This window comes from Krasilnikovia cinnamomea, from assembly GCF_004217545.1.
Taxonomy (GTDB): Bacteria; Actinomycetota; Actinomycetes; order Mycobacteriales; family Micromonosporaceae; genus Actinoplanes; species Actinoplanes cinnamomeus.
This window is the reverse complement of record NZ_SHKY01000001.1, coordinates 5,167,250-5,282,592: the sequence shown is the minus strand read 5'-3', so window position 1 is coordinate 5,282,592 and position 115,343 is coordinate 5,167,250. Positions and strand designations below refer to the sequence as shown.

At 72.7% G+C, this 115,343-nt stretch carries 97 protein-coding genes, 1 pseudogene and 1 riboswitch (2 of these 99 running past the window's edge); of the genes and pseudogenes, 33 read left to right on the top strand and 65 right to left on the bottom strand.

From position 1 onward, the window contains the following. The 3 genes from yczE to EV385_RS24180 all read left to right on the top strand — a co-directional run. Nucleotides 1-365 carry the 3' portion of a membrane protein YczE gene (gene yczE, locus EV385_RS24190; RefSeq protein WP_130511534.1) on the top strand. It extends 292 nt beyond the left edge of the window, so 365 of the gene's 657 nt are visible here — the last part of the coding sequence; its start codon lies beyond the left edge, outside the window; its stop codon occupies nucleotides 363-365. A gap of 180 nt (nucleotides 366-545) precedes the next feature. After that, nucleotides 546-896, top strand: a complete 351-nt coding sequence (locus EV385_RS24185) for an STAS domain-containing protein (protein ID WP_130511533.1) — start codon at nucleotides 546-548, stop codon at nucleotides 894-896. After that, complete coding sequence (locus EV385_RS24180) at nucleotides 893-1,915, top strand: ATP-binding protein (RefSeq protein ID WP_130511532.1); 1,023 nt, start codon at nucleotides 893-895, stop codon at nucleotides 1,913-1,915. The genes EV385_RS24185 and EV385_RS24180 overlap by 4 nt, the downstream gene beginning before the upstream one ends. On the opposite strand, the gene EV385_RS24175 is transcribed toward EV385_RS24180, so the two are convergent. Continuing rightward, nucleotides 1,857-3,422 (bottom strand): beta-N-acetylhexosaminidase, encoded by a 1,566-nt coding sequence (locus tag EV385_RS24175; RefSeq protein WP_165449574.1) that lies wholly within the window; start codon nucleotides 3,420-3,422, stop codon nucleotides 1,857-1,859. The two genes, EV385_RS24180 and EV385_RS24175, sit on opposite strands and share 59 nt — an antisense overlap. A gap of 57 nt (nucleotides 3,423-3,479) precedes the next feature. Between EV385_RS24175 and EV385_RS24170 the strand changes: the two genes are divergently transcribed. Next, complete coding sequence (locus tag EV385_RS24170; RefSeq protein ID WP_130511530.1) at nucleotides 3,480-3,908, top strand: hypothetical protein; 429 nt, start codon at nucleotides 3,480-3,482, stop codon at nucleotides 3,906-3,908. Nucleotides 3,909-3,921: 13 nt separating this feature from the next. Here EV385_RS24170 and EV385_RS24165 read toward each other — a convergent pair whose 3' ends face one another. Next, the gene (locus EV385_RS24165; RefSeq protein ID WP_130511529.1) at nucleotides 3,922-4,464 is read right to left on the bottom strand and encodes a TetR/AcrR family transcriptional regulator; all 543 of its coding nucleotides are present in this window, start codon (nucleotides 4,462-4,464) and stop codon (nucleotides 3,922-3,924) included. A 77-nt stretch (nucleotides 4,465-4,541) separates the two neighbouring features. Here EV385_RS24165 and EV385_RS24160 point away from each other — a divergent pair, with 77 nt between their 5' ends. Beyond that, a complete protein-coding gene (locus EV385_RS24160) occupies nucleotides 4,542-5,972 on the top strand; it encodes an MFS transporter (RefSeq protein ID WP_130511528.1) in 1,431 nt (476 codons plus the stop codon). Between the two features lie 18 nt (nucleotides 5,973-5,990). Here the strand turns inward: EV385_RS24160 and hisF are convergent, their stop codons facing one another. The 9 genes from hisF to hisD are packed head-to-tail and all read right to left on the bottom strand — an operon-like array spanning nucleotide 5,991 to nucleotide 12,054. Next, the gene (gene hisF, locus EV385_RS24155) at nucleotides 5,991-6,752 is read right to left on the bottom strand and encodes an imidazole glycerol phosphate synthase subunit HisF (protein ID WP_130511527.1); all 762 of its coding nucleotides are present in this window, start codon (nucleotides 6,750-6,752) and stop codon (nucleotides 5,991-5,993) included. Beyond that, the gene (locus tag EV385_RS24150) at nucleotides 6,749-7,147 is read right to left on the bottom strand and encodes a RidA family protein (RefSeq protein ID WP_130511526.1); all 399 of its coding nucleotides are present in this window, start codon (nucleotides 7,145-7,147) and stop codon (nucleotides 6,749-6,751) included. The genes hisF and EV385_RS24150 overlap by 4 nt, the downstream gene beginning before the upstream one ends. Continuing rightward, nucleotides 7,144-7,869, bottom strand: a complete 726-nt coding sequence (priA, locus tag EV385_RS24145) for a bifunctional 1-(5-phosphoribosyl)-5-((5-phosphoribosylamino)methylideneamino)imidazole-4-carboxamide isomerase/phosphoribosylanthranilate isomerase PriA (protein ID WP_130511525.1) — start codon at nucleotides 7,867-7,869, stop codon at nucleotides 7,144-7,146. Before priA ends, EV385_RS24150 begins: the two co-directional genes overlap by 4 nt. Nucleotides 7,870-7,880: 11 nt before the next feature. Further along, nucleotides 7,881-8,198, bottom strand: coding sequence for a hypothetical protein (locus EV385_RS24140; RefSeq protein ID WP_130511524.1), 318 nt, complete (start codon nucleotides 8,196-8,198; stop codon nucleotides 7,881-7,883). A 17-nt stretch (nucleotides 8,199-8,215) separates the two neighbouring features. Next, nucleotides 8,216-8,860, bottom strand: coding sequence for an imidazole glycerol phosphate synthase subunit HisH (gene hisH, locus EV385_RS24135; protein ID WP_130511523.1), 645 nt, complete (start codon nucleotides 8,858-8,860; stop codon nucleotides 8,216-8,218). Then, the gene (locus EV385_RS34005) at nucleotides 8,860-9,018 is read right to left on the bottom strand and encodes a hypothetical protein (protein ID WP_165449573.1); all 159 of its coding nucleotides are present in this window, start codon (nucleotides 9,016-9,018) and stop codon (nucleotides 8,860-8,862) included. The genes hisH and EV385_RS34005 overlap by 1 nt, the downstream gene beginning before the upstream one ends. Next, nucleotides 9,018-9,629: an imidazoleglycerol-phosphate dehydratase HisB gene (hisB, locus tag EV385_RS24130; RefSeq protein WP_130511522.1), complete on the bottom strand. Its 612-nt coding sequence runs from the start codon at nucleotides 9,627-9,629 to the stop codon at nucleotides 9,018-9,020. The genes EV385_RS34005 and hisB overlap by 1 nt, the downstream gene beginning before the upstream one ends. After that, nucleotides 9,626-10,714 (bottom strand): histidinol-phosphate transaminase, encoded by a 1,089-nt coding sequence (locus EV385_RS24125; protein WP_130511521.1) that lies wholly within the window; start codon nucleotides 10,712-10,714, stop codon nucleotides 9,626-9,628. The genes hisB and EV385_RS24125 overlap by 4 nt, the downstream gene beginning before the upstream one ends. Beyond that, on the bottom strand, nucleotides 10,711-12,054 hold the full coding sequence (gene hisD, locus EV385_RS24120) for a histidinol dehydrogenase (protein ID WP_130511520.1): 1,344 nt from the start codon (nucleotides 12,052-12,054) through the stop codon (nucleotides 10,711-10,713). Before hisD ends, EV385_RS24125 begins: the two co-directional genes overlap by 4 nt. Nucleotides 12,055-12,253: 199 nt before the next feature. On the opposite strand from hisD, the gene EV385_RS24115 reads away from it, so the two are divergent. After that, on the top strand, nucleotides 12,254-12,970 hold the full coding sequence (locus tag EV385_RS24115; RefSeq protein ID WP_130511519.1) for an LON peptidase substrate-binding domain-containing protein: 717 nt from the start codon (nucleotides 12,254-12,256) through the stop codon (nucleotides 12,968-12,970). 27 nt (nucleotides 12,971-12,997) lie between these two features. On the opposite strand, the gene EV385_RS24110 is transcribed toward EV385_RS24115, so the two are convergent. The 26 genes from EV385_RS24110 to EV385_RS23985 form a co-directional block, all read right to left on the bottom strand. Further along, complete coding sequence (locus EV385_RS24110) at nucleotides 12,998-13,702, bottom strand: hypothetical protein (RefSeq protein ID WP_165449572.1); 705 nt, start codon at nucleotides 13,700-13,702, stop codon at nucleotides 12,998-13,000. A 202-nt stretch (nucleotides 13,703-13,904) separates the two neighbouring features. Next, complete coding sequence (gene dnaE, locus EV385_RS24105) at nucleotides 13,905-17,438, bottom strand: DNA polymerase III subunit alpha (protein ID WP_130511517.1); 3,534 nt, start codon at nucleotides 17,436-17,438, stop codon at nucleotides 13,905-13,907. An 85-nt stretch (nucleotides 17,439-17,523) separates the two neighbouring features. Then, nucleotides 17,524-18,903, bottom strand: a complete 1,380-nt coding sequence (locus EV385_RS24100) for a MinD/ParA family ATP-binding protein (RefSeq protein WP_423203128.1) — start codon at nucleotides 18,901-18,903, stop codon at nucleotides 17,524-17,526. Nucleotides 18,904-19,737: 834 nt separating this feature from the next. Further along, nucleotides 19,738-20,622 carry an RluA family pseudouridine synthase gene (locus tag EV385_RS24095; RefSeq protein WP_242625345.1) on the bottom strand — a complete coding sequence of 295 codons (885 nt, stop codon included), beginning with the start codon at nucleotides 20,620-20,622 and terminating at the stop codon, nucleotides 19,738-19,740. A 65-nt stretch (nucleotides 20,623-20,687) separates the two neighbouring features. Beyond that, entirely contained in the window at nucleotides 20,688-21,332 is a 645-nt protein-coding gene (gene lspA / locus EV385_RS24090; protein WP_130513524.1) for a signal peptidase II, read from the bottom strand. After that, on the bottom strand, nucleotides 21,305-21,727 hold the full coding sequence (locus EV385_RS24085; protein ID WP_130511515.1) for a TraR/DksA family transcriptional regulator: 423 nt from the start codon (nucleotides 21,725-21,727) through the stop codon (nucleotides 21,305-21,307). The genes lspA and EV385_RS24085 overlap by 28 nt, the downstream gene beginning before the upstream one ends. A gap of 372 nt (nucleotides 21,728-22,099) precedes the next feature. Then, nucleotides 22,100-23,599: a potassium/proton antiporter gene (locus EV385_RS24080; protein ID WP_130511514.1), complete on the bottom strand. Its 1,500-nt coding sequence runs from the start codon at nucleotides 23,597-23,599 to the stop codon at nucleotides 22,100-22,102. After that, nucleotides 23,596-23,919 carry a DUF167 domain-containing protein gene (locus EV385_RS24075; protein ID WP_130511513.1) on the bottom strand — a complete coding sequence of 108 codons (324 nt, stop codon included), beginning with the start codon at nucleotides 23,917-23,919 and terminating at the stop codon, nucleotides 23,596-23,598. Before EV385_RS24075 ends, EV385_RS24080 begins: the two co-directional genes overlap by 4 nt. A gap of 220 nt (nucleotides 23,920-24,139) precedes the next feature. After that, the gene (locus EV385_RS36160) at nucleotides 24,140-25,399 is read right to left on the bottom strand and encodes a hypothetical protein (RefSeq protein WP_242625389.1); all 1,260 of its coding nucleotides are present in this window, start codon (nucleotides 25,397-25,399) and stop codon (nucleotides 24,140-24,142) included. 52 nt (nucleotides 25,400-25,451) lie between these two features. Next, nucleotides 25,452-26,270, bottom strand: coding sequence for a DivIVA domain-containing protein (locus EV385_RS24065; RefSeq protein WP_130511512.1), 819 nt, complete (start codon nucleotides 26,268-26,270; stop codon nucleotides 25,452-25,454). 46 nt (nucleotides 26,271-26,316) lie between these two features. Then, entirely contained in the window at nucleotides 26,317-26,622 is a 306-nt protein-coding gene (locus EV385_RS24060; protein WP_130513523.1) for a YggT family protein, read from the bottom strand. Between the two features lie 26 nt (nucleotides 26,623-26,648). After that, on the bottom strand, nucleotides 26,649-27,332 hold the full coding sequence (locus tag EV385_RS24055; protein WP_130511511.1) for a cell division protein SepF: 684 nt from the start codon (nucleotides 27,330-27,332) through the stop codon (nucleotides 26,649-26,651). Nucleotides 27,333-27,547: 215 nt separating this feature from the next. After that, nucleotides 27,548-28,276, bottom strand: a complete 729-nt coding sequence (locus tag EV385_RS24050) for a YggS family pyridoxal phosphate-dependent enzyme (protein ID WP_423203080.1) — start codon at nucleotides 28,274-28,276, stop codon at nucleotides 27,548-27,550. A gap of 7 nt (nucleotides 28,277-28,283) precedes the next feature. Further along, a complete protein-coding gene (gene ftsZ, locus EV385_RS24045; protein WP_130511509.1) occupies nucleotides 28,284-29,411 on the bottom strand; it encodes a cell division protein FtsZ in 1,128 nt (375 codons plus the stop codon). Between the two features lie 300 nt (nucleotides 29,412-29,711). Then, complete coding sequence (locus EV385_RS24040) at nucleotides 29,712-30,518, bottom strand: cell division protein FtsQ/DivIB (RefSeq protein ID WP_242625043.1); 807 nt, start codon at nucleotides 30,516-30,518, stop codon at nucleotides 29,712-29,714. A 4-nt stretch (nucleotides 30,519-30,522) separates the two neighbouring features. Continuing rightward, nucleotides 30,523-31,950, bottom strand: coding sequence for a UDP-N-acetylmuramate--L-alanine ligase (murC, locus tag EV385_RS24035; protein WP_130511508.1), 1,428 nt, complete (start codon nucleotides 31,948-31,950; stop codon nucleotides 30,523-30,525). Nucleotides 31,951-32,014: 64 nt separating this feature from the next. Next, nucleotides 32,015-33,124, bottom strand: a complete 1,110-nt coding sequence (gene murG, locus EV385_RS24030) for an undecaprenyldiphospho-muramoylpentapeptide beta-N-acetylglucosaminyltransferase (RefSeq protein WP_130511507.1) — start codon at nucleotides 33,122-33,124, stop codon at nucleotides 32,015-32,017. Between the two features lie 65 nt (nucleotides 33,125-33,189). Beyond that, entirely contained in the window at nucleotides 33,190-34,581 is a 1,392-nt protein-coding gene (locus EV385_RS24025; RefSeq protein ID WP_130511506.1) for an FtsW/RodA/SpoVE family cell cycle protein, read from the bottom strand. Nucleotides 34,582-34,652: 71 nt separating this feature from the next. After that, a complete protein-coding gene (gene mraY / locus EV385_RS24020; protein WP_130511505.1) occupies nucleotides 34,653-35,756 on the bottom strand; it encodes a phospho-N-acetylmuramoyl-pentapeptide-transferase in 1,104 nt (367 codons plus the stop codon). Next, nucleotides 35,753-37,129, bottom strand: coding sequence for a UDP-N-acetylmuramoyl-tripeptide--D-alanyl-D-alanine ligase (locus tag EV385_RS24015; protein WP_130511504.1), 1,377 nt, complete (start codon nucleotides 37,127-37,129; stop codon nucleotides 35,753-35,755). Before EV385_RS24015 ends, mraY begins: the two co-directional genes overlap by 4 nt. Next, nucleotides 37,126-38,646, bottom strand: coding sequence for a UDP-N-acetylmuramoyl-L-alanyl-D-glutamate--2,6-diaminopimelate ligase (locus EV385_RS24010; protein ID WP_130511503.1), 1,521 nt, complete (start codon nucleotides 38,644-38,646; stop codon nucleotides 37,126-37,128). The genes EV385_RS24015 and EV385_RS24010 overlap by 4 nt, the downstream gene beginning before the upstream one ends. Before the next feature lie 51 nt (nucleotides 38,647-38,697). Continuing rightward, nucleotides 38,698-41,325 carry a penicillin-binding transpeptidase domain-containing protein gene (locus EV385_RS24005; protein WP_130511502.1) on the bottom strand — a complete coding sequence of 876 codons (2,628 nt, stop codon included), beginning with the start codon at nucleotides 41,323-41,325 and terminating at the stop codon, nucleotides 38,698-38,700. Nucleotides 41,326-41,330: 5 nt separating this feature from the next. Continuing rightward, nucleotides 41,331-42,086, bottom strand: a complete 756-nt coding sequence (ftsL, locus tag EV385_RS24000) for a cell division protein FtsL (protein WP_207229913.1) — start codon at nucleotides 42,084-42,086, stop codon at nucleotides 41,331-41,333. After that, nucleotides 42,083-43,141: a 16S rRNA (cytosine(1402)-N(4))-methyltransferase RsmH gene (gene rsmH, locus EV385_RS23995; RefSeq protein ID WP_207230134.1), complete on the bottom strand. Its 1,059-nt coding sequence runs from the start codon at nucleotides 43,139-43,141 to the stop codon at nucleotides 42,083-42,085. The genes ftsL and rsmH overlap by 4 nt, the downstream gene beginning before the upstream one ends. A gap of 222 nt (nucleotides 43,142-43,363) precedes the next feature. Next, nucleotides 43,364-43,795 carry a division/cell wall cluster transcriptional repressor MraZ gene (gene mraZ, locus EV385_RS23990; RefSeq protein ID WP_130511501.1) on the bottom strand — a complete coding sequence of 144 codons (432 nt, stop codon included), beginning with the start codon at nucleotides 43,793-43,795 and terminating at the stop codon, nucleotides 43,364-43,366. Between the two features lie 458 nt (nucleotides 43,796-44,253). Then, nucleotides 44,254-45,033, bottom strand: a complete 780-nt coding sequence (locus EV385_RS23985) for a C40 family peptidase (RefSeq protein ID WP_130511500.1) — start codon at nucleotides 45,031-45,033, stop codon at nucleotides 44,254-44,256. 39 nt (nucleotides 45,034-45,072) lie between these two features. Then, a riboswitch (cyclic di-AMP (ydaO/yuaA leader) is annotated at nucleotides 45,073-45,204 on the bottom strand. Between the two features lie 498 nt (nucleotides 45,205-45,702). On the opposite strand from EV385_RS23985, the gene EV385_RS23980 reads away from it, so the two are divergent. The 3 genes from EV385_RS23980 to EV385_RS23970 are packed head-to-tail and all read left to right on the top strand — an operon-like array spanning nucleotide 45,703 to nucleotide 48,450. Beyond that, complete coding sequence (locus tag EV385_RS23980; protein WP_130513520.1) at nucleotides 45,703-46,923, top strand: Mur ligase family protein; 1,221 nt, start codon at nucleotides 45,703-45,705, stop codon at nucleotides 46,921-46,923. Then, the gene (locus EV385_RS23975) at nucleotides 46,913-47,626 is read left to right on the top strand and encodes a type 1 glutamine amidotransferase (protein ID WP_130511499.1); all 714 of its coding nucleotides are present in this window, start codon (nucleotides 46,913-46,915) and stop codon (nucleotides 47,624-47,626) included. Before EV385_RS23980 ends, EV385_RS23975 begins: the two co-directional genes overlap by 11 nt. A 56-nt stretch (nucleotides 47,627-47,682) precedes the next feature. After that, nucleotides 47,683-48,450, top strand: a complete 768-nt coding sequence (locus EV385_RS23970; RefSeq protein ID WP_130511498.1) for a TVP38/TMEM64 family protein — start codon at nucleotides 47,683-47,685, stop codon at nucleotides 48,448-48,450. Between the two features lie 151 nt (nucleotides 48,451-48,601). On the opposite strand, the gene leuS is transcribed toward EV385_RS23970, so the two are convergent. From leuS to EV385_RS23950, 4 genes are all read right to left on the bottom strand, one after another. Next, the gene (leuS, locus tag EV385_RS23965; protein ID WP_130511497.1) at nucleotides 48,602-51,421 is read right to left on the bottom strand and encodes a leucine--tRNA ligase; all 2,820 of its coding nucleotides are present in this window, start codon (nucleotides 51,419-51,421) and stop codon (nucleotides 48,602-48,604) included. A 232-nt stretch (nucleotides 51,422-51,653) separates the two neighbouring features. Beyond that, nucleotides 51,654-54,569 carry a M36 family metallopeptidase gene (locus EV385_RS23960; protein ID WP_130511496.1) on the bottom strand — a complete coding sequence of 972 codons (2,916 nt, stop codon included), beginning with the start codon at nucleotides 54,567-54,569 and terminating at the stop codon, nucleotides 51,654-51,656. A gap of 236 nt (nucleotides 54,570-54,805) precedes the next feature. Then, nucleotides 54,806-57,724 carry a M36 family metallopeptidase gene (locus EV385_RS23955; protein ID WP_130511495.1) on the bottom strand — a complete coding sequence of 973 codons (2,919 nt, stop codon included), beginning with the start codon at nucleotides 57,722-57,724 and terminating at the stop codon, nucleotides 54,806-54,808. Between the two features lie 284 nt (nucleotides 57,725-58,008). After that, nucleotides 58,009-60,927: a M36 family metallopeptidase gene (locus EV385_RS23950; protein WP_130511494.1), complete on the bottom strand. Its 2,919-nt coding sequence runs from the start codon at nucleotides 60,925-60,927 to the stop codon at nucleotides 58,009-58,011. A 329-nt stretch (nucleotides 60,928-61,256) separates the two neighbouring features. Between EV385_RS23950 and EV385_RS23945 the strand changes: the two genes are divergently transcribed. Genes EV385_RS23945 through EV385_RS23935 form a run of 3 tightly spaced genes read left to right on the top strand, consistent with a single transcriptional unit; the run spans nucleotide 61,257 to nucleotide 66,060 of the window. Then, nucleotides 61,257-62,306 (top strand): AAA family ATPase, encoded by a 1,050-nt coding sequence (locus EV385_RS23945; RefSeq protein WP_130511493.1) that lies wholly within the window; start codon nucleotides 61,257-61,259, stop codon nucleotides 62,304-62,306. 2 nt (nucleotides 62,307-62,308) lie between these two features. After that, the gene (locus EV385_RS23940; RefSeq protein ID WP_130511492.1) at nucleotides 62,309-63,601 is read left to right on the top strand and encodes a DUF58 domain-containing protein; all 1,293 of its coding nucleotides are present in this window, start codon (nucleotides 62,309-62,311) and stop codon (nucleotides 63,599-63,601) included. Beyond that, nucleotides 63,598-66,060 carry a transglutaminase TgpA family protein gene (locus EV385_RS23935; RefSeq protein WP_130511491.1) on the top strand — a complete coding sequence of 821 codons (2,463 nt, stop codon included), beginning with the start codon at nucleotides 63,598-63,600 and terminating at the stop codon, nucleotides 66,058-66,060. Before EV385_RS23940 ends, EV385_RS23935 begins: the two co-directional genes overlap by 4 nt. Nucleotides 66,061-66,572: 512 nt before the next feature. On the opposite strand, the gene EV385_RS23930 is transcribed toward EV385_RS23935, so the two are convergent. From EV385_RS23930 to EV385_RS23880, 9 genes and pseudogenes are all read right to left on the bottom strand, one after another. Further along, nucleotides 66,573-66,959 (bottom strand): DUF3040 domain-containing protein, encoded by a 387-nt coding sequence (locus EV385_RS23930; protein ID WP_130511490.1) that lies wholly within the window; start codon nucleotides 66,957-66,959, stop codon nucleotides 66,573-66,575. 134 nt (nucleotides 66,960-67,093) lie between these two features. Further along, a complete protein-coding gene (locus EV385_RS23925; RefSeq protein WP_130511489.1) occupies nucleotides 67,094-68,392 on the bottom strand; it encodes a DNA polymerase IV in 1,299 nt (432 codons plus the stop codon). A gap of 37 nt (nucleotides 68,393-68,429) precedes the next feature. Continuing rightward, nucleotides 68,430-69,620: an alkaline phosphatase family protein gene (locus EV385_RS23920; RefSeq protein WP_130511488.1), complete on the bottom strand. Its 1,191-nt coding sequence runs from the start codon at nucleotides 69,618-69,620 to the stop codon at nucleotides 68,430-68,432. Further along, nucleotides 69,617-70,360: a methyltransferase domain-containing protein gene (locus tag EV385_RS23915; protein ID WP_130511487.1), complete on the bottom strand. Its 744-nt coding sequence runs from the start codon at nucleotides 70,358-70,360 to the stop codon at nucleotides 69,617-69,619. The genes EV385_RS23920 and EV385_RS23915 overlap by 4 nt, the downstream gene beginning before the upstream one ends. A gap of 266 nt (nucleotides 70,361-70,626) precedes the next feature. After that, nucleotides 70,627-73,938, bottom strand: a complete 3,312-nt coding sequence (locus tag EV385_RS23910; protein WP_423203127.1) for an error-prone DNA polymerase — start codon at nucleotides 73,936-73,938, stop codon at nucleotides 70,627-70,629. Between the two features lie 858 nt (nucleotides 73,939-74,796). Continuing rightward, nucleotides 74,797-76,515 (bottom strand): annotated as a pseudogene (locus EV385_RS35240) (DNA polymerase Y family protein); the annotation flags it as partial. Between the two features lie 65 nt (nucleotides 76,516-76,580). Then, on the bottom strand, nucleotides 76,581-77,432 hold the full coding sequence (locus tag EV385_RS23890) for a hypothetical protein (protein ID WP_341273966.1): 852 nt from the start codon (nucleotides 77,430-77,432) through the stop codon (nucleotides 76,581-76,583). Nucleotides 77,433-77,553: 121 nt separating this feature from the next. Further along, complete coding sequence (locus EV385_RS23885; protein WP_165449571.1) at nucleotides 77,554-78,048, bottom strand: SAV_6107 family HEPN domain-containing protein; 495 nt, start codon at nucleotides 78,046-78,048, stop codon at nucleotides 77,554-77,556. Between the two features lie 480 nt (nucleotides 78,049-78,528). After that, nucleotides 78,529-80,505 (bottom strand): APC family permease, encoded by a 1,977-nt coding sequence (locus EV385_RS23880; protein ID WP_130511485.1) that lies wholly within the window; start codon nucleotides 80,503-80,505, stop codon nucleotides 78,529-78,531. A gap of 60 nt (nucleotides 80,506-80,565) precedes the next feature. Here EV385_RS23880 and EV385_RS23875 point away from each other — a divergent pair, with 60 nt between their 5' ends. The 5 genes from EV385_RS23875 to EV385_RS23855 all read left to right on the top strand — a co-directional run bounded on the left by EV385_RS23875 (nucleotide 80,566) and on the right by EV385_RS23855 (nucleotide 84,723). Further along, nucleotides 80,566-81,372, top strand: coding sequence for an SDR family NAD(P)-dependent oxidoreductase (locus tag EV385_RS23875; RefSeq protein ID WP_130511484.1), 807 nt, complete (start codon nucleotides 80,566-80,568; stop codon nucleotides 81,370-81,372). 22 nt (nucleotides 81,373-81,394) lie between these two features. After that, nucleotides 81,395-82,369 (top strand): EamA family transporter, encoded by a 975-nt coding sequence (locus tag EV385_RS23870; RefSeq protein ID WP_130511483.1) that lies wholly within the window; start codon nucleotides 81,395-81,397, stop codon nucleotides 82,367-82,369. Nucleotides 82,370-82,539: 170 nt separating this feature from the next. Next, nucleotides 82,540-83,637, top strand: coding sequence for a DUF1152 domain-containing protein (locus EV385_RS23865; RefSeq protein WP_130511482.1), 1,098 nt, complete (start codon nucleotides 82,540-82,542; stop codon nucleotides 83,635-83,637). Nucleotides 83,638-83,686: 49 nt separating this feature from the next. Beyond that, nucleotides 83,687-84,175 (top strand): YbaK/EbsC family protein, encoded by a 489-nt coding sequence (locus EV385_RS23860; RefSeq protein WP_130511481.1) that lies wholly within the window; start codon nucleotides 83,687-83,689, stop codon nucleotides 84,173-84,175. A gap of 38 nt (nucleotides 84,176-84,213) precedes the next feature. Next, on the top strand, nucleotides 84,214-84,723 hold the full coding sequence (locus EV385_RS23855) for a mycothiol transferase (RefSeq protein ID WP_130511480.1): 510 nt from the start codon (nucleotides 84,214-84,216) through the stop codon (nucleotides 84,721-84,723). A 38-nt stretch (nucleotides 84,724-84,761) separates the two neighbouring features. Here the strand turns inward: EV385_RS23855 and nadE are convergent, their stop codons facing one another. After that, nucleotides 84,762-85,583 carry an ammonia-dependent NAD(+) synthetase gene (gene nadE / locus EV385_RS23850; protein WP_130511479.1) on the bottom strand — a complete coding sequence of 274 codons (822 nt, stop codon included), beginning with the start codon at nucleotides 85,581-85,583 and terminating at the stop codon, nucleotides 84,762-84,764. A 140-nt stretch (nucleotides 85,584-85,723) separates the two neighbouring features. Here nadE and EV385_RS23845 point away from each other — a divergent pair, with 140 nt between their 5' ends. The 5 genes from EV385_RS23845 (at nucleotide 85,724) to EV385_RS23825 (ending at nucleotide 90,511) form a co-directional block, all read left to right on the top strand. After that, nucleotides 85,724-86,443 carry a monooxygenase gene (locus EV385_RS23845; protein WP_130511478.1) on the top strand — a complete coding sequence of 240 codons (720 nt, stop codon included), beginning with the start codon at nucleotides 85,724-85,726 and terminating at the stop codon, nucleotides 86,441-86,443. Next, the gene (locus EV385_RS23840; protein WP_130511477.1) at nucleotides 86,440-87,021 is read left to right on the top strand and encodes a GNAT family N-acetyltransferase; all 582 of its coding nucleotides are present in this window, start codon (nucleotides 86,440-86,442) and stop codon (nucleotides 87,019-87,021) included. The genes EV385_RS23845 and EV385_RS23840 overlap by 4 nt, the downstream gene beginning before the upstream one ends. A gap of 4 nt (nucleotides 87,022-87,025) precedes the next feature. Further along, nucleotides 87,026-87,811 carry a carotenoid biosynthesis protein gene (locus EV385_RS23835; RefSeq protein WP_423203079.1) on the top strand — a complete coding sequence of 262 codons (786 nt, stop codon included), beginning with the start codon at nucleotides 87,026-87,028 and terminating at the stop codon, nucleotides 87,809-87,811. A gap of 70 nt (nucleotides 87,812-87,881) precedes the next feature. Then, nucleotides 87,882-88,994 (top strand): glycosyltransferase family 2 protein, encoded by a 1,113-nt coding sequence (locus EV385_RS23830; protein WP_130511476.1) that lies wholly within the window; start codon nucleotides 87,882-87,884, stop codon nucleotides 88,992-88,994. Next, on the top strand, nucleotides 88,991-90,511 hold the full coding sequence (locus tag EV385_RS23825; RefSeq protein WP_130511475.1) for a phytoene desaturase family protein: 1,521 nt from the start codon (nucleotides 88,991-88,993) through the stop codon (nucleotides 90,509-90,511). Before EV385_RS23830 ends, EV385_RS23825 begins: the two co-directional genes overlap by 4 nt. A 24-nt stretch (nucleotides 90,512-90,535) precedes the next feature. Here the strand turns inward: EV385_RS23825 and EV385_RS23820 are convergent, their stop codons facing one another. Continuing rightward, nucleotides 90,536-91,462: a LysR family transcriptional regulator gene (locus tag EV385_RS23820; RefSeq protein ID WP_207229912.1), complete on the bottom strand. Its 927-nt coding sequence runs from the start codon at nucleotides 91,460-91,462 to the stop codon at nucleotides 90,536-90,538. 72 nt (nucleotides 91,463-91,534) lie between these two features. Here EV385_RS23820 and EV385_RS23815 point away from each other — a divergent pair, with 72 nt between their 5' ends. Genes EV385_RS23815 through EV385_RS23805 form a run of 3 tightly spaced genes read left to right on the top strand, consistent with a single transcriptional unit; the run spans nucleotide 91,535 to nucleotide 94,946 of the window. Further along, complete coding sequence (locus tag EV385_RS23815; protein WP_423203078.1) at nucleotides 91,535-92,266, top strand: succinate dehydrogenase cytochrome b subunit; 732 nt, start codon at nucleotides 91,535-91,537, stop codon at nucleotides 92,264-92,266. A 2-nt stretch (nucleotides 92,267-92,268) separates the two neighbouring features. Beyond that, nucleotides 92,269-94,203, top strand: a complete 1,935-nt coding sequence (locus tag EV385_RS23810; RefSeq protein WP_130511472.1) for a fumarate reductase/succinate dehydrogenase flavoprotein subunit — start codon at nucleotides 92,269-92,271, stop codon at nucleotides 94,201-94,203. Further along, nucleotides 94,203-94,946 (top strand): succinate dehydrogenase/fumarate reductase iron-sulfur subunit, encoded by a 744-nt coding sequence (locus EV385_RS23805; RefSeq protein ID WP_130511471.1) that lies wholly within the window; start codon nucleotides 94,203-94,205, stop codon nucleotides 94,944-94,946. The genes EV385_RS23810 and EV385_RS23805 overlap by 1 nt, the downstream gene beginning before the upstream one ends. Before the next feature lie 287 nt (nucleotides 94,947-95,233). Here EV385_RS23805 and EV385_RS23800 read toward each other — a convergent pair whose 3' ends face one another. After that, complete coding sequence (locus tag EV385_RS23800; RefSeq protein WP_242625041.1) at nucleotides 95,234-95,956, bottom strand: CDP-alcohol phosphatidyltransferase family protein; 723 nt, start codon at nucleotides 95,954-95,956, stop codon at nucleotides 95,234-95,236. Then, a complete protein-coding gene (gene metF, locus EV385_RS23795) occupies nucleotides 95,923-96,837 on the bottom strand; it encodes a methylenetetrahydrofolate reductase [NAD(P)H] (RefSeq protein ID WP_130511470.1) in 915 nt (304 codons plus the stop codon). Before metF ends, EV385_RS23800 begins: the two co-directional genes overlap by 34 nt. A gap of 62 nt (nucleotides 96,838-96,899) precedes the next feature. Here metF and EV385_RS23790 point away from each other — a divergent pair, with 62 nt between their 5' ends. Next, a complete protein-coding gene (locus tag EV385_RS23790; RefSeq protein ID WP_130511469.1) occupies nucleotides 96,900-97,973 on the top strand; it encodes a polyprenyl synthetase family protein in 1,074 nt (357 codons plus the stop codon). A gap of 15 nt (nucleotides 97,974-97,988) precedes the next feature. On the opposite strand, the gene EV385_RS23785 is transcribed toward EV385_RS23790, so the two are convergent. From EV385_RS23785 to EV385_RS23775, 3 genes are read right to left on the bottom strand one after another with little or no spacing between them, the layout of a single operon-like run. Then, the gene (locus tag EV385_RS23785; protein ID WP_130511468.1) at nucleotides 97,989-98,330 is read right to left on the bottom strand and encodes a lycopene cyclase domain-containing protein; all 342 of its coding nucleotides are present in this window, start codon (nucleotides 98,328-98,330) and stop codon (nucleotides 97,989-97,991) included. Nucleotides 98,331-98,343: 13 nt separating this feature from the next. Further along, nucleotides 98,344-98,670: a lycopene cyclase domain-containing protein gene (locus tag EV385_RS23780; RefSeq protein ID WP_130511467.1), complete on the bottom strand. Its 327-nt coding sequence runs from the start codon at nucleotides 98,668-98,670 to the stop codon at nucleotides 98,344-98,346. Between the two features lie 6 nt (nucleotides 98,671-98,676). Beyond that, nucleotides 98,677-99,054, bottom strand: a complete 378-nt coding sequence (locus EV385_RS23775; protein ID WP_130511466.1) for an Rv2175c family DNA-binding protein — start codon at nucleotides 99,052-99,054, stop codon at nucleotides 98,677-98,679. 102 nt (nucleotides 99,055-99,156) lie between these two features. Between EV385_RS23775 and EV385_RS23770 the strand changes: the two genes are divergently transcribed. The 3 genes from EV385_RS23770 (at nucleotide 99,157) to EV385_RS23760 (ending at nucleotide 102,852) form a co-directional block, all read left to right on the top strand. Beyond that, complete coding sequence (locus EV385_RS23770) at nucleotides 99,157-99,867, top strand: hypothetical protein (protein WP_130511465.1); 711 nt, start codon at nucleotides 99,157-99,159, stop codon at nucleotides 99,865-99,867. 160 nt (nucleotides 99,868-100,027) lie between these two features. Beyond that, a complete protein-coding gene (gene pknB, locus EV385_RS23765; protein ID WP_130511464.1) occupies nucleotides 100,028-101,992 on the top strand; it encodes a Stk1 family PASTA domain-containing Ser/Thr kinase in 1,965 nt (654 codons plus the stop codon). Next, complete coding sequence (locus EV385_RS23760) at nucleotides 101,983-102,852, top strand: deoxyribonuclease IV (RefSeq protein ID WP_242625040.1); 870 nt, start codon at nucleotides 101,983-101,985, stop codon at nucleotides 102,850-102,852. Before pknB ends, EV385_RS23760 begins: the two co-directional genes overlap by 10 nt. A gap of 19 nt (nucleotides 102,853-102,871) precedes the next feature. Here EV385_RS23760 and EV385_RS23755 read toward each other — a convergent pair whose 3' ends face one another. The 3 genes from EV385_RS23755 to EV385_RS23745 all read right to left on the bottom strand — a co-directional run bounded on the left by EV385_RS23755 (nucleotide 102,872) and on the right by EV385_RS23745 (nucleotide 106,895). Continuing rightward, entirely contained in the window at nucleotides 102,872-103,930 is a 1,059-nt protein-coding gene (locus EV385_RS23755; protein WP_278045004.1) for a threonine aldolase family protein, read from the bottom strand. Beyond that, on the bottom strand, nucleotides 103,923-105,329 hold the full coding sequence (locus EV385_RS23750) for a class II 3-deoxy-7-phosphoheptulonate synthase (protein WP_130511463.1): 1,407 nt from the start codon (nucleotides 105,327-105,329) through the stop codon (nucleotides 103,923-103,925). Before EV385_RS23750 ends, EV385_RS23755 begins: the two co-directional genes overlap by 8 nt. Before the next feature lie 102 nt (nucleotides 105,330-105,431). Next, nucleotides 105,432-106,895 carry a glycosyl hydrolase family 18 protein gene (locus EV385_RS23745; protein ID WP_130511462.1) on the bottom strand — a complete coding sequence of 488 codons (1,464 nt, stop codon included), beginning with the start codon at nucleotides 106,893-106,895 and terminating at the stop codon, nucleotides 105,432-105,434. Nucleotides 106,896-107,125: 230 nt separating this feature from the next. Between EV385_RS23745 and EV385_RS23740 the strand changes: the two genes are divergently transcribed. Further along, complete coding sequence (locus EV385_RS23740; RefSeq protein ID WP_130511461.1) at nucleotides 107,126-107,803, top strand: DUF429 domain-containing protein; 678 nt, start codon at nucleotides 107,126-107,128, stop codon at nucleotides 107,801-107,803. On the opposite strand, the gene proC is transcribed toward EV385_RS23740, so the two are convergent. From proC to EV385_RS23720, 4 genes are all read right to left on the bottom strand, one after another. Then, on the bottom strand, nucleotides 107,800-108,606 hold the full coding sequence (gene proC / locus EV385_RS23735; RefSeq protein ID WP_130511460.1) for a pyrroline-5-carboxylate reductase: 807 nt from the start codon (nucleotides 108,604-108,606) through the stop codon (nucleotides 107,800-107,802). The genes EV385_RS23740 and proC overlap by 4 nt on opposite strands. A gap of 57 nt (nucleotides 108,607-108,663) precedes the next feature. After that, on the bottom strand, nucleotides 108,664-109,692 hold the full coding sequence (locus EV385_RS23730; protein WP_130511459.1) for a 6-phosphofructokinase: 1,029 nt from the start codon (nucleotides 109,690-109,692) through the stop codon (nucleotides 108,664-108,666). Between the two features lie 221 nt (nucleotides 109,693-109,913). Continuing rightward, the gene (locus EV385_RS23725; RefSeq protein WP_130511458.1) at nucleotides 109,914-110,402 is read right to left on the bottom strand and encodes a polyadenylate-specific 3'-exoribonuclease AS; all 489 of its coding nucleotides are present in this window, start codon (nucleotides 110,400-110,402) and stop codon (nucleotides 109,914-109,916) included. Between the two features lie 173 nt (nucleotides 110,403-110,575). After that, nucleotides 110,576-111,475 carry a phosphotransferase enzyme family protein gene (locus EV385_RS23720; protein ID WP_130511457.1) on the bottom strand — a complete coding sequence of 300 codons (900 nt, stop codon included), beginning with the start codon at nucleotides 111,473-111,475 and terminating at the stop codon, nucleotides 110,576-110,578. Nucleotides 111,476-111,763: 288 nt separating this feature from the next. On the opposite strand from EV385_RS23720, the gene EV385_RS23715 reads away from it, so the two are divergent. Beyond that, on the top strand, nucleotides 111,764-112,408 hold the full coding sequence (locus tag EV385_RS23715; protein WP_423203126.1) for a Crp/Fnr family transcriptional regulator: 645 nt from the start codon (nucleotides 111,764-111,766) through the stop codon (nucleotides 112,406-112,408). A 4-nt stretch (nucleotides 112,409-112,412) separates the two neighbouring features. Here EV385_RS23715 and EV385_RS23710 read toward each other — a convergent pair whose 3' ends face one another. Further along, nucleotides 112,413-113,108: a lysophospholipid acyltransferase family protein gene (locus tag EV385_RS23710; protein ID WP_130511455.1), complete on the bottom strand. Its 696-nt coding sequence runs from the start codon at nucleotides 113,106-113,108 to the stop codon at nucleotides 112,413-112,415. A gap of 141 nt (nucleotides 113,109-113,249) precedes the next feature. Here EV385_RS23710 and EV385_RS23705 point away from each other — a divergent pair, with 141 nt between their 5' ends. Together EV385_RS23705 and EV385_RS23700 are read left to right on the top strand one after the other, a co-directional pair. Next, nucleotides 113,250-114,119, top strand: coding sequence for a DUF308 domain-containing protein (locus tag EV385_RS23705; protein ID WP_130511454.1), 870 nt, complete (start codon nucleotides 113,250-113,252; stop codon nucleotides 114,117-114,119). 57 nt (nucleotides 114,120-114,176) lie between these two features. Next, nucleotides 114,177-115,343 carry the 5' portion of an alpha,alpha-trehalose-phosphate synthase (UDP-forming) gene (locus EV385_RS23700; RefSeq protein WP_130511453.1) on the top strand. 339 nt of this gene lie beyond the right edge of the window, so only the first 1,167 of its 1,506 coding nucleotides appear in the window; its start codon is at nucleotides 114,177-114,179; its stop codon lies beyond the right edge, outside the window.

The following is a 115,343-nucleotide window of genomic DNA, read 5'->3' as shown; positions in this document are numbered from 1 at the left end:
TCGTCGACGGCGCCCTCGCGGTGCTGCCGACCGGCGCCAGCCTGCCCGTACGCGTCGCCTACCTGGTCGCGGGCATCCTGCTCAACGGGGTCGCCACCGGGATGTACATCGGCGCACGGCTGGGCCCGGGCCCGCGCGACGGCCTGATGACCGGCATCGTCGGCCGCTTCCCCCGCCTGTCGATCCGCCTCGTGCGCACCACCATCGAGGTCCTCGTGCTGGCCACCGGCTTCCTGCTGGGCGGCACGGTCGGCCTGGGCACCCTCGCGTACGCGCTGGCCATCGGACCACTCGCCCAGGTGTTCATCCCCCGCTTCACCGTGCCGGAGACCGGCCGCGCCAGGATCGCCGCCCCGGCAGCCTGATCAACCGCGCGGATCACCCAATGGCGGCAAGTGCGGTATACCCCCGCAGAGGGGTATCAGCGGGCCAGTCGGTGGCGTAGTTTGAGGAATGGCTGACCCCCTATCGCACTGACACCCGGTTGGCGCTGCCGGACCAGCGGGGGATCCGGCGCGTCGGCGGTGTCCGAGAGGCTGGATGTCGTGGCGGAGCCCTTTCGCGCCGACGTGTGCTCGACTCGACGTGACGGCGCGGTGCTGCACGTTACGGGCGACATCGACCAGGGGAACTGGGTCGATGTCGCCGACCGGATCGCCGCCGAGGTCCGCGCCGGAGTGCTCCACCTGGACCTGACCCGGGTGAGCTTCTTCGGCGCGGCCGGCGTCCGGGCGGTGATGCACGGCCGCGACGCCGTGCCCCCCGGCGTGACTCTCCAGGTGAGCTGCGCACCGATGGCGTTCCGGGCGATGCAGATCTGCGGGCTGCTCACCAGCGACCGGCTGCGGGTCACGCCGGCGGCGGACGGGGACGCACAGCCGGAGGCCGGAGCATGACCACGTGGCCGGACCTGCCGGACAGGGAGATCGCCGAACCGCTCGACAACGCGTACGAGCACGCCGCGCTGATCATCGACTCGGACGACGCCCTGCGCGCCCGGCTCGTACCGGTCCTGGCCGACCTCCTCGCCCGGGGGACGGCGGTCCTGATGGTCGTCAGCGCCAAGGTGGAACTCCTCGTGCGGACCGAGTTCGGCGCGCTGAGCGACCAGCTGCAATGGAGCGACAGGAGCTCGTTCTACCAGCGGCTGGGCTTCGCGTACGAGGAGTTCCGGCGCTACACGGCCGAGCAGTACGCGCAGGGCCGGCGCGTGCACATCATCGCCGAGCCCGACATCACCACCGAGATCGATCCGAGCAGCCCGGTCGACCGCGCCGCCGAATACCTGTCCTACGAGGTGGTCTACAACGACGTCATCGCCCCGTACGACTGTCCACTTACCTGCGTCTGGGATGCCCGCCGCCACTCGACGCTGATCATCGAGAACGTACGCCTGCTGCACAACCACGAGATCATCGACGGCGGGACGCTGGTACCCGTCCAGCACGTGCCCGCCCTCGACTACCTCGCCCACCGCAACGAGATCCCGTTGTCGACGCCACCGGCCGCCACCGACCTGGACCTGACCCTGTCCAGCCTCGGCGAGATCGGCCCGGTACACACCGCCGTGCGGTCCTGGGCCGGGCAGCAGGCCTTCTCCGACACCGCGGCCGTCGACATCGTCCTCGCGGTCGCCGAGGTGGCCACCAACGGCATCGTCCACGGCGACGCCCCCGTCCGCGTGCGCGCCTGGCGGCACGCGAACACCCTCGTCGTCCAGGTCGACGACGCGGGCGGGCGTCCCCTGCCGCCCATCGCCGGGTACCTCTCGCCGGATGGGGATCCCGGCGCGGGGCGCGGCATGTGGCTGGCCCGGCAACTCGCGGACGTCGTCAAGGTGCACACCGCCGGCGGCGTCACCTCGGTCCGGCTGCACTTTCCGCACGACGTGACGCACCACTTCCCCGTCCACTGACAGAGAGGGGCCCGTCCAGGGGGCGGTAGCCGACGCCGGCCCGGTCGAGGCGGGGCAGGTGGCCGTCGAGGCGCCGCCGGAAGTCGGCGAAGTCGCCGCCGGGACCGGTCCAGCCGAGCTCGGCGAGCGCCGCGAGGCGCGGGAACGCCCGGTACTCGACGAGTTCCGGGGTCGGCAGGTACTCGCTCCACAGTTGCCCCTGCACACCCAGCAGCCGCCCGGGGCCGGGCTCCGGCGGGCGGTAGCCGTACACCTTGGGCAGCGGGGTGCCGAGCCGCGCCGCGACCGGCTCGCCGGGCGCCCGCGGGTCGTCGGTCTCGGCGTAGTCCAGGTAGGTGTGGGTATGCGGGCAGGCGACCACCTCGTGCCCGGCGGCCAGGGCAGCGGCGGCGTGTTCCTGGCCGCGCCAGCCGAAGACCACCGCGTCCGCCGGGGCGCCGGACTCCAGCAGCTCGTCCCACACCCCCACGCGGCGCCCGTGCCCGGCCAGGTGGGTGGCCAGCTCGGCGGCGTACCAGCGCTGCAGATCACCCACCCCGGCCAGGCCCAGCTCCGCGACCCGGGCCAGCGCCGCCGGGCTGGCCCGCCACTCGTCGGTCGGGCACTCGTCGCCGCCGATGTGCACGATCTCGGACGGGAACACGTCCACCAGCTCGTCGAGGATGTGCCGCACCACCTCCAGGGTGGCCGCGGACGGGTTGAGCACATGCGACGAGATGCCCCACGCGGTGCGTACCGGCAGCCGCCGGCCGGGGTCGTTGCCCAGCTCCGGGTACGCGGCCAGCGCGGCCTGGACGTGACCGGGCAGATCCACCTCGGGCACGATCCGCACCCCGCGCCGGGCCGCGTACCCGACGAGGTCGCGCAGCTCCCGCTGGGTGTACCAGCCGCCGTGCGGGGCACCGTCGAAGCGCCGCTCGCGGGAATGCCCGGCCGGGCTCTGCGCGCGCACGCCACCCACCTCGGTCAGCCGGGGATAGCGCCGTACCTCGAAGCGCCAGCCCTGGTCGTCGGTCAGGTGCAGGTGCAGCACGTTGAGCTTGTGGGCCGCCATCAGGTCGACGAAGCGCCGCACGAACGGCATCGGATGCGCCCACCGGGCCACGTCCAGCAGGGCACCCCGCCACGGATGGGCGGGCCCGTCGACGATGTCGACCACCGGCAGCGCCCAGACGACCCCGGGCGCCGGGCCGGCCCCGTACGCCTCGGCGGGCAGCAGCTGGCGCAACGTCTGGACCGCCCAGCGCAACCCGGCCTCGGTGTGCGCCCGGACGGTGACCCCCTGGGGAGTGACACTCATCCGGTACCCCTCGGCGCCCAGCCCCGGATCGTCGTCCAGGGCGAACCGCAGCCCGCCCGCGCCCGGCGGCAGCGGCAGGCCCGTGGGCTGGCCGAGCAGCTCACGCAGCAGGTCCGCGACCGCGGGCGGGGCATCGACCCGGGTCGTTTCGGTGAGGACGAACCGCCCGGCGGACCGGGCGGCGTGGCGGGCGGCCGGGACCAGCATCTGATCACCCAACCACATTCGCTTCCCGGCAAGGCACGCAGACGGCATCATTGCGGCATGGGGGCTGGCGGATGGCGGTGGAACGACGCGTGGATCTTCGTCGCCGTGGTCATCGCCGCGCGGCTGGAACGCGACCGGGCGTTGCACGCGGCGCTGCCCGTGACCGGCGCGAGCCTGGCGGACGTGCTGGCCGCGGCGGACTTCCTGCACCACAGCGTGCCGAGCCGGGCCGAGCTGGAGGAGTCCGTAGGCCGGCTGGCCGGGGCGGAACTGATCACTGTGGACGACGACCTGGTCGAGGTGGCCCCGGCGGGCGAGCAGCTGTGGCGTACCCGGCCGTTCAGCGGCCTGTCGTCGGCCGTGGTGACCATGCAGACCCAGCTGAACCGGGCCAGCCGCCCCGGCGACGGCGGCTGGACCCTGGCCGAGGCCACCTACCAGTCCGCCGTCCGCGAGTACGCGCTGCGCCTGGCCGACGGCCGCTGACGTCGCGCCGCTCCTAGTGGCCGAACGTGTTCAGCAGGCGGTCCATCCAGGGCTGGCGGGGGGCCGGGTCGGGCCCGACCACGCGCATGGCGCCCAGGCAGGTGAGCAGCATGCCTTTCGCGAAGAAGTCGCGTAGCTCGTCGTCGGTCGCGCCGGTCAGCTCGCGCACCGTCTCGTAGATCCGGCCGAAGCAGGCGCGCACCGGCTCGCCGACGGCCGGGTCCGCGCTGGCCGTGAACCCGTGCAGCAGCATGGTGATCACCTCCCGCTCGGCCAGCAGTTCGTCGTACGCCTGACCCAGGCTCGCCAGGGTCGGCTCGCGCCGCGCCGCCTCGCGGAACTTCGCCTCGATCCGGTCGCCCGCGTGGTTGACCGCCGTCAGGAACAACTCCTGCTTGGTGCCGAAGAGCCGGATCACGTACGGCTGCGAGACGCCCGCGAGGCGGGCCACCTGATCGGTGGTCGTGCCCGCGTAGCCGCCGTGGCTGAACGCGGTGACGGCGGCCGCCACGAACTGCTCGTGGCGCTCCTCGGCGGTACGGCGGGTGCGGGACATGTTGACAGGTTATCAGTCAATAACTAACGTGGCCCCCCTGTAGTTATCAGTGGATAACAACTTTTCGGAGAACTCTCATGACCACCACCACCGCACCCCCGCCGGCCCCGCCCGCGGCGCGCCGCGCCACCCGACCGCTGGGCGCCGTACTCGCCGCCGTGGGCATTCCGATCTTCATGGTCACGCTCGACAACCTGGTCGTGAGCACGGCGCTCCCGGTCATCCGCACCGAGCTGGACGCGTCCCTCACCGACCTGCAGTGGTTCGTGAACGCGTACACCCTGCCGTTCGCCGCGTTCCTGCTCACCGCGGCCGCGCTCGGCGACCGCATCGGCCGGCGCCGGATGTTTCTGGCGGGCATCGCCGTCTTCACGCTGGCGTCGGCCGCCGCCGCCCTGGCCACCGCCCCCTGGCAGCTGACCGCGGCCCGGGCGGTGCAGGGCCTCGGCGCGGCCGCCGTGGCACCACTGTCGCTGACCCTGCTGGCGCAGGCCGTCCCCGACCGTCTGCGCACCGCCGCCGTGGGCATCTGGGGCGGCATCAGCGGCCTCGGCGTCGCGGTCGGCCCCGTCGTCGGCGGCGCCGTGGTCGAGGGCCTCGACTGGCACTGGATCTTCTGGCTCAACGTGCCCGTCGGCGTCGTGGCCGTGGTCCTGGCCGTCACCGTCCTCGACGAGTCGCGCGGCGGCGCCCGCAAGCTCGACCCGCTCGGCCTGCTGCTCTCCGCGGGCGGCATGCTGCTGCTCGTCTGGGGCGTGGTCGACGGCCCCGACCACGGCTGGACCTCCGCCCGCGTCCTGGCCATGCTGACCTGCGGCGCCGCCCTGATCGCCCTGTTCATCGCCTGGCAGGCGCGCAACCGCACCCCGATGCTGCCGCTCAGCCTGTTCCGCTCCCGAGGCTTCAGCCTGGTCAACATCGTCACGCTGACGTTCTCGGCCGGCGCGTTCGGCGCGGTGTTCCTGCTCGCCCAGTTCTTCCAGGTGGTGCAGGGCCTGAGCCCGCTGGACTCCGGGCTGCGTACCCTGCCGTGGACGATGGCCCCCATGGTGGTGGCGCCCCTGGCGGGCGTCTTCGGCGACCGCGTCGGTCCGCGGAACCTCATCGTCGCCGGCCAGGTCCTGCTGGCCGGGGCCCTGCTCTGGATCGGCCTAGCCTCCTCCCCCACCGTCACCTACGGCGACCTGGTGGCCGCCTTCGTCATGGCCGGCGTCGGCATGGGCCTGACCTTCGCCCCGATCAGCACGGTGGCCCTGGCCAGCGTCACCGAGCAGCAGCGGGGCGTGGCCTCGGGCGCCAACAACACGATCCGCGAGCTGGGTGTCGCCGCCGGGGTGGCGGCCCTGGCCTCGGTCTTCAGCTCGTACGGCGGCTACGCCACCCACCAGAGCTTCGTGGACGGTCTGGTCCCGGCGGTCCTGGTGGGAGCGGCCATCGTCGCGGTCGGCGCGGTGATCGCCGGGTGGCTTCCCCGCCGCCACGGCGCGACACCGCCCGGGCGCAGCTGAGGGCCGCCGGGCCGCGGGCTAGCGGACCGGGTTGCCCGCGGCCCGCAGGCCGTCCTTGACCTCGCCGATGGTGAGCTCTCCGAAGTGGAACACGCTGGCCGCCAGCACCGCGTCGGCCCCCGCCGCGACCGCCGGGGGGAAGTGTGCGGCCGTACCCGCCCCACCGCTGGCGATCACCGGGATGTCGACCACCGCCCGGACCGCCGCGATCAGCTCCAGGTCGAAGCCCGCCTTGGTGCCGTCGGAGTCCATCGAGTTGAGCAGGATCTCCCCCGCACCCAGCTCCGCCACCCGCCGCGCCCACCACACCGCGTCCAGGCCCGCGCTGCGGCGCCCGCCGTGGGTGGTGACCTCCCAGCCGCTGTCGGTGCCCGGCGCGCGCCGCACGTCCAGGGAGAGCACCAGCACCTGGTTGCCGAACCGGTCCGCGATCTCGGAGATCAGCTCCGGCCGGGCGATGGCCGCCGTGTTGACACCCACCTTGTCCGCGCCCGCGCGCAGCAGGGTGTCGACGTTGTCCGCCGAACGCACCCCGCCGCCGACCGTGAGCGGGATGAACACCGACTCGGCGGTGCGCCGGACCACGTCGAGCATGGTGGCCCGCTCGTCGGAGGAGGCGGTCACGTCGAGGAACGTCAGCTCGTCCGCGCCCTGCGCGTCGTACGCGGCGGCCAGCTCCACCGGGTCACCCGCGTCCCGCAGGTCCACGAAGTTGACGCCCTTGACCACCCGGCCCGCGTCCACGTCGAGGCAGGGAATGACCCGTACCGCCACCGTCACGGCGCCTCCCCTTCCGGCCGGGCCAGCGCCTCGACCTCCACCTCGACCAGCATGTCCGGGTGCAGCAGCGCCGCCACCACCACGAGCGTCGTGGCGGGCCGGACCTCGGCGAACAACTCGCCGTGCGCCAGCCCCACCGGTTCGGCGTGCGCGGTGTCGGTGACGTACATGCGGGTGCGGACCACGTCCTCGATCGACGCGCCCGCCTCCGCGAGCGCGTCCAGCGCGATCCGGAACGCGGTGAGCGTCTGCGCGCCCGGGTCGCCGACCCACTGCACCACCCCGCCCACGGTGGCGGTGCAGCCCGCGGTGACCACCCGGTCCCCGGCGCGCACCGCGCGGGAGTACCCGTACGCCTGCTCCCACCGGCCGCCGGAGCCGTACCGGGCGATCATGCGGCGGCCAGGGTGGTCAGGGCCTCGCGGACCGTGAACGCCCCCGCGTACAGGGCCTTGCCGGCGATCACACCCTCCACCCCGATGGGCTCCAGGGTGGCCAGGGCGCGCAGGTCGTCGAGGGTGGACACCCCGCCACTGGCGATGACCGGCGCGTCCGTGGCGTCGCACACCTCGCGCAGCAGGTCGAGGTTCGGCCCGCGCATCGTGCCGTCCTTGGTGATGTCCGTGACGACGTAACGGGCCGCCCCGGCCTTGTCGAGCCGTGCGAGAACGTCGTACAGGTCACCGCCGTCGCGGGTCCAGCCCCGCGCGGACAGCGTCCGGCCGCGCACGTCGAGGCCGATCGCCACCCGGTCGCCGTACTCGCCGCAGATCCGGTCGCACCACTCGGGGTCCTCCAGGGCGGCCGTGCCGATGTTGACCCGGGCGGCGCCCGTGGCCAGCGCCCGGCGCAGCGACTCGTCGTCGCGGATGCCGCCGGACAGCTCCACGTTCACGTCGAGGCGGCCGACCACGTCGGCCAGCAGCCCGGCGTTGGAGCCACGGCCGAACGCGGCGTCCAGATCGACCAGATGCACCCAGGTCGCCCCGTCGTTCTGCCAGGCCAGCGCCGCGTCGAGAGGGTCGCCGTAGCTGGTCTCGGAGCCGGCGGCGCCCTGCACGAGGCGGACGGCCTGGCCGTCGGCGACGTCGACGGCGGGCAGCAGGGTCAGGGTCACGGTGTTGTCTCCTAGGAACGGCGCCCGAGTACGAGGACCACGAGGGCGGGCAGGACGAGGACGATCAGGGCGGTCAGGGCCACGCGGAGCGCGATCCCGGGCACCAGCACCCAGACCGCGACCGCGGCGGCCAGGGGCACCAGCAGGATGCCGGTACGTTCGGCGCGGCTGCGCCGGTGCAGCCGGCCGGTGCCGCGCCGGCGCGGAGTGAGGGCGCGCTGCACCGCCTGCCGCCGCTGCCGTCGGGCCACCCGGCGCGCCCGGCTGGCCTTCTGTTTCTCCGCGACGGCGAGCCGGGCGGCCCGCCGCCGGGCCCGCTCCTTACTCACTCACGGACCTTACTCACTCAGGGGCCTTGCTCGCCGGGCGAACCGAGCGTCGACACCCAGTTGCGCAGCAGCGCGAAGCCCGCGTCCGCGGACTTCTCCGGATGGAACTGGGCGGCGGACAGGACGCCGTGCTCGACGACCGCCGCGAACGGCGCGTCGTGCACGGCCGTGGTGACCAGCGCACCCACGTCGCGCAGCGCGTCCAGGTCACCGGCCGCGTACGAGTGGACGAAGTAGAAGCGGGTGTCCGGCCCGGCATCCGCGACCAGCCGGGAACCCGGGGCGGCGGCGACCGTGTTCCAGCCCATGTGCGGGATCCGCCGCGCGGCCAGCCGGGTCACCGCGCCGGGCAGCAACCCCAGCCCCTTGGTCTCCACGCCGTGCTCGACGCCGGAGTCGAAGAGGATCTGCATGCCCACGCAGATGCCCAGGACCGGGCGCCCGGCGGCGACCCGTTCGGCGATGACCGGCCCGGCGCCGAGCGCCTCGATGCCCGCCATGCACGCCGCGTACGCGCCGACCCCCGGCACCACCAGCCCGTCCGCGTCCGCGGCGGCCGCCAGGTCGGCCGTGACCGTCACCTCGGCCCCGGTACGGGCCAGCGCCCGCTCGGCGGAGCGCAGATTGCCCGAGCCGTAGTCGAGCACCACCACGGAGGCCATCAGCTCTCCCCCGGGATGAGCCAGGCCACGCCACCCGCGGCGGCCAGCGCCGCCAGCACGGCGACGACGGCGATGCTGAACTTCGTGGCGCCCTGGCGTACCAGCGAGATGACGCCGCCGACCAGGATGCCCGCGAGGGCGAACAGCGCGATCGCCATCACAGCACGCCCTTGGTGGACGGCAGCGCCCCGGCGTTGCGCGGGTCGATCTCGACGGCCTCGCGCAGCGCCCGGGAGAACGCCTTGAACTGCGCCTCCACCACGTGGTGGGCGTCGGGGTGGCCGCCCTCGCGGGCCGCCCGCAGGACACTGACGTGCAGGGTCACCCTCGCGGCGTGGCCGAAGGACTCGAAGATGTGCCGGGTCATGCTCGTCGGGTACACCGGCCCGATGTACGGGGCGAGCGCCGGCTCCTCGTGCACCACGTACGGCCGCCCGGACAGGTCCACCGCGGCGCGGCACAGCACCTCGTCCATGGGGATCGTGGCCGAGCCGTACCGTCGGATCCCGGCCTTGTCGCCGAGCGCGGCGGCGAACGCCTCGCCCAGCGCGATCGCCGTGTCCTCCATGGTGTGATGCGCGTCGATCTCCAGATCGCCCTCGGTGCGTACGGTCAGGTCGAAGCCGCCGTGCTTGGCGAGCTGGTTGAGCATGTGGTCGTAGAAACCGACCCCGGTGCTCAGCTCCCCCTGACCGGTGCCGTCGAGATCGATCTCGACGAGGACCTTGGTCTCCTTGGTGACGCGTTCGATGCGGGCGGTACGGCTCATGCCTCGGTCTCCATCACAGCCTTGTCCATCGCGGACAGGAACGCGTCGGTCTCGGACTCGGTACCCGCGGTCACCCGCAGCCAGCCGGGCAGCCCGACGTCGCGGACGAGCACCCCGTGCTCCAACAGCCGCCGCCACGCCGCCTGCTGGTCGCCGCCCACCTCGAACAGCACGAAGTTCGCGTCGCTGTCCGCGACCCGCACGCCGCGCCCGCGCAGCGTGGCCACGATCCGGTCGCGCTGCTGCTTGATCGCGTCGACCGTGTCCAGCAGTGCCGCGCGGTGCGCCAGCGCGGCGCGGGCGGCGGCCTGGGTGAGCGCGGAGAGGTGGTACGGCAGCCGCACCAGCTGCACCGCGTCGACCACGGCCGGGTCGGCGGCCAGGTAGCCGAGCCGGCCACCGGCGAACCCGAACGCCTTGCTCATGGTGCGGGTGACCACCAGGCGCGGGTGCCCGGGCAGCAGGGCCAGCGCGCTGGGGGTGCCGGGGCGGGCGAACTCCGCGTACGCCTCGTCCACCACCACCATCCCCCGGGCCTCCGCCAGCACCGCGTCGACGACCGCGGGGTCGAGCGCCGTGCCCGTGGGGTTGTTCGGTGAGCACAGGAACACCAGGTCGGGGTCGTGCTCGGCGAGCTGGGCCACCGCCGACTCCGGCGTGAGCCCGAAGTCCGGGTCGCGCAGCGCGCCGACCCAGCGGCTGCCGGTGCCCGCGGCCAGCAGCGGGTGCATCGAGTACGACGGTCCGAAGCCCAGCGCGGTGCGCCCCGGCCCGGCGAACGCCTGCAGCAGCTGCTGCTGGACCTCGTTGGAGCCGTTGGCGGCCCACACGTGCGCCGCGCTCAGCCCGTGGCCCAGGTAGGCGGCCAGGTCGGTACGCAACGCGACCGCGTCGCGGTCCGGGTAGCGGTTCAGGTCGCGCAGCTCCGCCTGCACCGCCTTGGCGATGGCGTCCACCACCGCGTCCGGCACCGGGTACGAGTTCTCGTTGGTGTTCAGCCGCACCGCCACGTCGAGCTGCGGCGCGCCGTACGGGCTGCGGCCCCGCAGGTCGTCGCGGATCGGCAGATCATCGATCGTGGTCACGCCCGGTCGCTCCCGTCCGACCGCCCAGAGTCGGGCTGAAAACGAGCCTTGACGGCGTCGCCGTGCGCGGGCAGGTCCTCCGCGTTGGCGAGCGCCACCACGTGCCCGGCGACGTCGCGCAGCGCCGCCTCGTCGTACTCGACGACGTGGATGCCGCGCAGGAACGACTGCACCGACAGCCCCGAGGAGTGCCTGGCGCAACCGCCGGTGGGCAGCACGTGGTTGGAACCGGCCGCGTAGTCGCCCAGCGACACGGGCGAGAACGCCCCGACGAAGATCGCACCGGCGTTGCGGACCCGCATCGCGACCGTGCGGGCGTCCCGGGTCTGGATCTCCAGGTGCTCCGCCGCGTACGCGTCCACCACGCGCAGGCCCTGCTCCAGGTCGTCGACCAGCACCACGCCGGACTGCACGCCGGTCAGCGCCTCGCGTACCCGGGCCTCGTGCTTGGTGGCCGCGACCTGGCGGCCCAGCTCGGCCTCGACCGCGTCGAGCAGGGGGGTCGACTCGGTGACCAGGACGCTGGCCGCGAGCGGGTCGTGCTCGGCCTGGCTGATCAGGTCGGCGGCGACGTGCGCCGGGTCGGCGGTGTCGTCGGCCAGGATCGCGATCTCGGTCGGCCCCGCCTCGGCGTCGATGCCGACGACGCCGCGCAGCAGCCGCTTCGCCGCGGTCACCCAGATGTTGCCCGGCCCGGTGATGACGTCCACCGGCTCGCAGCGGTCCGACTCGTCCGCGCCCGTGCAGCCGTAGCCGAGCATCGCGACCGCCTGGGCGCCGCCGACCGCGTACACCTCGTCGACGCCGAGCAGCGCGCAAGCCGCCAGCACCCGGGCGTCGGGCAGGCCGCCGTTGTCCGGCTGTGGCGGGCTCGCCACCACCAGGCTCTCGACGCCCGCCTCCTGGGCGGGGACGACGTTCATCACCACGGTCGACGGGTAGACCGCCAGGCCGCCCGGCACGTACAGGCCGACCCGGGACACCGGCACCCAGCGTTCGGTCACCGTGCCGCCGGGCACCACCTGGGTGGTGACATCCGTACGGCGCTGGTCGGCGTGCACCTTGCGGGCCCGGGCGATGGCCTCCAGCAGGGCGGCGCGCACGTCCGGGTCGAGGCCGTCCGCGGCCGCGGCGATCGCGGGAGCGGGCACCCGCAACCGCTCCAGGCGTACGCCGTCGAAGCGCTCCGTGGCCTCCCGGATCGCCGGGAACCCATGCTCGCGGACCGCCTCGACGACCGGGCGGATCTTCTCCACCGCGACGGAGACGTCGAGCTGGGCTCGGGGCAGCAGGCCGCGCGGGTCCCGCCGGGAGCCGCGCAGGTCAATCCGGTTCAACACGGACCCCAGTCTAGGCCGGGCGCCACGCGCGGGACCGGTGGCATTCCAGGGCGTGGGACCGCCCCGCCACGGCCACCGCAGACCCGTGGCCGGCCCCGTCGAATGCTCGGCCGACGCTTCGCGGCTTTTGCGGCGACGACCCGCGAAGATCACCCCCCGGCCCGCGCGTGTCGCCGCACCGGGCGGATACGCTCGCACCGTGGGCACGATTCTGCCGGTCTTTCCGCTGGGCACGGTCCTTTTCCCCGGCCTCGTGCTGCCGCTGCACATCTTCGAGGAGCGGTATCGCGTGCTGGTCCGTGAGCTGGTGGCGGCCACCGGCGACGGACCGCAGGAGTTCGGCGTGGTGACGCTGCGCCGTGGCTGGGAGACCCCGCAGGCGTCCGTCGAGGACGATGGCGAACCCTTCGTGGACGAGGAGCCGGTCACCGCGGCCCACCTGTTCGACGTCGGCTGCACCGCCGAACTGCGTCAGGTCACCGAGCTGCCGGACGGCCGGTTCGACATCGTGACCGTGGGCCGGCGCCGGTTCCGGGTGCTCAGCGTCGAGGCCGACGCGCATCCGTACCTGACCGCCGAGGTGGAGTGGCTGCCCGACGAGGAGCGGGCCGACGCGGCGGCGGACGCGCTCGCCCCCCGCGTGCTGGCCGCCCTGCGGACGTACCTGGACCTGCTGCGGCCCGAGTCGGAGGTGCTGGAGCAGGTGCCGGACGACCCGACCGTGCTGTCGCACCTGGTCGCGGCGACCGCCCAGCTGACCCTGGAGGAACGGCAGGATCTGCTGGCGGCGCCGGACACGACCACCCGGCTGCGCGCCGAGCTGCGCCTGCTCAACCGGGAAGCGGGGTTGCTGGCCCGGGTGCGCGCGGTTCCCGTACCGCTGTCGGACCTCGCCCGTCCCGCCAGCCCCAACTGACCCACGGCGTCTGGTCGCCTCGGTGCATCAGGGGTGAGGGGGACCGGCGCCCGGGTGGTGCGGCGGCAGATCACCGGCGGGCGCGGAGAGATACGGCGGCGGCGTCCCGTGGCCCGGTTCGGGCCCGGACAGGTACGGCGGCATGCCGTGGCCCGGTCCGGGGCGGGCACCGGGGCGCTGCAGGTCCGGGTCGCTCGCCCAGCCCGCCATCAGGGTCAGCACGATGACCGCGACGAACGCGGGCACCAGCAGCGTGCCGAACGCGTGCAGGTCCGGTGGCGCGGCGTAGGTGGCCCCGGGCGCCGACGACTCCCGCCACTGCTGGTACGCGTGCAGGCCCACCTCCCGGCCCACCGCCCACGCCGTCACGGCCGCGCCGAGCGCCCCCACGGTCACCCCCAGCAACAGCACGGGCCCGCGGTACCGGCGCAGCACCAGCCACGCGGTGATCGCCACGACCAGGCCGAACGCGCACCCGAGGATGGCGAACCAGCCGTCCGCGGCGATGTACTCCTCCGGCGACGGGTCGTTGACCACGATGCCGGGCGCCCCGGCGTTGAGCACCGGAACGGACGGGGCCAGCCAGGTCCAGATCAGGCCCAGCGGCACCCCGGCCAGCGCGACCACGAGCGCGGTCAGGGCACCCACCGAGACGGTACGGCGCCACGGCCGGGGCGCGGGCGGTGGCGGCTGTGGCGTCTCCCAGCCGCCGACCGGCCCCGCCGGGTCCACGGGCGCAACGTCGAGGGGCGGTATCAGGTACGACGGCTCCACGCGGGGCGGGGAAGGCGGGTACGACCTGTCCGCGCCCTGCGGCGCAGCCGGGTGCGGCGGCTCAACGCCATGCGGCGACGCCGGCTCCTGACTGGGGTTCACCCCCCGATCCTGCCAGGTCCGGCTGGATGCCGCCTGTGCCGACCCTGGACGCACCCGGTCAGCTCACGCTGGCCGGCCCGAGGATCGTCTTCAGGTCGGCCCGCAACGCGGTGGTGGGCGCCACCCGGACGCCGCCGAGGCGCATCACGGTGGTGCGGGCGCCGTTCTGCAGGTGCACGTGCACCTCGGCGTCGCCGGGGTGGCTGACCAGGATCTCCTTGAGCTGGTCGACCAGCGGCGGGGTGCACCGGGTGATCGGCATGGTCAGGGTGATCGGCTTCGTGTCGGACGAGTGCGAGACGTCCGGCATCGACATGTCCATCGCCATGATCCGGGGTGTGTCGTCGCGCCGGTCCACCCGGCCCTTGACCACCACGATGGCGTCCTCGGCGATGTACTGCCCGATCACCTCGTACGTGTTGGGGAAGAACAGGGTTTCCACCCCGCCGGCCAGGTCCTCCAGCGTGGCGGACGCCCACGCCCGGCCCTGCTTGGTGATCCGGCGCTGGACGCCGGTGAGGATGCCCGCGAGCGTGACGACCTGGCCGTCCGGGATCGAGCCCTCCTCGTTGAGCGCGGCGATGGTGGTGTCCGCCGCCCCGGCGAGGATCTGCTCCAGCCCGGCGAGCGGGTGGTCGGAGACGTACAGGCCGAGCATCTCGCGCTCGAAGGCGAGTTTGTCGCGTTTGTCCCACTCGCTGTCGCCGATCACCGGCATCGCGACCGTGGCCGAGCCCGCCCCGGCGTCGTCGCCGAACGCCCCGAACAGGTCGAACTGGCCCGCCGCCTCGTTGCGCTTGACGTCGGCGTACGCGTCGATAGCCTCCGCGTGCACCGCCAGCAGTCCCTTGCGGGTGTGGCCCATCGAGTCGAAGGCCCCGGCCTTGATCAGCGATTCCACTGTCTTCTTATTGCAGGCGACCGCGTCCACCTTGGACAGGAAGTCGTAGAAGTCGGCGTAGTCGCCTTTTTCCTTGCGGCAGCGGGCGATCGCCTCGACCACGTTGTGGCCCACGTTGCGGACCGCGGCCAGGCCGAAACGGATGTCGGTGCCGACCGGGGTGAACGGGCCCGCGGACTGGTTGACGTCCGGCGGCAGGACCTGGATGCCCATGCGCCGGCACTCGGCCAGGTACATCGCCATCTTGTCCTTGTCGTCGCCGACGCTGGTCAGCAGCCCGGCCATGTACTCGGCGGGGTAGTTCGCCTTCAGGTAGCCGGTCCAGTACGACACCAGGCCGTACCCGGCGGTGTGCGCCTTGTTGAAGGCGTAGTCGGCGAACGGCACGAGGATGTCCCAGATCGCCTGGATGGCCTGATCGGAGTACCCGTTGGCGCGCATGCCGTCGCGGAACGGGATGAACTCCTTGTCCAGGACCTCCTTCTTCTTCTTACCCATCGCCCGGCGCAGCAGGTCGGCCTTGCCGAGTGAGTACCCGGCCAGGATCTGCGCGGCGCGCTGCACCTGCTCCTGGTAGACGATCAGGCCGTACGTGGGACCCAGGATCTCCTTGAGCGGCTCCTCCAGCTCCGGGTGGATCGGGGTGATCTCCTGCTGGCCGTTCTTGCGCAGCGCGTAGTTGGTGTGCGAGTTCGCGCCCATCGGGCCGGGCCGGTACAGCGCGAGGACCGCGGAGATGTCCTCGAAGTTGTCCGGCTTCATCAGCCGCAGCAGCGAGCGCATCGGGCCGCCGTCGAGCTGGAACACGCCCAGCGTGTCGCCGCGGGCCAGCAGCTCGTACGTCGCCTTGTCGTCCAGCTTCAGCGCCAGCAGGTCCAGTTTGGTGCCGTGGTTGAGCTCGATGTTGCGGACCGCGTCGTCGATGATCGTCAGGTTGCGCAGGCCCAGGAAGTCCATCTTGAGCAGGCCGAGCGTCTCGCAGGTCGGATAGTCGAACTGCGTGATGATCGCCCCGTCCGCGTCGCGGCGCATCAGCGGGATGTGGTCGATGATCGGCTCGGCGCTCATGATGACCCCGGCCGCGTGTACGCCGGTCTGCCGGATCAGGCCCTCGATGCCGCGGGCGGTGTCGATGACCTTCTTGACGTCCGGGTCGGTCTCGTACAGCGTGCGGATCTCGCCCGCCTCGGAGTACCGCTTGTGCTCCGGGTCGAAGATGCCCGTCAGCGGGATGTCCTTGCCCATTACGGCGGGGGGCATGGCCTTGGTGATCCGGTCGCCCACCGCGTACGGATAACCCAGCACCCGGGCCGAGTCCTTGATCGCGGCCTTCGCCTTGATCGTGCCGAACGTGGCGATCTGCGCGACCTTGTCGTCGCCCCAGCGCTCCGTCACGTACCGGATGACCTCGCCGCGGCGGCGCTCGTCGAAGTCGATGTCGACGTCCGGCATCGAGACGCGCTCGGGGTTGAGGAACCGCTCGAAGATCAGCCCGTGCGGCAGCGGATCCAGGTCGGTGATCCCCATCGCGTACGCGACCAGGGAACCGGCGGCCGAGCCACGGCCCGGGCCCACCGCGATGCCCTGCTGCTTCGACCACTGGATGAAGTCGGCCACCACGAGGAAGTACGACGGGAAGCCCATCTGGATGATGACGCCCAGCTCGTACTCGGCCTGCTTGACGTGGGTCTCCGGGATGCCGTCCGGGAACCGGCGGGCCAGCCCCTCGAAGGCCACCTTGCGGAACCAGCTCTCCTCGGTCTCCCCGTCCGGCACCGGGAAGCGGGGCATTAGGTTCTTGAAGGTGAACATGCCGGTGGTGTCGACCTTCTCCGCCACCAGCAGCGTGTTGCGGCAGCCCTCCAGCCACGCCTCGGACGAGTCCACCGCGCGCATCTGGTCGGCGTTCTTGACGAAGTAGCCCGCGCCGTCGAAGCGGAACCGGTTGGGGTCGGCGACGTTGCTGCCGGTCTGCACGCACAGCAGCACGTCGTGCGCCTCGGCCTGCGCCTCGTGGGTGTAGTGCGAGTCGTTGGTCACCAGCGGCGGGATGCCCAGCTTGCGGCCGATCTCCAGCAGGCCGTCGCGGACCCGGCGCTCGATGTCCAGGCCGTGGTCCATCAACTCCAGGTAGAAGTGCTCCTTGCCGAACACCTCCTGGTACGCCGCGGCGGTGCGCAGCGCCTCGTCGAACTGCCCGAGCCGCAGCCGGGTCTGCACCGCGCCGGACGGGCAGCCGGTGGTGGCCATGATGCCCTCGGCGTGCTCGCCGATCAGCTCCAGGTCCATCCGGGGCCACTTGACGTAGTGGCCCTCCATCGAGGCGCGCGAGTTGAGCCGGAACAGGTTCTTCAGGCCGACGTCGTTGCGCGCCCACATCGTCATGTGGGTGATCGCGCCGTTACCGGAGATGTCGTCGCTCTTCTGCTCCGGGCGGCCCCACTTGACCCGCTGCTTGTGGAAGCGCGACTCGGGGGCTACATACGCCTCGACGCCGAGGATCGGGGTGACCCCGGCCGCGGTGGCCTGCTTGTAGAAGTCGTACGCCCCGTGCATGTTGCCGTGGTCGGTGATCGCCACGGCGGGCATGCCGAGGCGGTTGGCCTCGGCGAACAGATCCTTGAGCCGGGCGGCTCCGTCGAGCATCGAATACTCGGTGTGCACATGCAGGTGCACGAACGAGTCAGACACCCGGCAGCCCCCTTTTCGCCCGGCCGACAACCGACGACGGAAGCCTAGTCCCGACCCCCGACATCCGGCACGGGGGACACCCGGGTCATTGCGCGAACGGTTCGATCATCACCGAGGCGGCGCGCAGCCACGCCGCCCGGGTCTCCGGCTGCAGGTCGCCGTACTCGATCGACGAGCCGACCTCCAGGGCCGGGTCGTACGGCACCACCGCCACCGCCCTGGTCCGGGTCGCGAAGTGCTTGGTCAGGTCGTCGAGCAGCGGCAGCCTGCCCGGCGACGGGCAGGAGATGAGCGTCACCGCGTTGGCCACGATGTCGCCCATGCCGGTCTCGTCCAGTAGGTCCAGCATCCAGTCGGCGGTGAACGCGGCGTCCTCGCGCGGCACCGTGGTGATGACCAGCTGATCCGCGGCCTTCATCACGGTCTGCCAGTTGACGCTCTCCACGTTGTTGCCGGTGTCCACACAGATCACGTCGTGGGTACGCCGCAGCAGGTCCATCACCCGGCGCACCGTGTGCTGGTCGAGCCGCTGCGCGAAGCGCGGATTCTCCTCGCCCGCCAGCACGTCGTACGAGCCGTCGGAGGCGTGCCGCAGGTAGGCGTCCAGCTCCTCCAGCAGGGTGTCGCCGTGCAGGTTCTCGATGGTCAGCAGGTCGGAGATGAGGTGCCGGATCGTCCGGGCGTGCCGGGCGCTGCCCGCCCGCAGGCCCAGGGTGCCGCGCAGCTCGTTGTCGTCCCAGGCCAGCACGCCGCGACCCCGGACGCTGCCGATGGTGGCCGCGGCCAGCACCGTGGCGGTGGTCTTGTGCACCCCGCCCTTGGGGTTGGCGAACGCCAGCACCCGGGGCGTGCCCAGCTTGCGCCGCATCACCGCGACGGCCCGGTCGAGGTCCTGATCGGAGCGGGCCTGCCGCCACTCGATGCGGGCCGGAGCGGGCGAGGTGGGCGCCGCCGGGGCGGGCGGCGCGGCGGGGGCGGGCGGCGGGAGCACGGACGCCGGGCCGACCGCGGCGGCGGCGCGCGCCGCCGGGTAGCCGTTCTCCGGGGTCACCCGGGCGATCGGGGGCGGCACCGCGCGGGTCGCGGGATTGAAGAAGCTGTGCGCCTGCTCGGGCTCGACCCGCCCCGCGAGACCGTCGGAACGCCCGGCGCGACCGCTCCGGCTGGGAAGTCCGTCAATACGACCGGGAAGGCCGTCAGGACGACCGGGGAAACCGTCGGCGCGGCCCGCGTACCCCTCGACCGCAGCCCCGAGACCGTCCGGGCGAGGCGCGAACCCGTCGGCGCGGGGCGCCAGGCTGTCGGGGCGCGGCGGCTGGCCGGGCGCTCGTCCCGGGAACCCGTTGGTGCCGCCGGGCCCCTCGACCTGACCGGGCGCTCCGTCGGGGCGCGGGCCGTAGCCGTCCGGGCGAGCGGGGAAACCCTCGGCGCGCAGCGCCTGCCGCCGGGAGTCGAGCGGGTTCATCGGGCGCGGCTCGGCCGGGCTGACCGGACGCGGGTCCACGGTCCGTCCCACCCGCCGGTCCAGCGGGTTGACCGGGCGGCGGTCGAACGGATTAACCGGCCGGGGCTCCGGCCCGGGTCGCGGCGGCTCGGACTGGCGCGGGTGGCGCGGGTCGAGTGGATTGACCGGGCGCCGGTCCGGCGGGCTCACCGGCCGGCTGGGCAGCGGGTGGGCGCCGGGCGCCGGACGCTGCGGCTCCCCGTGCTCGTCGCGGTCGGCGCCGTTGGTCTCCTCGGGGGTCCGGGACGCGTGGCGCGCACGATCGAGTAGCGCCCGCCATCGCGGGGCTGGTTCCGCAGGCCGGCCCCAGCCGGTCTCGGTCCCATCCACGGATCGTCCTCCCTGCGCCGACTCGGTGTGTCCCGGACGGGCGTCACCGCCCTAGACAGGCTACGGAGGCGAACCCTATTCAGGCCACTCCCGAAAGCCTTCCGCCGGTGTTACTGACCACCGGCGGCAGATCCATTGGTGCGCGTGCACCCGTCCGTGCGGCCGGCGCACCCGACTGGGGCGCCGACGTGGGTCTAACGCCCGGGCGGGCCTCGGGATGCTCCCCACCGTCGCGGACGGGCACCTTCGGCGGCCGGTCGCGCCGCTGCGGCGCCACGGCAGTGCTCTCCTCCGTTACCGGGAAGGACGGCCCGGACCCCCCGCGGGGATCAGCCGGTGAGGCATACGTCACATCGGGCCCGGACGACGAGGGTAGCGGCGTATCGCCCGGCGGGGCAACCGCCGCGGCGGCCCGGCGCACGCCAGGACCGGCCCCGGGCGCCGCGCCGGCCCGAGGCGCCGCCGTCAGCTGGCGTCGCGCAGCGCGTCGAGCGCCTGTTCCAGGTCGGCCGGGTAGTCGCTGACGAACCGCACCTCGTCGTACGTACGAGGGTGCAGGAAGGCCAACTCCCGCGCGTGCAGCCACTGCCGCTCCAGCCGCAGCCGGGCCGCCAGGGTGGGATCCGCCCCGTACGTGAGATCCCCCACGCACGGGTGTCGCAGCGCCGCGAAGTGCACCCGGATCTGGTGGGTGCGGCCGGTCTCCAGCTTCACGTCGACGAGGCTGGCGGCGCGGAACGCCTCCAGGGTGTCGTAGTGCGTGACACTCGGCTTGCCGCCGGACATCACCGCGAACTTGTAGTCCGCGCTCGGATGCCGGTCGATCGGCGCGTCGATGGTGCCGCGCAGCGGGTCCAGATGGCCCTGCACGACCGCGTGGTACCGCTTGTCCACCTCGCGCTCCTTGAACGCGCGCTTCAACACGCTGTACGCCTGCTCGCTCTTGGCGACCACCATGAGGCCGGTGGTGCCGACGTCGAGCCGGTGCACGACGCCCTGCCGCTCGGCGGCGCCGCTGGTCGCGACGCGCTGGCCCATGGCGGCCAGCCCGCCCACCACGGTCGGCCCGGTCCAGCCCGGACTCGGATGCGCGGCGACCCCGACCGGCTTGTCGACCACCACGATGTCGTCGTCGTCGTAGACGATCCGCAGGCCGTGCACCGGTTCGGCGACCACGGCCGGGGCGGTCACGGGCGCGGGCAGCGTCACTTCCAGCCACGCGCCGGCGCTCACCTTGTCGCTCTTGGGCCGGGGGATGCCATCAACCAGGGCGTCGCCGGCCTCCACCAGGGTGGCCGCGGCGGTCCGGGACAGCCCGAACAGCCGGGACACCGCCTGGTCGAGGCGCATGCCGTCGAGACCGTCGGGCACGGGCAGCGAACGCCGGTCCCCCGCGGGACGCAGGCCGGGTGCGGTCACGGACGCACCTCGGGCGTGGCCTGGCCGTTGCCCGGACCGGGATCGGCGGCCCGCTGGGCCCGGCTGCCGTCGCGCTGGCGACCGGTCAGCTCCAGCAGGATCGCGAGGCAGACGCCGACGGTCAGGCAGCTGTCGGCGATGTTGAACACCGCGAAACGCTCACCGTACGGCGCGAAGGCGCTGATCATGTCCACCACGTGTCCCTGGAACGGGCCGGGTGCCCGGAACAGCCGGTCGCCCAGGTTACCGAGGGCGCCGCCGAGCACGAGACCCAGGCTGACCGCCCAGGGCACCGAGCGCAGCCGCCGGGTCATCCAGGCGATCCACCCGATCACCGCGAAGGTGATCAGCGGGAACACCCACGTGTAGTCGCTGCCCAGGCTGAACGCGGCCCCGCTGTTGCGCAGCAGCGACAGGTAGATGAGCCCGCCCAGCACGCGGACCGGCTCGGTCGGGTCGAGGTGGCGGACGGACATCTCCTTGACGATCTGATCCGTCACGACGGCCAGCACGGCGGTGCCCGCGAGCACCGCCACGGCCCTGGGCGCGGGGCCGGGCGGGGTCTGAGGCCCGGGCGGGCTCACCGCGGTTCCGCCCGCTGCCTCGTCGGCGTTCAGCGTCGTTCCTCCAACTGCTTGCAGGACACACACAGGGTCGCGGACGGGAACGCGGCCAGCCGCTCGACGGGGATGGCGTTGCCGCACCGCTCGCACCAACCGTAGTTGCCCTCGCCGAGCCGGTCGATGGCGCGTTCCACCTGGTTGATCCGCTCAAGCAGGTTGTTGGCCAGCGTGATCTCCTGCTCGCGCTCGAAAGTCTTCGTCCCGGTGTCCGCCTGGTCGTCGCCCGCGGAGTCGGTCAGCCGCTCACGCTGCAGCTCAGCGATCTCGGTGAGGGTCTGGTCGTACTCGCCCTGAAGCTCGTCCCGGCGTTCGATCAGCGCCACGCGGATCTTCTCGGTCTCCGCGGCGCTGCGGGACCGCCTCGTCCCGGCCTTGGCGGTCGAGGCGGGCCTGGTGTCGGTTGCCTTGGCCATCGTCGCTCCCTCGCCGCGACGAGCGCGGCATCGGCGGTTCACGGGACCTGCGCCGGGCGTCGTCACCGCCCGTGCCCACCTGTCCCTCTTGTCTGGCCCGGCGCACCCCCGCGCCCGGCCGGGCGGCCGGTGGGCCGACCGCCGCCATGATCCCTCACGTGCAAAGCGTGCACGATGATCCCTGACAGGCACGAACGGCCTGCGCCATGATCTTCACGTGCACAAACGGCGTGCACGAAGCCGCCGCGCACACCGGAGGTTCGCAAGGATACGGAACGTGCAGGTCCACGACAACCTGGCGCACCGCCCGGGATACCCCAAACCGGGGCGAAAACTACCCGGACGATTGGTCAGACAGCCGACACGCCGTACTCACTGCTCCTCCCGGCCATCCTCACCGAACCAGCGGGCCAGCCGCCCCCGGCGGCTGACCGCGCGCAGCCGCCGTTCGGCCGCGTCCCGTACGTCGGCGGTCGTCACGATCAGCAGGGTGTCGCCGGTGCGCAGCCGGGTGTCCGGGGTGGGGACGAATCCGGCCCCCTCGCGGACGACGAGCGTCACCACGGCGCCCACGGGCAGGCGCAACTCATCGATGTGCACCCCCGCCAACCGCGAGCCCGGCGCCACCCCGATCTGCAGCAGGTCGGCGTGCATGTTCTCCAGCGGCGCGGACTCCACCTGCACCTCCGCCGCCTCAGCCGGCGCGGTGATCCCCAGCCACCGGGCCACGGAGGCGACGGTCCCGGCCTGCACCAGGGTAAAGATGATCACCAGTACGAAGACCGCGTCGAACAGCTTCTCAGCGCCCGGGGTGCCCACCGACAGCGGGATGGTGGCCAGCACGATCGGCACCGCGCCACGCAGGCCCGCCCAGGACAGGAACGCCTGCCCCCGCCAGCCCGGCGCACCGCGCACCACCAGCGCCGAGACGGCCACCGACAGGGGACGCGCCAGCAGCACCAGGGCGCCACCGACGACCAGGGCCGTGACCAGGGCGCCGGGCAGCCGGCTCGGCGACACCAGCAGGCCCAGCAGCACGAACAGCCCGATCTGCGCCACCCAGGCCAGCCCGTCGGCGAAGCCGAGGATGGCCCGGCGGTGTGGCAGGCGGGCGTTGCCGAGCACGACGCCCGCGACGTAGACCGCGAGGAACCCCGAGGCGTGGGCGACCGCGCCCGCCGCGTACGCCAGCACCGTGAGCCCGACGGCCGCGATCGGGTACAGCCCGGCCGAGGGCAGCGCAGCCCGGCGCAGCAGCCAGCGCCCGGCCGCCCCGACGAACAGGCCGATCGCGGCGCCCGCGGCCAGCTCGTAGAAGAGCAGCAGCTCGTGCCAGGAGGCGGCCGCCACGGCCGGGCTGGCCAGCGCCACCACCACCAGCACGACCGGCGCGTCGTTCATGCCGGACTCCGCCTCCAGCGTCGCCACCAGCCGGGGCGGCAGCCGCAGGCGGCGCAGCGTGGCGAACACGGCGGCGGCGTCCGTCGAGGACAGCACCGCGCCGTACAGCAGGGCCAGCCGCCAGTCGAGGCCGAGCAGCAGGTGCACGACCACCCCGACCACGACGATGCTGACCGCCACCCCGAGGGTGGCCAGCGTGGCGGACAGGCCCAGCACGGGGCGCAGCGCGCTCCACCGGGCGGTCAGCCCGCCCTCCGCGATGATCACGATGAGGGCGCAGAAGCCGAGCGTACGGGTGAGCTCCGCGTCGTTGAACCGGATGCCCAGCCCCGCCTCGCCGAGCAGGATCCCGATGAGCAGGTAGACCAGCAGACTCGGCAGCCCGACGCGGGTGGACAGACGCACCGCCGCCACGGCGACCAGGAGGACGGCAGCCCCGATCAGCAGGGCGACGTCCAGGTGACCGGTCACACCGGCCCGGTGCCGGTGGCCCCGTCGCGCAGGGCGGCCAGCCGCGGCGCGAGGTCGGCGGCGTCGGAGTCGACCGTGAAGACCTTGTCGCGGCTGGTGGCACCCAGCCGCAGCGTCACGGCGGACGGACGCACGCCGAGAGCGTCAGCGAGGGCGCGGCGCACCGCCTCGGTGGCCTTGCCGTCCACCGCCGGGGCACCGACCGCGATGATCAGCGCGGGGCCGTGCGGGCCGTCGTACCGGCCGCCCACCCGGGTCCGGCCCGCGCCCGGTCGCACCCGGACCGGGACGGATACGTCCCGGGTTCCGGGTGAGGGCACGCGCCGGTTGGTCACGCCTCATTGTGCCGATCTCCGCCGGGGCGGTACGGCGGGGTCCGCCGTTGGTGTCCCGGCACAGCCGGTTCCGCCGGGGTGGTGGTTCGCGAACCGGGCGAACCGGCCGCAGCGGTGATTCGCGAACCGGGTCAACCCGGCCGCAGCGCTGGTTCGCGAACCGGCGGACCCGGCCGGATCAGCGGCCGGAACCGGATGCGGCGGGTCAGCCGCGGGCGGCGGCCGCGAGCAGGCGGTCGACCGGACGGCACAGGCCGCACGGGGTGAAGCCGAGCTCCACCGCCTCGGCCACGGGCAGTGGTTCGGTGAGCCGCCCGACCAGGTGCGGACAGTCCGGGACGTGGTAGCGCGGCCGGCCGTCGACGACCAGGACCTCGGCGTCCATCCGCGCGATGCGTACCGCGTCCGCGGCCCGCTCGGCCTGCGGCAGCGGCTCGTCGGCCGGGTCGTCGGGGTCGGGCTCGCCGAACTCCTCCATCCGCCCGTCGAACGCCGGACCGGCACCGAACGCGGTGGCCGCGGGGCGGTCCTCGACGGTGTCGAGGTGCTCCGCCGCGGCTGCGGGCTCGCGTCGCCAGGACTCGTCGGGGTCCTGGGTGCGGGCCGCGTCGATGACGGACGACGCGCGGTCGTAGTCGAGGTGGTCGCGGTGCCCGGTGTGGTCGTCGTCCGGCTCGGTCCCGACGCTGCCGAGCGCGTCGGCGCGGGCCAGGTCGAGGTCGGGCCGGTCGAGATCGGGCCGGTCGGTGCCGGGCGCGTCGTGGGTGTCCGCGTAACCGGGCGCCGGGTCCTCCGCCACCGTGCTGAGCGACATGTAGTCGGCGGCGCCGGTGTCCAGCGGGTCGGCGTCCGCCGCGTCGGCGCCCGGTCGTTCGTGGGCGTCGCGCTCCAGATAGGTCCCGCTGTCGGCCGTCGCGGTGGCGAACTCGTCATCACCCGCGAGGTCGGCAAGGTCCGCGTACCTCGCCGAGCCGGACGCGGGGGCGTCGGCTTCGTCCGGGTAGGTCACGGAACCTGCCGGGTCCGAGGCATCCGGCTCGTCCGCGTAGGTCACCGCAGCGCCCGGCACCGAGGCACCGGACTCGGCCGCGTAGGCGACGGCACCGGACTCGGCCGCGTAAGCGACGGCACCGGACTCGGCCGCGTAGGCCACGGCGCCGGACCCGGTGGGGGCGGTCCGGTCCGCGAACGCCGCGGATTCGGCATGCGGCGACCCGCCACCGGCGTCGGCCGCGTCGCGCCCGCCGGTGCGGCTCGCCGACCCGGAGGCCGGGCGGAGCGCAGCGCCGACGTCGCGGGCCGCGGCCCGGCGTGCGGATGCCCGGCGGGCACCCGCGACCAGCGCGATCGCGGCCAGCAGGCTGGCCACGATGGAGCTGATGAGCAGCATGCTCGACCCGCCGGCGACGCCGAAAACAAGCAGCGTCACCGCGACGAGGATGAGCAGCAGACTGGCAACGATCATGGGCTCATCCCCGCCGCAGTCGGTCCGTCACGATTGGTGAGGAGGTGGAGGGTCAGCGGCCGGTTTCGATGGAGTTGGCGCGGCCGCCGCCGTACGAGCCGGCCAGGCCCGCCGCGGCGAGACCACCCGAGCCGCCCACCGAACGGTTGGCGTCGGCCCGCGCCATCTCGGCCTCCAGCCCCTGGCCGCGACCGTCGAGGTCACGCAGCTGACTCTCCAGGTACGCCTTGAGCCGGGTGCGGTACTCGCGCTCGAACTGCTTGAGCTCCTCGATGTGCTTCTGCAGGGCCGAGCGCTTCGCGTCCAGGCCACCCATGGCCTCCTGGTGGCGCTGGCGCGCGTCCCGCTCGAGGGCGTCCGCCTTGGCGCGGGCCTCGCGAGTGACCTCCTCGGCCTTGGAACGCGCGTCGGAGAGCAGCTTGTCGGCCTCGCGGCGGGCGTCCGCGACGTGGTCGTCCGCGGTGCGCTGAGCCATCATGAGCACGCGCAGCGCCTGCTGCTCGCCGTCGCCGCCGGGAGGGGTGGGACCGGCGCCGACGCCCTGGGCGCGGACCTGCTCGAGCTCGGCCTGCATCTGCCGCGCCGCCTGCTCGGCCGCCGCCTTGTCGCGCTGCACGCGGTCGAGCTGGGTCTTCATGTCGTTGAGCTCCGCCGCCAGCCGGGGGTCGGCGCCCGAGACGGCTGGCGCGCCGCCCCGCCCGCCGCCGCGCTCGACCTGCGCGCGCAGCTCGTTGTTCTCCTCGATGAGACGGGCGAGTTCGCGCTCGACCTCGTCTAGGAAGGCGTCGACCTCCTCCTCGTCATACCCCCGCTTGCCGATCGGGGGCTTTTTGAAGGCGACGTTGTGCACGTCGGCCGGGGTCAGCGGCATCGAAACTCCTCGGGTCAGTCGCGGCCGCGTGGGGCGTACCTCATCATCAGCTGAAGCGGACGATCAGGTTCGCTAACACGTAGTACAAAAGCACGAACAGGATAACCAGCAGGACCAGGGACGCCAGGTCCAAGCTCACGGTACCAATTCGAAGCGGTGGGATCACACGCCTCAACGCCCTCAAGGGTGGATCAGTGACGCTCCACACGAGCTCCAGTGCCGCGGACGCCCCCCGCCCCGGCTGCCACCTGCGGCCGTACTGCAGGACCGCACCCAGGACAAACCTCGCCAGCAGCGTCAGGAAGAAGACGTAGACCATCAGAAAGAGGACTTGGAACACGATCGACAACAGCACGACTGGCGGATCCCTCGTTAGGGTCAACTCTGGTTGAAGAAGCCGCCCTCAGCGATCTTGGCCTTGTCCTCCGCAGTGACCTGGACATTTGCCGGTGAGAGCAGGAAAACCCGGTTGGTCACGCGCTCGATCGTACCGCGCAGCCCGAAGGCCAGTCCGGCGGCGAAGTCGACCAGCCGGCGCGCGTCCCCCTCGTCCATCTCGGTGAGGTTGATGATGACCGGCACCCCGTCCCGGAAGTGCTCCCCGATCGTCCGGGCCTCCCGGTAGGTCGTCGGGTGCAGCGTCGTGATCTGGTACCGCTGCTCCTCCTCGACCGGGCGCGGTGGCACCTGGGTCTGCGGGGCCAGGGCGAGGTTGTCGCGCGTCTGGTAGCTCAGCGCGCCGCCGGCCTCACTCGCCGTAGTCGAGGGGCGGGTGATCGACCGTACGCTGGCGCGCTCGGCGCGGGCCTCCTCGCGGTCGAGGTCCATCCGGGACAGGCGCTCGCTGGGCCGGGACCGCTCGAAGTTGCGGGCTCGCGGCAGCGCCGGGGCGTCGTCGACGTCGTCCTCCTCGTCGGCGAACTCGTCCGCGTACCGGTAGCCGGAATCGCGGTCCCGGTCCCGGTCGCGGTAACCACTCTCGCGGTATCCCCGGTCGTCGTAGCGCTCGTCATCCTCCTCGACGAGGCCGAGCCAGACGCCGGCCTTCCGCAACGCGCTCATGCCCCCACCTCGTCCCATACGGCGAACCTCGTGCCCATGCCCCCAGAACCTCCGTCCGTGGTGCGGCCCACTCCCCCTCGGCGTGCCGCGCCCCGCTTGCCCGCGGACCCGATACGGGTCCCGCTTGCGACGCTGTGCCGTCGTCGGGCGCCGCGGCCATCGTGGAGGCACGTCGCGCGAAACAACACGTATGTAGTTTGCTGCCCGCCGCAAGGCTACCGCAGCGTGTTGCGCATCCCGAGCAAAGAACTACCGATCCGGACGTGTGTCGCTCCGTGCCGGACGGCTGCCTCCAGGTCCCCGCTCATGCCCGCCGAGACCACAGTGGCACCGGGGTGCCGCTCGGTCAGCCGGGTCGCCAGCCCGGACAGCGTCGCGAACGCCCGGTCCGGCTCCCAGTCCAGCGGCGCCACCGCCATCACGCCCGCCAGTCGCAGCGCGCCGGCGGCGGCCACGGCGTCGGCGACGCGCCACAGGCCCCGGTCGGGGTCGTCGACATCGGCCACCGCACCGCCGCGCGTGGCGTCACCGTCGATGCTGATCTGCACCAGCACGTCCAGCGGCGCGGTGCGACACTCGGCGGCGGCCCGGTCCAGCGCCGTGGCCAGCCGCACCGAGTCGACCGATTCGACCACGTCGGCGTAGCGGACGACCGAACGCGCCTTGTTGCGCTGCAACTGGCCCACGAAGTGCCAGCGCACCCGCGCCCCGGCGGCCACCAGCTCGGCGGCCTTCGGCGCGGCCTCCTGATCGCGGTTCTCCCCCACGTCGGTGATCCCCAGCTCGGCCAGCAGCAGGACGTCCGAGGCCGGGTACGTCTTGGTGATGGCGACCAGGGTGACCTCGGCGGGATCGCGGCCGGCCGCCGTGCACGCGCGGGCGATCCGCTGCTGTACCTCCTGCCGGGCGGTGGCGAGTTGACTACGGCGGTCAGCGGCGGTCACGCCGCCCTCAGGACCCGTTCTTGAGGAAGTCCGGGACGTCCACATCGTCGAAGAGCACCCGGCGCGGCGGCGGGGTGGTGGCCGCCTGCGGCGGGTTGTTCACCGGCACCGGCGAGGTCGGGGCGGCGGCGGGAGGTGCGGCGGCCGGCTGCGCCTTGCGCGCCGGCTCGGCCGGCTTGTACGACGGGGTGCCGCCGTCGAAGCCCGCCGCGATGACCGTGACCCGCACCTCGTCACCGAGAGCGTCGTCGATGACGGCACCGAAGATGATGTTGGCGTCCGGGTGGGCCGCGTCCGTGACCAGCTGCGCCGCGTCGTTGATCTCGAACAGGCCCAGGTCGGACCCGCCCGCGATGGACAGCAGAACGCCGCGGGCGCCGTCCATGCTCTGCTCCAGCAGCGGGCTGGAGATGGCCTTCTCGGCGGCCTCCACCGCGCGGTTGTCCCCACGCGCGCTGCCGATGCCCATGAGCGCGCTGCCCGCGCCGCTCATGACGCTCTTGACGTCGGCGAAGTCCAGGTTGATCAGACCGGGGGTGGTGATCAGGTCGGTGATCCCCTGGACGCCGGAGAGCAGCACCTGGTCGGCCTGGCGGAACGCGTCCATCATGCTGATGCCGCGGTCGCCGAGCGCCAGCAGCCGGTCGTTCGGGATGACGATCAGGGTGTCGCACTGGTTGCGCAGCTCGTCGATGCCGGACTCGGCCTGCACCTGGCGGCGCTTGCCCTCGAAGGAGAACGGCCGGGTGACCACGCCGATGGTGAGCGCGCCGAGCTTGCGGGCGATGTTGGCCACGACCGGCGCGCCACCGGTGCCGGTGCCGCCGCCCTCGCCGCAGGTCACGAACACCATGTCGGCGCCCTTGAGCACCTCTTCGATCTCGTCGCGGTGGTCCTCGGCGGCGTTCTTGCCAACCTCGGGCTGGGCTCCCGCGCCGAGCCCGCGGGTCAGCTCCCGGCCGACGTCCAGCTTGACGTCGGCGTCGCTCATGAGCAGCGCCTGGGCGTCCGTGTTGATCGCGATGAACTCGACGCCCTTGAGCCCGACCTCGATCATGCGGTTCACGGCGTTCACGCCGCCGCCGCCGATACCGACGACCTTGATGACCGCAAGGTAGTTGTGTGGAGGTGTCATCGGGCTCAGCCATCCCTTCCAGGGTTGGCGGACGCGAAGGCCCCGCGGTCGGCCAGACCGCCTCGTGTCCGCTCCGTACAAGGGAGGGCGAGGAAACCCTCACCCTCTACTAGAGGCTTAGAGTTATGTCAACCTCTCAACCTCTCGACGCAACGTATTCGGCCGTCAGTCCCGATCCAAGAACCGCCCCGGCGTGTCGGCGTCCCCTTACGTGATGAGTATCCGACTCACCCGTAACCTCGGGCCCAATGCGGCGTTTAGAGCGCAATGTCCGATCGATCGGTCAGGACCGATCGATGGTCAGCGCAGCGTCACGACCTCCGGCGCACTCACGTCGATCGTGTTCTCGGGGCGCTTGAGCAACGCCGTCGACACCGTCGCCTTGGTCGCGCTCTGCGTCTCGTCACCCCAGATGATCGTGCGGTGCCCGCGCAGCTCCAGCCGGATCTGCGCCGGCGCCCGTACGGAGATCTCCACCAGTTGCTCGCGCAGCTCGTCGGTGAGCGCGGACAGCACGGTCAACGCCGAACGCGTGTTCACGTCCTGCGGCCCGGGCGCGGCGAGCCGGGCCAGCGGCAGCCCCGACGGCGCCGCCGACACCGTCCGGTACGCCACCCCGGCACCGTCGATCAACGTGAACCGGTCCCGCCCCGCCGCGACGGCGGCCACCGGGCGCCGCTCCACCACCTGGATCTCGATCGTGGCGGGCCAGGACCGCGACACCACCGCCCGGTCCACCGGCGCCAGGGCCTGCACCCGGGCCCGCACCGCGTCCAGATCCACCCTGGCCAGCGGGGCGCGCATCGACACCGCCGCCGCCTGCTCCACCTGCGCCGTGGTCAGCGTCTCGGTGCCCACCACCCGCACCTCGCGCACGCCCAGCAGGGAGGTCCCGTACACCATCCAGACCAGCAGGCCGAGCACCCCGACGACCCCGGCGCCCACCGCCCAGGGCAGCACCGCGCGCAGCCTGCGGCGACGCGCCCGCGCCATGAACCGCCGCACCGACGACGGCACGGCGTCCGTATCCGCCCGCACCAGCCGCCAGTTGCGGCCCTCGCCCGCGACGTTCTTGCCTTGGATCTTGGAGGAGCGGCCGCCGGGCACCGGGCTACCGCCCGTCGGCCTCGGCCAGCGCCGCCAGCAGCTCGTCGCCCATCAGGGAGATCGGCGGCGCACCCATGGTGACCACCACATCGCCCGGGCGGCTGCGGCGCACCACCTCGGCGGGGACGTCCGCCCAGGACGGCACGAACACCTTGCGGTCGTCGGGCAGGTCGATCGCCGCGGTCAGCGCCACCCCGCCCTCGCCCGGCCCGCGCACCTCGCCCGGGCCGAACACCTCCATCACCACGACCTCGTCGGCCAGCGCCAGCCCCTCGGCGAGCTCGGCCTGCAGATCCCGGGTCCGGTACACCCGGTACGGCTGGAACACCACGACCAGCCGCCCGTCGCCCGCCACCTCCCGCAGCGTGCGCAGCGCCGCCGTCACCGAGGTCGGGTGGTACGCGTACTCGTCGTACACCCGTACCCCGGCCGCGTTGCCCTTGCGCTCGAAGCGCCGCCGCACCCCCGGGAAGGAGGCCAGCGCCTCGGCGATCGAGCCGAAGCCGATGCCCAGCTTCAGCGCCGTGAGCACGGCCGCCGCGCTGTTCAGCCCCATGTGCAGGCCGGGCAGCGCCAGGTGCAGCTCGCCCAGCGGCTTGCCCTCCAGGAACGCCTCGTAGCGCACCCCCTGCACGGTCGAGGCCACCCCGGCGATGCGCAGGGTCGCGTCGGCGGACTCCCCGTACGTGAAGACCGTGCGGCCCCGCTCCCGCAGCGCCGCGATCAGCTCGGCCACGCCGGGGTCGTCGGCGCAGGTCACCACGAACCCGTCGGCGTCGGTCAGCTCCGCGAACTGCAGGAAGCCCGCCTTGAGCCCGGCCAGGTCGCCCCAGTTGTTGAGGTGGTCCGCCTCGATGTTCGTGACGATGGCGACGTGCGGGCGGTAGATGAGGAACGACTTGTCGCTCTCGTCGGCCTCGGCCACGAAGTGCGGCCCGGTGCCGTGGTGGCCGTTGGATCCGGCCTCGGAGATCTCCCCGCCGATGACGAACGACGGGTCCTGCCCGGCGTGCTGCAGGATCACCGTCATGATCGAGGTGGTGGTGGTCTTGCCGTGGGTGCCGGCCACCGCGATCGTCTGGCGGTTGGTCATGGCCGCGGCGAGCGCCTCGGAGCGGTGCAGCACCCGCAGCCCGCGGCGGCGCGCCTCGACCAGCTCCAGATGGTCCTGCGGGATCGCGGTGGAGTAGACGACGGTGTCGACGCCGTCCAGGTTGGACGCCTCGTGGCTCATGTGGACCGTGCCGCCCAGGGCGCGCAGCGCGGCCAGGGCCGGCCATTCGCGCAGCTCGCTGCCGGAGACCGGCACCCCCCGGGTGAGCAGCAGCCGGGCCAGCCCGCCCATGCCCACCCCGCCGATGCCGATCAGGTGCACCGTGCCGAGGTCCTCGGCGGTCAACCCGCCGGCCGGCGTCAGCTCCGCCGCGTTCACAGCTCCACTCCCCAAGCTCCCCGGTCACTCATCGCCCGGCCACCGCCTGGCAGATCAAATCCACTCATCGCCCGGCCACCGCCTGGCAGACGAAATCCAGCAGCGCCTCGTCGCCGTCGCGGCGACCGTACGCGCTGGCGGCCGTGCCCATCGCGGCGAGCCGCTGCGGGTCACGGGCCAGCGGGATCACCGTACGCTCCACCCAGTCCGGGCTCAGCTCCGCGTTGTCCACCAGCAGCCCGCCGCCCGCCTCGACCACCGGCCCGGCGTTGCGCCGCTGCTCCTGGTTGCTGTACGGATACGGAACGTAGATCGCGGGCAGGCCGAGGGCGGTGGTCTCGGCGACCGTGATCGCCCCGCCGCGGCACAGCATGAGGTCGGCGGCGGCGTACCCGAGCTGCATGTCCGACAGGTACGGCACCACCACGTACGGCACCGGCAGGTCGCTGGGCACGTCGAACGGGTCGTTGCGGCCGCCCTGCACGTGCAGCACCTGCACCCCCGCGTGCGACAGCTTCTTCGCCGCCCCGGCCACGGCCAGGTTGATCGTCCGGGCCCCGGAGGAGCCGCCGGAGACGAACAGCACCGGCAGGTCGGGGCGCAGCCCGAAGTGCGCGAGGGCCTCCGGGCGCAGGGCGGGCCGGTCCAGACCGGTGATGGCCGTGCGCAGCGGCACCCCGACCACCCGGGCGTCACGCAGCGACTCCGCGAGCTGCGGCTGGTGCGGGAAACCGACCGCGATGTTCTTGGTGAACTTCATGCCCATCCGGTTCGCCACCCCGGGCGGCACGTTCACCTCGTGCACGACGATCGGCAGCTCGCGCCGCCACGCCGCCAGGTACGCGGGCACGGAGACGTACCCCCCGAAGCCCACCACGACGTCGGCCTCGACCTCGTCGATGACCTTCCCGGCGGCGTGCGCCGACTTGTACATCCGGTCCGGGGTGCGCAGCAGGTCGAGGTTGAGCGCGCGCGGCAACTGAAAGGCGGGGATCACCCGCAGGTCGTAGCCCGCGGGCGGGATCAGCTCGTTCTCCATGCCCTTGGGGCTGCCCAGGGTAGTGATCCGGACCTCGGGGAAGTGCCGGCGCAGGCAGTCGGCGAAGGCCAGCAGCGGGTAGATGTGGCCGCCGGTACCTCCTCCGGCGAGCACGACCGACCGCAGCACACCCATCACCGTCTCCTCTCCCCGTCCGACCGCCCCGCGGACTGACGACGGTCCCTCGCCACCCCGCCCAGCTAAGGTCGGCCCTTCGCCGCGCTCGCGGGCGCCCGGCCCGCCGGTTTCGCGGTGCTCGGGCGGGATGGACCCGGCCGCCGCGGCGGGGGCAGCGGCGGCAGCGGGGCCCAGAGTAGCCGCACCCATCGCGCGGGCGGACGGGCGTGCAGGGCCCGCGCCGCGTCCGGCTCGGCCCGGGCGAACGAGGCCAGGATGCCGATGGCGGCCATCGTCACGACCAGGGCGCTGCCGCCCGCCGAGATGAACGGCAGCGGCAGGCCGGTGATCGGGAGCAGGCCGACCACCCCGCCGATGTTGATGACGGCCTGGGCGACCAGCCAGGTGGTGACGGCGGTCGCGGCGAGGCGGCGGAACGGGTCCTGGACCCGCCGGGCGATCCGGAACCCGGTGTACGCGAGCACCGAGAACAGCGCCAGCACCACCGCGCAGCCCACCACGCCGAGCTCCTCGGCCAGGATCGCGAAGATGAAGTCGTTGTCGGCCTGGGGCAGCCAGTCCCACTTGAGGGCGCTCTTGCCCAGCCCCACGCCGAACCAGCCGCCCTCGTAGATCGCCGAACGCCCCTGCAGCAGCTGGTAGCAGGCGCCGATGGAACAGTTCTCGGGCGGCTGCAGCCAGTTGGCGATCCGGGCGAACCGGTAGTTCGGCTCGCCGACCTTGCCGGACCCGGCGCCACGGGAGGCGGCCGCGATGAGCAGCCCGATGCCGGCGGTGCCCAGCACCCCCAGCGCGGCGAAGACCCGCAGCCGCACCCCGGCGGCCCACAGCAGACCGACGATCAGCGCCAGCAGCACCAGCATGGTGCCCAGGTCGTTGTAGCCGACCAGCACGAACAGCAGCCCGATCACCGGGAACAGCGGCGTGGCCAGCTCACGCCAGTGGCCCAGCGCGGGACCCTTGCGGGCGACGAGGTCCGCACCCCACAGCACCACGCCCAGCTTCGCCAGCTCGGAGGGCTGCACCCCGACCGGGCCGAGGTAGAGCCAGAGCAGCTCGGCGTGCACCGGGCCGATCCGGGGCTCCGCCAGCAGGTTGACCTTCTTCAACGCCATCAGCGCGTCCAGCACCACCAGCAGCACCACGGCCGTGGCCAGCACGTACGTGCCGAGGGTGCGCAGCGTGCGCGCGGGCAGCCGCTGGCAGATCCAGAACCCGAGCAGGCCGAGCAGCGCGTACACCGCCTGCTTGCCGATCATCGAGAAGGCGCTGCCGTGCTGCGCGTACGCCTTGACGCTGGTGGCCGAGAAGACCATGGTCAGGCCGACCAGCAGCAGCAGTCCGGAGCTCGCGATGAGCAGGTAGTACGAGCTGAGCGGCCGGGCCAGCAGCCCGTGCACCGCCGGCAGCAGCTGCCGGCTCAGCGACGGTCGAGTCCGCTGGTCCTCCGCCATGGGATCATCATCGCGGCGTGGGCCCGGCGGACCCGCACACCGAGGGCGCGTGTCGCCGGGAATTGTGAGAGCTATCCCATGACCGCGAGGAAGTCGCTGTAGAACAGACCGAGGCCGATGGCCACGCAGATGCCCGCGACGATCCAGAACCGCACCACGATGTTGACCTCGCTCCAGCCCGCCAGCTCGAAATGGTGCTGCAGCGGCGACATGCGGAACACCCGCTTGCCGGTCGTCTTGAACGAGATGATCTGGATGACCACGGACATCGTGATGATCACGAACAGGCCGCCGATGATGATCGCCAGCAGCGTCGTGCGGGTCGCCATCGCCAGGCCGCCGACGAGCCCGCCCAGGCCGAGCGCGCCCGTGTCACCCATGAAGATCCGCGCCGGTGAGGTGTTCCACCACAGGAAGCCCACGCAGGCCCCGGCCGCGGCGGCCGCGATCATCGCGATCTCCAGCGGGTCGCGCACTTCGTAGCAGTAGGCCGCGCCCTTCGCGTACGTCGTGTCACCGCACCAGTGCCGGTACTGCCAGAACCCGATCAGGGTGTACGCCCCCAGCACCAGGATCGTCGCGCCCGTGGCCAGGCCGTCGAGGCCGTCGGTGAGGTTCACGCCGTTCGACATCGACATGATCACGAAGACGAAGATCAGCACCGAGCCGACCTTGCCGACGTCGAGGAAGCTGATGTCGCGGATGAACGAGATGTGCTCGCTGGCCACGGTCTGGCCGTTGGTGCTGGGCACGTACAGGGCCGCGATGCCGAAGCCCGCGCCGACCAGCAGCTGGCCCAGCAGCTTGCCCTTGGCGCTGAGCCCGCCCGAGTGCCGCCGCCGCACCTTGAGGAAGTCGTCGAGGAAGCCGACGACGCCGCAGAACACGAACAGGCCCAGCAGCACCAGCGCGGTCATGGACGGCGCGACCTGGGCGATCTGCTGCTCGGGCAGGGTGGTCAGCGCGACGTGGCCGGCCACGTATGCCAGCACCGTGGCCACGATGAACGCCACGCCGCCCATCGTCGGCGTGCCCTTCTTGCCCTGGTGTGTCGCCGGGCCCAGGGACCGGATCGGCTGGCCCGCCTTGAGCGCGGTGAACACCCGGATCGCGACCGGGGTACCGAACAGCGAGATGATGAAGGCGACCGCGGCCGCGACGATGACTGCCCTCACGGGCGTACCCCCTCGGGCCGCAGGCTGTCCGCGACCTCCCACGTGCGATATCTCGAACCCTTGACCAGCACCACATCGCCGGGGCGCAGGTCGAGTTCCGCGATGGCGGCCGCCTGGTCGGCGGCGTGCAACCCCTGGCCGGTCCAGGAGCCCACCGTGGCGGCCCCGGCGAGGATCGGGGCGGCCTCGGCCACCGCGATCAGCCGGTCCACGCCCAGCTCGGCGGCCAGCCGCCCGACCTGTTCGTGCCCGGAGCGCTCGTACTCACCCAGCTCGGCCATGTAGCCCAGCACGGCCACCGTGCGCCGCCCGGCGCCCAGGGCCGCGAGCGCGCGCAGCGCGGCCTCGGTGGACGACGGGTTGGCGTTGTACGAGTCGTCGATGACCGTCACGCCGTCGGGCCGGTCGAAGACGTCCATCCGCCGCACCGACGCGATGCCGACCTCGCCGAGCACCGCCGCGACCTGGTCCAACGGCATCCCCGCGGTCAGCGCGACCGCGGCGGCGGCCAGGGTGTTGGAGACCTGGTGGAGGCCCGTGACCGCCAGCCGCACCGGGGCCTTCCGGCCGTCCGCGACCAGCGTGTACGAGGCCCGCCCGCGCGCGTCCAGCGTCACGCCGACCGCCCGCACGTCCGCCTGCTCCGCCTCGCCGAACCGTACGATCCGCGCGCGGGTGCGGCCCGCCATCGCGGCCACCAGCGGATCGTCCGCGTTGAGCACCGCGACCCCGTCGGCGGGCAGCGCCTCGACCAGCTCGCCCTTGGCCTCGGCGGTCCCCTCCACCGAGCCGAACTCGCCGATGTGCGCGGCGCCGATGTTGAGCACCACCCCGATCCGCGGCAGCGCGATCTGCGCCAGGTGCCGGATGTGGCCGACCCCCCGGGCCCCCATCTCCAGCACCAGGAAGCGGGTGTCCGGGCCGGCCTTCAACACCGTGTACGGGTGCCCCAGCTCGTTGTTCAGCGACCCGGGCGGCGCCACGGTGGGCCCGAGCCGGGCCAGCAGCTGCCCGATGAAGTCCTTGGTCGTGGTCTTGCCGGACGAGCCGGTGAGCCCGACGACGGTGAGTGCGTCGAGGCGGTCCACCACCACCCGGGCGAGCCGGGCCAGCGCGACGAGCTGGTCGGCGACCACCACGCCGGGTGCCGCCGTCTCCCGGGTGCCCAGCACCCCGGCCGCGCCCGCGGCCACGGCGGCCGGCGCGAACTCGTGGCCGTCCACCTTCTCCCCCGCGAACGCCACGAACAGCCCGCCCGGGACGAGCTTGCGGGAGTCGAACTCGACCGGGCCGGTGACGCGTGCCCCCGGGTCGGCGCCGACCACCCGGCCGCCCGTCACCTCCGCGATCTCGGCGAGGGTCATGGCGATCACGGGGCGCCACCCGTGCCCGCGCGCGCGGTCAGCGCGGCGGCGAGCTCGATCCGGTCGTCGAACGGCAGCACCTCGCCGCCCACCTCCTGGCCTCGCTCATGTCCCTTGCCCAGCACCGCGACGACGTCGCCCGGGCCGGCGTACCGTACCGCCTCGTCGATCGCGGCGCGACGCCCCGCGACCTCAAGGATCTTGGCGTGGGTTCCGGCCCGCTCCGCGCCCTGCCGGACGGCGGCGCGCACCGCGGCCGGGTCCTCGGTGCGCGGGTTGTCGTCCGTCACGACGAGGATGTCCGCGCCGTGGGCGGCCGCGGCACCCATCAGGGGACGCTTGCCGCGGTCGCGGTCCCCGCCCGCGCCGAGCAGGGCGATCAGCCGCCCGCCCCGGGTGGTGGCCAGTTCCCGCAGGGCGGCCAGCGCGGCGACGATGGCGTCCGGCTTGTGCGCGTAGTCGACGACACCGAGCACCTCGCCGGGCGCCTCGACCCGTTCCAGCCGGCCGGGCACGCCCGGGCAGGCCGCGACGCCGCGGGCGGCCACGGCCGGTTCGACGCCGACCGCGGTCAGCGCTGCGATGGCCAGCAGCGCGTTGGCGACGTTGTGCCGGCCGGGCAGCGCCACCCCGCCCGGTACGTCGACGCCCGGGCCGTGCACGGTGAACTCCTGCCCGAACGCCGACTCCCGCACGTCCGTGGCGTACCAGGTGGCGGCGGGATCGCCCGCCGCCGAGTAGCTGATCGTGGCGGGCTTGAACAGCGGCGTGAGGGCCGCGTCGTCGAGGTTGAGCACCTCGGCGCGGCACCGGCCGTCGAACAGCTTCGCCTTCGCCGCGAAGTAGTCGTCGGAGTCGGCGTGGAAGTCCAGATGGTCCTGACCGAAGTTGGTGTACCCGCCGGCCGCGAAGCGGACCCCGCCGACCCGGCCCAGGCTCAGCGCGTGGCTGGACACCTCCATCACCACGGCCGAGACCCCCTGCTGCACCGCCACGGCCAGCAGCGCGTGCAGGTCGGTGGCCTCCGGGGTGGTGCGCTCGCTGTCGATCACCAGGTCGCCGAGGCGGGTCTCCACCGTGCCGATCAGCGCGGTGCCGAGCCCGGCGGCCCGCAGCCCGGACTCCACCAGGTACGCCGTGGAGGTCTTGCCCGCCGTGCCGGTGATCCCGATCACGGTCAGCGCGGCGGTGGGCTCGCCGTAGATCGCGGACGCGGCGGCCCCGAGCACGGCCCGAGGATCATCGGTCACCAGCACGGGAAGGCCCGCGGCGACCGCGGCTGCCCGGCCCGCGTGATCGGTCAGCACGGCCACCGCTCCGGCCGCGGCGGCCGCGGCGACGAACTCGGCGCCGTGCCGGCGCGCGCCCGGCAACGCCGCGTACAGATCACCGGGGCGCACCTCGCCGCTGGCGTGCGTCACCCCGGTCACGGCCGCGTCCGCGCCGGTCAGCGACGCGGGCAGGAGCGCGGCAAGATCGGCCAGCCGGTACGGGGGAAGGCCCTGGGGACGGGGAATGCCGGACACGGCGTCAGACCCTACCCGCTGTCCGGCACCTCGCCACCAACGCCACAGCCACTACGGATAGATCTTGAACTTGGGTGCCTTCGACCCCGACGGCGGCACCCGGTAGTGGGCCAGGGCGAACGACATCATCTTCTGGAACGCGGGGGCGGCCACCTCGCCGCCGGTGCCGTTGGCCACATCCGCGAAGACCCCGATGACGAAGCGGGGATTGTCCGCGGGCGCCATGCCGATGAACGACCCGGCGTTGTGGCTGGTGTAGCGCCCCTCGACCAGCATCTTGCCGGTGCCGGTCTTGCCCGCCACCCGGTAGCCGTCGACCGCCGCCCGGGTGCCGGTGGCGCCCTTGACGTCCACCACGGCCTCCATCATCGTGCGCAGCTGGCGGGCGACCGCCGGGCTGAGCACCCGGCGGGTCTGCGGCGCGTCGGCCGGGGTGACCGCGCCGGTCGTGCCGGAGATGGTGTCCTTGATCAGGTGCGGCTGCACGTACAGGCCGTCGTTGGCGATCGCCGCGTACCCGGCGGCCATCTGGATGAGGGTGGCGTCGACGCTCATGCCGATCGGCACGGAGCCGGAGGCGGAGCCGCTCCACTGCTCCGGTGCCAGCAGCCGCCCGCTGGCCTCGCCGGGTGTGCCCACGCCGGTCGCCTTGCCCAGGCCGAACTTCTGCTGGTACTCGTACAGCTTCTGCTTGCCGAGGCGGTCGGCGATGAGGATCGTGCCAACGTTCGACGAGTACGCCAGCACCCCCGGCACCGTCAGCTTCGTGCCCCGCGGCTGCGGGTGGGTGTCCGGGAAGCGGGCCCCGCCGCGCATCAGGGCCGGCCCGATCGTGATGCTCGACTCCGGGGTGATGACCCCCTCCTGTAACGCCGCACCCAGCGTGAACACCTTGTGCGTGGAGCCGGGGTCGGCCACCACGCTGCTGGCCACGTCGTCGCGGTCGGCCGGCTTGGCGTCGAACGGCTTCGCCGCGTTGTACGCCGGGTAGCTCGCCTGGGCGAGCACCTCGCCGGTCTGCACGTCGAGCACCACGGCGGCGCCGATGGTGGCGTTGACCCGCCGCATGTCGTCGCTGAGGAACCGCTGCACCTCGAACTGCAGGTCCCGGTCGATGGTCAGCTGCAGCGAGGTACCGGGCTGCGCCGGCGTCTCGCGGTGGTAGCCGCCCGGGATCTCCTTGGCCAGCTGCCCCGCGTCCACCCCGGGGTTGCCGCGCTCGAAGACCCGCTCGCCGTCGGTGCCGCTGAGCAGATCGTCGTAGCGGGCCTCGAGTCCCTCCAGGCCGGTGTGGTCCTCGCCGGTGAAGCCGATGAGGTTCGCGGCCAGGTCCGCGCCGGGGACGTCGCGCCGCTCGTCGCGGTCGGAGTTGATGCCGCTCAGCTTCATGGCGTCGATCCGGTCCGCGACGGAGATGTCCACGCCCCGGGCCAGGTACTGGAAGCGCGACCAGCCACCGAACGGGCTCTTCTTGCGCGCCATGAGCTGCATCAGTTTCGACGGGGCGATACCGAGCAGCGGCGAGAGCCGGGCGGCGGCCTCCGCCGGCTTCTTGACCAGCTCCGGGTCGGCGTAGATGTAACGCGCCTCGACGCTGTGCGCCAGCACCGCGCCGGAGCGGTCCAGGATGCTGCCGCGCGGTGCGGGCAGCACGACCTCGGCCAGCCGGTTGTTGCGCTGCTCGAGCAGCTTGTGCGCGTCGGCGGGCGACTCCATCACCTGCATGGTGACCAGCCGGACGCCGATGGTCACGAACAGCGACAGCGCCAGGACCGTGCCCAGCCGCAGCCGCCGGGTGCTGTTGGCCAGCTTCGGCGGCTCCGGCGGCACGGGGGCGACGGGACGCTTGGGCGCGTACCGGGCGGCGTTGGCGGGCCGCCCGCGCGCGGTCCGCCGTGGTGCGGGCGCGACGGGGCGCTCCCGATCGTTGCCGCCGGTACGCCGGGCCGTCGCCCGCTGCCGCTCCCCGCCCGCCGTGCCGCGGCCTCGCGCCGTGCGGCCGTTCGCGGACCGGGGCGCGGCCTCGGCCGGTTCGGCGGCGCGGTCGCGTGGCACCCGCCGGGCGACCGCGTCGTCGCCGCGCCCGCGCTGCCGGCGGCGGGCGCCACCCTCGTCATCGCCCTGCCGGCGGGAGCCACCATCGTCGCGCTGCTCACGCCCGGCCGCAGCATCGGCGCCGGACTCGCGCTGCTTCCGCCGGCGGACCGGGCCGTCGTCACCGCGCGGCTGGCGGCGGGCCAGGCCGTCGTCGCCGCGCTGGCGACGGGCCGGGCCGTCGTCGTTGTGGGGCGGCTGGCGACGGGCCGGGCCGTCGTCGCCGCGCTGGCGACGGGCCGGGCCGTCGTCGTTGTGGGGCGGCTGGCGACGGGCCGGGCCGTCGTCGCCCTCGCGCGGGGGGTGGCGGGGGGAGCCGTCGTCGCCGCGGCGGCGCGGGGTCGGCTGGCCGTCGTCGAGCACCTGGAGGGCGGGCCGGAACGGATCCGTCGTGCGCCCGGTACGGGGGCTGCGGGTGCGCTGGTCGCTCTCCCGGACCGTGCGGCCCCGGGGCGTGTAGGCGCGGGCGTCGCCGATGCCGGTGAAGCCGGGATCGGCCTCGCGCCCCTCCGTCGGCTGGTCACGAGAAGCGCCGCGCCGGGGCTGTGGGCCCCGGCGCGGCGGCTCGTCGGCACGTGGTGGCATCCGGACTACCGCCCGGTGCCCGGCGCGCTGTTCTGCCCGCCACCCTGCGACAGGCCGGTGGCGCCGGTGACGGTCCGCGCCTTCGCCGTGGCGGGGTCGGCGGCCTTGCCCGGCTGCTGGGCGGTGACCGCGGGCTCGCCGTTACCCGGCTTCGGCACCCCGATGATCTTGCCGTCGGGCAGCCGGATGTACGCGGGCGTGTCCGCCTTGACCAGACCGAGACGGCGGGCCGCCGCGTCCAGGTTGCCGGTGCTCTCGTACCCGGCGATCTGGTTCTCCAGCTGCTGCTGGTGTGCGTCCATGCGCGCCTTCTCGTCCTGCAGGCGGCTGATCCGGAACGTGTTCTCGTTGGTCTTGGTGTTGATCACCAGGATGCCGAGCACACCCGCGACCACGAGCGCGACGACCACCACGGCGAACGGCGCACGGGGCGCCCGGATCGGCGCCGGCGGGGCCACCCGCAGCCGCGGCGCGGCCGTGACCTCGGTGGCCCGCACGGGCTGCGCCCGGTCCAGCTTGAGCGCGGCCGTACCCTGCGTCGGCGCCGTGCCCCGGCCGACGTCCTTCGCGCGGGTGGTGGCCGCCTCGGCCCGGGTCGCACCGCGGGTCGTGCCCCGCGCCGGCTGGCGGCGCTCCCCCCGGGCACCGCTGCGGGCACCGTCGATCGCGGTCGCGGGCGTACGACGCTCGGCGCCCGTGCGCTGCGTCCCGATCCGCCCCGCGGTCCGGCCCCCCGACCGCGGCGTCATGCGCTCGCTCATGTTCCCTCCCCCTCCTGCTGTCTGCGCGGGCGCAACCGGCCCAGCCCCCCGTGCGTCGCCGACATCCGGGGCCGTTCGCGGGCGGCACCCGATGCCTGGCTCTGGTCGTCGATCCGTTCCACCGCGCGCAGCTTCACCGACGCGGCGCGCGGGTTCTCCGCCACCTCCGCCTCGGTCGGCGGCTCCGACCCGCGGGTCAGCGACCGCAGCGTCGGTCCCGTTCCGGGCAGTTCGACCGGCAGGTCGATCGGCCCGGTGCTGCGTGTCCGCGCGGCGATGGCGCGTTTGACGATCCGGTCCTCCAACGACTGATACGACATCACCACCAGGCGCCCCTTGGGCGCCAGCAAGTCCAATGCGGCCGGTACGGCCGCCTCCACCGCGGCGAGTTCGCCGTTTACCTCGATCCGGAGCGCTTGAAACGTTCGCTTCGCGGGGTTGCCCCCCGTACGCCGGGCGGCGGCCGGGATGGCGTCCCGGACGAGATCGGCGAGGAACGACGACGAGCTGATCCGGCCTTTGCTCCGCTCCCGCACGATCGCCGAGACGATCCGCGAGGCGAACTTCTCCTCGCCGTACTCCCGCAGGATCCGGACCAGGTCACCGGGCTGGTAGCCGTTCACGACCTCCTCGGCCGTGATGCCACGGCTCTGGTCCATCCGCATGTCCAGCGGAGCGTCCCGCGAGTAGGCGAACCCGCGGTCGGGCTCGTCGAGCTGGAGCGAGGAGACTCCCAGGTCGAACAGGCCACTGTGGAACGTCGGCAGACCGAGGTCCGCCAGCACGTCCGGCAGCTCGTCGTAGACGGCATGGATCAGATGCGTACGGTCGGCGAAGCGGGCCAGCCGGTGGCGGGAGTGCGCGAGCGCCTCCGGGTCGCGGTCCAGTCCGATGAGGACCGCGTGCGGATACCGTTCGAGCACCGCCTCGGCGTGCCCGCCGAGGCCCAGCGTGAAGTCGACGTGGGTGGCCTGTGGACGGTCCAGGGCGGGGGCGAGCAACTCGAGGCACCGCTCGAGCAGCACGGGCACGTGCGTGCCCCGAAGCTCCCCCATGTCGACCCCCATTGCCCTGCTCATTTCCACGTCCACCCGGTCGCCCGGTCGTCTTCCGTACCGCCAGATCCCCATCCGCTCGTGCCCTGACGTGGGCGCGCCCGACCCCGGACACGCGCCTGGCGCCGGGGAAGAGGCGCCAGGAGCGGGAGCGGCTGGAGATCTCGCAGTACGGCGGCAGCGACGTCCGAGCCGCCTGTACGGCCCGCACCCGGTGACGCCCTACAGTCCGCCGGGCAGCACCCCCTCCTCGATGTCGGCGAATTCGTCCTCACTCGCCGAGAGGTACTGCTCCCAGGACTGCTTGTCCCAGATCTCCACCCGGGTGCTCGCCCCGATCACCACGAGCTCGCGGTTGAGTCCCGCGTACTCCCGCAGGTGGGCGGGGATGGTGACCCGCCCCTGTTTGTCGGGCACCTCGTCGTGCGCGCTGGCGAAGAACACCCGGCTGTACGCCCGGGCGGCCTTGTGTGTCACCGGCTGCTCGCGCAGTTGCCCCGCGATCCGCTGGAACTCGGGCATCGGGAAGACGTAGAGACAGCGCTCCTGCCCCTTGGTGATCACGACACCTCCCGCCAGCTCGTCCCGGAACTTGGCCGGGAGGATCAGCCGGCCCTTGTCGTCGAGGCGTGGCGTGTGCGTGCCGAGGAACATCGGCGCCCACCCCCCGCCCCTTGGCGGTTTCGCGGTCCGCCGTTCGCTCGGGCCGGCAAGTCCTCCAGGGAGACGTCCCACCCGGTGTCAATTCACCCGGGGGTGTCCTGTCCACCTGAAGCCGGTCGCTCGTCGGCCCTGCCACTGCGCTCCACTCTACTCCACTTCCCTCCACCCGCAACCGGAATGCCGCGCTTCGCGAGCCCGGTTCGCAGATGAATGCGCACGTCAGAGGCGTGGACGTGTGGTGGAGGGCGGAACAGCCGTTCGGGTGGATCAAGTTTCCGACATGCGGCTCAGTCGGGCATAAAATCCCCCCGAATCAGGCTCTTCGGAGGGTGCGAAACGCCCACTTGCGCCACTCGGGGAGGAAAGTGGAGGGCCGCACACGACAGTGGGGCGTGACCCGAACCGGGTCACGCCCCACTGAATGTCGTGGTGCCAGGGGCACCGCTACCTCACACGGCGATGCGCCGCACGACGTAGTTCTTGCTCCAGATCTTGTGCTTGCCCACCCGCTTGCCAGACCTCGGCGAGTCCCAGATGTAGCCACCGCCGGCGTAAATGCCCGCGTGGTAACCGTGGGAGCCCGACCGGAAGACGATCAAGTCGCCGATCTGCTTGTTCGACTTGTTGATCTTCTTGCCGTACCGCTGCTGGTCGTTGGCCCGGTGCGGCAGCTTCTTGCCGGCCGCCTTGCGGTACACGTACTGGGTGTAGCCCGAGCAGTCGAAGCGCTTGGGACCCGAGGCGCCGAACTTGTACAGCGCGCCCCGGTGCCGCTTGGCCTCGGCCAGGATCTTCGACCCGCTGGCCTTCACGGTGATCCTGACGGCCCGCGTGGTGGTGCTGCGGTAGCTGCCCGCCCCCGTGAACTGGGAACGGAACCAGCTGGTCGTGGACGGAGTGGTGCGGAACGTGGCGGACCCCTGGGAGTTCAGGCGATGGATCGCCAGGGTCTTCCACTTGCCGTTGCGCTTGGCCTGCAGGCGTACCGAGCCCGTGGTCACGGCCTTGCCGGTACGGGGGTCGAGCACCCGCGCCGTCACGGAGACGGCCTGGCCCCACTTGATCGTGCGCTTGTTGACCCTCTCGGTGAGCCTGGGCGTCACCACCGTCTGAGCGGCCCCGTCGGTGACGGGGGTGGTGGTGGCCGCTACGGCCGGCGTGGCGACTAGCTGGCCGGCGCAGAGGCAGAGACCCAGGGACAGGGCGAGGGTGCCGGTGCCGACGGACATGCGGCGGCCCCGGCTCGAACGACGTTCGTGCACGGTAGAGAGTTCCCTCCGGCACGCCTGCGAGGTTAGCTGTCGGGTTCGGGCGGGAAGGTTGCCCGGCCGCCAAGGCGGCTTCACCCCGAGGTCCAGTCCGTCCGCCGAACCGGCGGGCGTACTGAGCGGACCGAAGATGGGTCCCCCGTCCCTGCCCCCCATTGCCTTGTCTGGTCGTGCGGTGCGTGGTCGTGTCGCCCGGGCCGGGGCAGGGCTCGGCGTGACCCGGATCGACACGAGCGGCGAGCGATCGCTCACCGCCAGAGACCTTGGTACCTGAATTCGAAGTTCAACGCTTGATCAAGATCGTTAAGAAAAGATGTTGGCACTTTTGGGCGTGTCCGGTTTGCGGCCACAGCGCGACAAATGCCGCCACACTCCGTGGTGCCCCGCTTACCCAGCGGTGAGGGTTACGGGTGAATCACGACACACAAATATCCCCACGAAGGTCGATCATGGCCCTATGTGGACTCGGCCGTTCGGCGTACGTATCTCCCAAAAGGCGTATCCCGGACGTCGGCCGGGCGACCGAATGGTCGGCCGAAGGACGGAGGGCCGTCACGGTGGGGACTGCCCGTCCGACCACTCGACGTAGTGTCCGGCTCCGGTACCCTCGCTCGCGTGACGGACGGGAAGATGCCCCTGCGGGCCAAGGTCGCGAGCTCGGTCTCGCGCACCGCGGCCGCGCTCTCGCGGGCTGCGGGACGCGGCGACGGCTCGGTGATCGGCGGCTGGATCGGCCTCAAAATCGACCCTGACCTGCTGGCCCACCTCGCTGCAGGCCGGGCCATCGCGCTCGTGTCGGGCACCAACGGCAAGACCACCACCACCCGCCTCGCCGCGGCCGCCCTCGGCGTGCTCGGACCGGTCGCCACCAACTCGTTCGGCGCCAACATGCCCACCGGGCACACCTCCGCGCTGGCCAAGGCCGGCGCCACCCCGTTCGCGGTGCTGGAGGTCGACGAGCACTACCTGGCCCGGGTCATCGAGGAGACCTCACCCCGGGTGATCGCCCTGCTCAACCTCTCCCGCGACCAACTGGACCGGGCCAAGGAGGTGGCGATGATGGCGCAGTTGTGGCGCACCGCGCTCGCCGCCCACCCCGACGCGCACGTGGTCGCCAACGCCGACGATCCCATGGTCGTCTGGGCCGCGATCGGCTCGCCGCACGTCACCTGGTTCAGCGCCGGTCAGCGCTGGCATGACGACTCCTGGGTCTGCCCCGAGTGCGGCTCCGCGATCCACCGCGAGGGCGGCGACTGGTTCTGCACCGGCTGCGGACTGCGCCGCCCGCAGGCCCAGTGGCACGTCGAGGACGACGGCGTGGTGGACCCCAACGGCGACTGGCACCTGGTCAAGCTGCAACTGCCCGGCCACGTCAACCTCGGCAACGCGGCCACCGCGCTGGCCGTGGCCGCCGAGTTCGGGGTACGGCCCATCGAGGCGGCCCCCCGGCTCGCCTCGGTCACCTCCGTCGCCGGCCGCTACGCCCAGGTGGAGCGGGACGGACGCACCGTGCGGCTGCTGCTGGCCAAGAACCCGGCAAGCTGGCTGGAGGCGTTCGACATGGCGCAGGACGCGCCGACGCTGCTGGCCGTCAACGCCCGCGACCCCGACGGCCTCGACACCTCCTGGCTGTACGACGTGGACTTCTCCCCGCTGCGCGGACGGCCCGTGCTGATCACCGGTGACCGTGCGTACGACCTCGCGGTGCGACTGGAAGTGAACGACGTGGCCTTCCGGCACGTTAAGACGTTTGACGAGGCGGTACGGGCGACCCCGCCGGGACGCCTCGAAGTGATCGCGAACTACACCGCGTTCCAGGATGTGCGAGCGGAGTTGGACCGTGTCGACTGAGAGCACGCTGCGGATCGTGTGGATCTACCCCGACCTGCTGTCGACGTACGGCGACCGGGGCAACCTGCTGATCCTCGCCCGCCGAGCCGCCCTGCGCGGCATCGGGGTCGAGACCTACGAGGTCCGCTCGGACCAGCCCATGCCCACCACCGCCGACATCTATCTCATCGGCGGCGGGGAGGACGGCCCGCAGGCCCTCGCGGCGCAGCGGCTCATCGCGGACGGCGGGCTGCACCGCGCGGTCGGCCAGGGCGCCGCGGTGCTGGCCATCTGCGCCGGCTACCAGCTGTTCGGCGAGTCGTTCTTCGCCAAGGGCACCCGGTGTGCCGGGCTCGGCCTGCTCGACATCACCTCGGACCGGGGCGAGACCCGCGCGGTCGGCGAGGTCCGCGGCGACATCGACCCGCGGCTGGGCCTGCCCCCGCTGACCGGCTTCGAGAACCACGGCGGCCGTACGCATCTCGGTCCCGGGGTCGCCCCGCTGGCCCGCGTCACCGCCGGCATCGGCAACGACGGGCGCACCGAGGGCGCGTGGGCCGGGAAGATCCTCGGCACGTACGCCCACGGCCCCGCGCTGGCCCGCAACCCAGCGATAGCCGATCTGCTCCTGAGATGGGCGATCGGCGCCGATAGTCTCGTGCCCCTGGATGACACCTGGGCCGACCGGCTCCGGAGCGAACGGCTCGCCGCGGCGGGCACCTGACCAGCACCAGCACCACCTAGTCCTCGACCGGCAACGAGACTGGAGCGGCACGCTGCATGACTGACATCCTGATCGCCCCGCGGGGCGCGCACCCCGCGGACCCTCAGGCCACTCAGCCGACCTCCGTGCCGCAGCCCGAACCCGGCCCCGGCCGCCGTCACCGCCTGGTGCGTTTCGGTGTCCTCGCCGTCGCCGTCGCGGCCCTCGCCGCCGCCGCCGCGCTGCTGCCGTTGCAGGCCATCGCCCACTCCGTCCTCGCGCTCGGCCCGATCGCGGCGGTCGCCATCGCCATCCTCGGCGGGTTCCTGCTCTCCGTCCTGGTCCCCCGCACCGCGATCACCATGGCGTGCGGCGCCCTGCTGGGCCCGGCCACCGGCTCGGTCACCGCGCTGGCCGCGGCCGTCCTCGCGGCGGTCGCCACCTACTACCTCGGCCGGTGGGCCGGCCGAGGGTTCCTCGGCGCGCGGGCGGGCAGCAAGATGGCCCAGCTCGACGGCTGGCTGAACCGGCGCGGGCTCTCCGCGGTGCTGCTGGTCCGCTTCCTGCCGTTGGCCCCGTACGGCCTGGTCGGCTACGCCTACGGCACGACGTCGGTGTGCCGCAAGCGCTACCTGCTCGGCACCACGCTGGCCGCGGTCCCCTCCACGATCTCGTACGCCGTGCTCGGTGCGGCCGTCACGGCCCCCGGCAAGATGAACGCGCTGACCCTGACGCCCGCGATCATCGGGTTCGCGCTCACCGGGGCGATCGTGCTGCGCTGGCGCCTGGCCAACCGCCGCCAGGCCGCGGCCACCGCCGCCCTGGCAACCGCCGCCCCCGCCTGACGTACGCCAGGCTCACCGCACCAACGCCTCGGCCGGAGCCTCGCTCGCACAAACGGCAACCCAGCGGACAAAACGCCAAGCTCGGCCAGACAGGCAGATACGGAACGGCCCGCCGCGCACACGTCGCGGCGGGCCGTCTCCGTCGGAAGGGTCAGACCACGACGCTGACCAGTCGGCCCGCCACGACGATGACCTTCTTCGGCTCGCGGCCGGCCAGCGCGTCGGCGACCGAGGCCAGCGCCGCCGCCCGTACGTCGGCCTCCGGGGTGTCCGGGGCGACCTCGACGCGGCCCCGCACCTTGCCGTTGACCTGCACCGGGTAGGTGATCGATTCGGCCACCAGCTGCGCCGGGTCGGCCTTCGGGAACTCGGCGTACGCCAGGGTGCCGTCGTGGCCCAGCTTGCGCCACAGCTCCTCGGCCAGGTGCGGAGCGAACGGGGACAGCATCAGCACCAGCGGCTCCACCGCCTCCCGCGACGCCACCGGCAGCGGGGTCAGCCCGTTGGTCAGTTCGATCAGCTTGGCGATCGCGGTGTTGAACCGCAGCTCGTCCAGGTCGCCACGGACGCCGTCGATGATCCGGTGCAGCAGCCGCCGGGTCTTGGTGTCCAGCGGCTCGTCGCTGACCCGGACCGCGCCGGTCTCCTCGTCGACGACCAGGCGCCAGGCCCGCTGCAGGAACCGCTGCGAGCCGACCACCGCCCGGGTCTCCCACGGCCGCGAGACGTCCAGCGGGCCCATCGCCATCTCGTACACCCGGAACGTGTCGGCGCCGTAGGCTGCGCACATCTCGTCGGGGGTGACGACGTTCTTCAGCGACTTGCCCATCTTGCCGTACTCGCGGAAGACCTCGGAGTCCTCGTAGTAGAAGGTGCCGTCGCGCTCGACGACCTCCTCGGCGGGCACGATCACGCCGCGCGCGTCGCGGAACGCGTACGCCTGGATGTAGCCCTGGTTGAACAGCTTGCGGAACGGCTCGATCGACGAGATGTGGCCCAGGTCGTGCAGCACCTTATGCCAGAAGCGGGCGTACAGCAGGTGCAGCACGGCGTGCTCGACGCCGCCCACGTACAGGTCGACGCCGCCACAGTCGCCCGGCTTCTTCGGGCCCATCCAGTAGGCCTCGTTCTCGGGGTCGACGAAGACCTTGTCGTTGTGCGGGTCCAGGTAGCGCAGTTCGTACCAGCAGGAGCCCGCCCACTGGGGCATCGTGTTGGTTTCCCGGGTGTAGCGCTTGGGCCCGTCGCCCAGGTCCAGTTCGACCTCGACCCATTCCTTGGCGCGCGACAGCGGGGTCTCCGGCTCGCTGGCGGCGTCGTCGGGGTCGAAGGTGCGCGGCGAGAAGTCGTCCACATCGGGCAGTTCGACAGGCAGCATCGACTCGGGCAGGGCGATCGGCAGGCCGGTCTCGTCGTACACGATCGGGAAGGGCTCGCCCCAGTAGCGCTGGCGGCTGAACAGCCAGTCGCGCAGCCGGTAGGTGGTGGCGCCCCGGCCGTGGCCGTGCTGCTCCAGCCAGTTGATCATCGCGGCCTTGGCCTCGGGCACCCCCAGGCCGTTCAGGAACTCGCTGTTGATCGCGGGACCTTCACCGGTGTACGCGCCCTCGAAGCCGTCCGGCGCCGCGACCGTACGGATGATCGGCAGGTCGAAGACCTCGGCGAACGCCCAGTCGCGCTCGTCCTGGCCAGGCACCGCCATGATCGCGCCGGTGCCGTAACCGGCCAGCACGTAGTCGGCGATGAACACGGGGATGCGCGCGCCGTTGACCGGGTTGGTCGCGTAGCCGCCCGTGAACACGCCGGTCTTGACCTTGGCGTCGGCGGTGCGCTCCTGCTCCGACTTCGCGGCGGCCGCGGCCCGGTACGCGGCGACGGCCCCGCCCGGGGTGGCGTGCCCGCCGGTCCACGCCGCATGGGTGCCCTCCGGCCACGCGGCGGGCACGATCGACGCGACCAGCTCGTGCTCGGGCGCCAGCACCATGTAGGTGGCGCCGAACAGGGTGTCCGGCCGGGTGGTGAACACCGTCACGACCCCGTCGCCGGCCAGCGGGAAGTCGACGTGGGCGCCCGTGGAGCGGCCGATCCAGTTGCGCTGCATCAGCTTGACCGGCTCCGGCCAGTCCAGCGTGTCCAGGTCCTCGACCAGGCGGTCACCGTACGCGGTGATCCGCATCATCCACTGCTTCAGGCTGCGCTGGAAGACCGGGTAGTTGCCGCGCTCGCTGCGCCCGTCCGGGGTGACCTCCTCGTTGGCCAGCACCGTGCCCAGGCCGGGGCACCAGTTCACCGGCGCCTCACTGACGTACGCCAGCCGGAAGCCGTTGACCACCTCGCGCCGCTCGACGCCGGTCAGCTCGGCCCACGGCCGCCCGTCCGGGGTCTGCCGGGTGCCCGCCGCGAACTCGGCGATCAGGTCGTCGATCGGCCGGGCCTTGCGGGCGTCCGGGTCGTACCAGGAGTTGAAGATCTGCAGGAAGATCCACTGGGTCCACCGGTAGTACCCGGGGTCGGTGGTCGAGAAGCTGCGGCGCTCGTCGTACGCCAGCCCCAGCCGGCGCAGCTGCCCCTTGTACCGCTCGATGTTCGCCTCGGTGGTGGTACGCGGGTGGGTGCCGGTCTGCACGGCGTACTGCTCGGCGGGCAGGCCGAACGCGTCGAAGCCCATCGGGTGCAGCACGTTGTACCCGGCCATCCGCTGGTAGCGGGTGTAGCAGTCGGTGCCGATGTAGCCCAGCGGGTGCCCGACGTGCAGCCCGGCCCCCGACGGGTACGGGAACATGTCCTGCACGTGCAGCTTCGGCGCCCCGGCGCGCGGGTGCGCAGGCTCGGCCAGCTCCCCCACCGGGTTGGGCGCGTGGAACGTGCCGTGCTCGGCCCAGTACGCCTGCCAGCGCTCTTCGATCTCCCCGGCCAGCGCCGCGGTGTACCGGAACGGCGGGACGTCCGCCGTGGTGTCGGACTCGCTCATCGTCATCATCTCGTTCGCGGAAGTCGTGGACGGGGTCGGCCTGCTTCAGGGCACAAAAAAGCCCCTCACGCAGGAGGGGGCGCCGTGCTGTCGTCTACCGACGGGTCAGCACGGCTGTGTAAGGAGCAGAAGCGACCGGGCCATGTGTGCATGGTACCGGGTGCCGTGACGGCGGGGTAACCGGTATACCACCGGCCCGCCCCAGGTACGGGACGGGCCGGTGGTCAGCGGATCAGGCGGAGGGGTCGCCGTAGATGGCGAGCTCCGTCGAGTCCATGAATTCGCAGCCGCTGTACGGCGCGTCATCCGAGGTGCACAGGTTCTGGTCCTGCGCCTGGGTCGAGAGCATCGTGTACCGGAGGAACTGCACGCCGGTCCGGCCCGCGGTCAGCGGCACCGGGTTGGCCTTGTTCCAGTTGGCCTCGGTGAACTGCCCCTCGGCGGCCACCGTCCAGGCGGCGCCGTCGGCCGACGTCTCGATCCGGAACCTGCCGGTCGACGCGGTGCCGGCGTCGCCGCAGGTGGCGGTCGCGTCCAGGGTCAGCTCGGCGATGTCGACCGCCCGCGGCAGCTTCAGCACCACCGCCTGTCCGGTGCCGTCCTTGACGATGTCCGAGCCCCAGCCCGAGCCGTACGACAGGTCGAACAGGTGCTTCGGGCCACAGCCGTACTGGGTGTAGTCCGGGCCGGTGGCGGTCACGACGCTGCTGCCACCACTGGTCGACGCCCAGTCACGGCGCATCGGCCAGTCGACCACGTTCGCCCGGGCGCCGACGGAGAGCGTCTTGACCACGGAGTCGTATCCGGCGCCCTTGGCGAACACCTTGGGGTAGGTGCCGGGCAGCACGTCACTGATCGTGTACGTGCCGTCGGCCCCGGTGGTGGCGACGTAGTCGCCGGCGAAGCCGGAGGTGTGGCCGCCGAAGGCGACCGTCGCCCCGGCCAGGGCCGCACCGGTCTGGCCGTCGGTGATCTTGCCCGTCACGGTGCCGCGCGGGGTGTCGGCCGCGGGCGGCATCGAGAAGTCCTCGACGGGGCGGAAGTCGTCACCGTCGATGGCACCGGCGAAGTAGCCCATGCCGCGGCGCGCGAACACCTGCCAGATCTTCTTCTGCAGCCGGCCGCCGTTGACGACGAGGTCGGCCTGCAGGATCGAGTTGCGCTCGTCGAGGAACGACGGGTTCGCGGGGGAAAGCTCCATCGCCCGCGTCACCAGGGACCGGGACTTGGCGCTGCCGATCGCGTCGCGCAGGTCCCACAGGGTCTGGGCCCAGATCTCGCCGTCCGCGTGCACCTCCTGCTTGCCGCGGACCTTGGCGAAGTCGCCGTACGTGTAGCCGCCGGGGCCCGCGCCCGGGGTGCCCGGGCACAGCGCCGAGGTGCTGCCGACCTTGCAGTCCAGGCCCTCACTGCGCACGCGGTTGAGGCCCGCGGCGACGTACTTGCCGACCACCACGTCGCCCTCGGCCTTGGTGTCCGGCATGTGGCCCTCGCTGACCAGCAGGTCGAACGCGTACCAGTCGCTCCAGGCCTCACCCATCGCGCCGGACTGCACCGCGCCCAGCGTCGAGTCGCCACTGGCGTCGACCACGAGGCGGTTGGACAGGCCGTGCGCGTACTCGTGATACACCGTCTCGGACTCGTCGCCGGAGTTCGCGGCGATGTACGGAGCGGTCGGGTGCGCCGGGTCCGAGTACAGGAACATCTGCATGACCGGCGGGGTGCCGTCCGGCGGGGTGCTCATGTTGGCGTTGTTGAGGTGCTGCCGGTCGGGCAGGCCGTTGCCCGAGTCGGCCCCGTCGAGGGCCTGACCCTGCACCGCGTCGCCGTCGACCGCCTCGAAGTTGCCCGCGGACCGGCCGAAGCCGATCGGGCGCGCGGCCAGGTGATCGTGGAACTTGCCGATGAAGTAGTACATCTGCACCGCGCCCTGGCTGCGGTTCTTCTGCCAGGAGTACGGCACCTTCGGGTCCCACGAGCACTGGTACACCGCGGAGCACTTGCCGCCCACCTGCGCGCTGAAGTCCGTGAACGGGAACTTCCAGTTGTTCTCGCCCGCCGGGGCGATCTCCTCGTCCGGGTTGGCCTTGTTGTCGTCGTTGACGTCCGCGTAGACGTGCGCGACGTTGCCCGCCAGCTTCGGCGAGTCCTTCGGCAGCCACTTGTTCAGGTTGACCGGGACCTGCTTGCCGCCGGACGGTGAGCCGGGGTAGTTGGGCCAGGCCAGGCCGTTGTCGCGGTGGGCGACGATGCTCTGCCGGAACAGGACCGTGCCGTTCTGGGCGTCGACGACGTGGATCCAGCCCTCGTCCATCGCGAGGACCCGCCAGGCCAGGCGCGGACCGGCCGCGGTCTGGAACATGACCAGCTTCGCCGAGCCCTTGTCCGAGAACGTGGTGGCCTGGGTCGCGCCCGCGGCGGGTGCGACGACCGTGGCCCGGGAGTCACCGAAGACGTTGTCGACCGCGGTGGCGCGGGCCTTCTCGGCGCTCAGCGCGGCCTTGCCCGGGGTGCCGGGCAGCGCGGCCAGCGGCGAGCCGTCGACCTGGACGAGGCGTCCGTCCTTGGTGACGTGCGCCTTGAGGCCGTTGCCGAACACCGGCACGCCGTCCACGCTCTGGATGAAGCTGAGGTGGTGGGTACCGGCGACATCGACGTAGTCCTTGCGCAGCTGCAGCTGGTCGACCGCGGCGGCGCTGAGACCGAAGACGTCGGAGTGCGCCTTGACGTAGTCGAGCGCGACGGCCTCTGGCTTCTTGCGGCTGGCGGTGGTGAGGAAACCGTCGAGCCGGGCGACCCGCCGGGGCGTACCCGTGGCGTTGTCGATGTCGACGATGCCCTGCACGCCGAGCTGGTCGCGCAGCTTGCGCGCCGGGCTGCCCGGCTTGGCCGCGGCGGCCAGGCGCTGCGCCGCGACGCCCGCGCTCCTGGCCGCGACCTCGGGCCTGGCAGCAGTGACGTTCAGTGATTCACGCGAGTCGTAGTTGGCGAGTTCCTCGCCGGTCTCGCCCGAGGCGCCGCCCACGGCACCCTTCGGCTTCGGTGCGGCGGCGTACGCCTGGGCGGGGAGTAGCCCCGCGAGTAGGACGACGCCCGCGGCTGCTGCCCCCCACCGCCGGTTCAGCGACGGTGTTGACAACGGTCTCATCAAGGCCCCTCTCGGCCGGGCTCGGGTGGAACCCTCGCCAAGCCTGGTGCCCCGCGCCGATTCCACCCCACGTCTGTGGCCCGTTGATCGGTGATCATCTTTGTCCGGGAGGCAAAGATCCATACAGCTACATGTTTCTTTATGTAGTCGAGATGTACGTGTCCGTGTTCTCACCTGCGTAGGAACGCCACCGGCCCGCCCCGTGAGCACGGGACGGGCCGGTGGTTGCTCGCGGATCAGGCGGAGGGGGCGCCGTAGATGGCGAGCTCCGTCGAGTCCATGAACTTGCAGCCGCTGTACGGCGCGTCCGGCGTGGTGCACACGCCCAGGTCCTGCGCCTGGCTCGAGAGCATCGTGTAACGCAGGAACTGCACACCGGTCTTGCCCGCGGTCAGCGGCACCGGGTTGGCCAGGCCGCGGTTGGCCGCGGTGAACTGGCCCGTGGCGGCCACGGTCCACGCGGCACCGTCGGCCGACGTCTCGATCCGGAACTTGCCGGTCGAGGCGCTCCCGGCGTCACCGCAGGTCGCGGTCGCGTCCAGGGTCAGTTCGGCGATGTCCACCGCCCGCGGCAGCTTGAGCACCACGTTGAAGCCGTCCGGACCCGTCACGTCGGAACCCCAGCCGGAGCCGTACGACTGGTCGAACAGGTGCTTCGGGCCGCAGCCGAACTCGGTGTAGTCCGGGCCCGTGGCGCTGACCACGCTGCTACCGCCCGCGATGGCGGCCCAGTCGCGGCGCAACGCCCAGTCGACCGTGTTCGTCCGGGCGCCGACGGAGACCGTCTTGACCACGGAGTCGAACCCGGCGCCCTTGGCGAACACCTTGGGGTAGGTGCCCGGCAGCACGCCACTGATCGTGTACGTACCGTCGGCCGCCGTCGTGGCCAGGTAGTCGTTGCCGAAGCCCGAGGTGTGCCCGCCGAAGCCGACGGTCGCCCCGGCCACCGCCGCACCGGTGTCGGTGTCGGCGACCTTTCCGGTCACCGTGCCGCGCGGGGTGTTGGCCGCGGGCGGCATCGAGAAGTCCTCGACCACCTCGGCGTCGTCGCCGTCCACGGCACCGGCGAAGAAGCCCATGCCGCGCTTGGCGAACACCTTCCAGATTGTCTTCTGCAGCTGGCCACCGTTGACCACGAGGTCGGCCTGCAGGATCGAGTTGCGCTCGTCCAGGAACGACGGGTTCGCCGGGGACAGCTCCATCGCCCGGGTCACCAGCGACCGGGCCTTGCTGCTGCCGATCGCCTTGCGCAGGTCCCACAGGGTCTGCGCCCAGATCTCACCGTCCGCATGCACCTCCGGACCATCGGCGATCTTGCCGAAGTCGCCGTACGTGTAGCCGCCCGGGCCGGAGCCCTCGGTCCCGGTGCAGTTCTGTGCCGTGCTGCCGACCGCGCAGTCCAGGGCCTCGCTGCGGAACGGGCCGCCACCGGCGACGTACTTGCCGATCTGCAGTTCGCCGTCCTTGGCGGTGTCCTTCTCGTAGCCCTGCGACGCCAGGTAGTCCATGGCGTACCAGTCGCTCCAGGCCTCGCCCATGGAGCCCGCCTGCACCGTGCCCAGGGTCGAGACGCCGTTCGCGTCGACCACGAGACGGTTCGACAGGCCGTGGGTGTACTCGTGGTAGACGATTGCTGCCTCGTCACCGGAGTTGCTGGGGATGAACGGGTCCGGCGGGAGGTTGGGGTCCGGGTTCGGGTTCGGGAACAGGTACATCTGCATGACCGGCGGGGTGCCGTCCGGCGGGGTGTTCATGTTCGCGTTGTTGACGTGGTCGCGGTCCGGCAGGCCGTTGGCGGTGTCCGCGCCGTCCAGGGCCTGGCCCTGCACCGCGTCGTCGTCGACCGCCTCGAAGTTGCCCGCGGCGCGGGTGAAGCCGATCGGCCGGGCGTTCAGGTGGTCGTGGAAGGTGCCGAGGAAGGTGAAGAGCTGGGTGGCGTTCTGGCCACGGTTCTTCTGCCACGAGTAGGGCACCTTCGGGTCCCAGGAGCACTGGAACGCCGCGGTACACGCGCCGCCCACCTGCGCGGTGAAGTCCGTGAACGGGTACTTGAAGCTGCGCTTGCCCGACGGTGCGACCTCTTCGCTCGGGTTGGCCACATTGTCGTCGTTGACGTCGGTGTAGACGTGCGCGACGTTGCCGGCCAGCTTCGGCGAGTTGTTCGGCAGCCACTTGCCGAAGTCGACCGTGACCTGCTTGCCGCCCGACGGGGCGCCCGGGTAGTTCGGCCAGGCCAGGCCGCTGTCCTTGGCTACCGTGCTCTGCCGGAACAGGATCGTGCCGTCCTGCGCGTCGATGACGTGGATGTAGCCCTCGTCCATCGCGACGGTCTGCCACGCCAGGCGGGGCCCGGCCGCGGTCTGGAACATGACCAGCTTCGCGGAGCCGTTGTCCGAGAACGTGGTGGTCTTCGTGGCGCCGGCGCCGCGGGTGACGACCTTGGCGTTCGAGTCGCCGAAGACGTTGCCGACCGCGGCGGCGCGCGCCTTCTCGGCGGTCAGCGTGGCCGTGCCCGGGGCGCTGGGCAGCGCGGCCAGCGGGGAGCCGTCGACCTGGACGAGACGGCCGTCCTTGGCGACGTGCGCCTTGATGCCGTTGCCGAACACCGGCACGCCGTCCACGCTCTGGATGAAGCTGAGGTGGTGGGTGCCCTCGATGTCGACGTAGTCCTTTCGCAGTGTAAGATCATCGACGGCCGTCGCGCTGAGGCCGAATACGTCCGCGTTCGCCTTGACGTAGGCGCGGGCGATGGCTTCGGGCCGCTTGCGGCTGGGCCCGGTCAGGAAACCGTCGAGCTTGGTGACGCGGCGCGGGGTACCCGTGGCCCGGTCGAGGTCGACGATGCCCTGGACGCCGAGCTTGTGGCGCAGCTTGCGGGCCGGGCTGCCGGGCTTGGCGGCGGCGGTCAGGCGCTGCGCGGCGACGCCGGCGGCTTTCGTGGTGACCGCGGGCTTCGCGGCGGGCGGGTTCAGGTAGTCCCGCGAGTCGTAGTTCGCGAGTGCCTCGCCATTGCTGGGCTTGTCCGCAGCGCCCGCGGCGCTCCTGGGTTTGGGTGCGGCGTCCGCCTGGGCGGGGAGTAACCCCGCAAGCAGGACGACGCCGGCGGCTGCTGCCCCCCACCGCCGGTTCAGCGACGGTGCTGACAACGGTCTCATTCAAAGGCCCCTCTCGGCCGGGCTCCAGGTGGCACCGCCCGCCGAGCCTTCACGCCCCCGCGCCGGAACCACCTCACGTTGTGGCCAGTCGATGGGTGATGTTCATCTCCATGAGCGGAGATAACTAGACCGTTATCGAGTTCGTTACCTAGTCGATATTCGTGACAATGACATGACGCCCGGTAATGGGATGAAGCGCTGCGCACACGGCCAATCACGGCCAGCAACGGCAAAGCGCCCCGGCCGTCCGAAGGAGACGGACGACCGGAGCGCCTTGGACAGACTCAGCCCACGGGGTTGCCGTACACCCCGATCTCGGTGGAGTCGACGTCCTCACACCCGCTGAAGTTGCCCGGGCACGTGCCCTGCACGTCGGCGACCTGAGTGCTGAGCATCGTGTAGCGCAGGAACTTCACGCCGGTGGCGCTGCCGGCCGCCAGCGCCACCGTGTTGACCTTGCGGTCGGCGGGGGTGAAGTGGCCCTGCGAACCCACGGTCCAGGTGACGCCGTCGGTCGACGTCTCCAGCCGGTAGTCACCGGTGGAGGCGCTGCCGGCGTCGCCGCAGGCCGCGGTCGGGTTGATCGTCAGCTCCGTGACGTCGACCGCCTTCGGCAGCTCCAGCACGACCGTGCGCGGCTCGATCGCCGTGCCGGGCGTCTGCAGGAGCTTGGCGTCGGAAACCCACCCGGCGCCCAGAGACTGGTCGAACAGCGCGGCCGGACCACAGCCGTACTCGGTGTAGTCGACGCCGGTGAACGAGCCCACCTTGCTGCCACCGCCGGTCGACGCCCAGTTGCGGCGCAGCGTCCAGTCGGCCGCGTTGGCCCGTGCCGCCACCGACACCGTCCGCGACTCCGTGTCGTAGCCCGGCATCCGCGCGAAGACCTTCGGGTACGTGCCCGGCAGGATGCCGGTGATCGTGTACGTGCCGTCCGCCGCGGTGGTCGCCACGTAGTCACCGGCGAAGCCGGACGCATGCCCACCGAATCCGACGACCACACCGGCCAGCGGAGCCTTGCTCAGCGCGTCGTTCACCTTGCCGGACAGCGTGCCGCGCGGGGTGTCGGACGCCGGCGGCAGGGAGAAGTCCTCGACCGGCTGGAAGTCGTCGCCGTCGATGGCACCGGCGAAGTAGCCCATGCCACGCTTGGCGAACACGCTCCAGATCTTGGCGCTCAGCTTGCCGCCGTTGACGACCGTGTCGGCCTGCAGGATCGAGTTGCGCTGGTCCAGGAAGGACGGGTTGGCCGGGGACAGCTCCATCGCCCGGGTCACCAGGGACCGCGCCTTCTTGCTGCCGATCGCGGTACGCAGGTCCCACAGGGTCTGGGCCCAGATCTCACCGTCCGCGTGCACCTCCGGCCGACCCGCGATCTTGCCGAAGTCGCCGTACGTGTAGCCGCCGGGGCCGGCGCCCGGGGTGCCGGCGCAGTCCTCGGAGGTGGTGCCGACGGGGCAGTCCACCGGCGCGGTACGGATCAGGTTCTGGCCCTTGCCGACGTAGCGGCCGATGCGCAGGTCACCGACCTTGCTGGTGTCCTTCTCCAGGCCCTTGCCCACCAGGTAGTCCAGGGCGTACCAGTCGCTCCACGCCTCACCCATGGAACCGGCCTGGATCGAGCCGAGGGTGGAGACCCCGGCGGCGTCGACCACGAGGCGGTTGGACAGGCCGTGGGTGTACTCGTGGAACACGATGTCCGCGTCGTCGCCGGAGTTGCCCGCGATGAACGGGCCGTTCTCGACCGGCCGGAACAGGTACATCTGCATGGTCGGCTTGATGCCGTCCGGCGGGGTGTTCATGTTCGCGTTGTTGACGTGCCGCGGGTCGGGCAGCCCGTTGGCGGTGTTTGCACCGTCCATGGTGTGACCCTGCACCGCGTCGTCGTCGACGGCCTCGAAGTTGCCCGCGGACCGGGTGAAGCCGATCGGGGCGGCCTTCAGGTGGTCGTGCCACAGACCGAGGAAGTAGTAGAGCTGGACGGCGTTCTGCGCCCGGTTCTTCTGCCACGAGTTCGGCGTCTTCGGGTCCCACGAGCACGGGAACGCGGCGGTGCAGCCCGTGTCCGCGGCAGCGGTGCTGAAGTCGGTGAAGGGGAAGTTCCAGCTGCGCTTGCCGGACGGGGCGATCTCCTCGCTCGCGCTCGCCTTGTTGTCGTCGTCGACGTCGGACCAGACGTGCGCGACGTTGCCGGCCAGCCGCGGCGAGTTGTTCGGCAGCCACTTGCCGAGGTCGACGGTGACCTGCTTGCCGCCGGCGGGGGCACCCGGGTAGTTCGGGAACACCGAGCCGCTGTCGTGCTGCACGGTGCTCTGCCGGTACAGCACGGTGCCGTCGGCCGCGTCGACGACGTGCACGTAGCCCTCGTCGACGGTGACGACCCGCCACGCCAGGCGGGGGCCGGTCGCGGTCTGGAACATGACCAGCTGGGCGTTGCCGCCGTCGGTGAAGGCGGTGGTCCTGGTCGGCCCGGCCGCCGCGGAGGTGGCCTTGGCGGCGGAGTCACCGAGCACGTTCTGCACGGCCGCCTCGCGGGCCTTGGCCGCGGTGAGCTTGCTGCCGCCGGTGCTGTTCGGCAACACCGCCAGCGGCGAGCCGTCCACCTGCACGAGGCGGCCGTCCTTGGCGACGTGCGCCTTGAGGCCGTTGCCGAACACCGGCACGCCGTCCACGCTCTGGACGAAGCTGAGGTGGTGGGTGCCCGCGATGTCGACGTAGTCCTTGCGCAGCTGCAACTGGTCGACGGCGGTGGCGCTGAGGCCGAAGACGTCGGAATGCGCCTTGACGTAGTCCAGCGCGATCGTCGCCGGCTTCTTGCGGCTGGCGCCGGTCAGGAAGCCGTCGAGCTTGGCGACGCGGCGCGGCGTACCCGTGGCGCCGTCGATGTCGACGATGCCCTGCACGCCGAGCTGGTCGCGCAGCTTGCGCGGCGGGCTGCCGGGCTTGGCCGCGGCGGCCAGGCGCTTGGCGGCCAGGCCCGCGGCCTCGCCGGTCACGGTGGGCCGGGCGGGCGCGGTCAGCGCGCTCCGGGAGTCGTAGTTGGCGAGTTCCTCACCCTTGGCGTTCTGGTCGGCGGCGCCGACGGCGCCCCGGGCTTGCGGTGCGGCGCTCGCCTGGGCGGGGAGTAGCCCCGCGAGCAGGACGACACCGGCGGCTGCTGCCCCCCACCGCCGGTTCAGCGACGGTGCTGACAACGGTTTCATTCAAAGGCCCCTCTCGGCCGGGCTCAGGTGGTGCCGCCCGCCGAGTCCCATAACCTCCGCGCCGGATCCCCACCCCACGTCTTGTGGCCCGTGGATGGGACGATCATGGAGATCGGAAAATATAACTAGACCGATGTCCGTTTCTTTACTCAGTCGATATACGTATCCGGATAATCACAATGCGTAAGGGGCCCGTTCGACCGGGTCGGCGGGGTGTCGCGGCCGGGATAACCTGTGAGAACGGGCGGCGAGCGCCGGAGCCCGCGAACCTTCGGGTCCTCCTCTGCGTAAGAGCACGGGGAGGGCATGAACGTACTTGGAGGAGGCCCGTGACAACGCCAACCTGGGACCAGCCCGGCGGCCCGCTGTCGAGCGATGAGTTCCGCGTCGCCAGCGAAGCCATCATGGCCAACATCGAACAGGTCATCGAGGGCAAAAGCGCGACGGTCCGGCTGGCGCTCGCCGTGCTCCTGGCGGAGGGCCACCTGCTGATCGAGGACGTGCCCGGCGTCGGGAAGACGAAACTCGCCAAGGCGCTCGCCCGCTCCATCGACTGCTCCGTACGCCGCATCCAGTTCACCCCGGACCTGCTGCCCAGTGATGTTACGGGCGTCAGCGTGTACAACCAGGAAACCCGGGACTTCGAGTTCAAACCGGGCGCGGTCTTCGCCAACCTCGTGGTCGGCGACGAGATCAACCGGGCCTCGCCGAAGACCCAGTCCGCCCTGCTGGAGTGCATGGAGGAGCGGCAGGTCACGGTCGACGGCACCACGTACGAGCTGCAGTCGCCGTTCATGGTCATCGCCACCCAGAACCCGATGGAGATGGAGGGCACGTACCCGCTGCCCGAGGCGCAGCGCGACCGGTTCACCGCCCGCATCGCCATGGGCTACCCGGACCCGCGCGCCGAGCTGGCCATGCTGGGCGGCCACGGCGCCGTGGACCCGCTGAACAGCCTCCGGCCGGTCGCGGACGCCGCCCTGGTGCGCCGCCTGATCGCCACGGTGCGCGACGTACACGCCGCCGACGCGGTCCAGCAGTACGCGATCGCCCTGGTCACCGCGACCCGGGAGGCCCCCGAGATCCGCCTGGGCGCCTCGCCCCGCTGCACCCTGCAACTGCTGCGCACCGCCAAGGCCGTCGCCGCCCTGGAGGGCCGCGACTACGTCCTGCCCGACGACCTGCAGGCGCTGGCCGTCCCGGTGCTGGCGCACCGCATCATCCCCACCGCGGACGCCCAGCTGAACCGGCGCACCACCGACGCCATCGTGGCCGAGATCGTGCACCGGCTGCCGCTGCCGCATGACCGGGCGCGCTCGCCGTACGACACCCGCACCGCCGGTGACGGCCGGGCGCACTTCGACTCCCGGGGGCGATGAGCATGCGGGAAGCCCTCCGGGGCTTGACGACCAGAGGCCGTTCGTTCCTGGCCGCCGCGGCGGCCGCGGCGGTCTCCGCGTTCGTGCTCGGCGAACGGGACCTGCTGCGGGTCTCGGTGCTGCTGGCCGCGCTACCGCTGCTGGCCGCCGCGTACGTCGGGCGCAGCCGGTACAAGCTGGCCTGCACCCGCTCGCTGGACCCCGGCCGCACCCCGGTCGGCACCAGCGCCCGGGTGATCCTGCGCCTGCAGAACCTGTCCCGCCTGCCCACCGGCACCCTGATGCTGGAGGACCGGCTGCCGTACGCACTGGGCAGCCGCCCCCGGGTCGTGCTGGAACGCCTCGGCGCCCACCAGGCCAGCTCGGTGGCGTACACGGTGCGCGCCGACGTGCGCGGGCGGTACGCGATCGGCCCGCTGGTGATCCGGCTGACCGACCCGTTCGGGCTGTGCGAGCTGACCCGCTCCTTCCCCAGCGTCGACAAGCTCACCGTGATCCCGCAGGTGGTGGCGCTGCCCTCGGTGCGGCTGGCGGGCGAGTACAACGGCACCGGGGAGAGCCGGGCCCGCTCCGTGGCGGTGCACGGCGAGGACGACGCCGCCACCCGCGAGTACCGGCGCGGCGACGACCTGCGCCGCGTGCACTGGCGCTCCACCGCCCGTACCGGTGAGCTGATGGTGCGCCGCGAGGAGCAGCCCTGGGAGAGCCGGGCCACGGTCGTGCTGGACACCCGGCTCTACGCCCACCGCGGCGAGGGGCCGACCGCCAGCTTCGAATGGGCCGTCTCGGCGGCCGCCAGCATCGCGGTGCACCTGCGCCAGTCCGGGTACAAGCTGCGCCTGGTCACCGGCTCCGGCGTCGACGTCGACGCGACCGACGGCGAGGGGCTCATCCTGGACACCCTCGCCGACGTCGAACTCACGCAGGCCGGCGACATCTCGACGCTGGTCGAACAGGTGCGCCGCCGCTCCGACGGCGGCCTCGTGATCGGCCTGTTCGGCTCGCTGACCGTGCCCGAGGCGGAGGTGCTCAGCGGGCTGCGCGGCAACGGCGCCACCTGCATCGGCTTCGCGATCGACAGCACCACCTGGGTCAGCATGAGCGAGCAGGACCGCGCCGAGGCCGACAAGGCGCACGCCGCCTGCGCCCTCGCGCTGGTGCGCAGCGGCTGGCGTTCCGTGCCCGTGGCGCACGGCGACGGGCTGCCCGCGCTGTGGCCGGCGACCGCCCGCGGGTCGCAGGGCTTCGCGTGGCGCGCCGCGATGGCCGAGACCGTGGCCGGGGGCGTGCGATGAACGGGCGCCGCCGGCTCGGCATCGTCGCGGCCACGGCCACCCTGCTGGCCGCCGCGCCGCTGTCGGCGATCTTCAGCTCGTGGACCTGGCTCATGCAGTGCGTCCTCGTGGTGGCGCTCATCGCGGGCGCCGCCGTGCTGGCCCGTACGCTGCGGTTCCCCACCTGGGCGCAGGCACTGAGCATGATCATGGTGCTGCTGCTCGTGCTCACCTGGATGTTCCCCAGCGGCGAGGAACTGCTGTCGCTGGTGCCGACGCCGGACACCCTGGAACATTTCGGCCGGCTGTTCGCCGAGGCGGGCAACGACACCCGCGCGTACGCCGTACCCGTACCCGATCTTGAGGGCCTGCTGTTCGTCACGGTCCTGGGCATCGGGGCGGTGGCCATCGCGGTCGACCTCATCACGGTCGTACTTCGCCGCCCCGCCCTGGCCGGGCTCCCCATGCTGGCCATCTACTCCGTACCCGTGGCCGTGTACGTCGACAGCGTGCCGGTGCTGCCGTTCATCGTCGGCGCCGCCGGGTTCCTGTGGCTGCTCGTCGCCGACAACGTCGACCGGGTGCGCCGCTTCGGGCGCCGGTTCACCGGCGACGGGCGCGACGTCGACGTGTGGGAGCCGTCGCCGCTGGCCGCCGCGGGCCGCCGCCTCGCCGTGATCGGGGTGGCCGCGGCCGTCCTGCTGCCGCTGGCCGTGCCCGGGCTGTCCAACGGGCTGCTGTCGAGCCTGACCCAGACCGGGGCGGGCGCCGGGACGGGCGGGTTCGGCCCCGGCGGCAACGGCCGGGTCAACCTGTTCGCGTCGCTGAGCGGGCAACTCGCCCAGAGCAGCACCACGGAGATGGTCCGGGTCACCACCACCGAGCCGGACCCGTTCTACCTGCGGTTCGGGGTGGCCGACGTGGTGACCGACCAGGGCTTCACCAACCGCTCCCCCAGCGGCAAGCCGGTGGCCAAGGGGCTGCCGGACCCGCGGGAGGACGCCGACACCGACGTGCCGGCGTACCAGCGCTACCGCGCCACCGTCGAGGTGACCAACAGCCTCAACATGCCGCTCGCGCCGGTCTACTCGGCCGTCGTCGACACCGACAAGCTCGACGGCGGCTGGTCGTACGACCAGACCATGCAGGTCTTCTTCTCCAACCGCACGACCACCAAGGGCAAGAAGTACTCCTTCGACTACGTACGGGCCCGGCCGACCCCGGCGGCCCTGCGCGCCGCCCCGTCGTTGGGCCGCGACAACCCGCTGCGTACGGAGTACACGACCGTGCCCCGCGACGACCAGGTGGCCAGGCTCGTCGGCAAGCTGATCAAGGGCCAGCGCACCGACTACGACAAGATCATGGCGATCTACAAGAACTTCTCCCGGGAGAACGGCTTCGTCTACAGCCTGCAGACCCAGTCCGGCACCTCCGGCTCCGACATCGCCGCGTTCCTCAAGAACAAGATCGGCTTCTGCCAGCAGTACGCGGCCGCGATGGCGTGGATGGTCCGGGAGGCCGGCATCCCCGCGCGGGTGGCGTTCGGCTTCACGCGCGGCAGCAGCCGCGACGGCGACACGTACGTGCTGACCAACCGGAACCTGCATGCCTGGACCGAGGTGTACCTCAAGGGCTTCGGCTGGGTGCCGTTCGACGCCACCCCCGCCGCCGGGGTCCAGGGGTCCAGCCGGACCGACTGGGCGCCCGACGTGGACCGCCCCACCGCGACCGCCGCCCCGTCGAGCTCGGCACTGGCCCCCGGCGTGAACCCGTCCGCTGGCCCGGAGGACGTCGACCGCCGCGGCCGCAGCCAGCTCGACCGCGACCTCGGCGCGGCGGGCACGACCGCACCGGATGCGGGCTCCTCGATGCCGCTGTGGTCCGTGGCGATCGGAGCCCTGCTGGTCGCGCTGCTGCTGGTGCCGGCCACACTGCGCGCCCTGCGGCGCCGGCGCCGCCACCACGCCACCATCCCCCGCGAGCCCGCGGTCGCGGCGAGCACCGGACCGCCGGGCTCACCCGAGGTCACGGTCACCACCGAGACGGTACGGGCCCGCGAGGACGCCCACGCCGCCTGGGACGAGCTGGTCGACACGATGATCGACTACCGGGTGCCGGTGGACCCCACGGAGACCCCCCGGGTCACCGCCGGGCGACTGGTCCGCGACGCCGCGCTCGACGGCCCGCCGGCCGACTCGGCCGCCCTGCTCGGCCGGGCCGAGGAACGCGCCCGGTACGCCCGGGCGCCCCTGCAGGGTGGGGAGCTGACCGACGCGCTCGGCCACGTCCGCAAGGGCCTGGCCCGAACGGCGCGGCGGCGCACCCGGATCGCCGCGGTGCTGCTGCCGCCGTCGGTCCTGCTGCGCTGGCGGATGGGGATGGCGGACCGCTCGACCCGCTGGATCGGCGCGGCGGGGCGTGGCCGCGACACGATGGCCCGCTTCAGCCCCCGCCGCCTCCTCCCCGGCCGCGCCCGCTGACCTGCCACCCGCCGCCGGTCGCCGGTCGCCGGTCGCCGGTCGCCGGTCGCCCCTCGCCCCTGGTCTGGCGGCTGGCGGCTGGCGGCTCGCAGCTGGCGGCTCGCGGCTCGCGGCTCGCGGCTCGCGGCTCGCGGCTCGCGGCTCGCGGCTCGCGGCTCGCGGCTCGCGGCTGGCGGCTGGCGGCTGGCGGCTCGCGGCTCGCGGCTCGCGGCTGGCGGCTGGCGGCTTGATGATCTTGAAGAGTTTGGGCTTGGAGCTAGCCGAAAGTCGTCAACATCGGTGATCGGCTCCAGTGAAGACGCCGTTGGCGGCGCGTCGGTGCGGTTGAAATGACCGCACTTCGCCCCATTTCACCCCGTTGAAGACTGCCGGCCGCTCGGATCCGACGCTCAGGCCCAGGCATGTGGGCGGATGGGCACTCGGCGGCCGGTCGCCCGCCTCGGATGGCGCCGAACGAAAAGGCGAATGGCGGCCGCGAGGCCGCCATTCGTCGCCTGGTGCTGGTCAGCGCGTCAGCGGTGACCCTCCGGCCGCTGGCGCCACCGATCCTCGAGGCGGTCCAGGAGACCCGCCTTGCGGGCCTGCCGGGTGCGGCGGCTGGCGGTGCCACCGACGGCTTGCAGGTCGGGGGCCTGCGCGCGGCGGCGCGACTGCATCGCGAAGGCGGCGGCGCCGAGCATGACGACGAATCCGGCCACGCCGAGCGGCGTATTGCTGCTCACCGCGCCGTAAACCAGCAGTGCCAGGCCGACGATCAACACAAACGCCGCGACCAGGATCCGGCGGCGTGCGTGGAATCGCGGGTCACTGGCCCGCACAGCCGAGGCGAATTTGGGGTCCTCGGCAAGCGACCGCTCGATCTGATCGAACAGCCGCTGCTCGTGCTCCGAGAGCGGCACGGCATTCCTCCCCGGGCGCATGTCCGGCCCCCAGGCGGGGTCGGGTACTGCAGTATGACCGGCAGGCGAGGTGCGCCGGACAACTGAGTGTGACCGATGACTCAAGACAGCCGTTCGGCTGCCTTCCTTCGAGTCTACGAGGGGGTTGGCGGGTCGGAAAGCGGGACGACCGTCGAGTAGGGGTGATTTTCGGTCCGGCGAAGATCGGTTCGTCCCAAAAGACTGGCTGGACCGACGATCCCGGCCCCGAACCGGGCCGCGGCGGCGTCCGCGGCGGACTCGGCTTCGCGCCAGCCGCGCTCCGGCTCACCCAGCGTGAGCTGCCGGGACGCGGTCGCGGCGGACGCCAGACCGGCTATCCGGACCCCGATGAGACGAATGTGCTCGGTGGCACCGTACGCATCGAACAGCGCCCATGCCGTCGCGAAAATCTCCCTCGCCACATCCGTAGCGGATGGCATCGTGCGCGACCGGCTCACCGTCCGGAAGTCGGCCAGCCGGACCTTGATCGACACGGTGTGCCCGACCAGGCCACCCGCCCGCAGCCGGACCGCCACCCTGTCGGCCAGCGCCAGCAGGCTGCGCCGGATCACCTCGGGGTCGGACACGTCCGTGTCGTAGGTCAGCTCGGCGCTCACCGACTTCTCCACCTGCTCGGGCTCGACCCGGCGCGGATCGCGGCCCCACGACAGCTCGTGCAGATGCGCCGAGGCGGCCTCCCCGACCGCCTGGCGCAGCATGCCGACCGGCGCCCGGGCCAGGTCGCCGACCGTGGCCAGGCCCAGCCGGCGCAGCGTCTCGGCCGCGCGCTCGCCGACACCCCAGAGCGCGTCGACCGGCAGCGGATGCAGGAAGTCCAGCACCAGGGCCTGCGGGACGACGATCATCCCGTCCGGCTTGGCGCGGGTGGAGCCCAGCTTCGCGACGAACTTGCTCGGCGCGACCCCGACCGAGCAGGTGAGCCGCTGCTGGTCGAAGACCCGTTCGCGGATCAGGCGGGCGATGGCGGCGGGCCGGCCCAGCAGCCGCCGGGCGCCGGCCACGTCGAGGAACGCCTCGTCCAGCGAGAGCGGCTCCACCAGCGGCGTGACGTCGCGGAAGACGGCCATCACCGCTTCGGAAGCCGCCGAGTACGCCGCGAAGTCCGGCGGCAGGAACACCGCCTGGGGGCAGAGCGCGCGGGCTCGCGCGGCGGGCATGGCGCTGCGCACCCCGAACCTGCGGGCCTCGTAGCTGGCCGAACTGACCACCCCGCGCGGGCCGACCCCGCCGACCACCACGGGCTTGCCGCGCAGCTCCGGGCGGCGGCGAACCTCGACCGAGGCGAAGAAGGCGTCCATGTCGACGTGCAGCACGGTGCAGCCCGCGTCGTCGGCGGCCGGGCCGAAGCGCGGGTCCCGCCCGCCGCTGCGCACCGCCTGGCTTCGTCCCACGCCCGGAAACCTAACCGCCGGGTACGACAGAACCCGATCAGCGGACGATCAGCAGCGGCACGGTCATCTCGGCGGCGGTCACCGAGCCGTGATAGGCGACCAGCCGGCCCACGATCGGCGGCTCCCACTCCGACGCGAGCACCACCGTACGGTCCAGGCAGATCACCACGACGTCGCCGATGCGCCCCGCGTGCCCGGGCGGCACCGGCCCGAACCAGCCCTGCGCGATCGCCTCGTCGCGGGTCAGCACCCAGGCCCGCTCGCCCAGCAGTTCGCGCCAGGCGGCGGCCACGTCGTCGCGGGCGCCGTCCGCGGTGTGCAGGTAGCGCACCCGCGGCTCCCCGGCCACCGCGGTCACGCCCGCGGACAACGCCGGGTAATCCGCCATGTCCACGCGGGCATCCGCGGGCACGTTGAGCTGGCCATGGTCGGCCGTGACGAGCAGCGCGGCCCCCGGCGGCAGGCCCGTGACGAGCCGGTCGAGCAGCTCGTCGACGCCGCGCGCCGCGGTCTGCCAGGCGGCCGAGTCCACCCCGTCCTCGTGGCCGCTGCGGTCCAGGTCGGGGTGGTAGCCGTAGACCAGCGCGGGGCCTTCCCCGGCACGCAACGCGGCCAGCATCCGGGTGGCCAGCGCGCCGTGGTCAGCGGCACCGGCGAACACCGCACCCCGGTTCGCGGACACGCTGAGCCCACTGCCTTCGTACTCGGGGCGGGTCACCGCGGTGACCGCCACCCCGGCCGCCGCGGCGGCCTCCAGCCGGGTCGGCACGGGCTGCCAGACGCGCGGGTCCGGGTCGGTGTCCCAGTGGATGTGGTTGAGGATGCCGCCGTCGGGCTTGCGGACGGTGAAGCCGAGGATCCCGTGCGCCCCCGGCGGTGCGCCCGCCCCGAGACTGACCAGGCTGACCGGGGTGGTGGACGGGAATCCGCAGGTCAGGGTCCGCACGCGGCCGGGGCCACCCGCGACCAGCCCGGCCAGCACGGGAGCGTACGGCGCGGCCACCGGCAACTGGTACGTGCCGAGGCCGTCGACGAGCAGCACCGCGATCCGTTCGATCCCGTCCAGCTGCTCGCCGATGCCGAGGACGTCCGCGGCGCCCGGTACGCCGAGCACCGCGCAGACGCCGGGCAGCACGTCGGCCAGGCTGCCGGTGCCGTACGCGGGACGGATCGTGGCGAATGCGTCGTCCGGCAGGTGGTCCGCGGGGACGACGATCGGTGCCGTCATGGGCGCCGCGCGAACAGGTGCAGCTGGGCGGCGATGTCGCGGAACGGTGGCTGGGTGGCCAGCGACAGCTCCAGCTCCAGCAGCAGTTGCGGATCCGACTCGACGACCGCCGCGGGCAGCAGGTCGGCCAGCACCCGTACCCCGTGAATCTCCTCGACCGTCAGGCCAGCGGCCGTGAGCAGCGCCGCCGCGCTGGTGGCGTCGTAGCGGCGCCGCAGCGTGTCGCGCGGCCCGGCGCGGCCCTCCGGATCGTCGACCAGGGCGGCCGCGGCCGACAGGTGCCCGTTGACGGCCCGGCCCAGCACCGCCGCGGCGCGGCCGGCAACCAGCACACTGAGCGCCCCACCGGGTCGCAGCGCGGCCGTGATCGCCGCGACCACCTCGGTGGGCTCGTCGACCACCTCGAGGACGGCGTGGCAGAGGATCAGGTCGACACTGCCGGGGGCGACCAGGCCGCCGAGCGCGTCACCGTCGCCCTGCACCGCCCGCACCCGGTCGGCCACGCCCGCGTCGGCGGCGCGCCGGTCCAGTGCGGCGAGCGCGTCCGGGCTGGCGTCGACGACGGTGACCCGGTGCCCGGCCTCGGCCAACGGCACCGCGAAGCCGCCGGTGCCGCCGCCGACGTCGAGCACTGTCAGCTCGCGGCCCTGGCGCTCCTGCTCGCGCCGCAGCACCTGCCAGACCGCCGCGGTGCGGGCGGTGACGAGGGACCGGGCCGGGCGCGTCGATGTGCTGTCCACCCAGGCAGCGTATCGGCCGGGCGCCCCCGGCCGCTGTTCTGCCGCACCCACCGTCAGCCCTCTCAGGTGTCCCGCAGGTGATCGAGCAGGCGGGCATGCCACCGCAGCCTGATCGGCTCGGCCAGGCCCGCTCGCGGACGACGGCCGCACGCTCGCCGTGGCTGCGCACGAGCGGCACCAGGTCTTCGACCGCGCGGTCGCGCGCACCGCGACACTCCACCACACCGGAGGCGGGCTGTCATGGCGCGTACGACATGGCGGCGAGGTCAGCGGAAGTCGCGGGACGCCGGGGTGACCGGCGGGGTGAGCACGTCGAGGCGGTCGGCCACCAGGTTGAGCACCCCTTCGCTCTTCTCCAGCCGCCCGCGCACCAGCAGCGCGGCGCTGGTGCGGGCCACCCGCCGGTAGCGCTGCCACAGGCCGGGCGAGCAGGTGACGTTGAGCATGCCGGTCTCGTCCTCCAGGTTGACGAAGGTGACCCCGCCCGCGGTCGCGGGCCGCTGCCGGTGCGTGACGATCCCGCCGACCCGGATCCGGGTGCCCGCCTCGACCCGGCCCAGCCGGGCCACCGGCAGCGCGCCCGCGGCGTCCAGCTGGGCGCGCAGGAACTGCGCCGGGTGGGTCTCCGGGGACAGCCCGGTCGCCCACACGTCCGCCACCAGACGGTCCATCTCGGACATCCCGGGCAGCATCGGGGCGTCGGTGCCGGTCACCGTGCCCGGCAGCCGGTCCGGCCTGTCCTGGGCGGCCGCGCCCGCCGCCCACAGCGCCTCGCGCCGGGACAGGCCGAAACCCGCGAAGGCGTCCGCAGTCGCGAGCGCCTCCAGGTGGGCGGCCGAGCATCCGGTCCGCCGCGCGAGATCCGCCATATTTTGGTACGGGCCGTTCGCCCGCTCCCGCTCGATCGTCTCGGCCAGTTCCTCACCGACGGTACGGACACTGGACAGCCCCATGCGTACGGCCGGGCCGCCCAGCCCCCACGCGTGCGGCGGCTCCCCCGGCCCCGAACCCCACCGGGTCTGCGCGGTCGACTCCAGCGTGGCGGCCGCGTTGCTCAGATTGATGTCGGGCCGCCGCACCTCCACGCCGTGCCGCCGCGCGTCGTCCACCAGCGACTGCGGCGAGTAGAAGCCCATGGGCTGCGCGTTGAGCAGCGCCGCGCAGAACGGGGCCGGGTGGTAGCGCTTGAGCCAGGCGCTGGCGTACACGAGGTAGGCGAAGCTCATCGCGTGGCTCTCCGGGAAGCCGTAGCTGGCGAACGCGGACAGCTTGACGAACAGGTCGTCGGCCAGGTCGCCGGTGATGCCGCGCGCCGCCATCCCCGCGTACAGTCGGTCTCTGATCTGGTTCATCTTCTCGGCCGAACGTTTCGAGCCCATCGCGCGGCGCAGCTGGTCCGCCTCGGCCGGGTTGAACCCGGCCACGTCGATGGCCAGCTGCATGAGCTGTTCCTGGAACAGCGGCACCCCCAGCGTCTTCTCCAGCGCGTTACGCATCAGCGGATGCGGGTAGGTCACCTCTTCCTTTCCGTTCTTGCGCCGGATGTACGGGTGGACCGAGCCGCCCTGGATCGGCCCGGGCCGGATCAGCGCCACCTCCACCACCAGGTCGTAGAAGGTCTGCGGCTTCAGCCGGGGCAGCGTGGCCATCTGCGCGCGGCTCTCCACCTGGAACACCCCGACCGAGTCGGCCCGGCACAGCATCTCGTACACCTCGGGGTCGTCCAGGCGCATCGTGCTGATGTCCAGATCGGACTCGATCATGTCGTACGCGTAGTGCAGCGCCGACAGCATGCCCAGCCCCAGCAGGTCGAACTTCACCAGATCGATGGCCGCGCAGTCGTCCTTGTCCCACTGCAGCACGGTCCGCCCGGGCATGCGGCCCCACTCCACCGGGCACACCTCGATGATCGGCCGGTCGCAGATCACCATGCCGCCGGAGTGGATGCCCAGGTGCCGGGGGAAGTTCTGCACCTGGTTGGCGAACTCGACCACCTGCTCCGGGATGTCGTCGACGTCGACCGCGGCGACGCTGCCCCACCGGTCGATCTGCTTGCTCCACGCGTCCTGCTGGCCGGGCGAGAAGCCGAACGCCTTCGCCATGTCCCGCACCGCCGACCGGGGCCGGTAGGTGATCACGTTGGCGACCTGGGCGGTGTGCTCGCGGCCGTGCCGCTCGTAGACGTACTGGATGACCTCCTCGCGGCGGTCCGACTCAATGTCCACGTCGATGTCCGGCGGGCCGTCCCGTTCCGGGGCGAGGAACCGCTCGAAGAGCAGGTCGTACTCGACGGCGTCCACGTTGGTGATGCGCAGCGCGTAGCAGACCGCCGAGTTGGCCGCCGAACCCCGCCCCTGGCAGTAGATGTTCTTCTCCCGGCAGAACCGGACGATGTCGTACACCACCAGGAAGTAGCCCGGGAACTTGAGCTCCTCGATCATCTTGAGTTCGTGCTCCAGTTGCGCGTACGCCTTCGGGTGCGCCTGCGGCGGCCCGTAGCGTTCCCGGGCCCCGCGCATGGTCAGCTCGCGCAGCCAGCTCATCTCCGTGTGTCCCGGCTCCGGGATCGGAAAGTCCGGCAGCTTCGGCGCCACCAGGTTCAGGTCGAACGCGAGGTCCTCGCCGAACATGGCCGCGTTCGGCACCGCGTCCGGGTACGCGGCGAAGCGCCGGGCCATCTCCGCGCCACTGCGCAGGTGCGCGGCGCCCGCCGCGGGCAGCCAGCCGTCGATCTCGTCGAGGCTGCGCCGCGCCCGCACCGCCGCCAGCGCCGTGGCCAGTCGCCGCCGCCCCGGCGTCGCGTAGTGCACGTTGTTCGTCGCCACCACCGGCAGGTGCCGGGCCGCCGCCAGTTCGGCCAGCGCGTCGTTGCGGTCGTCGTCGTACGGGTCGCCGTGGCTGGTCAGCTCCACCGCCACGTTGGCCGCCCCGAACAGGGCGACGAGGCGGTCCAGCTCGGCCGCCGCTGCGCTCGTCCCACCGGTGGCCAGGGCGCGCGGGACGCTGCCCTTGCGGCAGCCGGTGAGCACCAGCACGTGGTCGCGCAGCACCTCGGCGATCTGCTCCAGGTCTCCGTACTGTGGTTTGCCCTTCTCCTTGCCCGCGAGCTGGGCGCGCGAGATCGTGCTGGCCAGCCGGGCGTAGCCCTCCGGGCCGTGGGCCAGCGCCAGCAGGTGGCGGCCCTCCGGGTCGGGTTCGCCGTTCTGGGGCTTGGACAGGTCCAGGGACAGCTCCGCGCCGACGATCGTGGGCAGGGCCAGCTCCCGGGCCGCCTGGGAGAACCGCACGACACCCTGGAAACCGTCGTGGTCGGTGACCGCCAGACCGCGCAGGCCGAGCCGGGTCGCCTCCTCGGCCAGCTCCTCGGGGTGGCTGGCGCCGTCCAGGAAGCTGAAGTTCGTGTGACAGTGCAGCTCCGCGTACGGGACCGGGTCGTCGCCGCGCACCAGCGCGGGCGCGGCGGTGTACGGCTGGCGCTTGCGGCTCCATGCGGGTGAGTCGCCGCCGTCGGCGTCCACGGCGAGGGGGTCGACCGCGTAGGCGTCCACGGCGAGGGGGTCGACCGCGTAGGCGTCCACGGCGAGGGGGTCGACCGCGTAGGCGTCCACGGCGAGGGGGTCGACCGCGTACAGGTGGCGTTGCGGCGCCTGGGTGTCCGGTCGGTCGAGGTGGCGTTTGCCGACCGTCCGGCCGCTGAGCCTGCCTTCCAGCTCCGTCCACGGCATCCGGGGATTGTGGAAACTCACCGCCCACCCCTTGAGCCGGTCGCCTCGGGGTTCAACCTCTGGACAACGCTCCCACCATTCGGACAACCACTCAGACCAGAAACCCACCTTGTTGAATTCCGGTCAGCTCCTAACCGGAACTCTCCAAGGTCCGGTCGGCGGGAGGCGGGCATATGGTGCATACCGTCAGGAAGCCGGCCTGCTGGCCGCCGTACACGGGCTGGATCGGGCCCGCACCTGTACAGATGACCTTCAACGCGTCGCCGGAGCCCGCCGGGCGCGCTGGGTGGCACCCGGTCCACCTTGGTGGTCACCGTATTAGTCATAGATCGCCTCGATCGCCCAGTGGCCGTCCGTCAGGGTGAGGAGCAGGGCTCTGCCGTCCGCGAGGCCGATCTGGAACCGGGCCCGGCGGCGCGCTTCGGCCGGGGCCCACCAGCGTTCGTCCACCGGCCACGGTCCCGCCCAGCCGACAATCTCGACGCCGCCGCCGCTGTTGCGGCCTGTCCCGCTATTGCCACCCATCCCGCTATTGCCACCCATCCCGCTGCTGCGGCCTGTCCCGCCGTTACAGCCTGTCGCGCTGCTGCGGCCTGTCCCGCCGTTACGGCCTGTCGCGCTGCTGCGGCCTGTCGCGCTGTTGCGGCCTGTCCCGCCTCGCGCCGGGTCGGTGGTGTCGACGAGCAGGCACGCGGGCATGCCGGAAAGTTCCAGGCGGGCGCTGACCCGGACCGGCTCGCCGTCGGCATCGAGGAGCACGGCTGGCAGCGGATGAGGCAGGACCAGGGCGGGAGCCGGCTTGGGCAATCGACCCGGCCACGGCGGGAGGGCGGCCAGGCGCCGGGCCTCCGCGTCAGCCCGCCGCTGCGCCGCACCACCCCGGGAAGCGACGCCCTGCTGCCGACCGGCACCCTGCTGCCGACCGGCACCCTGCTGCAGAGCAGCACCATGCTGTAGACCAGCACCGTGCTGCAGACCGGCACCCTGCTGCAGACCGGCACCCTGCTGCAGACCGGCACCCTGCTGCAGACCGGCACCCTGCTGCAGACCAGCACCCTGCTGCAGACCAGCACCCTGCTGCGGAACGGCGCTGACAAGTGGTGGGCCCGGGTGGGCGGGCGCGGCCGTCAGCGCCGGAAACGACCCCCCGGGCTCAACGATCGGAAACGGGTCGGCGGGCTCAGCGCCAGGCCGGGTCGGCACCCGCTCGTCCCCCCACGGGACCATGCGCACCTGGTCGTCGGCGGACCGGCCGCCACCCAGCACCGGCGTCACCACGGCTTCGGGGCCGAGCAGGCCCTGGATGCGGCTGAGCGCGCGGTGCGCCCGTTCCCGGTCGGCGCCGGTGTCACCCCACAGGCCGGGCTGCAGTCCGAGGTGGACGAGCACGCCGTCGGGGACCAGCCGCAGCCGGATCAGGCCGGCGGTGGGCCGGGCCGGACCGCCACGGCGGGCGCCGGTGAGCCAGCCGTCGAGTTGCCAGCGCACCCGTTCGGCGATGGCGGCCGGCGTGAGCATGCCGTCGTGCCGCCACACCCGGTGCAGTTCCTGCCCGTTGGCGGTGATCGCCTCGATGCCGAGCCGGGTGCAGGCCAGCCCGTACGCGGCGAGCCGCTCGTGCAGCCGCTCGGCCAGAGCGCGACCGGCGAACGCGGCCACGTCGACGCGCTCCAGCGGTTCGTCGTACTCCTGGGTGACGTCCAGGTCCGGCGGTGGCTTGCGGACCGCCAGCGGCCGATGGTCGAAGCCCGTCGCCCACCGGTGCGCGAGCGCCCCGTCGAAGCCGAACCGGGTCAGCACGTCCCCGGCCGGCAGGGCCGCGAAGTCACCGAGCGTCTTGACACCCAGCCGACGCAGCAGGTCGGCCAGCTCCGGCCGTTCCAGGGCCTCGACCGGCATCCCGGCCAGGAACGTACGGGTGCCGCCCGGCGCGACGATCTGCCCGGTACGGGCGGCGAGCCCGGCCGCGAACATCCCGTCCGCGATGCCGATCTGACTCTCCACCGCGCACTCCTGGGCGACGTGTTCGACGATCCGCTCGGCGGCCGCCTGCTCACCGCCGAAGTAGCGGGCGGGCCCGCGCGCGGCCAGTGCACAGGCGCCCGGCCGGATCACCTCCACCCCGACCGCGACCTCCTCGACCGCGGCCACGACCGGCTCGAACGCGCGCGCGTCGCGCCCCGGGTCGTGTTCGACGACGGTCAGGCGCGGGCACCGGCTCTGCGCCTCGCGCCGGCGCAGCCCGCGCCGGACCCCGTCCGCGCGGGCCGATTCGGAACAGGCCAGTACCCGGTTGGCGCGCAGCACCGCCACCGGTTCGGCGGCGGGCACCCCGTCCACGATCTCGGCGGCGATGACCGGCCAGTCCGGGCACCACACGAGCAGCGTCCGCGGGCCGGCCGCACCGCCCGGATCGCCGGTACCGACCAGCCGGGCGCCTTTCCCGGCGGATGTCGCAGTGCCCTTCCCGGCGGACGTCCGGGCGGTCGGATCGCTCACGAGTTCACCACCGCCAGTGTCGGCCGCCCGCCGTCCTGCGCCCCGCCACCTTGCGCCCCCGACCCGCCACCTTGCGCGTCATCGGACACCGCGGCGACCGGCACCGCAGCGACCGGCACCGCAGCGACCGGCACCGGGAGGGTGACCGGCGCCGGGTGGGTGACCGGGACGCCCAGCGCGGCATCGGGAGCCGCCATCACGCCCACGCCCGGCAGCCACATCGTCATCCGCTTGGGACGGGCCGCGGCGCCGCGCCCCTGCGCCGTGATGGTGACCTCGCGGCGGCGCAGCCGTCCCCGCCCGGCCCCGAGGCCCTCCCAGCGCCCGTCGCGGACCTGCAGGGTGACGTCCGCACCGTCCCATCGCCCGTACGGCACGAGGACGCAGCCGCGCTGGCGGGCCCGGGCGGCCAGCCGGTTGGCGATGGACCCGGACACCGGGCCGGGTACGGCGACGACGACCACGTCCACGCCGTCGATGAGGGCGGCGACCACGGTGGGCCACTCGGGACCGGCGTTGGGCACGAGTGCGAGCCGGTCCAGGATGATCCCACTCTCGGCCGCCGCGAGCGCCCCCAGCGCGGGCATGCCGACCACCGCGCACCAGGATCCGGAGCGCGAGGCCGCGGACAACAGCGCCAGCAGCAGGGAGGTGTTGCCGCAGCCGGTCGGGGGGCGATCCCCGGCGACGGCGACGGTGCTGCCCCGGCGCAGTCCCCGGCTGGGGAGCAGGCCGCTCAGCTCGGGCAGCACCGGCAGCACCCGGTGCACGCCCGGCTCGTCGGTGTCGCCGGCTGCCCGCACCAGCTCAGCCAGGGCGGCCGCACCGTTGATCATGCGCCCGGCCATGCTGCCCCGCTCAAACTCTCGACGACCTGTGCGACTCACCTCGGGAGCCGAGGTCAGCGGCACACGATCTGAACTGACATCTGTGACGTGTGAGCCGGGAAGGCCGGATCGGGACGGCCGGTCAGGCCGCCAGGGGTGGCTGGTAGCTCAGGCCCAGGGAGGACTCGACCACCGCGACGAACTGCTCGGCCGCGCGGAGCAGGTCGTCGGCCTCGCGCGCGGTGACCACGCGCGGAATGCCGGCCTCGGCGGCGGCCCGTTTCCCGGCGCCGAGGGCGAAGTAGCCGGCCCACTCGCCGAAGTCGGGGGCGACGAGCACGAGCAGGGACCAGACGCTGGTGGCCCGGCTGCGCCGGCTGGGCGCGGCGGGGCGGGCGCGGGCGGCGAGCACCGCGGCGGCCGCGCGCAGGGCGGCCAGGTGCGCGGCGGCGTAGCGCAGGCCGTCGGGACGGGTCTGCGCCGCCTCGGCCAGCCCCTGCCGGGCGATGGCCAGTAGCTGGGCGGGTGTGCGGTGCGGCAGCATGTGCGCCGGGACGGTGGGCGCCTCGGGCCCCGCCGTCGGTGCGTGTGCCAGCGCGGGCCCCTGAATGACGCTCGACGCCGTGTGGCTCACCATGATCTCTCCTCGCGTATGTCGCATCCGACGTGCTGGTCGAACCGATCCGCTGCGGAGGAAGGCACAGCGGGGAAGGCCCCGGTGGTCCTTGGGGCGCGCCGGCCGGGTATGGATGCTTCCCCACACCACACCCGGCCGGACGAGCCGGCGGGTCCGTCGCCCGCCGCCCGGGGGTCGAGGGCGGCGGACGACGATCCTGCCTGGTGAGGACCGGACCCGCGAATGTCCGGACCTCGCGTGCGGCACTTCGCGGGTGCCGCACTCCGGGAGCCGTGCCGCGAATCACCGCTCCCGCGCCGCTAGGACGAACGTTCGAAGGAATCGAACACGCGTTCTAACTTAGGGAGAGAGTAACACCCCCCTCCGACAAAAACGCAACATCGACGGGCCCCACCCGTGGCGAGATGCGAGGAGGCCTCGAAGCAAGCCCGGCACCTGGAGTAAATGGATCTTCACCTGCGAAAACAGGTGAAGCGGGCGTCAGCCGCCGACGTGGATGCCGGGGCGCTGACCCGGGTCGGGCTCGCAGGAGCGGATGATCTCGCGGACCACCGGGGCGGTGTCGCCGCGGCCGAGCAGCAGGTAGCGGAACAGGTGGACCAGCGGGCGGCCCTCGGCCCACTCGAAGTAGCAGTGCGGCCGCACGCCGGTCGCGTCCCGCAGCGCCAGCAGGACCGCCGCGATCGCGTTCGGGGCGGCCGGGCTCTGGGCGCGCAGGACGCGGTGGCCCTCCACCTCGACGCCGCGCACCTGGAGCACGTTGCTGAACGCCGACGGGTCGATCACGTCGATCTCCAGGAACAGCACGTCGTGACCGCGCGGCACCGGGTTCATGCCGCGCTGCTCGCGCTCCTTGGCGTCGTACTCGGCGGCGTCGCCGGCCTGGCGGCGGTTGGCGACGATGTCGAGCTCGCCGTCGTGGGCGATGGACTCGGCGATGAAGCGGCGGGCGTCTTCGTCGAACTCGATCCGCTCCGCGCGCAGCTCGGTGGTCCGGGTGATCCGGGAGATCAGCGACACGACGATGATGGCGGCCACGAACATGGCCGAGATGGCGATGCCGTCCGGCTTCTCGATGATGTTCTCGCCCAGCGCGTACAGCAGGACCAGGGTGAGGATCGTGAAGCCGATCGTGGCGCGGCGTTGCCGGGCCCGCGCGGCGGAGATCGTCACGGCCACCGCGCCGGAGACCATCATCGCCAGGATGCCGGTGGCGTACGCCCCGGCCTGCGCGTTGACGTCCGCGCGGAACAGCAGCGTGATGCCGATGCTGACGGCGGTGTAGACCAGCACCACCGGCCGTACGGCGCGACCCCACTCGGGCGCCATGCCGTAGCCGGGCAGGTAGCGCGGCACGATGTTGATCAGGCCCGCCATGGCGGAGGCACCGGCGAACCACAGGATCAGGACGCTGCTGATGTCGTACACCGTGCCGAACGCCTCGCCGAGATACTCGTGCGCCAGGTACGCCAGCGCCCGCCCGTACGCGGGCCCGCCCTCCTCGAACGCCTCGCGCGGGATCAGCACCGTGGTGACGAAGCTGGTGGCGATGAGATAGACGCTCATGATCAGCGCGGCCGCCGTGAGCAGCTTGCGGGTGTTGCGGATGCGCCGTTCGAGCCGCTGCTCGGCGGTCTCGCCCTCGGCGGCGATGAGCGGCATCATGCTGACCCCGGTCTCGAAGCCGGACAGGCCGAGCACCAGCGCCGGGAAGGCGAGGATCGACGGGCCGAGGAGGGCGAAGAACCCGGTGCCGTGCTCGGTCAGCGCGTGCGTCCACGCCGAGAAGGCTCCGGGCGTACTGATCACCTCGCCGATGCCGACCACCGTGACCACCGCGTTGAGGCCGAGGAAGATCGCGACCAGCGGGATGGCCAGGCCGACCGCCTCGTTGAAGCCCAGCAGGAACACGAAGCCGAGGACCAGCAGCAGCACGACCGTGATGAGGACGTTGCGCCCGTGCAGGAAGTCGGGAAAGACCGGATTCTCCACCATGTGCACGGTGGCGTCCGCCGCGGACAGCGTGATCGTGATGATCCACGAGGTGGCGACGAAGCCCAGCAGCACCAGCACGAACAGCTTGCCGCGCCAGAACGGCAACAGATGCTCCAGCATGGCCACCGAGCCCTGCCCGTGCGGGCTCTCCCGCGCCACCCGCCGGTACATGGGCAGCATGCCGAACAGGGTCAGGGCCACGATGAGCAGCGTGGCCAGCGGCGACAGCGCGCCCGCCGCCAGCGCGGCGATGGCCGGCAGGTAGGACAGCGTGGAGAAGTAGTCCACGCCGGTGAGACACATCACCTTCCACCACGCCTGCGGCTTGCCGTGCCCCTCCTCCGACTCGGGGCCGGTCGGCTGAACGCGGTGCTGCAGCAGCCACCGGCCCACCGCGTGCTTGGGCGGCGCCACGGCGTCCGCACGTTCTACACAGGCCGGGACATGGATCTCGGTGCTCATCGGGTATCAGGATGCACCATGGGGGCGACTTCGACCCCCAAGACCAAGGGGAGGGTACGGATGACACGCACCGTCGTGGTCACGGGCGCGAGTTCCGGGGTGGGACTGGCCGCGGCCAGGCAATTCGCCCAGCGCGGTGACCAGGTGGTCATGGTCGGCCGCGATCCGCGGCGGCTGGCCGACGCGGTCGCGCAGGTGCGCGAGGCCGGTGGCGGCCGCGAGCCCGACGCGCTGCGGGCCGACTTCGCGGTGCTCGACGACGTACGCCGGCTGGCCGAGCACGTGCTCGGCACGTACCCGAAGGTCGACGTGCTGGCCAACAACGCGGGCGGCATTCCCGCCACCTACCGCCGCACCGTGGACGGCTTCGAGTCGACGATCCAGGGCAACCACCTGGCGGCGTTCCTGCTGACCAACCTGCTGCGGGAGCGGCTGCGCGGCGGCCGGGTGGTCAACACCGCCTCGGACGCGCACGCGCGCGGCGACCTGGACCCCGACGACTTCATCTCCGCGCCGGAGAGGTTCCGGATGTGGCAGGCGTACGGCACCAGCAAGGCCGCCAACATCGCGTTCGCCGCGGAGGCCGCCCGGCGCTGGCCGGACATCGTCTCGGTGTCGTTCCACCCCGGCGTGGTGCGCAGCAACTTCGGCGACGGCCCGATGTTCCGGCTGTTCTACCGGTATGCGCCGTTCCTGACCACCCCGGAGAAGGCCGGTGCGCTGCTGGTGTGGCTGGCCACCGCAGACGGCCTGACCGACGGCGGCTACTACGTCGGGCACAAACCGGCACGTCCGAAGGGCAGGGCCGCGGACCCGGCGGTGGCCGCCAGACTGTGGGAGACCAGCGCGAAGGCCGTCGGCATGTAAGGAGTATCGGTACCCTCGACCCGTGACAGGACGCAGGCCGACGCTCGGCGTCGCGATGGTGCTCGCCTCGGGCGCGTTGTTCGCGGTCAACGGCACCGTGTCCAAGCTCGTCCTGCGTGCGGGCGTGCCCGCACCACAGCTCACCCTGCTGCGCGCCGCCGGCGCGTTCGCCGGCCTGCTCGTCCTGAGCCTGCTGATCTCACCCGGTCCGCGGCGGCTCACGCTGCGTCGCCACGAGGTGCCACTGCTTCTTGTGTACGGCGTGAGCGGCTTCTGCCTCGTACCCATGTTGTATTTCGTCGCGATCAGCCGGATGCCGGTCGGCATCGCCCTGCTGTTCGAGTACATGGCCCCGCTGCTCGTGGCGCTGTGGGCGCGCTTCGGCCAGCACCAGCCGGTCCGCCCACGGCTGTGGGCCGGGCTGGTGCTCAGCCTGGCCGGGCTCGGCTGCGTCGCCGAGGTCTGGGGCGACCTGAGCCTCGACGGCCTGGGCGTGGCCGCCGGGCTCGGCGCGGCCGTGCTGCTGGCGTTCTACTACGTTCTCGGCGCCCGCGGCGTGCAGCACCGCGACACCCTGTCGCTGACCACCTGGGCGTTCGCGGCGGCCACCGCCGCGGGCCTGCTGATCCGCGCGCTCACGCCGGGCACGGCCGACTGGAGCGCGCTGTCGCGCAGCGAGGCGGGCATCCCCGTGGCGCTGCTGTGCTGCTCGGTGGTGTTGTTCGGGTCGATCGTGCCGTACCTGCTGGTGGCGGGTGCCCTGCGGCACCTGCCCGCGACCAGCGTCGGCATTCTCGGCATGGTGGAGCCGGTGATCGCCGCGGCGGTCGCGTGGCTGGCCCTGGGCAGCGGCGAGGCGCTGAACGCGGCCCAACTCGCGGGCGGCACCCTGGTGCTGGCCGGGGTGACCCTGGCCGAGACCGCCCGGACCACCCCCGAACCCGGTCCACTCTCCCCCGAGCCGCTGGCCACCGCGGCCCGCCCCGGCGAACCCTGACCCGTTTCGATCTTTATCTACTTCCTCTGATCTACGTTCATCCCGCCGCGTATCAGCGACGGTCCATCTCGGACATAGGTGGCGACGCGGGGTCGCAATGGCCACGGCAGCCCGCATGGGTGGCACTGCCACGAAGGGCAATCGGCCACGTGCTCGCCATACTCTGAACGATGAGCAACGACCTGTACGTTGCGGCCGGCGGTGGTGGCGACGCCCTCGCCGCGTTGATGCTGTGTCGTGCGCTCGGCGGCTCCAACTCGGCACCCACGGTCGCCAGCTATTCGTGGGACCGATACCTGATCGATCCAGCCCCGGGGCCGCGCCAGGTCCAAGACTTCGTGGGTCTGCGCCAGCTGACCGAGCACGCCTGGGAAGTCACGGCGGACAGCAACTTGGCCGCCGGCGGCGTATCCGGTTTGACGGTGCTGGCCCGGCACACGCCCGCAAGGTTCATGGTCATGGATCCGGCGCGCGGGGCCGCCGGACTTCGTCAGCAGTTGCGCGAGGTGATCGATCACCTGTCCGTCGATCGCGTAACGCTGGTGGACGTCGGGGGTGACGTCGCGGCGCACGGCAGCGAAGCATCGCTGCTCAGCCCCCTCGGCGACGCCCTCGCGCTGGCCGCGACCGCCGAACTGCCCGTGCCAACGGACGTCGCGGTCATCGGACCTGGTTTAGATGGCGAGTTGCCCGACGACGAACTGCGAAACGCTCTCGTCGCCATGGGTGCCGACGTCCGCAAGCTGCGCATCGCCCACGTCCGGCCGTTCCTTCCGGCTCTGGAACACCACCCCTCAGAGGCAACGATGTTGGTCGCGGCGGCCGCGATGGGCGCGAGCGGCCGGGCGGAGATCCGCGACAAGGGTGCGCTCGTTTCGCTGACCGACCACAGCACTGACGCGTTTCTCACCTCGTCGGACTCGGTCCTCGAGCGCAATGCGATAGCACAGAAGCTCATCGCCACGGAATCGTTCGACCAAGCCGAGGCGATCACCCGGGAAATCTGTGGTCGCACCGAACTCGATCACGAACGCAGGAAGAGCGAGATGCTGGCGCACCGACGGACCGGCGATCCCTCCGCCGAGGAGCTACGGTCCCGTTTACGCGAATACCGGGAGGCCGCCGCCGCACGCGGGGCCGACTTTGTCAGTTTTCGGCGCCTCACCGAAGTCCTTGGACTGCACCGCTACGACCCGACGAGAATGCGCGCTCTAGTCGGGGATCTCGCGTTCCATGAACTACCGCTCTGTCGGATCTCACTCCGATAGCCAGTATCGGCTGCCCGGTGATGTCCGTGCGGCACGGCAGAATGGCCCGGTGGAGAACCATCCGAATGTGCAGGCCGTCCGGGAGGCGCTGCGGGCCGCGGACGCACGGACCGCCGACGGCGCGACCCCCGAGGTGGTCGTCCTGGACGAGGCCGTACACACCGCGGCCGCGGCGGCCGCGGCGCTAGGGGTCGAGGTCGGGCAGATCGCGAACTCGTTGATCTTCGATGCCGACGGTGAACCCCTGCTCGTGCTCACCTCCGGCGCCCACCGGGTCGACACCGCCAAGGTCGCGGCCGGGCTGGGCATCGCCAAGCTGCGCCGGGCGACGCCGGAATTCGTCCGCCAGCACACCGGGCAGGCGATCGGTGGGGTCGCTCCCGTGGGGCATCCCGAACCGGTGCGAACCCTGGTCGACACGGCACTCGGGCAGTATCCGGTGATCTGGGCCGCCGGCGGGGTGCCCCGGGCGGTCTTTCCCACCACGTACGCGGAACTGCTGCGCGTCACCGCCGGGACAGCCGCGGACGTCGCCTAGCCACCGCGACCGAACCCGGCCGGCCGGATACTGGTGCGATGCCGATGCCCTTCCCCTCGCCGACCGTTCCCGCGGCCGGACGCACCGAGGTGTTCCTGCGCTACCTCGACTACTTCCGGGAGACGGTGCTGTCGAAGGTCTCCGCGTTGCCCCCCGGCGAGCTGCGCCGGAGCCGGCTTCCGTCGGGATGGACCCCGCTGGAGCTGCTCAAACATCTGCGCTACGTCGAGCTGCGCTGGATCGAGTGGGGATTCCAAGGGCGGCCGGTCGAGGAACCGTGGGGGGACCGGCGCGAGGACCGGTGGTACGTCGCACCCGACGAGACACCCGACGCCCTGGCGACGGCGCTGCGCGCGCAGGGCGAACACACCCGGGTCGTCGTCGAAGGACACGACCTCGCGACGGTCGGGGCGCCCGGGCCACGGTGGGACGGCGCCCCACCGGCCACGCTGGAACGGGTGCTGTTCCATCTCCTGCAGGAGTACGCCCGCCATCTCGGGCACCTCGACATCGTCGCCGAGCTCGCGGGCGGCCCGACCGGCGAGTAGGCGCGGCCCCGGCCTCGCGGGGTCGCCGACCGGGTCGTTCAGCCGGACGCGGCCGGTGCGGCGGGGAGCCGGCGTTTGTGGGCGGTGTCGCGGAACCGCTGGGCGATGGCCTCGGCGGTGTCGGGCCGGACCGGCCGTCCTTCCAGGAAGTCGTCGATGTCGTCGTACGTGAAGCCGAGGGCCTCCTCGTCGGATCTGCCGGGGCGCAGCGATTCCAGATCCGCCGTGGGGATCTTGTGCACCAGCGCGTGCGGTGCGCCCAGCGCCTCGGCGATCGCGCGTACGCGCCGCTTGGTCAGGCCGGTCAGCGGCGCGACGTCGGCGGCGCCGTCGCCGTGCTTGGTGAAGAAGCCGGTGACGGCTTCGGCGGCGTGGTCGGTGCCGACGACGAGCCCGCGCAGCGCCGCCGCCAGGGCGTACTGCGCGATCATCCGCTGCCGGGCCTTGATGTTGCCCAGCAGGAAGTCCTGCGCGTCGGGATCCCGCACGGGCAGGCCGCCGGCCAGCAACGTCTGCAGGCTGGCGTCACTGGCCGGACGGATGTCGACGGTCAGGGTCCGGTCGGGCCGGATGAACGCCAGAGCCGCCTGGGCGTCGTGCTCGTCGTGCTGGCTGCCGTACGGCAGCCGCATCGCGACGAAGACGGCGTCGTGGCCCACGCGCCGGGCGTCCTCGACGGCGAGCTGGCAGAGCCGGCCGGCGGCGGTCGAGTCGACGCCGCCGCTGATGCCCAGCACCAGGGCCTCGGCGCCGGTGGAGGTGAGCGTGCCGGCGAGGAACCCGACGCGTCGCCGGATCTCGCGGTCAGCCTCGAAGTCCGCGTCGACGCCCAGCTCGCGGGCGATCTGCCCAGGTGTCATGGTGGCGAATCCCCCTCGCTCCGGATGACCTTCCGTCTCATCATCACCCAGCACCTCGCCTCGATGAGGGTTCGGGTCGGGTGGGCCACGAACGCGTTCGAGCGGTGGCCCGACGGTGCGCCACGCCGTAGCGTGCACCTGTGGATGACGTACCCGCCCTGGTCACGCTGCATGTGTGGCGGGTGCCGCGACGTGCCCTCGGTGCCGCGCTGCGGCGGATGGCGCGCGAGCCACGGCGGCTGCGGTCGCTGCCCGGCGTACGTTTCGCCAAGCTGCTCGGCACCGGTACCGGCACCGGATTCGGCCCGGGCGACGCCGACCTCACCCGGTACGCGGCCCTGCTCACCTGGGCCGGGGAGCCCAGCCCGGCGGCGGTGCGTGCGGTCGACGCCGGGTGGGCGGGCGTGGCCACCGGGTCGGCGCGGCTGGACCTGACGCCCCAGGCCAGCCGGGGGCTCTGGTCGGGGGTGGCGCCGTTCGGCGAGACGACCCCCGCCCGCATCCGGGCCGAGGGGACCGTGCTGGCGTTGACCCGGGCCCGGTTGCGGCCCACCCGGGCGCTGACGTTCTGGCGGGCGGTGCCACCGGTCGTGGCCGCCTTGCAGCAGGCGCCCGGACTGCTCGCCCGGTTCGGCATCGGGGAGGCGCCGATCGGCTGGCAAGGCACGGTCACCGTGTGGCGCAGCCAGGCAGATCTCGCCGGGTTCGCGTACCGTACGCCGCAGCACCGCGCGGTGATCGCGCGGACCCCGACGGACCGGTGGTACGCGGAGGACCTGTTCGCCAGGTTTTCGGTACGCGGGATCGACGGCGACCGGGCCGTACTGGGGTGGCGCGAGGGAGGGCGGTCGCAGCGATGAGGCTGGTGCCGTGGCAGCCGGACGATCTGCTCCGGCGGCTCGACGACGTGGTGAGCGTGTACGGCGAGGCGATGGGCTACCGCGCCGAACTGTTGCAGACCCGGCGCGGCTACATCGGCGCGCATGCCCGCCGACCCGGCTTCCGGGCCGTCGCGACGCTGACCACGGAGGGACGGCTGGCCGGATTCGGGTACGGCTACACCTCCGGCCCCGGCCAGTGGTGGCACGACCAGGTGCGTACCGCCCTGGACGAGCCGGACCGCCGCCGCTGGCTCACCGACTGCTTCGAGGTGGTGGAGCTGCACGTACGCCCCAGCGCGCAGGGGCACGGGGTGGGCGCCCGCCAGTTGCGTGCCCTGCTGGCCATGGCGGCCGGGGCGACCGTGCTGCTGAGCACGCCCGAGGCCGACGAGCAGACCTCGCGGGCCTGGCGGCTGTACCGCCGGTTCGGCTTCGTCGACGTGCTGCGCGACTTCTACTTCCCCGGCGACGAGCGCGCGTTCGCGATCCTGGGCCGGGACCTGCCCCTGGCCGAACGGGCCGCGCCCGAGGACGCGCCGGGCATCGTCGGCATCTGAGGCCGTGACGAACCTGGACACCCGGCCGGGGTGGGCGCGCGCGCTGCCGTGGGTGCTGCTCGGCGTCCTGGTGCTGGCCCAGATCTGCTACCCGCTCACCGGCGGGGCCACCCGGGCCGGGCTCACGGTCGGCACGGTGCTGCTGGGCTGCCTGCTGTCGGTGACCCACGCACTGCTCACCCGGGGCGCGCGGGCCGCCGCCGCGCTGGTCGCCACGGCCGCGCTGGGCGGCTTCGCGGTGGAGGCGGTGGGGGTGGCCACCGGGTTCCCGTTCGGGACGTACGACTACTCGGGGCGGCTCGGGCCGCGGCTGCTGGGCGTGCCGCTGGTTATCCCGCTGGCGTGGACGTGGATGGCGTGGCCCGCGTGGCTGGCCGCGCTGCGGCTGGCCCGCCACCGGGCGGCACGGATCGTGCTGGCCGCGGTGGGCCTCGCCGCGTGGGATCTGTTCCTGGACCCGCAGATGGTCGCCGAGGGCTACTGGGCGTGGCACTCCCCCACCCCCGCGCTGCCCGGCGTACCGGGCGTACCGATCAGCAACTACCTGGGCTGGATCGGCTTCGCGCTGCTGCTCATGACGGTGCTGGCGGTCGCGGCGGGACCCGCCGCGACCGCGCCGGACAATCGGGACGGTCCGATGATCGCGCTCTGGCTCTGGACGTACGCTTCGTGCGTGCTCGCGCACGCCGTCTTCCTGGGCCTGCCCGCATCCGCGCTCTGGGGCGGGGTGCTCATGGGCGTGGTGGTCGTGCCCCTGGCAGCGCGGCTGCGGCGCCGGAGCCCCGCATGACCGACCCAGCGTCCCCGCTCCCAGGCAGCCCCGCGACCGGGCCAGCGTCGCCGCTGCCGGGGAGGCCCGCATGATCGGCCTGATCGCGCTGCTGCCGTGGCTGGCGCTGGCCGCGCACGCGGCGGTCAACGCGGTGCTGTTACGCCGCCCGCCCCGGGGCGCGACGACCGCCGAGCGGGTGGCGGTGCTGCTGCCCCTTCGCGACGAGGCGCACCGGGTCACCCCGTGCCTGCGGGCGCTGCTGGCCCAGACCGGGGTGGCGCGCCTGGAGGTGATCGCGCTCGACGACGGGTCGAGCGACGGCACCGCGGAGGTGGTGCGCGCGGTCGCCGGGGACCGGATCCGCTTGCTCACCGGCGCCGCCCCGCCGCCCGGATGGCTGGGCAAGCCGTACGCTTGCGCGCAGCTCGCCGACGCGGCGGGCGACGCGGACGTGCTGGTGTTCGTGGACGCCGACGTGGTGCTGGCACCCGACGCGGTGGCCGGGGCGGTGGCCGCGTTGCGCGCGGCCGAAGCGCAGCTGCTGTCGCCGTATCCGCGCATCACCGGGGCGGGGCGGCTGGTGCAGCCGCTGCTGCAGTGGTCGTGGCTGACCTTCCTGCCCCTGCGGGCGATGGAACGCTCGTCGCGGCCGTCGCTGGCCGCCGCCGGTGGGCAGTGGCTGGTCGCGGACCGGGCGGGTTACCAGCGGGCAGGCGGGCACGCGGCCGTACGCGGCGAGGTTTTGGAGGACATCGCGCTGGCCCGGGCGGTGAAGCGGGCGGGCGGCCGGATAGCCCTGGCCGACGGCTCCCGGCTGGCCGACTGCCGGATGTACGCCTCGTGGCGCGAGCTGTCCGACGGCTACGCCAAGTCGCTGTGGGCGTCGTTCGGCTCCCCGGCCGGGGCGGCCACGGTCGTGCTGCTGCTGACGCTGCTGTACGTGGCGCCGCCGGTGGCCGCGGCCGGGTTCCTGGCGGCGGGCCGCCCGCACGCCGCGCTGTGGTGCGGGTGCGCGTACCTGTCAGGGGTCGCCGGCAGGGCGGTGTCCGCCGCCGCGACCGGCGGACGGATCTGGCCGGACCCGCTCGCCCACCCACTGTCCATCGTGGCCTTCGCGGCGCTGGTGGGACGCTCCTTCGTCCGCCGCCGGCGGGGGCTGCTGAGCTGGCGCGGCCGGCCCCTGATCGGAGACCTCTCATGAGCCGGGTGGTCGTGGTCGGGGCGGGGGTCGGCGGTCTGGCCGTGGCGGCGCGGCTGGCCGTCGCCGGGCACGAGGTGGTGGTGCACGAGCGCGCCGAGGTGGTCGGCGGCAAGCTCGGCCGCTACGAACGGGACGGTTTCGTCTTCGACACCGGCCCCAGCCTGCTCACCCTGCCGCAGGTCTTCGCGGATCTGGAGCTGGGCCTGGACCCGGTGCCGCTGGACCCGGTGGTGCGGCACGTCTTCGCCGACGGCACGGTGCTGGACTCGGCGTCGGATCCGGCGGTGTTCCGGGAGCGGATCGCGGCGGTCATGGGCGCCGGGGCCGCCGCGGACTGGGAGCGGTTCTGGCGGCGGGCGCGGCGGATCTGGGCCGCGTCGTGGCGTTCCGTGCTGCGGCGCCCGGTGTCCCCCGCGTCGCTGGCCGCGCTGTCCTGGCGGCTGGCCGACCTGCGGGCGGTGGCCCCCGGGCGGTCGCTGCGCGCGCTGGGTTACCGGCATCTGCGCGATCCCCGGCTGCGGATGCTGCTGGACCGGTACGCCACGTACGCCGGGGCGGACCCGCGCCGCGCCCCGGCCGCGCTGGCCGCCGTCCCGTACGCGGAGCTGGCGTTCGGCGGCTGGTATCTGCCCGGCGGCCTGCACACCCTCGCGGAGGCGCTGTCGGCCCGGTGCCGTGCGCTGGGCGTGACCGTGGTGCCGTCCTCGCCGGTGACCGCGATCCGGACAGCGCACGGCCGGGTGTCCGGGGTGGACCTCGCGGACGGCGGGGTGGCGCCGGCGGACGTCGTGGTGGCGAACGCGGACGCGCTGAGTGTGTACCGGGACCTGCTGCCGTGCCCGGGTCGCCTGGCCGGGCTGGCCGACCGCAGCCTCGCCGGGTTCGTGCTGCTGCTCGGGGTGCGCGGGCGCACCCCGGCGCTGGCGCACCACACGGTGTTCTTCCCGTCCTACTACGACGCCGAGTTCGACGCGGTCTTCGGCGATCCGGGGGCCGGTCGGCCCGCCCGGCCCGCGTCCGACCCGGCGGTGTTCGTGACCCGGGCCAACGATCCGGCGACCCACCCGGACGGGGACGAGGCGTGGTTCGTGCTGGTCAACGCCCCGCCGCACGGCACGGGGTGGGCGGCGGTGGACTGGCAGCGCCCGGGGCTGGCGGCGGCGTACGCCGAGCATGTGCTGGCGGTGCTGGCCCGCCGGGGTCTGGACGTGCGGGACAGGTTGCGGTTCCTGGAGTGGCGCACCCCAGCGGATCTGGCCGCGGCAACCGGCGCCCCCGGCGGCGCGATCTACGGTACGGCGGGCTCCCTCGTGCGGCCGCGCAACCGGGGGCCGGTGGACGGGTTGTACCTGGTCGGCGGCTCGGCACATCCCGGCGGCGGCCTGCCGATGGTGACCCTGTCCGCCCGCATCGTCGCCGACCTGATCGGGCCCGCCCTGACCTCCTCACCCCGGCCACGGCGGGCCCGGTCGAAACCTGGAGAGTTCGGGGCAGCGCTGCGCCCGAACTCACCATGATCCACGGTGAGAGAAGGCGGGCGGTCAGAGTGCCTGTACACCGAGCGGAAGCGCGCCGCCCGTACCGATGTGTTGCAGTAGGGAGGCGCGCAGGGCCGCGGCGGCGTGCGGCAGCACCGCGCGCCGCCGGTGGGCCAGGGCGATGGTGCGGCGCATGCCGGGCGGGGCGAGCGGGGTGGCCCGCAGCAACGGCCGGTTGACCAGCACCATGCTGGGTACCAGCGCCACACCCAGCCCGGCCTCGACGAACGCCAGCACCGCGTCCATCTCGCCGCCCTCGACCGCGAAACGGGGGGTGAACCCGGCGCGCCGGCACGCCTGCAGCGTGACGTCACGGATGTCGTAGCCGGGGCGGAACATCACCAGCGGGGTGTCGCGCAGTTCGGCGAGCGCGACCTGATCGTCCACGGTGGGCGGCCGGCGGTCCGAGACCGACGCCACGACGATGCTCTCGCGCAGGATCTCGGTGGCCTCCAGGGCCGGGTCGACGCCCTGCTCGGGCTGCACGATCAGGGCGAGGTCGAGCCGGTGTGCCAGCAGGTCGGCGCTGAGGTCCTGGGAGCTGCCCTCGGTGACGTGCAGCGTGATGTCGGGGTGTGCGGCGCGGAAGCCGCGCAGCACGGCCGGGACCAGCGACGAGCAGAGGCTGGGGGTGGCGCCGAGCCGGACCTCGCCGCGCCGCAGGCCGACGATCTCCGCGACCGCGTCGCGGGCCGCGTCGGCGTCCGCGAGGATGCGCAGGGCCAGGGGCAGTAGCGCCTCCCCCGCCTCGGTGAGGGTGACGGCGCCGCGGACGCGCTCGAACAGCGGGGCGCCGAGGGCGTCCTCGAGGGTGTGAATCTGCTTACTCAGTGTCGGTTGGCTCACACCCAGGGATTCCGCGGCCTGAGTGAAATGCCGACTTTGCGCCACGGCTGTGAAGTACCTGAGCTGTTGCAGCTGCATGTCCATAGCTTATGTCTATCGTTACTGCGTCGATCATGCATTGGACGAATGCTCCAGAGGCTTCTTACCGTTCCGGGCGTGGCGGTAGACACCCGAACGCGTCCCAACGCGGCACCCGCGCGCCCGGCGAAGCCGGTCCGGCGCGGCGCCCGCTCCTCCGTGGCGCTCAAGCTCCTCATGGCCGTGACCGGCATCCTGCTGGTGCTGTTCCTGTTCGCCCACATGGCCGGGAACCTGAAGATCTTCGTGGGCGCGGAGGCTTTCGACCACTACGCCCACTGGCTGCGCACCATCGGTACGCCGCTGCTGCCCGAGCAGTGGTACCTGTGGATCCAGCGCGCCGGCCTGACCTTCGCGGTGCTCGGGCACATCGTCGCGGCGACCATCCTGGCCCGCCGGGCGCGCAAGGCCCGCCCGGTCCGCTACGCCCACCGGCCCAAGGTGCAGGGCAGCTACGCGGCCCGCACGATGCGCTGGGGCGGCGTGATCATCCTGCTCTTCGTGATCTACCACATCCTCGACCTGACCACGGGCGACCTGAACCCGGTCGGGGACTCCGCACACCCGTACGCGAACGTGGTGGCCGACTTCGCGCCCGGCCGCTGGTACGTGACGCTCTTCTACACCCTCGCGGTCGTATCCATCGGCTTCCACCTGCGGCACGGCATCTTCAGCGCGGCCCGCACCCTGGGCCAGCGCACCGCCCGCGGTGAGCGGCGCGCCCGCGCAATCGCCCTCGTCCTGTCCGTCGTGCTGGTGGCCGGCTACCTGTCGGTGCCGTTCGCGGTCCTGACCGGATTGGTGAAGTGACCATGGAGTTCTGGAACGAGGGCGACCCGATCGCCGACACCGCCGCCCCGGACGGCCCCGTCGAGACCCGCTGGGAGCGGCGCCGCTTCTCCGCCAAGCTGGTCAACCCGGCCAACCGCCGCAAGCTGACCGTCATCGTGATCGGCACCGGGCTCGCGGGTGGCTCCGCCGCCGCGACGCTGGCCGAGGCGGGCTACAAGGTGCGGTCCTACTGCTACCAGGACAGCCCGCGGCGCGCGCACTCCATCGCCGCGCAGGGCGGCATCAACGCCGCGAAGAACTACCGCAACGACGGCGACTCCGTCTACCGGCTGTTCTACGACACGGTCAAGGGCGGCGACTTCCGCGCCCGCGAGTCCAACGTGTACCGGCTCGCCCAGGTCAGCGTGAACATCATCGACCAGTGCGTCGCCCAGGGCGTCCCGTTCGCCCGCGAGTACGGCGGCCTGCTGGACAACCGGTCGTTCGGCGGCACCCAGGTGTCCCGGACGTTCTACGCCCGGGGGCAGACGGGCCAGCAGCTGCTGCTCGGCGCGTACCAGGCGATGGAGCGGCAGATCGGGCTCGGCAACATCGAGATGTTCGCCCGGCACGAGATGCTCGAACTGGTCATCGTCGACGGCAAGGCCCGCGGCGTGGTCGTGCGTGACCTGGTCACCGGCGAGATCACCACGGACCTCGCGGACGCGGTCGTACTGGCCTCCGGCGGGTACGGCAACGTGTTCTTCCTGTCCACCAACGCCAAGGGTTGCAACGTCACGGCGAGCTGGCGGGCCCACCGCAAGGGCGCGCTGTTCGCGAACCCCTGCTACACGCAGATCCACCCGACCTGCATCCCCGAGTCCGGCAGCCACCAGAGCAAGCTCACCCTGATGAGCGAGAGCCTGCGCAACGACGGCCGGGTCTGGGTGCCGAAACGGCGCGAGGACTGCGGCAAGCCGGCCGCCGACATCGCCGAGGAGGACCGCGACTACTACCTGGAGCGGATCTACCCGTCGTTCGGCAACCTGGTGCCCCGCGACATCGCGTCGCGGGCCGCGAAGAACGTCTGCGACGAGGGCCGCGGCGTCGGCCCCGGCGGCCTCGGCGTCTACCTGGACTTCGCGGACGCCATCGCCCGGCTGGGCCGCAAGGCCGTCGAGGCCAAGTACGGCAACCTCTTCGAGATGTACCAGCGCATCACCGGCGAGGACCCGTACGAGGTGCCGATGCGCATCTACCCGGCCGTGCACTACACGATGGGCGGCCTCTGGGTCGACTACGACCTGCAGTCGACGATCCCGGGCCTGTTCGTGATCGGTGAGGCGAACTTCTCCGACCACGGCGCCAACCGGCTCGGCGCGTCCGCGCTGATGCAGGGCCTGGCGGACGGCTACTTCGTGCTGCCCAACACGATCAACGACTACCTCGCGGCGGGCCCGTTCGAGAAGATCGACGAGGGTCACGAGGAGGTCGTGGCGGCCCGTACGCAGGTCGAGGAGCGCCTCGCCAAGCTGCTGGCGGTCAACGGCGACCGAACCGTCGACTCGTTCCACCGCGAACTCGGCCACATCATGTGGGAGTACTGCGGCATGGAGCGCACCGAGGAGGGCCTGACCAAGGCCATCGGGCTGATCCGTGGCCTGCGCGCGGAGTTCTGGACCCGGGTCAAGGTGCCCGGCACCGGCGAGCAGCTCAACCAGAACCTCGAGAAGGCCGGCCGGGTCGCCGACTTCCTCGAGCTGGGCGAGCTGATGTGCATCGACGCGCTGCACCGCGCCGAGTCGGCCGGTGGTCACTTCCGCGCCGAGAGCCAGACGCCCGACGGCGAGGCCCTGCGCCACGACGACCAGTTCAGCTACGTCGCGGCCTGGGAGTACGGCGGCGAGACGCCCACCCTGCACAAGGAACAGCTCGACTTCGAATACGTCCACCCGAGCACGCGGAGCTACAAGTAATGGACATCCAGGTACGGGTGTGGCGCCAGCAGGGCCCCGACGACAAGGGCCGCATGGTCACCTACGACGTCAAGGACATCTCCCCGGACGCCAGCTTCCTCGAGATGCTCGACGTCCTCAACGAGAAGCTGATCCTCGACGGCGACGACCCGGTGGCGTTCGACCACGACTGCCGTGAGGGCATCTGCGGCGCGTGCAGCATGGTGATCGACGGCGTGGCGCACGGCCCGGAGAAGGCCACCACCACCTGCCAGCTGCACATGCGCCACTTCGCCGACGGCGACACGATCGACGTCGAGCCGTGGCGGGCGGCCGCGTTCCCGGTCATCAAGGATCTGGTGGTGGACCGCAGCGCGTTCGACCGGATCATCCAGGCGGGTGGCTACATCACGGCCCCGACCGGTACGGCGCCGGACGCGCACGCCACCCCCGTGCCGAAGGCCGACGCGGACGCCGCGTTCGAGGCGGCCACCTGCATCGGCTGCGGCGCCTGCGTGGCGGCCTGCCCGAACGGCTCGGCGATGCTGTTCACCGCGGCCAAGGTCGCCCACCTGGGTCTGATGCCGCAGGGGCAGCCCGAACGGGACAGCCGGGTCATCGACATGGTCGCGGCACAGGACGAGGCGGGCTTCGGCGGCTGCACCAACGCGGGCGAGTGCACGACGGTGTGCCCCAAGGGCATCCCGCTCACCCTCATCGGCCGCCTGAACAGCGACTACCGTAAGGCCCTGCGCAATCGGTGAACCCGCCCGGCTATGGTGTTCCACTGCGGCGCTCCGGTAGTGGAGCACCATAGCCCCGGCACCGGCTCACCTGCCGCCGGTCGACCCGGCATCAGTCTGCGGCTGCGCCACGGCGGCCCAGCGGCCGGCGAAGCGCCCCCGTAACACCCGCCGACCGCCGCCGGCCAGGTGGGCGAAGAGCCCTGGGAAGTAGCCTGCCGACGTCCCACCGTAAGGCGACCATCCATTGCGGACAACCGAATTTGGCGTGATCCGCCTTGCCGTGAGGACCGACCCGGCGCTCCCGTTCACCGCAGTTCGCGGCGGACCGCTGCGGTGAGCTGGCCGAGCCCGGCGAGTGCCAGCACCAGCCAGAGGGCGGCGGCCGCGGTGACTGCCCCCGCGTCCCAGCCGGTGTGTGCCAGTCCCGCGATGCCGCCGCAGAGCAGCCCGCCGACCGCCACCACCACGCGGGTGGGCCGCTCCCCGACCGTGACCGCGCCGATGTCGGGCATCCCGGCCACGGCGGCGCGGGCCCGCACGTACTCGTGCAGCCAGCTGGCGGCGAGCCCGGCGGCCACCAGCCAGCCCGGCGCCCCGGCCACGGCGAAGGCGGCCAGCCAGGCCAGTTCGCCGAGCCGGTCGGCGACGGAGTCGCCGACGAAGCCGAGCCGGGTGGCCCGCCCGGTCACCACGGCGACCGCGCCGTCGAGGGTGTCGGCCACCGCGGCCAGCAGTACCAGGGCGGCGCCGGCCAGCAGGCCGACCGGTCCCAGCAGCGCCACCGCGGGCACGGCCGCGCACAGGACCAGACCGGTCACGGTGACCACGGCCGGGGCGACCCCCAGGCGCCCGAGGAACCGGCCACCCAGATACGCCAGCCGCACCCAGCCGCGCACCACCGGCGCGGCCGACGCCGGGTCGAAGCCGCCGTGCAGCTGCGACCAGGAAGCCGCGTAACGCTCCCAGGTGACGCCCGCCGCGTCGGGCCGCCCCGTCAGGCGGGCACCCGGGCGGCGAGTTGCTGCCACACCTCGCGGGTCGCGGTCGAACGGTTCAGCGTGATGAAGTGGATGCCGGGCACGCCCTCGTCGAGCAGCCGGGCGCACATCTGGCTGCACTGCTCGATGCCGAGCGCGCGTACGGCCGTCTCGTCGTCGGCGATCCGCTCGAAGCGGCGCAGCAGCGCGGGCGGGAACGGCGCGCCCGACAGCTGCTCCGACCGCTCGATCGTCGCCATCCTGGTGACCGGCATCACACCGGGCAGGATGGGTGTGTCGCAGCCCGCCGCGGCGACCCGGTCCCGCAGGCGCAGGTAGTCGTCGGCGTCGAAGAACATCTGGGTGATCGCGAAGTCGGCCCCGGCCCGGCACTTGCGGATGAACTGCCGGGTGTCGCTGTCGATGTCCGGCGAGCGGGGGTGCTTGTACGGGAACGCGGCCACGCCGACGCTGAAGTCCCCGGACTCGCGCAGCAGACGCACGAGATCCTCGGCGTACAGCACGCCCTCGGGGTGCTTCACCCACTCGCCCATGGGGTCGCCGGGCGGGTCGCCCCGCACCGCCAGCACGTTGCGGATGCCCGCACCGGCGAGGCGCCCGATCACGTTGCGCAGCTCGGCGATCGAGTGGTTGACCGCGGTCAGGTGCGCCATCGGCAGCAGCGTGGTCTCCGTGGCGACCCGCTCGGTGACGGCGACCGTGGTGTCGCGGGTGGTGCCGCCCGCGCCGTACGTGATCGACACGAAGCTGGGCTGCAACGACTCCAGCTCGCGGATGGCCTGCCAGAGCAGGCGCTCGCCCTCCCGCGTCTTGGGCGGGAAGAACTCGAAGCTGAACGTGGGCGCGCACTCCCGGATGAGGTCACCGATCGCCGGTGACGCGGGCAGCCGGGACGGAAGACCGAGAGACACCCTGTGACTGTACCGGCTGGGCCCGACATGCCGGGCGACGCGTTACCGGCTAGTTTGGCCGCGTGACGTCCACCTCGCCGCTCGAACGGGCGGGCCTGCGGTCCCGCGTCGACAAGGCCCTCGCCACGTTCCTGGCCACCCAGCGGACCACGCTGCTCGCGATCGACCCGGCCCTGGACGAGGTCGCCGACGCGATGGAGGCGTTCGTGCTGGGCGGCGGCAAGCGGCTGCGGCCCGCGTTCGCGTACTGGGGGTTCCGGGGGGCGGGTGGCCTCGACTCCGACCAGGTGGTCGCGGCGGTCTCCGCGCTGGAGCTGGTGCAGGCCAGCGCCCTGATCCATGACGACCTGATGGACCGCTCGGACACCCGGCGCGGCGAGCCCGCGGTGCACCGCCGCTTCGCCATCCGGCACACCGACTCGGGCTGGCGGGGCGGGGCCACGGCGTTCGGCGACAGCGCCGCCGTGCTCCTCGGCGACCTGGCGCTGGTCTGGTCCGACGAGCTGCTGCACTCCAGCGGGCTCGACCTCGCCGACCTGTCCCGGGCCCGGGTGGTCTTCGACGCGATGCGCACCGAGGTGACCGTCGGGCAGTACCTGGACGTGCTCACCCAGGCCACCGGCGACACGTCGGTGGAGCGGGCCGCCAAGGTGGCCCGGTACAAGTCGGCCTCGTACACGGTCGAGCGGCCGTTGCTGCTCGGTGCCGCGCTGGCCGGGGCGCCGCCGGGGCTGGCGGCGGCGTACTCGGCGTTCGGGCTGGCCCTCGGCGAGGCGTTCCAGCTTCGCGACGACGTGCTGGGGGTGTTCGGGGACCCGGCGCAGACCGGCAAGCCCGCGGGTGACGACCTGCGCGAGGGCAAACGTACGTATCTGGTGGCGGCCGCGTTCGCGGCGCTGGACGAGGGCGGGCGGGCCGCGCTGGAGGCGGGGCTGGGCGACCCGGCCCTGGACGCCCCGGGGGTCGACCGGCTGCGCACGCTGATCCGCGACAGCGGGGCGCTCGCGCGCACGGAGGAGCGCATCGCGACGCTCACCGACCAGGCGCTGGCGGCGCTGGCCGCCGCGGAGGTCGAGGCGGAGGCCCGTACCGTCCTGCGCGATCTGGCGGACGCCGCCACCCGCCGCACCGGCTGACCCGGCCCGCGGGGGTCAGCGGCGCGGGAAGCGGCCGCCCTCGCCGGCACGCGGGGTGGGCTGGACCCCGCGACGGCCCAGCCACACCCACACCGACAGGGTGAGCAGCACCATCGCGAAGCCGAACAGCAGGTCCTCCACGGGCGCGTACGCGATGCGCCAGCCCACGATCGCCGCCGGGTCGTAGATCACGATCCGGCGGCCGGTGAGGATGCCGTTCGACAGCAGTTGGAAGACCAGCACGATCGGGTACGTCGCCCAGAAGACGGCCCGCCGCACTAGCCGGGTACGCAGCCCGACCAGATCCACCAGCAGCGCCCCGGCCACCCCCAGCAGCGCCGCCGCCGTGTAGGTCATCGGGGCCGCCCCGTCATTCGTCGCCGGCCGGGCGGCGCAGCACCGCTCGGACGGCCTCGAAGCCCAGCACCGCGCAGCACGGCACCACGAGGAAGAACAGCGCCTCGTCGAGCGGCAGACCGCCGGGCAGCACCACCCCGGTCGTCTGGGCGGGGTCGAAGGTCCAGTGCCCGGCCGCGATGGCCGCCATGTCCCAGAGGGCGAACACGGTCGCCACGGGCAGCACCGCCAGCAGCAGCCGCCGCCACCGGCGCAGCACGTTGACCTTCAGCACCGGCTCCAGCCAGGCCGCGGCGGCCAGGCAGCCGGCCAGCACCGCCACGTACGTGAGGTGTCGCACGGCGGCTCAGAAGCCGAGCGCCTGCGCGCGCCGCTTGACCTCGCGGGCGCGGTGCCCGCCGAGTCCCCGGGCGGCGTTGCCGTCGAGCGCCTCGTCGGGCTGGTAGAGCCACCGGACAGCCTCTTCGTCGTTGTACCCGGCGTCGTGCAGGAGTGTGAGGACGCCGGGGAGGTGCTTGAGCACGGTGCTGTTGGCCACCAACTCCTCGGGCACCACCCGGATGCCGTCGCGTCGCACCGCGAGCAGCGCGCCGTCGCGGATCATCTGGTGCACCTTGCTGATCGAGATGTCCAGGCGCTCCGCCACGTCGGGCAGGGGCAGCCAGGCGGCGGGCTCGGTCGGCGGTCCGGCCGCCGCACCCACGGTCACTGCGGAATCGCTCACCTGCACAGCGTGCCAGAACTCGCCGGGTCCGCACCACGCGGATCCGGACGACCCGGCACCGCGACAGACCCGGCCCGACCAGAGCGCAGCAGAGGTGGCCCGATGAACCCGTGGCGGAGAACCCGCGTCGAGCTGGCCGGTGCCTGGCGGTCGGTCCACTACGACCTGCGCCGGTGGCTCACCCAGGGCCGCGCCCCGGGGGGTGGCGCGCACCGGGCGGGCGGGTCCGTCACCCCGCGCCGGATGGTGGTCGCGTCCGCGTTCGGGCTGGTGATCGCCGCGGGCGCCGGGGGCGGGTACCTGGCGCTGGGCACGGGCGCGACGCCGTCGGTGCCGCCGGGCGGGGCGCCGCCGTACCCGTCGACGGCTGGCGGGCCGACCGGCGGTGGTGCGCAGGCGGGCGGCCCGGAGACCGACGGGGTGCGGGCGGCGGCGACCGCGCGCCTGGGCCGTGGTTCCGGCTCGCCGCAACCACGGCCGAGCCCGACGCCGACCGGCCCCACGGACGGTGTGGGGGCGGGTGGCGACCCGGCGGCGATGCGCGGGCGGTTCGACCCGCCGCGCCGGGACCGCCCGGCCGCGCCGACGCGCACGACCGCTACGCCGGGCGGCTGCCCCTGCCCGACGACGCCGCCCGCGCCGAGCCCGGTCCCGCCGCCGACGCGCAGCTCCCGCCCGAGCGGCCCGGTGGTGCCCCCTTCCACGCCGGTGGCCAGTTACACCACCACGCCGGTGTCGGCGGCGCCGAGCGGATCCGCGAGCGTGGAATGGCCGAGCGGCAAGCCGACTCGGCCCCACCGCCCACGCCGCTGACCTGGCAATTCACGGCACTCCGCCCGACCGGCAGCCGTCCGGGCGACCTAGTCCTATTTAGTCCGATTCGCCCCGGTACGGGCGTGTGGACGTACCTGTTCGGCCGCAGCTGTGCCATGCTGAGCTGCCGCCACCCGAAGGGCACATACACTTCACGCCGATGGACACCACAGTCGCCGATACATTGATCGGCACGACGATCGACGGGCGCTACCGGATCACCGGTCGGGTCGCCCGTGGCGGCATGGCGACCGTGTACACGGCGACCGACGAACGCCTCGAACGCACCGTGGCGCTGAAGATCATCCACCCGTCGCAGGCGACCAACGTCCATTTCGTCGACCGGTTCACCGACGAGGCCAAGACCATCGCCCGGCTCACCCACCCCAACGTCGTCGCGGTCTACGACCAGGGCCGCCACCAGGGCCTGCCGTACCTGGTGATGGAGTACGTGCAGGGCCGCACCCTGCGCGACCTGCTCACCCAGCGGCGCCGGCTCAACCCGGTGGAGGCCTGCGCGATCCTGGAGCAGATGCTCGCCGCGATCGCCGCCGCGCACCGCGCCGGCCTGGTGCACCGCGACGTCAAGCCGGAGAACGTGCTGGTCGCCGAGGCGCCCTCCGGCGGCATCGCCAACCTGGTCGACAGCGTGGTGAAGGTCGCCGACTTCGGGCTGGCCCGCGCGGTCGAGGCCAGCGCGGCCGACGACTCGGGCCAGCTCATGGCCACGGTCGCGTACGTGGCACCGGAGCTGGTCACCGACGGGCACGCCGACGCCCGTACCGATGTCTACTCGGCGGGCATCGTGCTGTTCGAGATGCTCACCGGCCGGGTGCCGTTCGACGGCGCCGAGCCGGTCGAGGTGGCCTGGCAGCACGTCGACAACGACGTGCCCGCACCGTCGAGCATCGTCAAGGGCCTGCCGAACACCCTGGACGACCTGGTCGCCCGCGCCACCCGCCGCGATCCGGGGGCCCGCCCCACGGACGCGGGCGCCATGCTGGCCGAGGTCCAGGTGGTGCGCGACGACCTCGGCGCCGCGAACGTCGAGACCGCCCTGCTGCGCCAGGTCCCGGCCCGGCCACGGCAGGCCGACGCCACCGCCCTGGTCCCCGCGATCACCACCACCATGGCCCCCGTGCAGGACCGCCCCGCCTGGGCGCGGCTGCCCCAGCCGAACGCCCGCACCCAGCGCCGCCGCGCGCCCGGTCCGCCCGCCACCTTCGGCCCGGTCCGCCCCGGGCGCTTCGGTGACCGGCGCCGGATCGTGCTCATGGCCACTGTGGCGCTGATGGTCTTCACCGTGCTCGGCAGCACCTGGTGGGTCACCCTGGGCCGGTACGTCGAGGCGCCGCAACTGGTCAACATGACCAAGGCGCAGGCCGAGGCGTACGCCGGGAGCGAGGGCCTGACCGTGACGTACGGCGACGGGAAGTACAGCGAGAGGGTGGACAAGGACGTGGTGCTCGAGCAGCGCCCGGCCGCCACCGAACGCGTCATCCGGGGCGGCGAGATCATCCTGACGCTCTCGCTGGGCCCGGAACGCTACCCCGTACCCGACGTGGTCGGCACGGAGCTGGCCGCCGCGCGCGGCGAGCTGGAGGCGGTGAAGCTCAAGGTCAAGGAGGGTGACGGGCAGTTCAGCGACACCGTCCCGGAGGGGGCGGTGGTCGCCACCGACCCGAAGGCGGGCACCTCGCTCAAGCCCGGTGACACCGTGACCATCACGGTCAGCAAGGGCCGCTCCCCGACCCGCGTGCCGAATGTGGTCGGCAAGAACATCAACGAGGCGCGCGGCGAGCTGCAGGAGGCCGGGCTCACGGTGGTGGAGGAGTACAAGGACAGCAACGAACCCGCGGACCAGGTCATCGGCCAGTCCTTGAAGGCCGGCACGGGCGCGGAGACCGACGCCGAGATCAAACTCGACGTCAGCAAGGGTCCCCCGCAGGTCATCGTGCCCCGGGTCGTCGACCTGCCGTGCCCGCAGGCGCAGCAGCAGCTGCAGAGCCTCAACCTGCGGGCGAACGTGCAGGGCCTCAACCCCAACGGCGTCGCACGCTTCCAGAACCCGCCCGAGAACACCCCCGTCGCGCCGCAGACCGAAGTCGTGATCCAGTGCTTCTGAGCAGGATCGGTTCGCACACCAAGTCCTCGGGCGGCCTGGCCAGGGCCGCCCTGCCGTACGCCGACGCGGCCGCCTCCGAGGTGGTCCAGGTCTACGTGTCCAACTCCCGGGGCTGGGCGCTGCCGCCCGGCGACCCGGCGCAGGACGCGCTGTTCCGCGACGGCTGCGGCGAGCGGGGGCTGCCCGCGTACATCCACGCCTCGCTGCTGGTGAATCTGGGCTCGCCCACCGAGCTGACCGTGCAGCGCTCGGTGCAGACCCTGGAGCACGCACTGCTGCGCGGCGCGGCGATCGGCGCCACCGCGGTGGTCTTCCACGCGGGCAGCTCGGTCGATCCCGCGCACGACGACAAGGCCCTGCACCAGGTCCGCGAGGCCCTGCTGCCGCTGCTCGACCGGGCCGTGGCCGAGGGGCTGCCCCGGCTGCTGGTGGAGCCCAGCGCCGGGGGCGGGCGCAGCCTCGCGTCGAAGATGAGCGATCTCGCGCCGTACCTGGCGGCGGTGGAGGGCCATCCGGGGCTGGGCGTGTGCTTCGACACCTGCCACGCCTGGGCGGCCGGGCACGACCTGGCCACCCCGGGCGGGATGACCGCCACGCTGGACGAGCTGGTCGCCACGGTCGGGCCAGGGCGGCTGCAGCTCGTGCACGCCAACGACTCCAAGGACGGCTGCGGCTCGACCCGGGACCGGCACGAGACCATCGGGCGGGGCCGCATCGGCGCGGCCGCGTTCGCGGAACTGCTGGCCCACCCGGCGGTCGCGGGCGTACCCGTGGTCGTGGAGACCCCGACCGAAGGCCACGCCGGCCACGCCGCCGACATCGCCCTGCTCAAAGACCTGCGCCCACCCGCCGGATCTTGAGGAGTCCGGGTCCGGAGCGTTACCGGCGCAGCAGAGCCGTCAGCACGTCGATGGCGCGGTCGAGGGCGGCGTCGTCGACGTCGAGGTGGGTGACCAGCCGGGCCCTGCGCGGCAGCATCGCCGCCAGCAGCACGCCCCGCTCGGCCGCCGCGGCGGCCAGCGCGGGCGCGTCCAGCGCGGCGTCGCTGAGATCCAGCGGGACCAGATTGGTACGCACGGCCGCCGGGTCCACCACCCCGGACGGCGCCAACGCCTCGGCCAGCCGCCGCGCCCGGGCGTGGTCCTCGGCCAGCCGGGTCAGGTGGTGACGCAGCGCGTGCAGACCGGCGGCGGCGAGGATGCCGACCTGGCGCATACCGCCACCCATCCGCTTGCGGATGGCCCGGGCCCGCGCGATCCGTTCGGCGCTGCCGACGACCAGGGAGCCGACCGGCGCCCCCAGGCCCTTGGACAGGCAGACCGACAGCGTGTCGAACAGGGATCCGTACGCGTCGAGGGGCACCCCGTCCGCGACGTGCGCGTGCCAGATCCGGGCGCCGTCGCAGTGCAGGGCGATCCCGGCGTCGTCCGCGGCGGCGCGTAGCGCCCGCAAAGCGTCCAGGCTGGTCACGCCCCCGCCGCCGAGGTTGTGGGTCTGCTCGATCGCGATGGCCGAGGTCGGCAGCGACGGGAAACCCGCGGGCCGGATCATGTCGGCGATCCGCGCGACGTCCAGGTCGGCGCCGACGGCGGGCCAGGTACGGGTGGAGATGCCGCCGAGCGTCGCGGCCCCGCCCAGCTCGTACGTGACGACGTGCCCGTCCGCGCCGGTCAGCAGTTCCCCGCCGCGCGGCACGACCAGTTGCAGCGCGATCTGGTTGGTCATCGTGCCGGACGGCGCGAACAGCGCCGCCTCGTGCCCGAACAGCGCCGCGACCTCGGCTTCGAGCGCGATGACCGTGGGGTCGTCACCGAAGACGTCGTCACCGACCTCGGCGGCCGCCATCGCCGCGCGCATCGCGGGCGTCGGCCGGGTGACCGTGTCGGAGCGCAGGTCCACGACCGGACCGCCCACCGTGGTGCGCGGCAGCTCAACCACGCAGCATCTCCGCGACCAGGAACGCCAGTTCCAGCGACTGCTGGGTGTTGAGCCGGGGGTCGCAGGCGGTCTCGTACCGGTCCGGCAGGTCCAGGTCCTCGATGCCCTGCGCGCCGCCGAGGCATTCGGTGACGTCCTCACCGGTCAGTTCGACGTGGATGCCGCCCGGGTGGGTGCCCAGCCCGCGGTGCACCTCGAAGTAGCCGAGCACCTCATCGACGATCCGGTCGAAGTGGCGGGTCTTGTAGCCGTTGCTGGACTCGTGGGTGTTGCCGTGCATGGGGTCGCACTGCCACACCACCTTGGCGCCGGTGGAGGTGACCTTCTCAACGATCGGGGGCAGCGCGTCGCGGACCTTGCCGTTGCCCATCCGGCTGATCAGGGTGAGGCGGCCGGGCACGTTGTCCGGGTTGAGCTTCTCGCACAGCTCGATCGCCGTCTCCGGGGACGTGCCGGGGCCCAGCTTGACGCCGATCGGGTTGGCGATGCGGCTGACGAAGTCGATGTGGGCGTGGTCGAGCTGGCGGGTCCGCTCCCCCACCCACAGGAAATGCCCGCTCAGTCCGTACGCGCGGCCGCCGGAGACCCGGGTCAGGGCGCGGTCGTACTCCAGCGCCAGCGCCTCGTGGGAGCAGTACAGGCTGACCGTACGCAGCGCCTCGTTCTCGGTCATGCCGCAGGCCCGGATGAAGTCCAGGGCCCGGTCGATCTCGCGGGCGATCGCCTCGTAGCGTTCGCCCGCCGGGGAGGCGCGCACGAAGTCCTTGTTCCAGTCGTGCAGGCCGTGCAGGTCGGCCAGGCCGCCGGACAGATACGCCCGGAGCATGTTCATGGCCGCCGCCGAGTTCGCGTATGCGCGGATCATGCGCTGCGGGTCGGCGACCCGGGCCTGCTCGGAGGCGTCCAGCGAGTTGATCAGATCGCCCCGGTACGCGGGCAGCCCGAGCGCGTCGGTGGGCGCGGAGCGCGGCTTGGTGTACTGCCCGGCGACCCGGGCCACCTTGACCACGGGCATCGACGCCCCGTACGTGAGCACCACCGCCATCTGCAGCAGGGTGCGGGCGTTGGCCAGCAGGTGGCTCTCGGTGTTGTCGGCGAACGTCTCGGCGCAGTCGCCGCCCTGCAGCAGGAACGCCCGGCCCTCGCACACGTCGGCGAGCTTGGCGCGCAGCTGGTCGACCTCGTACGGCGCGACGATCGAGGGCACGTTGTCGAGGACCTGGCAGACCTCGGCGACCTCGCCGGAGTCCGGCCACGGCGGCATCTGGACCCGGGGCAGCTCGCGCCACCGGTCGAGGCCGAGGGCCTCGTCCTCGGCGGAGTCGGTGGACGGGCGGGACGTCTGGAGGGCCGGGTTGCCCACCCCCGGATGACTGAGCTGGTGCCACTCGCGGCGCATGTCAGCAGCGTACGGCGGGCAGGAAAACGGGGCGCCGGGAGGTTCCCGGCGCCCCACTTTCTAGGACTGTTTCTTGACGGATCGGCTTCTTGAAGGATCGGCTCAGCCGAGCCCGTTGCGGATCGCCGAGATCAGCTCACCGTTGCTGGTGTCGCCGGAGAACTCCCAGAAGAACGCCCCGCCGAGGCCCTGCTGCTTGACGTAGTCCATCTTGCCGCCGACCGTCGCCGGGGTGTCGTAGCTCCACCAGTTGCTGCCGCACTTGGCGTACGCGGTGCCGCCGACCGTGCCGGTGGCCGGGCAGGAGCCCTTGAGCACCTTGTAGTCCTCGATGCCCGCCTCGTAGGTGCCGGGGGCCGCACCGGTCGCCGTACCGCCCGGGGCGGACTGGGTGACGCCGGTCCAGCCGCGGCCGTAGAAGCCGATGCCAAGCAGCATCTTGTTGGCCGGCACGCCCTTGCTCTTCAGCTTCTGGATCGCCGCGTCGGACCAGAACCCCTGCTGCGGGATGCCCGGGTACGACGTGAGCGGCGAGTGCGGGGCGGTCGGGCCCTGCGGGGCGAACGCGCCGAAGTAGTCGTAGGTCATCGGGAAGACCAGGTTCAGCTTGTCGATGCCGGACTTGTAGTCGGCCACGTCGAGCTTGCCGCCGTTGCTGCCGTCGGCCGAGATCGCCGAGGTGATCAGGAAGTTGTTGCCGAACTTGGTACGCAGCGCGCTGATCACCTTGTCGTAGGCGGCCGGGCCGCTGGCGTCACAGGACAGGCCGCAGGCGTTGGGGTACTCCCAGTCGATGTCGATGCCGTCGAAGACGTCGGCCCAGCGGGAGTCCTTGACCAGGTTGTAGCAGGAGTTGGCGAAGCCGGTCGGGTTCGCCGCGGCCTGGGTGAAGCCGCCGGACCAGGTCCAGCCGCCGAAGGACCAGATCACCTTGATGTTCGGGTACAGCTTCTTCAGCTTGCGGAGCTGGCCGAAGTTGCCGCGCAGCGCGCCCGCGTCCCAGGTGTCGGCGACCCCGTCGACGCTGTCCGCCGCCGTGTACGCCTTGTCGTAGTCGGCGTACGAGTCACCGATGGCGCACTGGCCGCCGGTGGTGTTGCCGAAGGCGTACAGGATGTGGGTCAGCTTCGAGGCGGAGCCGCTGGTCACGATGTTCTTGACGTGGTAGTTGCGGCCGTAGATCCCCCACTCGGCGAAGTAGCCGACCAGGTTCTTGCCGCTGGGCGGGTTCGTCGTCGGCGACGTGGTGGGGGTGGTGGTCGGCGGGGTCGTGGTGGGCGAGGTCGTGGGCGGCGTGGTCGGCGGGGTGCCGCCGCCGCAGGCGCCGTTGTCGATCCAGACGTCCCACTGGCCGCTGTGGGTGGCCGGGCTCTCGTTCTGAGTCCACCACTTCGCGGTGTAGTTATGGCCGTTCTGGGAGGCGCTGTTGTCCTTGACGTAGACCTGGGTGGCGGCCCACGCCGGGGCGCAGGCGGTGGCGGCGGACGCCTGGACGACGGGGACCAGGACGACGGCGGCCGTGGTGATGACGGCGGCGCACAGGGCGCGGCGGGCGGATCTCTTCACGGCGTCTCCAGAAACAATTAGGAAACTTTCCAAAAGGATGTGAAGAGACCGTAGTCACATCGATGAACATGCGTCAAGATGTGACCCGGGGATTAACCGGCTCCATAACTTTCCGGGAGTCGGCGCGACGGCGTGCCAGCGATCCACCACGGCGCGTAGTCTGCGCTCATGACCAACTTCGACGTCGTCACCGGAGCCATCGCCACAGCGGCCGATGTGGACCGCTACCGATGACCATCCACGTGATCGGCGTCGACGCGTACGCCCTCGGCTGGGTCGGCGTCGAACTGCGCGACGGCGCGTTCGGCCGCGCCATGCTGGCCTCGACGCTGTACGAGATCGTGGCGGGCAGCTCCGGCGCCGCGGTGATCGGCGTCGACGTACCGCTGGGCATGCTGCCGGACCGCTGGCGGGCCGCCGACGCCGTGGCCGCCGACCAGCTCGGGCCCCGGCGCAGCAGCGTCTTCCGGGTGCCGCCGCGCCCGGTGTGGCAGGAGCCCGACTTCGCCGCCGCCAACCGGGTCTGCAAGCAGCTCACCGGCACCGGCATCAGCCGCCAGTCGTGGGCGCTGCGCCCCAAGCTGCTGGAGGCCAACGCCATCTGGGAGCGCCACCCCGGGCTGCTGTTCGAGGCGCACCCCGAGGTGTCCTTCCGGACCATGGCCGACGCCCCGCTGCAGTACGCCAAGAAGACCTGGACCGGTCAGGCCCAGCGCCGCGAGCTGCTGGCCAAGCAGGGCATCGTGCTGCCGGACAACCTCGGCCCGGCCGGGCAGGCCCCGCCCGACGACATCCTCGACGCGGCCGCCGTGGCCTGGACCGCCCACCGCATGGCCACCGGCGCCGCCCACAGCCACCCCGACCCACCCGAGGAGACCGACGGCGCCAAGATCGCCATCTGGTACTAGCCGCTCTGGGACGCTATCTCCCGGGCCCGGTCGCGGGCCGCTTCCAGGGCGGACAGCAGGGCGGCGCGTACCCCATGGTTCTCCAGCTCGCGGATCGCCGAGATGGTCGTGCCCGCGGGCGAGGTGACCTGCTCGCGCAGCTTCACCGGGTGCTCGCCGGAGTCGCGCAGCATGACGGCCGACCCGATCGCGGTCTGCACGATCAGCTCGTGCGCCACCTGGCGCGGCAGTCCGAGCAGGATGCCCGCGTCGATCATCGCCTCGACCAGCAGATAGAAGTACGCGGGCCCGGAGCCCGACAGCGCGGTCACCGCGTCCTGCTGCGACTCCGGCACCCGGATGGTCGCGCCCAGCGGGGTGAACATCTCCTCCACGATGGCCAGATGCGCACCGGTCGCGTGCGGCCCGGCCGAGATCGCGGTCATCGCCTCGTCGACCAGCGCCGGGGTGTTCGTCATGACCCGCACCACCGGGGTGCCCTCGGGCAGCCGCAGCGTGAAGAACGACGTGGGCAGCCCCGCGCACAGCGACACGATCAGCTTGTCCGTGGGGATCTTCGTGCCGATCTCGTCCAGCAGCGCGCCCGCGTCCTGCGGCTTGACCGCGACGGCCAGCACGTCGGCCTCGCTGACGGCGGCGAGGTTGTCCACCACCCGGATCCCGTACCGTTCGGTCAACTCCTTGGCGCGCTCCGGGCGGCGCGCGGTGACCAGGAGCTTCTCGACCGGCCAGCCGGAGCGCAGCAGGCCGGACAGCACCAGCTCGCCGATCTTGCCCGCGCCGATCACGGCGATGGTGTGCATGCGTCCTCCGTAACGCTCGGAGGGCGGGCCCGCGGCCCGCCCTCCTCGAACGACTGCTCAGCTACCGAAGAAGACTTCGGCCTCGTCGTACCGCTCGATCGGTACGGTCTTGAGCTCGCCGGTGCCCTCGGCCAGCGGCACCCGCACGATGTCCGTGCCACGCAGCGCCATCATCTTGCCGAAGTCGCCCTCGTGCACCGCGTCGATGGCCTGCAGGCCGAAGCGGGTCGCCAGCACCCGGTCGAACGCGGTCGGGGTGCCACCGCGCTGGATGTGGCCGAGCACGACGGTGCGGGCCTCCTTGCCGGTCTTCTCCTCCAGCTGCTGGGCCAGCCACTGGCCGATGCCGCCGAGGCGGACGTGCCCGAACGCGTCCAGCTCCTGGTTGTGCAGGATCATCTGGCCCTCGAGGGGCTGCGCGCCCTCGGCCACCACCACGATGGGGGCGTACTCGACCTGGAAACGCTTGGTCACGTACGTGGCGACCTGCTCCACGTCGAACTCGCGCTCCGGCAGCAGGATGACGTTGGCGCCACCGGCCAGGCCCGCGTGCAGGGCGATCCAGCCCGCGTGGCGGCCCATGACCTCGACGACCAGCGTGCGGTGGTGCGACTCGGCGGTGGTGTGCAGCCGGTCGATGGCCTCCATCGCGATGTTCACCGCGGTGTCGAAGCCGAACGTGTAGTCCGTGGCGTTGAGGTCGTTGTCGATCGTCTTGGGTACGCCGACCACGTTGACGCCGAGGTCGGTGAGCTTGGTGGCCACGCCGAGGGTGTCCTCGCCGCCGATCGCGACGAGCGCGTCGACGCCCTGCTCGGCCAGGTTGGCCTTGATCCGCTCCACACCGTTCTCGATCTTGAACGGGTTGGTCCGGGACGAGCCCAGGATGGTGCCGCCGCGCGGCAGGATGCCGCGTACCTCGGCGATGCCGAGCGGCTTCGTGACGCCCTCCAGCGGGCCCCTCCAGCCGTCCCGGAAGCCCACGAACTCGTGGCCGTAAACGGCGACGCCCTTTCGGACCACTGCCCGGATTACCGCGTTGAGACCGGGGCAGTCGCCGCCGCCGGTGAGCACGCCGATGCGCATGATGACTCGTCCTCCCAAATTGGGTCGGTCGCGAGATGTAGATAGCCCAAGCGAGCCCCAGGGAGCCGTCGGCAGCGTTGCCGGCCCGGGGCGGGCCGCAGAAACGCACTGTAGTCGCCGGGGGCTCACCCGGCCAAAGCGCCCCGCTACAGTCTGACAGTTCGGCTACGCCGCGCGATGGAGATGGCGCGAAACCGCCCACCCGGGGCGTACCCGGCTGATCAGCCGCCCATGGCCCGCCAGCGGGCCAGGTTGTGCCGCGCGTCGACGAGCGCGTCGTGCCGGCCGGTGGCGCCCGGCAGCGTCGGGCGGCCCACCTCGTCCCAGCGCTGGCGCAGGTCCTTGGTGAAGCGGGGAATCTCCCGCGGCAGGGCGGGCATCGCCCCCCACAACTGGGCCAGCGCCACGTGGTCGTACGCCGCGAACCAGGCCCACAGCTCCAGCTGCTCGTCCCGGCCCTGGATCGGCTCGGTCAGGAACGCGTGCAGGTCGTCGCGGATGCGCTCGCGGGAGCGCCACGCGGGGTCGGCGGGCGAGGGCAGCTTGTCGAGGACGTTGCGGCGCACCCAGGGCACCGCCCGGGAGTCGTCGAACTCCGTGGACACCGCGTAGAACTCGCGGCCGAACTCGTCGACGACGCCGATCGACACGAGGTCGACCACGCGGCCGTCCTCGATGAACTCACAGTCGTAGAAATAGCGGTAGACCATCGCGGTCCATCCTCGCCCACGCGCGCCACCCCGCGGCACGCAGGGCCGTCAAGCGCCCCGGGTGCGCCGCCGATCCGCGCCCACCCGCCAGGGGGCGCCGCCGATCCGCGCCCACCCGCCAGGGGGCGCCGTCGGTCCGCGCCCACCCGCCAGGGGGCGCCGTCGGTCGCGGCCTAGCCGCTCAGGGTGCGCAGGGCGGCGCGGGCCCGGTCCAGCGCCTCCCCCGCCCCGGCGCGGCACTCCGCCGCCGCGGGCGCCTGCGCGCACTCCGCCAGGCGGCGCGCCGACCAGTCGGCCTGCGCCGCCCAGCGGAAGCGCAGCAGCACCGGCAGGGTCGCGTCCAGCTCGTCGGAGTGCACCGGGGCGGCCGCCAGGTAGCCGTCGACCAGTTCGGCCGCCGCGTCGGTGCCACCCGCGTACGCGACCGCGGCGGCCACGTCGTAGACGAGCGGGCCGGTGCCCGACGCGCCGCCGTCCAGCACCCCGGCCCGGCCGGTGTCCGGATCGACCACGAACTCCTCCGGCGCGGGGTCGCGGTGCAGCACCCCGTACGTGAGCCGGTCGGTCACGGTCAGGCGGGTCGCGGCGGTCACCGCCTCGGTGACCGCCAGCCGCAGCCACGGCTCGCCGGACAGGTGGGCGGCGTCGGCGTCGAGCAGGTTCCACCGGCCCAGGCCCGGGTGGACGTACCCCTGCAGGGCGCGGTGCACGGCGCCCAGCCGGTCGCCCCACCACTGCTGGTCGACCGGGTCCGCCCCGGCCAGGGCGCGGCCCGGCACGCGGCGCAGCACCGCGAGCGCGCCGACCGAGATGGCGACGGTGAGGGCGCCGCCGAGGGTACGTACCGATTCGCCCGCCGCGATGCCGCAGGCGCGCAGGCGCCCGGCGGCGGCCAGCCCGGCCTCGAGCGCCGGGCGTTCGGCCGGCCGTACGAGGCGGGCGACGTAGCGCGCATGGCCGACCGTCACGTCCCAGGACCGCGAGAGGATCCCGCCGCGACGGTTGGTGATCGCGGTTGGCACGAGATGCCAGTTCTCGCGCAGCGCGGCGCGGAGCAGATCGTGGTCCGGCACGGCGGCGATTGTCCCGCCGCAGCCGGGACGGCCGACGGACAGCCGGGGCGACGGTCACGCAATGCGCTCGGGGGGTGTACAGACAGCGAGCGACGAGACATGATCGGGTGTGCGCCTGTTGTGACGGAGACGTATCAAATGGCGCCTGCGGCGCTCTTCATGCTAAGAGTGATCGTTCGCGTCGTGGGGCCCGGCGCTCCGCCCGGCGCGACCGTGGTCCCGACCGGGGAGGGATTGAGCGTGGAGCATCGCCCGCAGGACACCGGCGACGCGCTCACGGGCGTGGACATGTTTGCCGGCCTGGAGCCCGACGTCCGGCAACGCGTCCTCGCAGCAGCCGTGCCGCGCACGTACCGTAAGGGGCAGATCCTCTTCGTCGAGGGTGACCCCGGCGAATCGCTGATCATTTTGAAGCGGGGGTCCGTGGCGGTGTTCCGCACCGCGCCCACCGGCGAGCGCGCCGTGCTCACCGTGGCCCGCCCGCCGGACGTGCTCGGCGAGGTCTCGCTGCTCGACGCGTCCACCCGATCCGCCTCCGCCGAGGCGATCGAGGACTGCCAGGCGCTCGCGCTGTCCCGGGCCGCGTTCATGGAGCTGGTGCACTCCAACCCGCGCATCCTGGACGCGGTCATGCGCTCCGTCGGGGCCCTGATCCGCCGGCTCACCGAGCAGAACGCGGACCACGTCTTCCTGGACCTGCCCGGCCGGGTGGCCAAGACCCTGGTCCGGCTCGCCGGGGAGAGCCAGGCTCCGATGATCACCATCGAGCTGAACCAGAGCCAGCTGGCCGAGATGGCGGGCGGCTCCCGGCAGAGCGTCAACCAGGCCATCGGGTCGTTCGCCAGCCGGGGCTGGCTGCGCACCGAGGGGCGGCGCATCGTGGTCACGGACGTCTCCGCGCTGCGCCGCCGGGCCGGGATGACCACCGCCTGAGCGGTCAGCCGCCCGTGGGGGCCGGCACCGCGGCGTTCTTGAGGCTGGCGGCGTAGACGTCGACGTACTCGCGGCCGGAGAGCGTCATCAGCTCGTACATGATCTCGTCGGTGATGGCGCGCTCGACGAAGCGGTCGCCGCGCGCCTGCGCGTACCGGGAGAAGTCGAGGGGGGCGCCGAAGCGGATCCGGACCTGCCGGATCTTGGGGATCAGGGTGCCGGTCGGCTGGATCTCATCGGTGTTGATCAAGGCCACCGGGACCACCGGGGCACCGCTCTCCAGGGCCAGGCGGGCGACGCCGGTCTTGCCCCGGTACAGCCGCCCGTCCGGTGAGCGGGTGCCCTCGGGGTAGATGCCGGCGATGTTGCCGCCCCGCAGCACCCGCAACTGGGTGTCCAGGGCCGCCTGGGCCGCCTTGCCGCCGGAACGGTCCACCGGGATCGTCCCCGTGCCGACGAAGAACTGGCGCATGAGCCAGCCCTTGATCCCCTTACCGGTGAAGTACTCGGCCTTCGCGACGAAGGTCACCTTTCGGCGCAGCACGAGCGGTGTGAAGATCGAGTCGGAGAACGACAGGTGGTTGCAGGCCAGAATCACCGGCCCGGAAGCCGGTACGTGGTGCAGGCCGGTGACGTCGGGGCGGAAAATGAGCTTGAGCAGAGGCCCCAAGACCACGAACTTGAGCAGCCAGTAGAACACTGATGTCCTTTCCTGCGCGCACGCGGTGATCGCGGGGGCACAGGAAGCGTACGAAGCGGGAGCGGCACGCCACAACGCACTCCCGCAACCGGTGCCTGTCGTGTCACCATTCAAGACACGGCTGGGGCGAGGAGGTGTTGGGTGACTGCGGGCGGCGCCCGTCGCGGGCGGCGGGACAACGGGCTCGACGCGGCCGACTACGCGGTCGCGGGCGACGTCGATCCGCGCATCGGCGAGCATCTGCTCGACGTGCTGGCGGCCGGCGGCATCGCGGCGTACCTGCAGCCGTCCGCCGACCTCAACCCCATCCTGCGTACCACCACCCTGCCCGCCCGCCCCACCGACCGGCTGTACGTCGACCGCCTGCATCTCGACGTGGCGCGCGGTCACCTGCACCGGCTCGCCAGCGACGCCGCGACCACGGCGCCGGCCCCGCGCTCCGAGGCCGGGGCGGGTGGCAGCCAGCACGAGGTCGACGCCGAGTGGGCGAAGATCATTTCCGGTTACCACACCGCGGTCGACCCGACCGCCGCCCCGTGGCCCGCCGCGGAGGACCTGGACCCCACGCGCCCGCCGGAGCCGCCCGCCGACCCCACGGCCCAGCCCGACCGGCCCCGGCCACCGTCGGGCACGCTGCCCTCCGCCACGGACTTCTCCGGGGTCTCGCTCAACCGCCGGCGCACCGACCCCAAGCCGCCGCCGGAGCCGTCCCTGCTCGACGGCCTCGACACGTTCGGCACCGACGTGCCGGACAGTGGCGACGACGACGAGCGGTACACCCCTCCGCCGCCGCCTCCGCTGCCGCACGTCTCGAAGTACACCGTCGCCGGGGTGCTCGGTGTGGTGATCGGCTTCCTGCTGTTCCTGCGCCCCAGCCTGCTGCCGATCGACCGCAACCTGGTCACCCTCGCGGGCTTCACCGCGGTCATCGCGGGCGCGGTGACCCTGGTCTGGCGGCTGCGTTCCGGTGAGGACGATGAGGACGACTTCGACGACGGCGCGGTCGTCTGAACAATTCATCGACGTTCACTACTGAATCTGTACGTAGTTGTGACGTAACCTTTCGTGGTGCGTCAGAGCTCTCTCGTCGTCGTCGCCAACCGCCTGCCCCTCGATGACAACGCCGCGCCCGACGGCGCGTGCGAGTGGCGGCGCAGCCCCGGCGGCCTCACCAGCGCCCTGCACACCATCCTCGAGCAGACCCCGGCCACCTGGGTCGGCTGGGCCGGAGGCCTCGGGCCCGCCCCCGCGCTGCCGGACATCGGCAGCCTGCGCATCCGGCCGGTGGCGCTGAGCGAGACGGAACTGCGCGGCTACTACGAGGGATTCGCCAACTCGACCCTGTGGCCGCTGTACCACGACGCGGTCGAGCCCCCGGTGTTCGACCGCGACTGGTGGGAGACGTACCAGGCGGTCAACGTCCGGTTCGCGCAGGCCACGGCCGAGGTCGCCGAAGCCGGCGCAGCGGTGTGGGTGCAGGACTACCACCTGAGCCTGGTACCGCGGTACCTGCGGGCGCTGCGCCCCGACCTGCTCATCGGCTTCTTCCTGCACGTGCCGTTCCCGCCGCCCGAGCTGTTCATGCAACTGCCCCGCCGGATCGAGCTGCTGCGCGGCATGCTCGGCGCCGACCTCGTCGGGTTCCAGCGGCCCCAGGCGGCGCACAACGTCGCCCAGCTCGCCGCGAAACTGCTGGCCGCCCAGTCCACCGACGACCAGATCACGCTGGCCGACGGCCGGCAGGTGCGCACCGGGGCGTTCCCCGTCTCCATCGACGTCGCCGAGATGCAGTCGCTGGCCCGCCGCCCGTCGGTGGTCACCCGGGCCCGCCAGTTGCGCCGCGACCTCGGCGAACCCCGGCGGGTACTGCTCAGTGTGGACCGGCTCGACTACACCAAGGGCATCGAGCACCGGCTGACCGCATACAGCGAGCTGTTGCGCGACGGCCGGATCAAGGTACGCGACACCGTCGTGGTCCAGGTGGCGGTGCCCAGCCGGGAACGGGTGGACAGCTACCGGGCCCTGCGCGACCGGATCGAGGGCGAGGTGGGACGCATCAACGGCGAGTACGGCCGGGTCGGCGAGGCCGCCATCCACTACCTCAACCAGCCGTTCGACCGCGCCGAGCTGGCGGCGCTGTACCGGACCGCCGACGTCATGGTGGTGACCCCGCTGCGCGACGGCATGAACCTGGTCGCCAAGGAGTTCGTGGCGGCCCGCGAGGACGGGGCGGGC

Coding starts and splice junctions, on each gene's coding strand:
- EV385_RS24180 (WP_130511532.1), top strand. CDS start 893: ATGACCACGTGGCCGGACCTGCCGGACAGGGAGATCGCCGAACCGCTC.
- EV385_RS24175 (WP_165449574.1), bottom strand. CDS start 3,422: ATGCTGGTCCCGGCCGCCCGCCACGCCGCCCGGTCCGCCGGGCGGTTC.
- EV385_RS24170 (WP_130511530.1), top strand. CDS start 3,480: ATGGGGGCTGGCGGATGGCGGTGGAACGACGCGTGGATCTTCGTCGCC.
- EV385_RS24165 (WP_130511529.1), bottom strand. CDS start 4,464: ATGTCCCGCACCCGCCGTACCGCCGAGGAGCGCCACGAGCAGTTCGTG.
- EV385_RS24160 (WP_130511528.1), top strand. CDS start 4,542: ATGACCACCACCACCGCACCCCCGCCGGCCCCGCCCGCGGCGCGCCGC.
- EV385_RS24150 (WP_130511526.1), bottom strand. CDS start 7,147: ATGATCGCCCGGTACGGCTCCGGCGGCCGGTGGGAGCAGGCGTACGGG.
- hisH (WP_130511523.1), bottom strand. CDS start 8,860: ATGGCCTCCGTGGTGGTGCTCGACTACGGCTCGGGCAATCTGCGCTCC.
- EV385_RS34005 (WP_165449573.1), bottom strand. CDS start 9,018: ATGGCGATCGCGCTGTTCGCCCTCGCGGGCATCCTGGTCGGCGGCGTC.
- hisB (WP_130511522.1), bottom strand. CDS start 9,629: ATGAGCCGTACCGCCCGCATCGAACGCGTCACCAAGGAGACCAAGGTC.
- EV385_RS24100 (WP_423203128.1), bottom strand. CDS start 18,903: ATGAACCCGCTCGACTCCCGGCGGCAGGCGCTGCGCGCCGAGGGTTTC.
- EV385_RS24095 (WP_242625345.1), bottom strand. CDS start 20,622: ATGCGCCTCGACCAGGCGGTGTCCCGGCTGTTCGGGCTGTCCCGGACC.
- EV385_RS24085 (WP_130511515.1), bottom strand. CDS start 21,727: ATGGCCAAGGCAACCGACACCAGGCCCGCCTCGACCGCCAAGGCCGGG.
- EV385_RS36160 (WP_242625389.1), bottom strand. CDS start 25,399: ATGATCGTTGCCAGTCTGCTGCTCATCCTCGTCGCGGTGACGCTGCTT.
- EV385_RS24065 (WP_130511512.1), bottom strand. CDS start 26,270: ATGCCGCTGACCCCGGCCGACGTGCACAACGTCGCCTTCAAAAAGCCC.
- EV385_RS24055 (WP_130511511.1), bottom strand. CDS start 27,332: ATGAGCGCGTTGCGGAAGGCCGGCGTCTGGCTCGGCCTCGTCGAGGAG.
- ftsZ (WP_130511509.1), bottom strand. CDS start 29,411: ATGACACCTCCACACAACTACCTTGCGGTCATCAAGGTCGTCGGTATC.
- murG (WP_130511507.1), bottom strand. CDS start 33,124: ATGGGTGTGCTGCGGTCGGTCGTGCTCGCCGGAGGAGGTACCGGCGGC.
- EV385_RS24025 (WP_130511506.1), bottom strand. CDS start 34,581: ATGGCGGAGGACCAGCGGACTCGACCGTCGCTGAGCCGGCAGCTGCTG.
- EV385_RS24005 (WP_130511502.1), bottom strand. CDS start 41,325: ATGCCACCACGTGCCGACGAGCCGCCGCGCCGGGGCCCACAGCCCCGG.
- ftsL (WP_207229913.1), bottom strand. CDS start 42,086: ATGAGCGAGCGCATGACGCCGCGGTCGGGGGGCCGGACCGCGGGGCGG.
- rsmH (WP_207230134.1), bottom strand. CDS start 43,141: ATGGGGGAGCTTCGGGGCACGCACGTGCCCGTGCTGCTCGAGCGGTGC.
- mraZ (WP_130511501.1), bottom strand. CDS start 43,795: ATGTTCCTCGGCACGCACACGCCACGCCTCGACGACAAGGGCCGGCTG.
- EV385_RS23985 (WP_130511500.1), bottom strand. CDS start 45,033: ATGTCCGTCGGCACCGGCACCCTCGCCCTGTCCCTGGGTCTCTGCCTC.
- EV385_RS23980 (WP_130513520.1), top strand. CDS start 45,703: ATGCCCCTGCGGGCCAAGGTCGCGAGCTCGGTCTCGCGCACCGCGGCC.
- EV385_RS23970 (WP_130511498.1), top strand. CDS start 47,683: ATGACTGACATCCTGATCGCCCCGCGGGGCGCGCACCCCGCGGACCCT.
- leuS (WP_130511497.1), bottom strand. CDS start 51,421: ATGAGCGAGTCCGACACCACGGCGGACGTCCCGCCGTTCCGGTACACC.
- EV385_RS23960 (WP_130511496.1), bottom strand. CDS start 54,569: ATGAGACCGTTGTCAACACCGTCGCTGAACCGGCGGTGGGGGGCAGCA.
- EV385_RS23955 (WP_130511495.1), bottom strand. CDS start 57,724: ATGAGACCGTTGTCAGCACCGTCGCTGAACCGGCGGTGGGGGGCAGCA.
- EV385_RS23950 (WP_130511494.1), bottom strand. CDS start 60,927: ATGAAACCGTTGTCAGCACCGTCGCTGAACCGGCGGTGGGGGGCAGCA.
- EV385_RS23940 (WP_130511492.1), top strand. CDS start 62,309: ATGCGGGAAGCCCTCCGGGGCTTGACGACCAGAGGCCGTTCGTTCCTG.
- EV385_RS23935 (WP_130511491.1), top strand. CDS start 63,598: ATGAACGGGCGCCGCCGGCTCGGCATCGTCGCGGCCACGGCCACCCTG.
- EV385_RS23920 (WP_130511488.1), bottom strand. CDS start 69,620: ATGACGGCACCGATCGTCGTCCCCGCGGACCACCTGCCGGACGACGCA.
- EV385_RS23890 (WP_341273966.1), bottom strand. CDS start 77,432: ATGGCCGGGCGCATGATCAACGGTGCGGCCGCCCTGGCTGAGCTGGTG.
- EV385_RS23885 (WP_165449571.1), bottom strand. CDS start 78,048: ATGGTGAGCCACACGGCGTCGAGCGTCATTCAGGGGCCCGCGCTGGCA.
- EV385_RS23880 (WP_130511485.1), bottom strand. CDS start 80,505: ATGAGCACCGAGATCCATGTCCCGGCCTGTGTAGAACGTGCGGACGCC.
- EV385_RS23875 (WP_130511484.1), top strand. CDS start 80,566: ATGACACGCACCGTCGTGGTCACGGGCGCGAGTTCCGGGGTGGGACTG.
- EV385_RS23865 (WP_130511482.1), top strand. CDS start 82,540: ATGAGCAACGACCTGTACGTTGCGGCCGGCGGTGGTGGCGACGCCCTC.
- EV385_RS23855 (WP_130511480.1), top strand. CDS start 84,214: ATGCCGATGCCCTTCCCCTCGCCGACCGTTCCCGCGGCCGGACGCACC.
- nadE (WP_130511479.1), bottom strand. CDS start 85,583: ATGACACCTGGGCAGATCGCCCGCGAGCTGGGCGTCGACGCGGACTTC.
- EV385_RS23840 (WP_130511477.1), top strand. CDS start 86,440: ATGAGGCTGGTGCCGTGGCAGCCGGACGATCTGCTCCGGCGGCTCGAC.
- EV385_RS23830 (WP_130511476.1), top strand. CDS start 87,882: ATGATCGGCCTGATCGCGCTGCTGCCGTGGCTGGCGCTGGCCGCGCAC.
- EV385_RS23825 (WP_130511475.1), top strand. CDS start 88,991: ATGAGCCGGGTGGTCGTGGTCGGGGCGGGGGTCGGCGGTCTGGCCGTG.
- EV385_RS23820 (WP_207229912.1), bottom strand. CDS start 91,462: ATGGACATGCAGCTGCAACAGCTCAGGTACTTCACAGCCGTGGCGCAA.
- EV385_RS23810 (WP_130511472.1), top strand. CDS start 92,269: ATGGAGTTCTGGAACGAGGGCGACCCGATCGCCGACACCGCCGCCCCG.
- EV385_RS23805 (WP_130511471.1), top strand. CDS start 94,203: ATGGACATCCAGGTACGGGTGTGGCGCCAGCAGGGCCCCGACGACAAG.
- EV385_RS23785 (WP_130511468.1), bottom strand. CDS start 98,330: ATGACCTACACGGCGGCGGCGCTGCTGGGGGTGGCCGGGGCGCTGCTG.
- EV385_RS23770 (WP_130511465.1), top strand. CDS start 99,157: ATGAACCCGTGGCGGAGAACCCGCGTCGAGCTGGCCGGTGCCTGGCGG.
- pknB (WP_130511464.1), top strand. CDS start 100,028: ATGGACACCACAGTCGCCGATACATTGATCGGCACGACGATCGACGGG.
- EV385_RS23750 (WP_130511463.1), bottom strand. CDS start 105,329: ATGCGCCGCGAGTGGCACCAGCTCAGTCATCCGGGGGTGGGCAACCCG.
- EV385_RS23740 (WP_130511461.1), top strand. CDS start 107,126: ATGACCATCCACGTGATCGGCGTCGACGCGTACGCCCTCGGCTGGGTC.
- proC (WP_130511460.1), bottom strand. CDS start 108,606: ATGCACACCATCGCCGTGATCGGCGCGGGCAAGATCGGCGAGCTGGTG.
- EV385_RS23730 (WP_130511459.1), bottom strand. CDS start 109,692: ATGCGCATCGGCGTGCTCACCGGCGGCGGCGACTGCCCCGGTCTCAAC.
- EV385_RS23725 (WP_130511458.1), bottom strand. CDS start 110,402: ATGGTCTACCGCTATTTCTACGACTGTGAGTTCATCGAGGACGGCCGC.
- EV385_RS23715 (WP_423203126.1), top strand. CDS start 111,764: ATGTTTGCCGGCCTGGAGCCCGACGTCCGGCAACGCGTCCTCGCAGCA.